Genomic DNA, 115343 nt, shown 5'->3' on the forward strand with positions numbered 1-115343 from the left:
GCGCGACCGTCAACGCGCTGGACATGGCGGTCGATGCCACCGACGCGACGCTGATGGTCAACGTCGGCCTGGGCGTGGCCGGGACCAGTGACAAGATCGCGCTGGCGGGTTCGGTGGCGGTGACGCTCAACGAGGCGCGTGCCACTGCGCGCATCGGCGCCAGCGGCAAAACGACCAGCATCACCACCACCGGCGGCGATGGCCTGGGCCTGACTGCGGCCAGCAGCGAGCGTGCTTTCACCATCGCCGGCTCGGTGGGGGTCTCCACCAGCGGCACCGCGGGCGGCATCGCCGCCGTCTACGGGCAGGGCGACAACGTCGCCGAAGCCTTGCTCAGCCACGCCACGGTGACGACGGGCGCGGCCAAGGTCGAGGCGGGCACGGCCAGCCAGCACATCGGCGTGGCCGCGGCCGGCGGCTATGGCGACAAGGCGGCGATCAACGGCTCCTTCGTCATCCACATGGTCGGCGAGCGCACCACGGCCAGCGTGGCCGACTCCAAGCTCACCGCCGACAGCCTGCGCGTCAAGGCCGGTGACAGCGAGAGCCAGGCGGCGCTGGTGTACACCGGCTCGGGCTCCATCGGCTTCTCGAAGAATGTCGCCGGTGGCGCGGCACTCAGCACCAACGCCATCACGATGCAGCGCCAGGCGCTGGTCGAACGTTCGGATCTGACACTGAACGGCAACGGCCTGGTGCTGGACGTGCAGGCCGCGTCGCGCGCCCGCATGATCGGCGTCACGCTGGCCGGCGGCGGCAGCCAGGATGCGGCCTTCAACGGCGCGGTGACGAGCAATGGCATCGGCAACACCGTGCAGGCCGAGGTGGCGGGCAGCAAGGTGCAGGCGCTGGGCAGCAGCAACACCGGCAACGCAAGCATCGTCGCCAAGGATCAGGCCGAGATCGACTTCGGCACCGGCGCGATCAGCGTGGCCGGCAAGGCCGCCTTCGGCGTGGCGACCTCGTTCAACTACGTCACCAACGAGGTGTCTGCGGCGCTGCTGGGCGATGACGCCTATGGACGGCGCCATGCCAATGGCTCGGCCGTCTCGCTGGGCGATCTGCGCGTGGACGCCTCCAGCGATGCCACCATCGTCAACGCCGCCTATGGCGTGGCGCTGAGCAACCAGCTCAGCGGCGCCGGCTCGATCGCGGTGAACCTGATGCAGACCGAGGTCTCGTCCCATATCGGCCGCGGCGCCGATGTCAGTGCCGAGGGCACGGTGGCCGTGCAGGCCACCGGATCGGACGACATCAAGTCCTTCGGCGGCGCGGCGGGCATAGGCCTGGGCGCTGGCGGTGTGGGCTTGTCGTCGACAGTCAATGTCATCGAGGGCAGCACCGGCGCCAGCATAGGCGCCGATGACGAACTGCGTACCAAGGTCGATGCCAAGGGCAAGGGCGACGGCCTTGTCGTGAACAGCGGCACGCTGACGCAGGCGCTGCCGGGCCTGACCGCGGCAGGCACCGATCCCAAGTCCTTCGACGGCCTGGCCGCGATGAAGAACTACGACGCAACGCGTCCCAAGATGCGCGAGAGCACCGAGACGGTCAAGGGCGTCGCGGTGAATGCCAGCGCCATGCACCATGTGCTGTCCTACGACACGACGATAGGCGTCGGCAAGGCCGTCGGCATCGGCGCCAATGCCAGCGCGCATGTGATCAGCGGCGCGACCCTGGCCGAGGTGGCCAATGCCGAGCTCAACCAGCGGCCGAGCAGCGACACCAGCACGACCCAGTCGGTGCGCATCAAGGCCAGCAGCCACAACGTGATGGCCAGCTTCGCGCTGGGCGCGGGCGCCAGCACCGGCTTCAGCGCCGCTGGCGCCATCGGTGGCGATGTCTTCATCAACAGCACCAAGGCCTTGGTGCGCGACTCCAAGGTCAAGGCTGCAGACGACATCACGGTGCAGGCTTCTGCCGAATCGGCGCAGTCCTCGCTGCTGGTCGGCTTCGCCGCCGGTGCGGTGGCGGCGGCAGGCACCGCCGGTGTGGTGGTCTTCGATGGCGAGGTGCAGGCCGCAGTGCTGGGCGGTGAGCTGCGCTCGGGCGACGACACCAAGGTGGAGGCCGACAACGCGGCCACGCTCAACGTGATCTCCGGCGCTGCGGGGCTGGCCGCAGGCGCGGCCGGCGCGGGCGCGATCACCGTGCTCGTCTCCGATACCAAGACCGAGGCACTGATCGGCCGCGAGACTGACACGACGAAGGCGACCAAGGTCTCCACCGGCGGCGATCTCAGCGTTCTGGCGGACAGCACCACCTCGGTCAATACGATCACGGTGGCGGTGGGCGGCGGCCTGGCTTCGGCAGGCGCAGCGATCGGCACCGTCTCGGTGGTGACCAATGAGGTCAGGGCCGCGGTGCGCCAGGCCGACCTTGAGGTCGGCGTGACGACGAACTGGGTCTATGGCGTCGGCACGGCCAATGGCGCGGGCAGCGGCGAACTGGGCAGTGGCGCGTCCGCGGCGGACTCGGCGGAGGATGCGGCGCCGCCCGGCGGTGCCTTGCATGTGGAGGCGGGGGACCACGTCGCGATCACCCAGGTCAGCGGCGCGGCGGGCCTGGGCTTCGGCGGCAGCGGTGTGGGCGGCACGGTCTCGGTGCTGGTGGCGCGCTCCAATGTGGCCGCCGAGCTGCGTGGCAGCGAAATCGACGCCGGCACGCTGAACCTGCAGTCGCAGAACACGCAGAACCACAAGGTTGGCACCGTGGGCGTCGGCGTCGGCAGCGGCGTGGGCGCCGGCTTTGCCGTCTCGCTGATGATGCTGGGCACCGGCAATCCGGACGCCGAGGCCTTCGGCAGTGGCGACAACGCCAAGGGCAGCGCGCTGATGTCCTCGGCGGTGAGTCTCGCCAAGGGCAGCCGCCTGGGCGACACCAGCGGCACACTGAGTGCCCAGCAGCGCAGCAGCCTGGAGAACAACAGCAAGCGCGACCTCGGCGGGGTGCTCAAGGACACCGGCAGCAACAGCGCCAGCGCCAGTGTGGATGCGAGCACGGTGCGCGCCACCGGGCAGGTGGACATCGGCGCCAGCCAGGACACGGCCTTGCAGAACTATGCCGGCGCAGCAGGCGCGGGCCTGACCGCCGGTGCAGGTGGCTCGGTGGGCGTCAGCCTGGTCTACAACGCCGCGGTCGTCGAGGTCAGCGGCAACAGCAGCATCGAGGCCGGCGGCGCGCTGAACCTCGCCAGCACCACGCGTGATCTCTTGGCCTCGGACAGGAAGAAGGCGCTGGTGACAGAGACGGCGGCAGGCGGCGTCGGCTTTGCCGGCCTGGGCGCCTCGGTCGGCGTGGGACGGCTGGACAACCTGGTCTCGACGACGGCCAGCGGCATGCTCAAGGGCACGAAGGTCAGCCTGACGGCCGTCGACAGCAGCAGCGCCTCGGTGGCCAATGTGACCGCGGCCGCCGGCGCCGGCGCACTGGGTGTGGCGGTCAGCACGCTGGACCGGCGCGGCGCGGTCGAAGCCTGGGTCAACAAGGGTGGCGCCGAACAGCGCAGCGTCAGCGGGCAAGAGCTGCTGGTCAGCGCCGCCGTCGACGGCAGCATCGAAACCTACTCGCTGGCCGTAGCTGGCGGTCTGGTGGTCAGCGGCAATGGCGCGGGCGCGACGGCCAGCGACCATCAGTCGGTGCGTGCCGGCATCGGCGACAACACCGCGGTCCACATCGGCGACGGCGTCGCCGGCGGCAGCGCCGGCACCCAGGTGCTCGCGCAGCGCGGCACCCAGCTGGATGCCACGGCGCAGGGCGTGGGCGTATCCGGCGGCGTGCAGCTGGGCGGTTCGGTGGCGTTGGTGGACCTGCGCGGCGAGACATCCGCCAGCGTGGGCCAGAAGGTGGTGTTCGATGCCGGCGGCACTCTGGCCGTCGCCGCCGAGGAAAGCAGCGCCAACCATCTGAAGGCCAAGGCGAACGCCTCCGGCGGTGGCTGGACGGCCGCGCTGAATGCCAGCGTGGCCAGCGCCGACAACCAGGGCGCGGTACGCGCCAGCATCGGCGACGACACGCTGCTGCCCGACGATGCGGTAGCCGTGGTGGCCAGCCACACGGCCCTGCAGCGCGCCGACGCCAGCGGCGTGACGGTCGGCGGTCTGCTGGCGCTGGGCGGCAACGTCGCAACGGCCGACACGTCCGCGCAGACCAGTGCGACGCTGGGCAATGTGCGCACGCGCAGCACGCGCCTCGGCGATCTGCAGGTGGCGGCACGTGGCACCGACGAGACTCTGGCCGCGGCCCTGGCGGGTGGCGGCGGTCTGGTGTCCGGCCAGGCGGCCGTCGCCCAGGTCAATGACACCAGCTCCACCGCGGCGACCATCACTGCCTGGGGCGACAGCGCGCAGGCCGCACCCGAGGACTACACGCTGCGCGCCGGTGCCACGCTGATCGGCGCCGCGCATGTAGCCAAGGTGCGGGCCGACTCCGACACGCTCAACGCCTCGGTGGTGGGCGGCAGCGGCGCGCTGGCCTTCAGCGAGGTGGACAGCGATGTGACCGCGTCCATCGGCGAGAAGGTGCGCCTGCGCGCGCTGGGCATCGGCATGCTGGCCGAGAACGAGGCAGCCGAGCAGAGCGGCGGCGACAACGCGGCCGGCGCCGGTGGCGGTCTGGCCAACGGCAGCGCGGTGCAGGCGAAGACGCACGTCAGCACCACGGCCGATGCGCTGGTCGGCAAGGATGCCCAGCTGACCGTGATCGGCGATCCCTACAGCGATGGTGTGGGGCGCATGATCATCGTGGCCGGCACCGATCTGCTCACGCGCACCAGCGGCTCGCTCAACACCGGCGGGCTGGTGGATGTGCCCTTTGCCGATGTGGAGAGCATCGCCAAGGGCAGCAACAAGGTGAGCATCGGCGAGAACGCCCAGCTGCGCAGCGCTGGCGACATGGTGCTGGGCACGACGACGCTGAATCGCAGCAGCGCTGATTCGCTGATCAAGACCTATGGCGGCGTGGGGGTCACCGGCGGCTCCAGCTTCGCACGCAGCGAGCAGAAGGACAGCGTCGAGCTCGCGGCCGGCACCTTGCTGCAGGCCTACGGCGACATCACCGTGGCGACTGGCCGCAATGCCGACGGCGGGCTCAACCTGATGCGCGCTGATGCGAGCACCCAGCTCTACAACTACACCATCATTCCGATCACTACCAGCCATCCGGCCACCGCGCAGGTCGACCAGCAAAGCGAGATCAAGCTGGCCGCCGGCAGCCAGGTGCTGGCCGGCGGCACGGTCTATCTGCGGGCCTTCAAGGGCGAGCAGGGCGTCAGCGCGCTGGGCGAGGGGCACAACCCCTATCTGGAGCTGTTCAGCGTCACCACGCATGACAGCCGTCCTGACGCGCGCTACAGCGGCACGCTCAAGCTGGACGGCACGGTGACCGCCGGCTACTACCGCCGCCATGAGTTCGCGATCGACCGCCAGGGCAATCTGACGCAGACCACCGACAGCCCCGAGCTGCGTCTGCCGGTGAAGGTGTTCACGATGGACGCCGGCGGCAACTACTTCGATGCCGACGGCAAGACCGTCAGTGCCGCGCTGGTGCTCAATCCGCAGGGCTACGTCGCCCACATCAGCAACTTCAACCCGAGCCACTACTACGACGACACCGTCAAGGCCAAGTTCGGCGGCGTGCCGGACGCGGCGATGGGCGCCTATGTGCTGCCGGACCTCTATGCGGCCGGCGGCAATATCCAGGTCGAGGGCACGAACGTCAGCGGCTCCGGCGCGCTGCGTGCCCAGGGCGGGCCGCTGTTGAAGGTGGCCAATGCCAGCAACCACTATCTGCTGGCGAACAAGCTGATCATTGCCGATGCCGACAGCGGCGGCAATGTCGATGTCATCGGGCGCACGGCGCTGCCTTCGAGCCTGAGCGTCACCGAGCTCGATCCCGGCCGCATGCCGGCGATCGATCTGCGCAACAGCTTCGACCCGACCTTCGGCGGCGGCCAGCCTTCGGACATCGTGCTGCAGGCCGCCATCGACAAGTCGGTCACGGTGCGCAACCCGCGTGGCAAGGTCGCCATCTACAACGACTGGGGCAACTTCTGGGGCGGCGCTGTCGATGCGCTGGAGCAGGACGTCAAGGTGCCGCAGGGCACGACGGTGCTGGACGCCAGCGGCTACTTGGCGCTGGGCGGCACGCCGCAGAACACCTGGGCGGCGCTGGATGCGCAGTTCCGCCCGTCGGACATGGGCGCCTTCATCGACACGGTGGCCTATGGCTACTACCAGCGCTATCTGGGTGGCACGTCCACCGACTCGGCGACCTATTCGGCGCAGCTGCAGGGCATCACCTCGTCCTACAGCACGAATCCGGGCTATCTGTTCCACGCCAACCTCGGCAACCGTCCCTGCGGGTGGTGCTGGTTCTTCGGCTATACGCCGTCCGGCTATCTGGGCTGGTATGGCCAACGCTACAACTTCGATGTGCTGCCGGTGAAGAACCTCAGCGCCCAATCGAACAACGGTGGCGCGGTCACTGTGAATCCGCCGCGCGTGCACAACCGCCTGGTCGTCAATGCCAAGTACATCGACGTCAACACGACCATCTATGCCGGCACGGCGCGCAACATCGATGTCACCATCAAGGACGCCAAGCTCTATGCCGCTGACTGGAAGTCCTTCTTCAACCCCTTCGCGACCCGGCTGAACTTCTTCGAGTGCGTGGCCAGCGCGTCTTGCCGCAGCCTCAACGGCCTTTCGCCGGTGGACAACGGCCTGTACAAGGTGCCGGCCTCGGCGCTGTCCTTCGGCGCCGACAGCCCGCCGATCACCGTGGTCTACGACCCGAGCACCAAGCGTGTCAGTACCCAGGCCATAGGCAACACCAACCCGGGGGCGGTGACCCTGGTCGGCCACATCCTCAACAGCAACCCGGGCACGGGGTCGAAAGCCACCTCGATCGAACTCTCCACCGGCGCGATCAAACTGAACATCGACAACCAGTCCGGCGTGGCGCTGGAACTGCCGCGCATCGAGACCAGCTCAAGCGGCGCCGGCGTGATCACCATCACCGATCTGGGTCAGATGGACAAGGTCCTGAACCCCAAGACCAACAAGGAGGTGTTGGCGCCTCTGACCACCTGGTATGTCAGCGAGAACGGCAGTGACGTCAAGATGTACCAGAGTCGCATCGCCAGCGACTACAAGGGGCTGACGGCCATCACGACCAGCGACATCAACAGCGCCACCGACGCCAGCTACGCGCCGGCAGCGGGATGGCGCTACGGTTGGTCGCGCGAGGCCAGCGCCAAGCGCCAACTGATCGCGTCCAACACCGGCTACTGGGACGACTACTACACCACCGGCTGGGAATACACCAACAAGAGCGGCACGGCGATCACCTCGGTCGACTGGCGTCTCACCGGCAGCGAGCGCGTCTTCCGCGACCTCTCGCTCAAAGACACCTACTACACCACCAGCTTCACCTCGAGCGCCGGCTTCACCTTCCAGAAGAACGGCATCACCTACGGCGGCGTCAACACGCACTACACCTCGTCGAACGACCTCTATCACCTCTGGTATGTCGCCACCTCGGCATCGCTGACCCAGACCAGCAGCGTCAAGGCGGATTTCGGCATCGGCATCAAGTTCAAGGGCTACACCGATGGCGCGGTGACGATCTCATCGAACGCCGATACCTACGTCAACAAGACGCTGTCGAATGCTGGCGGCGATACCAGGTTCACGCTCAGCAACGGCGCGCGTCTGCTGGGCAACCAGAACGGCCTGATCGTCTCGCGCAATCTGACCATCACCGGCAAGGACTCCAAGCCCGACGGCGCCGGCGATGTTGGCGGCTATGGCGAGAGCAGCGCGCTCAACGTCAAGCTGGACGGCGGCAGCCTGAATGCAACGACGCTTGGCAATCTGGCCATCCACGGCGTGGGCAACTTGGCCGTCGAGCAGGCCAGTGCCGGCAAGCCCGGCCTTGGGCGGCGGCTGACGATCTCGGCCACCGAACATCTGGTGGCGGCCAGCGACAAGTCGCTTCTGCAGGGCTTCGAGGTCAGCCTGTCCAGCGAGAACGGCCGCATCGGTGGTGTCGCCGCCGGCGATCCGCTGACGGTCGAGCTCTACAACACCGGCAGCAAGGTCGAGCAGCGTGGCCTGTTCAGCGCCGATGCGCGCGGCGACATCCGACTCGATCTGCGCGGTGGCGACAAGCGCATCGCATCGATCGCCTCCATCGAGGGCAATGTCACGCTGGCCACCGATGGCTCGCTCTACGACGCATCGGCAGGCGCTGCCGCCGGTGGCCGCAGCGCGGATGATCTGCTGGCGCTGTGGGAGAAACGCCTGCACATCGCCGGCGATCGCGCTGCAGCGGTGCAGGACGTGCTCAAGCACACCATCGCGCCGCTGGATCAGATGGTCAACCGCGACTATCGCGACTACTGGGCGCTGCGTGCGCTGGGCAGCATAGGCAGCGACGGCAAGATCCAGCTCAGCGCCACGGGCCTGACCACGCTGCGTGCCCAGACGGCCGCCGCGCTGGGCGTGGCCCAGCCCAGCGACGCGCAGATCAACGGCTGGGCCAACACGCTGTTGTCGCGCTACACCGCGACCTTCGACAAGCTGCTCGGCAAGGACCAATGGCAGCAGCGCGCGGAGTTCCAGGCGCAGCAGTCCAACTATCGCTTTAGCGCCGATCGCTACAACGAGTACTGGCAGCTGATCAATGCCACCGACGCCGGCCGCAAGCTGACCGCAGCGGGCAGGGACACGGTTCGCCAGATGGCGAGCACGGTGATAGGCGGCGCGCCCAGCGACACGCAGCTGCAGGCCTATGTGGACCAGCGCTTCGCGGCACTGGCAGGCGACTTCAGCGCCGGCCTGGGCAGCGACTGGGCCAGCAAGGCGGCGTTCAGGAACTACGACGCCGGCTACCAGTTCGCTGGCGACGCAGCGCTGCTGGCGACCTACACCTACGGCAGCTACTGGGGCAAGGACAAGCTGGAGAACCAGTTCCGCCAGTCGGCGATCGGCGCCGGCGGTGGCAGCACCAGCATCGACCACCTCAACATCAGCGGCAAGCAGGTCAAGATCAGCAGCAGCGTCAAGGGCACGACGCTGGGCCGCGATGCCGGCGTGCGCACGCTGCTGCTGGGCAAGCCGCTGAGCGACGAGGACCGCTTCGCGCTCTCGCAGGCCAGCGCACCGGGCGATGTGCAGGTGTTGACCGACGCCAATGGCCAGGTCATCGGACTGAAGGTGCGCGATACCCGCGCCTTCTACGTGGACGCGAGCCGACAGTTCGATGCCAGCATGCCGGGCCAGATCTACGTGATTTCGCCGGAGCAGTTGCTGCTCGGCCAGGTGAAGAGCGAGGGCATGGTGCGCCTGTTCGCCCAGAACGGCATCGCCGGCGTGGCCGGTGGCGCGCGGCCGCAGATCGAGGCGGCCAGCCTGGTGCTCGATGCCGGCAAGGGAAGCATCGGCAGCCGGAACGATCCGCTGCAGATCAAGGCCAGCGAGATCGGTCTGGCGCGCGCGGCCGAGAGCATCTTCCTCAGCCAGGCCGATGGCATGCTGACGATAGACCTGATCAGCGCCGGGCAGGATGTGGTGCTGGATCTGCTCAAGGGTGGCCTGTTGCAGAAGCAGCCGGAGCTGCTCAGCCTGTCGGCGCAGAACATCGCGCTGAACGTCTTCGGCAGCATCGGCGCCGATCCGGCCACGGGCGGCCATGCGCTGCAGCTGCAGACGCTGGGCGGCGCACTGACGATGAAGGCCGGTGGCAGTGCCTGGCTGGGCGTCTGGGGCGATCAGCTGAAGCTGAGCGACAGCCAGCTCGGCGGCGCGTTGACCATTGCTGCACCGGGCAAGGCGGGGCTGGCGATTGCCGGCGACGTTGGCGTCGGGACGCAGACCACGCTGCTTATCGGCGGCACGGTGGAGCAGGCCGCCGGCAAGAAGCTGCAGGCCGGCGGCGATGTAGTGCTGACGGCGCAGAGCCTGGACATGTCGGCTGGCAGCGCGATGGCCAGCACAGTCGGCGCGATCGACCTGACGCTGGCTGGCGGCGATGCGCGGCTGGGCAGCCTGACCGCGAAGACGGGCATCGAAGTGGATGCAGAGCTCGGACGCATGCTTGCCGCCGATGGCGCGTCCACGCTCAGCGCGACTGACACGGATGCCACCATTGCGCTGAATCGGCGCCAGCTGGGCGGCAAGGGCATAGGCGAGGCGCAGGCGCCGCTGCGCCTGGCTGCCGACCATGTGGCGCTGCACAGCGCCGCAGGTGATGTGCATGCGACGCTGCTCAATGCCAGTGTTGATCTGGAGGCGGCACAGGCGACGCAGGGCTCGCTGCAAGTCAACGCGGCGGGTGCGCTGCGCAACAATGCGGACCTGTTCGCCGGCGGCAGCGTCGCGATCCAGGCGGCCGGTCCCTTCCAGCAGGCGGCCGGCACGAGCATCGCCGCCGGCGACCGCCTGCAGCTCGACGCTGCGACCATCACCATGCAGGCCGGCAGCCGCATGAGTGCCGAGCAGATCGAGCTGAACGCCACGCAGGGCGATGCGCTGCTGAGCTCGCTGCAGGCCGGCAGCAGCATAGGCGTCGTGGCAAGCCAGGGGCAGATCGCTGCCGGGGCCACGCTTTCAGCTGGCAGCTTCGTCGGCCTGAGCGCAGGCAGCGGCATCGGTGCGGGCGGCGCGATCGCTGTCAACGCGCCGCGGGTCAGTGCCAGCACCGGCAGTGGCGGCATTCAGCTGCAGCTGGCCTCCAGCCCGACGCAGATCGACACCGCGCGAGCCGGTAGCGGCGACGTCAGCCTGCTCGCTGGTGGCGCGTTGCATCTGGCCGGTGCGGTGGGAAGCAGCAATGGCAATGTGGCCATCACGGCGCAGGGCGTCCTGTCGTCCGACAGCAGCATCGAGGCGCGTGGTGCCGGCCGCCGCCTGGATCTGAGCGCGGCCGCGCTGGATCTGGACGGCGCGCTGCTGGCCGACGGCGATGCGGCGCTCGTCAGCCGCAGCGGCAGCCTGCGCATCGATGGCAGCCTGAAGGCCGGCGGATCGGCGAGTCTGAGCTCCGCTGCTGCGATGCATCTGGAGCAGGTGGATGCCGGACAGGACATCCGCATCGACTCCGTCGGCCCGGTCAGCGGCGGCCGTGTGGCGGCCGCGCGCAGGCTCGAGCTGCTGCGCGCGCCATCGCTGTCGCTGCGCGAGCTCGGTGCGGGCAGCGATCTGGCGTTGAAGCTCGAGCAGATCGAGCTGCAGCGTCTGACTGTCGGCGGTGTGCTGGACCTCAAGGCGCGCAATGCGGCCATCGCTGCGCTGCAGGTCGGTGGTGATGCGGCGCTGGATGTCACGCAGTCGCTGCTGCTCGGCGATGGCTCGATTGGCGGCAGTCTGCTTGCAAAGGCGGACGATCTGACACTCGGCACGCTGACGGTGGGCAAGGCGGCGACGCTGACGGTGCTCGACCGCCTCGATGGCGGCAGCCTCAGCGCGGGAGGCAGCCTCGATGCGACGGCGCGCCTGATCGCGCTGCAGGGCCTGAAGTCCGGTGCGGCCATGACGCTGAGGGCCGACGAGGTCGAGCTTGCGGCCGTGGACAGCGCTGCTTCGCTGCAGCTTGAGGGCAAGCGGGCGAGCCTGGGCAGCCTGCGGGTGAAGGGCGCGACGACGTTGAACCTCAGCGACGAGCTGACGCAGAGCGGCGCGGCCGTGCTGGAAGGCGATCTCGTCGTCGCCGCGCAGCGCATCGCGCTGGGTGCGCTCGACGTCGCCGGCACGTCGAGCCTGAATGCGGCCGGCGCACTGACGTTCGATGCGCTGAGCGGCAAAGGCAGCGTCACGCTGAAGAGCGGCGAGCTGACTGCTGGCCAACTCAGCGGCAGCACGCTGGGTCTGCAGGCCAGTCAGGCCAGCATCGGCGCGGCGAGCAGCAGCGGCACAGCGCTATTCGATGTGCTCGGGGCGCTGAAGCTGGAGCAGGGCCGCTTCGCTGCCGACTGGCGCGTGACGGCTGGGAACATGACGCTGGGGTCTGTCGTGGTGGGCGGCAATGCAGCGCTGAGAGCCTCGGGCCAACTGAGGGCCGGTAGCCTCGCCGTCGGCAGCACGCTGGGCGTGCAGGCGGCGGCACTTGAGCTGGGCCGAATCGAGGCGAAGGGCGCGACGCAGTTCAGCGTCGACGGCTTGCTGGCGATGTCGCAGGCCAGCTTCGGTGCCGACTGGCTCGCGAGTGCCGGCAGCATGGAGATGGGCACGGTGGCGGTGACGGGCGATGCGACGCTGAAGGCCAGCGGCCTGCTGCAGGCCGACAGCCTGGAGGTCGGCGGCGCCCTGAGCGCCGAAGCCGGCACGCTGAAGCTCGGCAAGGTGCAGCTGGCGCAGCCGACTGCCGACAGTGCGTCGCTGCCTGGGCTGAAGGTCGGCAAGACCGCCAGCCTGAAGGCGGACGCCATCGAGCTGCAGCGTGCGCAGATCGGCGGCGATGCGCTGCTGGTGGCCAGCTCGCAGATCGTGCTGGGCGGCAGCTCCAGCTTCGGCGGCGCGCTGAACGCCAGCGCCGCCAGGCTGCAGATCGACGACATCGCCGTGCAGGGGCCGGTGCAGCTGAAAGCTGGCGACAGCCTGGTGCTGAACCGCGCCAGTGCTGCTGGCACGCTGGACCTGCAGGGCAAGGCGATGCAGCTCGGCCAGCTGACCGCGGGCGGCGCGGTGACGATAGGCGCCGACAGCTTGCAGCTCGGCAGCCTCAAGGGCGACAAGAGCCTGCGTGCCGCCGTCAGCGGCGACGCCGACATCGGCACGCTGGAGATGGCCGGCGAGGTGAGGCTGGAGGCGGGCAAGCAGCTCAAGGTGGCCTCGCTGACGGCCAGCGAGGCGCAGCTCAGCGGCGGCAGCGTGCAGCTCGATCGCGCCACACTGTCGCAGCAGCTCGGTGTCAATGCTGGCGCGGCTCTCGTCGGCGGCTCGCTCACCGCTGCGCAGCCGATGACGCTGAAGGCGGGCGGCGCTGTCTCGGCGACGCTGGTCAAGGCGCCGACGGTGGACGTGCAGGCCGGCGGCGACATGCGCCTGAACCTGCTCGACGCCAATGTGGCGACGTTGGCCACGCCCACGCAGATCGCGCTCGGCGAGGCGCGCATCGGCCAGAGCATCACGCTGCGCGCCGACCAGATCGACGCCAAGCTGGCGGCGGTCAATGGAGCGGATCTCCGCACCAGTGCCGCCGGCTTCGGCACCGACGTGGCAGCCAGCCTGGTGAAGCTCGGCCTGACGACGCCGACGCGCTGGATCATCACCGATCTGGACGCCGTCGATGCCAGCCTGAGCACGCTGGGCAGCTGGACGCAGTTCGACAAGGTGAGCCTGAGCGGCCGCATGACGCTGGACACGCCGCATGGTCTGATTGCGGTGACCAACGACAAGGTCGAGCGCGTGCCCGGTGCCGACGTGCAGCTCTATGCGCCGAGCGGCGACTTCATCCTGCTGCGCGACCGCCAGTACGCCTACACCACGGCGATGGCGCTGGTCTACAAGCCGGGGCAGTTCGTCTCCGCGCCCAACACCATGCTCTCGCCGTTGATCGTGGCCCAGGGCAACGGGCAGGGCGGCGCGGGCGCGCTGGCTCAGGCGCTGGGGGCGATGGCGCTGCGTGGCGGCCTGGCCAGCAATGTGGCCGCGGCCGACTACGAGGAACTGCTGCGCCGTGCGCCGACGGCCAGCGGCCAGGACGAAGAGCTGGTCGGCGAGCTGGAGTTCTGAGGCAGGACCGAGCACAGTGCAGACGCACTGTGCGACGCCTGCCGAAGGACCGGCCGCCTGCCAGCGGCCGGGCTGAGGTCGCGCACAGGCTCCGGGAGGAGCCTGTGGCTACCGAAGGACTGCTCGCGATACCAGCGGGCAGACTGAGCTGGGTCGCTGAGAGCAGCCGGGGCGTGCTTGCCTGCGCGCGCTGGCCTCGGGTTTTCCATGAGGATCCAACAGCTTGTCGCTGTCGAGACAGCAATCGTGCTCGCGGCCTTCCTAGAATCGAACGAGCGTTCTTTTTTGCGGCAGCCCTGGCGTGGCAATCCAGCCAGCACCTAAGCTGCCGTTCTTCACCATTCGATGGCTTACCAGGAAGGGTCGAGCATGAGTGCCAATTACGAAGTCCGCGACGGCATCGCCGTCATCACCTTGAACAACCCGCCGGTCAACGGCCTGGGCCTGGCCACGCGCCAGGCTGCGGTCGCGGGCGTGGAGCGTGCCGAAGCCGATCCCGCCGTCAAGGCCATCGTCATCACCGGTGCCGGCAAGGCCTTCTCGGGCGGCGCCGACATCCGCGAGTTCGGCAGCCCCAAGGCGCTGGCCGAGCCCAATCTGCTGAGCCTGATCTCTGTGGTGGAGAACTGCACGAAGCCGGTGGTCGCCGCGATCCACAGCGTCTGCATGGGCGGCGGCCTGGAGCTGGCGCTGGGCTGCCACTACCGCCTGGCTGCCAGCGGCACCAAGGTGGCGCTGCCCGAGGTGAAGCTGGGCCTGCTGCCCGGCGCCGGCGGCACTCAGCGCCTGCCGCGCGCGCTGGGCGTCGAGCCCTCGCTGAACATGATCGTCTCCGGCGAGCCGGTCAATGCCGAGATGCTGGCCATGGTTCCCGGCCAGAAGCTGTTCGACAAGATCGTCGATGCCGACGTGCTTGAGGCTGCGATCGCCTTCGCCAAGGACGTCGCCGACAAGCGTCCGCTGCCCAAGGTGCGCGAGCTCAAGGCGCGCCATGCCGAGCCGCAGGCCTACTTCCAGTTCGCCCGCAATATGGTCAAGGGCATGGCGAAGAACTTCCCGGCGCCGGGCCGCTGCGTGGACGTGGTCGCCGCGTCGCTGGACAAGCCCTTCGACGAGGGCATGCGCCTGGAGCGCGAGGCTTTCGTGAACCTGATGTTCACGCCCGAATCCAAGGCGCTGCGCCACGCCTTCTTCGCCGAGCGCGCCGCCAGCAAGATCTCCGACGTGCCGGACGACACGCCGCAGCGCGAGATCAAGAAGGTCGCCGTCATCGGCGCCGGCACCATGGGTGGCGGCATCTCGATGAACTTCCTCAACGCCGGCGTGCCGGTGATCATCCTCGAGACCAAGCAGGAAGCGCTGGACCGCGGCATCGCCACGATCAAGAAGAACTACGAAGCCCAGGTCAAGAAGGGCAAGCTGAAGGAAGACAAGTACCAGCAGCGCATGGCCCTGCTGAGCAGCACGCTGAGCTATGACGAGATCAAGGATGCCGACCTGGTGATCGAGGCGGTGTTCGAGGAGATGGGCGTCAAGGAAGCCGTGTTCAAGAAGCTCGACGAGGTGATGAAGCCCGGTGCGATCCTGGCCTCCAACACCTCGACGCTGGACGTGGACAAGATCGCCGCCTTCACCAAGCGTCCGCAGGACGTGGTGGGCATGCACTTCTTCAGCCCCGCCAATGTGATGAAGTTGCTCGAGGTCGTGCGCGGCAAGGCCACGGGCAAGGACGTGCTGGCCACGGTGATGGCCATCGCCAAGAAGATCAAGAAGACGGCCGTGGTCTCCGGCGTCTGCGACGGCTTCATCGGCAACCGCATGATCGAGCAGTACAGCCGCCAGGCCGGCTTCCTGCTCGACGAGGGCTGCTCGCCGCAGCAGGTGGACAAGGCGGTCGAGAAGTTCGGTTTCGCGATGGGCCCGTTCCGCATGGGCGATCTGGCCGGCAACGACATCGGCTGGGCGATCCGCAAGCGCCGCTACATCGAGAAGCCGAACATGAAGTACTCGGCCAGCGCCGACCGCCTGTGCGAGCTGGGCCGCTACGGCCAGAAGACCGGCGCCGGCTGGTACGACTACCAGGCTGGCAAGCGCGATGCGATTCCGTCGCCGGTGGTCGCCGAAATGCTGGAGAAGCATCGCGCCGCGATCGGCATCACGCCGCGCAAGATCAGCGACGAGGAGATCGTGCAGCGTCTGGTCTTCGCGCTGGTCAACGAGGCCGCGCATCTGCTGGAAGAGGGCATCGCTCAGCGCGCCTCCGACGTGGACATGGTCTACCTGACCGGCTACGGCTTCCCGCTGCACCGCGGCGGCCCGATGTGCTATGCCGACACCGTGGGTCTGTTCAACGTCGTGCAGGCTATGAAGCGCTTCGCGAAGAACCCCAACGACGACGCCAGCTTCTGGCAACCCGCACCGCTGCTCGCCCGCCTGGTCGAGCAGGGCAAGGGCTTCAACGACTGAGCGTCGCAGCAGCGACATCCTGCGCCGCCCGAGGGTCTGACGACCGCGGGTGGCTCCTGAACGAACAAGTTAGGAGAGAGCCATGAGCAAGGCTGTGATCGTTTCTACCGCACGCACTCCGCTGGCCAAGAGCTGGAAGGGTGCATTCAACATGACCCACGGCGCGACGCTGGGCGGCCACGCGGTCAAGGCCGCCGTTGAGCGCGCCGGCATCGAGCCCGGTGCGATCGAAGACGTGCTGATGGGCTGCGCCAACCCCGAGGGTGCGACCGGCGCCAATATCGCGCGCCAGATCGCGCTGCGCGCAGGCCTGCCGGTCACGGTGAGCGGCCTGACCGTCAACCGCTTCTGCTCCAGCGGCCTGCAGACCATCGCGATGGCCTCGCAGCGCGTCATCGCTGGCGAAGGCGATGTCTACGTCGCTGGCGGCGTCGAGAGCATCTCCTGCGTGCAGCAGGAGATGAACCAGCACATGCTGACCGACTCCTGGCTGCTGAAGAACAAGCCCGAGATCTACTGGAGCATGCTGCAGACCGCCGAGCAGGTGGCCAAGCGCTACAACATCAGCCGCCAGCGCATGGACGAGTACGGCGCCGCCAGCCAGCAGAAGGCCTGCGCCGCTGCGGCTGCCGGCAAGTTCGCCGACGAGATGATCAGCGTCACCACGACGATGGGCGTGGCCGACAAGACCCTGGGCCTGATCACCAAGGAAGTCACCATCAGCGCCGATGAAGGCCTGCGCGAAGGCACCACCTACGACGCGATCAAGGACCTGCGCTCGGCGCTGCCCGGCGGCCTGGTCTCGGCCGGCAACGCCAGCCAGTTCAGCGACGGCGCCGGTGCCTGCGTGGTGGTCAGCGAAGACTACGCGCAGAAGCACAACTTGAAGCCGATGGGCCGCTTCCTCGGCTTCGCGGTGGCCGGCTGCGAGCCCGACGAGATGGGCATCGGCCCGGTCTTCGCGGTCCCGAAGGTGCTGAAGAAGCTGGGCCTGAAGGTCGAGGACATCGATCTGTGGGAGCTCAACGAAGCATTCGCTGTGCAGGTGCTGTACTGCGCCGACACGCTGGGCATCCCGATGGAGCGCCTGAACGTCAACGGCGGCGCGATCGCGGTGGGCCACCCCTACGGCGTGTCGGGCCAGCGCCTGACCGGCCATGCGCTGATCGAAGGCAAGCGCCGCGGTGCCAAGCGCGTCTGCGTGACGATGTGCATCGGGGGCGGCATGGGCGCGGCCGGCATCTTCGAAGTGCTCTGAGCGATCGCGGGCTGAAGCATGGACACGCTGCGCACCCCGGAAGACCGCTTCGCGGATCTGCCGGGCTGGCCTTACAAGCCGCACTGGCTGCATCCGCTGAAGGGTGAGGACTCTGGGCTGCGCATGGCCTATGTGGACGAAGGGCCGCGCGACGCGGCCGTCACCGCGCTGTGCCTGCATGGCCAGCCGAGCTGGGGCTATCTGTACCGCAAGATGCTGCCGGTCTTCACCGCGGCGGGCCTGCGCGTCGTGGTGCCCGATCTGTTCGGCTTCGGTCGCTCGGACAAGCCGGCGGACCAAGGCTGGTACAGCTTCGAGCGCCATCGCGACAGCCTGCTCGGCCTGGTCGAGCAGCTGGACCTGCAGCATGTGCTGCTGGTCGTGCAGGACTGGGGCGGCTTGCTGGGCCTGACGCTGCCGGTGGCCGCGCCGCAGCGCTACGACTACCTGCTGGTGATGAACACCGGCCTGGGGCTGGGCCAGGTGACCGAAGGCTTCCGCCAATGGCGGGCCTACAACAACAGCCAGCCCGATCTGGCGGTGGGCAAGCTGCTCAAGCGCGGCACGCCGGTGCTCAGCGATGCCGAGGCGGCGGCCTACGACGCGCCGTTCCCGGACGCCCGCTACAAGGCCGGCGTGCGTGCCTTTCCGAACCTGGTGCCTGATGGGCCGGACGCGCCCGGCGTGGCGATCAGCCGCGAGGCCGCGGCCTTCTGGCGCGAGCGCTGGCAGGGCAAGAGCTTGATGGCCATCGGCATGCAGGACCCGGTGCTGGGCCCGCCGGCGATGCAGTCGCTGCACCGCCTGATCCGCGGCTGCCCGCCGCCGCTGGAAGTGGCCGAGGCCGGCCACTTCGTGCAGGAGTGGGGCGGCCCGATTGCCGAAGCCGCGCTGCGCGATTTCGGCCTGGCCCGCTGAGGCCGGCACGCGGGAGGCGCCACCATGCAGACCGACATCGACTCGCTGCGCCGCTTCATCACCAACACGCCCTTCATGGTGGACCTGGGCGTGGACGTGCTCGGCGGCGAGCCCGGCCGGGTGCGCACCGAGATCGTGCTGCAGCCGCGCCATCTGCAGCACACCGGCGTCGTCCATGCCGGCGTGATGGCCGCGCTGGCCGACCACACGATGGGCACGGCGGCGCAGACCCTGGCCTCGGACGAGGTCTGGGTGCTGACGGCCGAATTCAAGATCAATCTGCTGCGCGGTGCGCGCGGCGAGCGGCTCTTCTGCGAGGCCTGGGTGATCAAGCCCGGCCGGCAGCTGAGCTTCACCGAGGCCGAGGTCTACGCGATCGACGCCGCCGGCGAGCGCCAGCTCTGCGTCAAGGCCTCGGGCACGATGGCCCTGACCGCGCGCCGCTGATTTCAACGAACACGAAGGAGGGCGCGATGCGCCAGACCCTGGAATTCCTGCTCGACGACTGGCTGAAGGTGCAAGACCTGTGCAGCCGCGAGCGCTTTGCCGAGCATTCGCGCGAGACCTTCGGCGCGGTGCTGGACACCTGCGAGAAGATCGCCCGCGAGAAGTTCGCGCCATTCAACCGCCTGGCCGACACGCAGGAGCCGCATTTCGATGGTGAACGCGTGCACCTGCCGCAGCCCACACATGACGCGATGGCCGCCTATGTCGAGTCGGGCATGCTGGCCGCCGCGCAGGATTACGAGGTGGGCGGCATGCAGCTGCCCTGCGTGATCGAGATGGCCGCGAACGCCTTTTTCAGCAAGGCCAGCGTCGCGATGGGCGGCTACGCGATGCTCACTAGCGGCAACGCCAGCCTGCTGATGGCGCATGGCACCGAGTTGCAGCGCGAGGTCTTCGCCAAGAACGAGTTCGCCGGCCGCTGGTTCGGCACCATGTGCCTGTCGGAGCCGCAGGCAGGTTCGTCGCTGTCGGACATCGCGACGCGTGCCGAGCCGGACGGTGAAGGCTTCGAGCAGGACGCGTTGGGCCCGCGTTATCGCCTCAAGGGCAACAAGATGTGGATCTCGGGCGGCGAGCACGAGATCACCGAGAACATCGTGCATCTGGTGCTGGCCAAGATCCCAGGGCCGGACGGCAAGACTATTCCCGGCACCAAGGGCATCTCGCTGTTCATCGTGCCCAAGAAGCTGGTGGACACGAAGGGCCAGCTCACCGGCGAGCGCAACGACGTCTCGCTGGCCGGCCTGAACCACAAGCTGGGCTATCGCGGCACGACCAACACGCTGCTGAATTTCGGCGAGGGCAAGTTCAAGCCGGGTGGCAAGGCGGGTGCGGTGGGCTATCTGGTCGGCAAGCCCGGCGAAGGCCTGAAGTGCATGTTCCACATGATGAACGAGGCGCGCATCGGCGTGGGCCTGGGCGCGGTGATGCTCGGTTATGCGGGCTACGAGGCCAGCCTCGAGTACGCGCGCCAGCGTCCGCAGGGCCGGCCGATGACGGCCGCGGGCAAGGACGCCGCGTCGCCGCAGCGTCCCATCGTCGAGCATGCCGATGTGAAGCGCATGCTGCTGGCGCAGAAGAGCTATGTCGAAGGTGGGCTGGCACTTGAACTGTTATGCGCCCGTCTGGTCGACGAGCAGCACACCGGCGATGCCGAGGCCGTGGCCGAGGCGAAGGCGCTGCTGGACGTGCTGATCCCGATCGCGAAGAGCTGGCCCAGCGAGTGGTGTCTGGAAGCCAACTCGCTGGCCATCCAGGTGCTGGGCGGCTACGGCTACACGCGCGACTTCCCGGTGGAGCAGTACTGGCGCGACAACCGCCTGAACATGATCCACGAGGGCACGCACGGCATCCAGGGCCTGGACCTGCTGGGCCGCAAGGTGGTGATGGACCAGGGCCGCTCGCTGGCGGTGCTGGCCGCGCGCATCGAGAAGACGATCCGTGCCGCGCTGGCCCGGCCCGAGCTGGCAGAGCAGGCCAAGCAGCTGGGCGCTGCGCTGGCCCAGGTCGGCCGCGCCACGCAGGGCGCCTGGTCGACCGGTCAGCCGGAAGAGGCGCTGGCCAATGCCACGCCCTATCTGCAGGCCTTCGGCCACACGGTGCTGGCCTGGCTGTGGCTGGACCTGGCGCTGGCCGTGGGCGCGCGCGACGATGCCTTCGCGCAGGGCAAGCGCGCTGCGCTGCGCTACTTCTACGCCTACGAGTTGCCCAAGATAGCCGCCTGGCTCGCGGTGGTGGAGCGGCGCGAGCCGCTGTGCCGCGAGGTGCAGGACGCCTGGCTCTGAACCACAGGGCGCACCGCGATGAACAAGCGCGCACTGCAATGGATCGAGCGCCTGGTCTGGGTGTTCATCTACGGCGGTCTGCTCGCCGCCTCGCTGGGGCTGTTCGTGCTGGAGGGTGGCGACGAACTGCTCGGCTGGCTGCTGATCGGCAAGGGGCTGACGGCAGCAGCAGGCGGCGTGGTGCTGATCGTGCTGCGCTCGCGCTGGCCTTGAACGAAGCGATTTCTACCGACTGAATTGGAGACAAGACAATGACTGAACAAGCTCGCCAGAACGTGATGGAACTCTTCGACCTGCGCGGCCAGGTGGCCCTGGTCACCGGCGGCTCGCGCGGCCTGGGCCTGCAGATCGCCGAGGCGCTGGGCGATGCCGGCGCGAAGATCATGCTCAGCTCGCGCAAGGCGGCCGATCTGGAGGAGGCCGTGGCCTCGCTGCAAGAGCGCGGCATCGACGCGCGCTGGATCGCCGCCGATGCGGCCGACGAGGTACAGGCCCGCGGCATCGTCAGCCAGACCATGGAGCGCCTCGGCCAGATCGACATCCTCGTCAACAACGCCGGCGCCACCTGGGGTGCGCCGGCCGAGGAGCACCCGGTCGAGGCCTGGGACAAGGTGATGAACCTGAACATCCGCAGCCTCTTCGTGATGAGCCAGGAAGCTGCGCGGCAGAGCATGATCCCGCGCCGCTACGGCCGCATCATCAACGTGGCCTCGATCGCCGGTCTGGCCGGCAACACGCCGGAGATGAAGACCATTGCCTACAACACCAGCAAGGGCGCGGCGGTGAACTTCACCCGCGCGCTGGCCGGCGAGTGGGGCGGCTACGGCATCACCGTCAACGCACTGGCGCCGGGCTTCTTCCCCAGCAAGATGACCAAGGGTCTGCTCGCCACGCTGGGCGCCGACAATATGGCCGCCAAGGCGCCGCTGAATCGCCTGGGCGACGATGAAGACCTCAAGGGCGCCGCGCTGCTGTTCGCGTCGCGCGCCGGCAAGCACATCACCGGCCAGATCCTCGCCGTCGACGGCGGGGTTTCGGCAATTCACGGAGCCTGACCCGATGACGAAGAAGAGCGCACCCCCGATGAAGTTCCCGGTGCGCATCCCTTTCGTCGAGAAGCTGGGGCTGGAGTTGCATGGCGTGGGTCATGGCAGCGCCGAGCTGCGCCTGGACGCGACCGAGCAGCATCACAACTCCTTCGATGTGGTGCATGGCGGCGTGATCATGACGCTGCTGGACGTGACCATGGCCTTCGCGGCACGCAGCATCCATGCCGACCAGCCCAACTACGGCCCCGGCGTCGTGACCATCGAGATGAAGACCAGCTTCATGCGCCCCGGTGAGGGTGTGCTGCGCGCCGAGGGCAAGCTGCTGCACCGCTCGGCGACGATGGCCTTCTGCGAAGCCTCAGTATTCGATGCGCAGCAGCGCCTGGTGGCGCACGCCACCGGTACCTTCAAATACCTGAAGGCGCTGCCCGCCGGCGAGCGCAAGCTGAAGAACCTGCAGCTGCCGACCGACGGGTAACGCCGCGCCGGGCGGCCCTGGTGCTCACACCTGGGCCAGCCGGAACACGGCCACCGTGCGCACCAGCTGCTCGGCGCGCTGCTTCAGACTCTCCGCCGACGCGGCACTCTGCTCGACCAGCGCGGCGTTCTGCTGCGTGACCTTGTCCATCTGCGCGATCGCGTCGCCGACCTGGGCCACCCCGCTGCTCTGCTCGCGGCTGGCCTCGCTGATTTCGCCAACGATGTCGGTGACGCGGCGGATCGCGGTGACCACCTCGTCCATCGTACGGCCGGCCTCGTCGACGAGGCTGCTGCCCTGCTCGACGCGCTCGACGCTGCTGCTGATCAGTTCCTTGATCTCGCGTGCCGCCGCCGCTGAGCGCTGCGCCAGGCTGCGCACCTCGGACGCGACGACGGCGAAGCCGCGGCCCTGCTCGCCAGCACGCGCGGCCTCGACGGCAGCGTTCAGCGCCAGGATATTGGTCTGGAAGGCGATGCCGTCGATCACGCCGATGATGTCGGCGATGCGTTGCGAGCTCTGGTTGATGTCGCGCATCGTGCGCACCACGTCGGCCACCACCTCGCCGCCGCGCTGCGCCACCTGCGAGGCGCCCAGCGCCAGCTGGTTGGCCTGCTGCGCGCTGTCGGCGTTGTGCGTCACGGTGGCGCCGAGCTGCTCCATCGTCGCGGCGGTCTGCTGCAGCGCGCTGGCCTGTTCTTCGGTGCGCTGGCTGAGGTCGGCATTGCCGTGGGCGATCTCCACGCTGGCGGTGGCCACGGTCTCGGAGTTCTCGCGCACCTGGGCGACCAGCTTCTGCAGCTGCGCGCGCATCGCTTCCAGCGCGCGCAGCAGCTGCGCCACCTCGTCGCGGCCGTGCACCTTCAGCGCCTCGCTCATATCGCCCTCGGCCATGCGCTGTGCGGCAGCAACGGCCTTGGCCAGCGGCCGGGTGACATGGCGGCTGATGCCCAGGCCCAGCGCCACGCCGACCAGCGCGCCGATCACGATCAGCGCCAGCGTCAGATTGCGCGAGCTCGCGTAGAGCTCGCCGTTGGCCTGAGCCACGCTGCCGGCGTGTTCCTCACTGAGGCTGGACATCTTGCTCATCGCCGCGCCCAGCTTGATGCTCTGCGGCACCTGGTCTTCCTTCATCTGGCGCAGTGCCTCGGTGGACGTGATGAGGTCCGAGACGCTGATCTGCTCGATCAGCGTCTCGGTGGCGCTGCTGTCGGCCTTCAGGGCCTCGCGCAGCTCGGCGAGCTGCTGCTCGGCCGCCTCATCCCCGTGCATCAGCTCCTCAGCCTGGCGCAGCAGCTGCGCAGTGCTGGTGCGCGCCTCCTTGAGCCGCTTCAGCGCATCGTCGCGCTCCTTGCCGCTGGTGGCGATGACCGCGTCGCGCAGCGCGACCACGCCTTGCAGGCGCTTGATGTTGGCTTCCTTGACCAGCGAAACACCCATCAGCTGCTGCTCGTAGAGCCGGCTGTCGGCATCGGCCAGGCGCTTCATGTTGAGGATGGAGATGGCGCCCATCGCCGCGCCGATCAGCGCGACGAGGACGAAGGCACCTACGAGCTTGACGGCGGTGCGGTAGTTGGACAAGTGCATGGCGTTACTCCTCCTGCAAAGATGAATGACTGATGGCATGTCGAGATGCGGCTTGGCGCCGCCTGCCCATTGGCCCCCTCAGGCCTCCGGGCTTTCCCTGTCGCTGGAATCAGCAAGTCCGGGGCCAACCGGGACAGCCAGCCGTGCAGGAATTCACAGGCCATGCAAATCGAACGATCGTGCTTTTTTGTCGCCCATGAGACGGCCAGGGCGGCCGGGCTCGTGCTTCAATCGCGCAGTCCTCACTAGGAGACTGCTTCATGAGCCAACTGATCAACCGTCAGATCCATCTCGTCTCGCGCCCGGTGGCCGAGCCGACCGTCGACAACTTCAAGCTCGTGGAGGCGCCGGTGCCGGCGCTGGCCGAGGGCCAGGTGCTGGTGCGCAACCACTACCTCAGCCTCGACCCCTATATGCGCGGCCGCATGAGCGAGTCCAAGAGCTATGCCGACCCGCAGCCGCTGAACGCCGTGATGATCGGCGGCACGGTGGGCGAGGTGGTCGAGTCCAAGAACGCCAACTTCAAGGCCGGCGACAAGGTTGTCGGCATGGGCGGCTGGCAGGAATACCAGCTGGTCGATGCCAGCCAGCGCGGCGTGCTGCAGAAGGTCGACACCACCCATGTGCCGCTGTCGGCCTATCTGGGTGCGGTGGGCATGCCCGGCGTCACCGCCTGGTACGGCCTGGTGAAGATCATTGCCCCCAAGGCTGGCGAGACCGTGGTGGTCAGCGCCGCCAGCGGCGCTGTGGGCGGCGCGGTGGGGCAGCTGGCCAAGGCGCGCGGCGCGCGCGCGGTGGGCATCGCCGGCGGACCTGACAAGTGCCGTTACGTGGTCGAGGAACTGGGCTTCGACGCCTGCATCGACTACAAGGAGCACAAGGACCTGAAGAGCCTGTCGGCCGCGCTGAAGGCCGCCTGCCCGAACGGCATCGACGGCCACTTCGAGAACGTCGGCGGCATGATCCTCGACGCAGTGATGCTGCGCGCCAATGCCTTCAGCCGTGTGGCGATGTGCGGCATGATCGCCGGCTACAACGGCGAGCCCATCCCGATGATGGCGCCGCAGCTGATCCTGGTGAACCGCATGAAGGTCGAGGGCTTCATCGTCTCCGAGCACATGGAGGTGTGGCCCGAGGCGCTGAAGGAACTGGGCACGCTGGTCGCCACCGGCAAGCTCAAGTTCCGCGAGAGCGTGGCCGACGGCATCGCCGCCGCGCCCGAGGCCTTCCTGGGGCTGCTCAAGGGCAAGAACTTCGGCAAGCAGCTGGTCAAGCTGATCTGAGGCGCCGATGGCGGACCTCGCCTGGACCTGCCACGCGCTCGATGAGCTGAGCGCGCGTGAGCTCTACGCGCTGCTGAAGCTGCGCAGCGAGGTTTTCGTCGTCGAACAGCGCTGCATCTACCTGGACCCGGACGGGCAGGACCTCGATGCATTGCACCTGCTGGGCCGCGACGCGCAGGGCGAGCTGCTCGCCTGCGCGCGGCTGATCCCGACGCCGGACGGGCCGAAGATCGGCCGCGTGCTCACCGCACCGGCGGCGCGCGGCGCCGGCCAGGGCAGGGCGCTGATGCATTGCGCCATCGCGGAATGCGCGCAGCGCTGGCCGGCGCAGCCGATCAGGCTCAGCGCGCAGGCGCATCTGCAGGGCTTCTATGCCAGCCTCGGCTTCCGGCCCACCTCGGCCGTCTACGACGAGGATGGCATTCCCCACATCGATATGCAAAGACAAGCGACACCATGAAGAACTACGAAGGCAGCGTGGCCGTGATCACTGGCGCCGGTTCCGGCTTCGGCCTGGAGGTGGCGCGCATCGCCGCCGCGCGCGGCATGAAGCTGGTGCTGGTGGACGTGCAGCAGGACGCGCTGGACAAGGCTGCGGCCGAGTTCGCCGGCAGCGAGGTGCTGGCGCGCCGCGTCGATGTCGCGAAGGCCGAGCAGATGCAGGCGCTGGCCGACGCAGTGCAGCAGCGCTTCGGTGCGCCGCACTTCGTCTTCAACAACGCTGGCGTGGGCGGCGGTGGGCTGATCTGGGAGAACTCGCTCAAGGATTGGGAGTGGGTGCTCGGCGTCAACCTGATGGGCGTGGTGCACGGCGTGCGCCTGTTCACGCCGATGATGCTGGCGGCGGCCAAGGCCGACCCGTCCTACCAGGGCCACATCGTCAACACCGCCTCGATGGCCGGCATGGTCAATGCGCCGAACATGGGCGTGTACAACGTCTCCAAGCACGCGGTGGTGTCCTTGAGCGAAACGCTCCATCAAGACCTGGCCCTGGTCACCGAGCAGATCCGCTGCTCGGTGCTGTGCCCCTTCTTCGTGCCCACCGGCATCTCGCAGAGCCATCGCAACCGCCCCGGTGAGCTGGCGGCCGACAAGCCGACCAAGAGCCAGCTGGTCTCGCAGATGATGAGCGACAAGGCCGTGTCGTCGGGCAAGGTCACTGCGGCCGAGGTGGCGGCGATGGTCTTCGATGCGATGGACCGCGAGCAGTTCTACATCTTCAGCCATCCCAAGGTGCTGTCCGGCGTGCAGACGCGCATGGAAGACGTGCTGCAGCTGCGCAACCCGACCAGCCCTTTTGCGGACAAGCCCGAGCTGGGCGAGCAGATCAAGGCGCTGCTCAAAGGCGACTGAGGCCTGTCGGCCTCATGGGTTGCACAGCTCGCAGCGCGCGGCCGGCACGGTCTCGCGCAGCGGCCATTCTTCCTCGTGGCGGCAGACCGGGCACTGCAGGCGCTGTGCCCGCGCTGCCGTCGTCTCGTGGCCGCAGCAGTCGCAGCGTGCGCCGGTGATCAGCCCCACCGGCCCCCAGCCTCTGGCTTCGCAGCGCGGACAGCGTTCGCGCAGCCTTTGCACCAGCGCCTCGCCGGCCTGCGCAATCATCGCCATGCGGCTGGGGTTGCGGTGCGCGCGCATATCGGTCTCCAGCCAGAGCTCGCCGTGCTGCAGGGCCTGTTCAGCCCGCTGCCTGAGCTGCGCCAGCCCGCACGCGTCCTTGTCGAACCAAGGCTCGTCTGGCCTGCCGATGATCAGGCCCTGCGCGGGAAAGCCGATCTCGCTGGCGAAGGCGAGCGCGGCGTCCAGGCTGCCGACGCCGGCCTGACGGTAGGCCGGAGCCGGCCCCTGGGCGACCGCATGGACCTGGCTGTTGGTCTGCGCGTCGTGCAGCACCAGCAGCTCAATGCCCCAGGGCACCTGGGCCAGATAGGGATCCGGTCCGAAGCTGCCTTCGCTGCCCAGGCCCCAGCGGCAACCCGAGAGTCCGCAGGCCAGCCGCGCCTTGGTCAGCGCGGCGTCGAACTGGCTGCCTTGACGCGGCCGTTCCATCGTGAAGGTGCCCAGGCTGTCGGTGTCGAAGCCATCGACGAGCTGCAGCGCGACGCCCAGCTCCTCGGCAACGCCGCCCAGCACGGCGGCCTTGCCGTGGCGGGTCAGCAGGGCCAGCCGGTTCGCGTGGCTCATCCGTGCACCGCGGCGTAGCCGGGCGCGCCGTCGAAGGTGTAGAGGTTCTCGGTCTTCACCACATCGAAGCCCTGGGCATGCAGCCGCTCTTGCAGCGACAGCACCTCCTTGAAGTCCAGCCCGCCAGAGGTCGCGGTGAAGCGGCAGCGCCAGTGGTCGACGCAGAAGGTCTCCGGGAAGCCCTGGGGCCAGACCTTGACGCCGCGGTTGGTGATCAGCTGCAGCGGCAGCGACGGAGCGGCCAGCGCCTTCAGTTGCGGGCCCAGCTGCTCGGGGCTGCCTGCGCACCATTGCAGGAACACGTCCACGCCCACCAGCTGCTTGTCCAGCGGGGCCTGGCGCACCGGCGCAGGCAGTTGCATCGGCGGCTGCGCGGCGTAGCGCACCGCCTTCAGCACCTCGGGCTTCTTGCCCAGGCGGGCGATCACGGCGTCGGCGAAGGCCTGGGTGCCCAGGCGCTGGTAGCTCTGCCCCTCGCGATAGATGTCGGCGGTGTGCAGCCCTTCCTCCAGCGTGCGCAGCCAGGCGTTGTGCAGGCGCTCGGCTACGTCGGCCTGGCCGATGTGCAGCAGCATCTGGATGGCGCCGCTCAGCAGGCCCGAGGGGTTGGCCAGGTCCTGGCCGGCGATGTCGGGAGCCGAGCCATGGATGGCCTCGAACATTGCGCACTGGTCGCCGATATTGGCGGAGCCGGCCATGCCCACCGAGCCGGCGATCTGCGCCGCGACATCGGAGAGGATGTCGCCGTAGAGATTGGGCATCACGATCACATCGAAGCGCTCGGGCGTGTCGGCCAGGCGCGCGGCACCGATGTCCACGATCATGCTGTCGCGCGCGATGTCCGGGTACTCGGCGCCGATCTCGTCGAACACGCGATGGAACAGGCCATCGGTGAGCTTCATGATGTTGTCCTTCACGAAGCAGGTGACGCGCTTGCGGCCCTGGCGGCGCGCGTACTCGAAGGCATAGCGGACGATGCGCTCGCAGCCCGGCCTGGTGATCAGCTTCAGGCACTGGTAGACCTCGTCAGTCTGGCGGTGCTCGATGCCCGCGTAGAGGTCTTCCTCGTTCTCGCGCACGATCACCAGATCCATCGCCGGATGCCGCGTCTGCACGAAGGGCGCGTAGGCGATGCAGGGCCGCACATTGGCATACAGGCCCAGGGCCTTGCGGGTGCTGACGTTCAGGCTCTTGTAGCCGCTGCCTTGTGGCGTGGTGATCGGCGCTTTCAGGAAGACACGCGTGCGGCGCAGCGACTCCCAGGCGGCCGAGCCGATGCCGCTGCTGTTGCCGGCCAGGTAGACCTTCTCGCCGATCTCGATGACTTCTGGTGCCAGCTGCGCGCCCGCCGCATCGAGCATGCGCAGCGTGGCGCGCATGATTTCGGGGCCGATGCCGTCGCCGTAGGCCACGGTGATGGGGGTCTTGTTCATGGGTGGAACCTTTTCAGTCGGAAGAGCCGTTGTGCGGCGACGGGGCGGATTCTGAAAGTTCCGATGAATCTGTAAAAATAGATTTTGATTGAGACTTCAATCTACGATTGGCTATGCGTAAGCGGCTTCACACCCGACAGGCGACGTTCAGGCAGCTCGAGGTTTTCCGCGAGGTGGCTGAGCGGCTGAGCGTCACCGATGCCGCCCGCGTGCTGCACCTGGCCCAGCCGACGGTGTCCACCCAACTGACGCGGCTGGCGCAGGCACTGGATGCGCAGCTGTTCGAGCAGATCGGCAAGCAGCTCTATCTCACCGACGTCGGCGAGGAATTGCTGACCACCTGCCGCGAACTGTTCGACGTGCTGGACCGCCTGGAGATGCGGCTGGCCCAGCGCGCCGGGCTGTCCGTCGGGCGGTTGCGGCTTGGCGTGGTGACCACGGCCAAGTACCTGGTGCCTGCGCTGCTGGGACCTTTCTGCAAGGCCCATCCGCAGGTGCAGGTCGAGTTCCAGGTGGGCAACCGCGCCGAGATACGGCGGCGGCTGCAGGACAACCTCGACGATCTCTATGTCTTCAGCCATCCGCCCCGCGAGCTCGACATCGAGCTGACCCTGCTGACCGAGAACCCGCTGGTGGTGATCGCCCCGAGCGAGCACCCGCTGGCCGGACGCAAGCGCATACGCTGGGAGGCGCTGGCCGGCGAGCGCTGGCTGATGCGCGAGCCGGGCTCTGGCACCCGCCATGCGATCGAGCGGCACTGCGAGGCCCATGGCCTGCGCCTGGACAATCCGATCACCATCGCCAGCAACGAGGCCATCAAGGAGGCTGTGGCTGCCGGTCTGGGGGTGGCTATCCTGAGCCGCCTGGCCCTGACTCATATGGCGCCGGGCAATCTGGTGGAGCTGCCGGTGGAGGGCTTCCCGATCGCCAACAGCTGGTACCTGGTGGTGCCACGTGGCAAGCAGCTCTCGCCGATCGCCGAGGCCTTCAAGCGCTACTTGCTCAGCGAACTCGGCGTCGCTGCCTGAGGCGCGGCGGCTTCTGGCACACTGGCGCGCCCCGAAACCGCAAGAGCAGTCCCCGATGTCCGACCCTGTCCCCACACCAGCCAGAGCCGCGGTCATCGGTGGCGGCCCGGCCGGGCTGATGGCGGCCGAGCGGTTGCGCGCCGCCGGCTGCGAGGTCGACGTCTATGACGCCATGGCCTCGGTGGGGCGCAAGTTCCTGCTCGCCGGCAAGGGCGGGCTCAATCTGACCCACGCTGAGCCCAAGGCCGACTTCGTCGATCGATTCATCACCGGCCGCGGCGAACGCTGCGCCGAGGTGGGGCGGTGGCTGGACCGTTTCGATGCCCAGGCTCTGCGTGCCTGGTCGCGGGAGCTGGGCGTGGAAACCTTCGTCGGCACATCGGGCCGCGTGTTCCCGACCGACATGAAGGCCGCGCCGCTGCTGCGGGCCTGGCTGGCGCGGCTGCGCGGCTCCGGTGTTCGCTTTCATATGCGCCACCACTGGATGGGCTGGAGCGAGTCGCGCGAGAACCTGCTGTTTTCGCACCAGGGCCAGGAGGTCGTCGCTGCGGCGGATGCCGTCGTGCTTGCGCTGGGCGGGGCCTCGTGGCCGCAGCTGGGCTCCAATGCCGGCTGGGTGCCGCTCTTGAGCTCGCGCGGTGTGCGCATCGCCGGCCTGCGCCCGGCCAACTGCGGCTTCGACCTCGGCCTGCGCCGCGCCGATGCCGCCGAGCCGGGCTGGACGCCGTTCTTCCGCGAGCGCTTCGCCGGCCTGCCGGTCAAGCCGGTGGCGCTGCATTTCGAGGCGAAGCGCAGCGGGCGCAGCTTCGCGCGCCAGGGCGAGTTCGTCATCACCGCCAGCGGCATCGAGGGTTCGCTGGTCTATGCCGCGTCCAGCCTGCTGCGCGAGGAGATTGCCGACGAGGGCAGTGCGCTGATCCACCTCGATCTGCTGCCTGCGCGCAGCGAGGCCCAGGTGCTGGCCGAGGTGGCGCGCCCGCGCGGCAGCCGCTCGATGGCCACGCACCTGAAGAGTCGGCTGGGCATCGAGGGCCTGAAAGCCGCGCTGCTGCGCGAGGTGCTCAGCAAGGACGAATACGACGACGCGGCAACGCTGGCGCGTACGCTCAAGCGGCTGCCGCTTCAGCTCTCCGCGCCGCGGCCGGTGGCCGAGGCGATCAGCACCGCCGGCGGCGTGTGCCTGGACGAGCTGGACCAGGCGCTGATGCTCAAGGCCATGTCCGGCGTGTTCTGCGCCGGCGAGATGCTCGACTGGGAAGCGCCCACCGGCGGCTACTTGCTCACTGCCAGCATGGCCAGCGGTGTGGTCGCGGGCGAAGGCGCAGCGGCCTGGCTGCGCCGCTAGCACTCAGAGCTTGATCTCCAGCCGCGCCTGCCAGTTGGTGAAGGTCCGCCCTGCGGTTTCGGTGCTGGTCAGCAAGCGCGTGGTGCTGATGGTGTTGGTCGTCGTGTAGTCCAGCGGGCCGAGGTTGCTGGCAGTCAGGCGTAGTGCGACGTCGCGGTTGAAGCTCCACAGCGCATAGGCATCGATCACCTGCTTGCGCGTGCTCTTGCTCTCCAGCAGCACGGTCTGCTGGATGGTGGTCGCGGGCGTGAAGTTGATGCTGCCGCCCAGGCTCAGCGGCATGCTGCGCAGGCGGTAGTCGGCGCCCAGGTTGGCCGTGCCCTTGGGCTGCGCGTCCAGGCGGTTGTTGGGGCCGGGAATGCCGTCCACCGAGGAGCGGAACAGGCTCAGATTGCTGCGCACCGAGACCGGCAGCGCGCCGTCTATGAACTCGTCGAGGCGGAATTTCGCTTCCAGCTCGATGCCCATCGTCGTCGCCTCGCCGATATTGCGCGGGCGCTGCACCCAGCGCGGCGTGTCGGACCAGCTGACCGTCTCCAGCGCGGTGACGTTGCGGATCAGGTCCTTGATGCGCCGCGCGAAGCCGCTGACGCTGAGCACGCCACCCTTGCTGAGATAGCGCTCGAAGGCGATGTCGATGCCGGTGGCCATCTCGGGCTTGAGATCGGGGTTGCCGGCGCGGTCGGGGTAGCTGCCGGTCTCGGGATCGAGCTGGTACTGCGCGTTGATGCTGGGCTTGGCGATCAGGGCCTGCACATCGGGCGCGCGGTAGCTGCGCGTCAGGCTGACGCGGATCTGGTCGCGGCTCTTCTCGTCGAGCTTCCAGACGGTATGCAGCAGCGGCGTCCACACGCTGGAGGTATTGCGAACCTGGTAGGCCAGCGCGCTGCTCTCGGTGCGTATGCCTTCCCAGCGCAGGCCGGCATAGGCGGACCATTGCTTGCTGAGCTGGAACTCGTCCTGCGCATAGGCGGCCAGGCGCAGCGTCGAGGCCTGCAGGTTGTCGCCGAAGTCGGCCAGCTCGGCGCGCGGCTGGCCGTCGAGCAGGCTGATGCGCGTCTGGTCGCGCTTCACGCCCTCGGCCTCCAGGCCGCCGACCAGGCTATGCTCGCCGCTGTTGTCCATCTGGTGCGAGAGCTTGGCGATGCTGCTCCAGCTGCGGTCCAGGCTGTTGGTGGTGTCGTCCTGGCGGTGCGAGGGCATCAACGCGCCGGGCTGGCCGAGGTATTCCTGGCGCAGTGAGTTGCTGTCCAGCTTGGCCTGACCCAGGCCGCCGCGCAGCTCGAAGCGGGTGCTGTCGGCGATGCGCTTGTTCCACTGGCCGTTCAGGCGCGCCATGCGGAACTGGCCGTCGCCGCTGGTCTGCACGAAGTCGTAGTCGCGCGTCGGCACCTGGCTGAACTGGCTGCTGTTGCTGCCTTTGGCCGCCACCAGGATGGGCATCAGGTTGAGGCTGTCGCCGCCGCCCAGGCGCCACTGGATGCGCGCGTTGACATTCAGGCTCTGGCGCTCGTTCTCGCTGACGCCGCTCTGCTGGAAGCTGCTGCTTTCCTGCGTGTCCAGTCTCAGCGTGGTGGTACGGATATCGATGTCGTCGCGGCGTCGGCGGTCGTTGGCCACCACGGTCAGCGTGTAGGCGCCGTTGCCGTCCTCGGCCAGCGTGTCGTTGCGCGTCCAGCTGAAGTCGGGGCTGTTGACGCCGTTCTCGTGCGCGAGGCCGACGCGCAGGTCGTTGTTGCGCTTGACCAGCGCCTCGCGCAGCACGATGTTGATGGTGCCGGCCACTGCACGGGCGCCGAACTCGGCGGTGGGCGCGCGCATCACCTCGATGCGATCGACCTGCTCGGGCGGCAGGTCGTCCAGCGAGAAGCCGGCCGGCATGCGCTCGCCGTTGACCAGCACCTGCGTGTAGCCGGCGCCCATGCCGCGCATGCGCGGCCCGCCGCCGCGGCCGGGCCGGCCACCGGTGGTGACGCCGGGCAGGCGCTTGAGCACCTCGGCGACGCTGGAATCGCCGAAGCGCTCGATCTCCTCACGACCGACGACGATCTTCGACGCGGTGGACGCGCGGCGCAGCGAGGTATCGCTGGCGCCGCCGCTGACCTCGACGCGCTCGAGCTGCTCGGCCGGGGGCGTCGCGGTTTTGGCGGCCGGTGCCGGCGGCGTGGCCGGCTTGCGCTGCTGCTGCGCGGCGGGCGCGCTGGCGGCGGCCGAAGGCGCGGCGGGCGCATCAGCGGTCTGCGCCTGGGCCGATAGATGAGTCAGCAGGCCGCAGGCGGCGAGCAGGCTTGCGAGCGGCAGACAGCAGGGGTGGTGGCGAGCGTCGGCGGAGGCGAGGGCGGTGGAAGCTGGGCTCATGGCGCGGTGGCGTCGTGTTCGTTCGTGGTGCTTGTTCTTCTGCATAGGCTTCAACCCGCGAGGGCACCTTCTCTTACGCCGGCATTCTCAGCCGACGCGCGTGAAGCGCAGCCCCTTGGTGCGCGCACTGTCCACCACCAGCGCCTGCACGCGGCCCTGGGCATCGCGCTCCAGGCGCAACAGCTGGCGGCCCTGCATCCAGTAGCCGGGGCTGAGCAGCTCGATGCAGTCGCCCTGCAGGCCCAGCAGCGGCCAGCGCTGCAGCGGCTTGAGCAGCGGGCCGTCGACCTGCACGGCCAGGCTGCCGGCCGACTCTCCGTTCACGAGGGTCCAGCGCGTGGCGATGTCGGCGCTGAAAAAAGCATCGCCCGCTGCCAGCCCATCGGGCAGTGGGGGGCGAGCGTCAGGCAGGCGCTGCAGTGCCACAGTCTGGCCGCGTGCGCCGCCGAGCAGCAGGCGGCCCTGCGCGTCGAGGCCATCATGAATCTGCTGCTCGTAGGCGCCGCGCAGCGGCTGCCACAGGCCCGGCGTCGCAGCTTGCTGGGCGAGCTCGTAGCTGACGCCCCACTGCTGCGCCATCAGGCGCTTGCCGCCGGGGATGGCCAGCTCCAGCAGCTGGCCCGAGGCGGCGTCAAACCAGCGACCGGCCAGTGCCGGATCGGGCGCGACGCTCGGCAGCGGCGGCAGATCGAGCACCAGCCGGGCGATGTCGCGAGCGGTCTTGTAGGGGTTGTGGCCGCCGTCGTTCGTGATGACGACCACCGCCAGCTCGCGCTCGGGCACGAACAGGAACTCAGTGCGGTAGCCGGGCCACAGCCCGCCGTGGCCGATGCAGGCCAGGCCTTCCAGCGTGCTGCGCTCCAGCCCGCGCGCATAGGGCGAGGCTTCGCCGCCGGTCAGCGGCGCAGCTTCCATCAGCGCCGCAGCCACATCGGCCACGCCCGGTGCGGGGCGCAGCAGATGGCCGGCCCATTGCAGCAGGTCGTTGACGCTGGAGACCAGGCCGCCTTCGCCGCCATGCTCGAAGCCATGTTGGGCGCGGCGCCAGGCGCCCTCGCCATCAGGGAGATAGGGCGACGCCAGGCGCGGCAGCGGCAGGTCGCTTTCCACCAGCATGCGCGTCTGGCGCATCGCCAGCGGCACGAAGAAGCGCTGCTGCAGCAGCTCGCCCAGCGAGCATCCGGCGATGCGCTCGACGATCAGGCCGAGCAGCGCGAAGCCGCTGTTGCAGTAGAGGAACTGGCTGCCCGGCGCGAAGTTCAGATGGTGGTTGCGCGCCATCGCGGCCAGCAGCGTGGCGCGGTCGACGCGCAGGTCCAGCCCCACGCCGCCCAGGCGCAGCAGCTCCAGCACATCGGGCAGGCCGCTGGTATTGCGCATCAGGTGCTCGATGCGCACGACCGCGCCGGGCATGTCCCACTTGGGCAGCTCAGGCACATGCGTGCGCACATCGTCGGCGCGCGAGAGCCGCCCCTCGCGCTCCAGCAGCAGCGCCGCTGCCACGGTGAACTGCTTGGACACCGAGGCGATGCGCAGCACGCTGTCGGCCTTCAGCGGCTGGCCCAGCGCCAGGTCGGCCATGCCGTAGCCCTTGGCATGCAGCACCTCGCCATGCCGCAGCACGCCGACCGTGGCGCCGGGCACGGCGCGGCCGGCGAGCTCGGCGAACAGGGCGTCGATCCGTGAGGACAAGGCGGCGTTGTTCTTCATGGCGGAGGCCGGCCCGGCGGCACGGCGTGAGCGGTGACGGGGCAGTGTCGCATGCGGCTTTGCTGCTCAGTCACGGTCGCGCCCCTGCTTGCTCGCGATGCGTTCGCGCGCCGCACGGCTGCGGCGCTTCCACTCGGCCAACAGCTGCTGGCGCAGCCGCGGATCCTGCTGCGCATGGCGGGCTTCGCGCTGCAGCTTGTGATAGCTCTGCAGGCGTTGCGGGCTCAAGTGCTCGCGCACCGCGCAACCGGGCTCGTCGCCATGCGTGCAGTTGCGGAAGCGGCATTGCGCCGCCAGCCGCGCCACATCGTCGAAACCCGCCGCCAGCGCGGCCTCGTCGGCGTCGAGCTGCAGGCCGCGCAGGCCCGGCGTGTCGATGATGCAGGCGCCTTCCGGCGTGCGGTACAGCGAGCGCACCGTGGTGGTGTGGCGGCCGCGGCTGTCGTCCTCGCGCACCGCGCCGGTGGCCTGCAGCGCGCTGCCGCACAGCGTGTTGGTCAGCGTGCTCTTGCCCGCGCCGCTGGAGCCCAGCAGCACCAGCGTCTGGCCTTCTGCAAGCCAGGGAGCGAGCCGCTCGCGCGTGGCGGGCTGCGTGGCGTCCACCGCCAGCACGTCCAGCGCGGCGCTGTGCGCCAGATGCTGGCGCAGCTCGGCCAGGCGCTGCGCACTGCTGTCGGCATGCAGGTCGGCCTTGGTCAGCACCACCACGGCGGCCACGCCGGCGGCGCGGGTCAGCAGCAGGTAGCGGTCAAGCCGCGCGAGCTTGAAGTCGTGGTCCAGCCCCATCACCAGCAGCGCGGTGTCCACATTGGCCACCAGCGGCTGCCAGTGGCCCTCGGGGCTGCGCCGCGACAGCACATTGAGCGGCGGCACGCGCTGGTGGATCCAGCCGTCTTCGGCCGCGAGCACCCAGTCGCCCACCGCGAGCGATTCGCCGCGGGCGAAGAGTTCGCGCTGCAGCTCGGGCAGCACGCGGCCGCTGCGTGAGCCCTTGCCGTCGAGCAGCGTGCAGCGTTCGCGCTGGATTTCGGTGATGCGCGCCGGCCAGGTGCCGGTGGTCTCCGGCATTTCGATCAGGCGGGCGAGCAGGCTGTTGTTGAGGCCCAGCTGGCGCAGGGCGGGGAGGTCGTCGAGGTCGAGCATGATGTCGAGCTTCACTTCGCTTAGAGGTGGCCCGCGTGCCAGAAGTAAAGATGGCGCGCACGGGCGTGGTCGAACCGTCGTCCCGCCCGGCTGACTGTTCAGCTCAGGACAGAGGACGAAATGGCAAGCGATGTCGGCCGCAGGGTGCGGCGCTCGGCGAGGGAGATGAAACTGACTAGAGCAGCGCTCGGCAGGGATCGACGGCTAGTGGCCGTCGGCAGCGAGGCAGGCTTGGCTCAGTTCAGGCGCGGCGAGAGAGGCGCGCAGCAGCCGACAGGAGGTGCAGGGCAATATCCGTCTTGGCCATGGTCGTCTCCTGTGGAAGTTGAGGAAGAAAGAGCTGCGCAGTCTGCGGCGTGCGCCGGCTGCGGTCAAGGAGTGCAGCGTCTAGCTGTCGAAGCCGCGCCACAAAAGCAAAAGGCCACCCAGCGGCGGCCTTGCTTACCGGACATGAAGCGACGGTAATCGATGTCGCTTCAAGACGGATCCTTTGGCACTGGTGACGGGTTCCAGGACTCTGCCCAATCTGCAGCCGGTTGTTTCGCCTCGGATGCCTTGCATTGTGCATCTCGTTTGTGACAGCTGTTTGACGATAAGCAAGCGATTTGCAGCGCAAATCCTTGGCGGCTCCCGCGAATGCGGGGGGCAGATCTTGTCCGGCCGCCAGGGACGCGCAGCAAAGGTGTTTGCATCTCAGCGCTGGCTGATCTGGTCGAAGATGCCGCCGTCGTCGAAGTGCGTCTTCTGCGCGGCGCGCCATCCGCCGAACACTTCGTCGATGGTGATCAGTTTGGTGCGGGCGAACTGCTTGCTGTACTTGGCGGCGGCCTTGGCATCCCTGGGGCGGTAGTAGTGGCGCCCGGCAAGGTCCTGCCCCTCGGGGGTGTAGAGGAATTCCAGGTAGGCCTGGGCTTGTTTGCGCGTGCCACGCTTGTCCACCACCTTGTCTACCACGGTGACTGGCGGCTCGGCGAGGATGGACAGGCTGGGCGTGACGATCTCGAACTTGTCAGGCCCGAGTTCCTTGACGGCAAGATAGGCCTCGTTCTCCCAGGAGATCAGCACATCGCCGATGCCGCGTTCGGTGAAGGTGGTCAGTGAGCCCCGTGCGCCTGAATCCAGCACCTTGGTGTTGGCGTAGATGCGCTTGACGAAGGCCTTGGCCGAATCGGTATTGCCGCCCGGCTGGCTGAGGGCATAGGCCCAGGCTGCCAGGTAGTTCCAGCGCGCGCCGCCCGATGTCTTGGGGTTGGGCGTGACCACGTCAACGCCGCTGCGCGCCAGGTCGGGCCAGTTGGTGATGCCTTTCGGATTGCCCTTGCGCACCAGGAACACGATGGTCGAGGTGTAGGGGCTGCTGTTGTGGGGCAGTCGCTTCTGCCAGTCGGCCGGGATCAGCTTGGCCTTGTCATGCACGGCATCGATATCGTAGGCCAACGCCAGTGTCACCACGTCGGCCTCCAGCCCGTCGATCACCGATCGGGCCTGCTTGCCCGAGCCACCATGCGACTGCCTGATCGCCAGCGTCTCGCCGGTCTTGCTCTTCCAGTGCGCGATGAAGGCCTTGTTGATGTCTTGATAGAGCTCGCGCGTCGGGTCGTAGGAGACGTTGAGCAGGCTGCTCTGTGCCTGTGCAGTGCTGGCGATCAGCGTGGTGGCGAGCAGGGCGAAGGTGCGGCGTGTGAGGGCATTGAATCGCATGGGGACCTGGGAGTGAAGTCGATCGGTATGACGCTCACTCTAGGCCGCTGCCCTCCGGCAGGGAAACAAGAAGTTCTGCTTTGCATTGCAGGACCTTCGCAAACCTGCGGCCGCCGGCGGCCAGCCTTGCTGCCAGAGCGCGCCGCCCTTGCAGCGTGGGTCGGTGCTGCTGTCCGCTCAGTCGACCGACAGCGCCGTCTTCACCGCTTCCTCGCTGAGGTCGGACGCGCACTCCTGCAGGAAGCGGTAGGCATAGCCGCGCAGGTAGTGGCCGCGCTTGAGCGCGATGCGCGTGGTGTTGCCGGCGAAGAGATGGCCGGCGTCGAGCAGCGCGAGGTCGGTGTCGCGCTCGGGCTCGAAGGCCATGGACGCGACGATGCCCACGCCCAGGCCCACGCGCACATAGGTCTTGATCACGTCGGCATCCAGCGCCGACATCACCAGGTCCGGCGCCAGGCCCGCGGCGGCGAAGGTGGCGTCGATGCGCTCGCGGCCGGTGTAGCCCTCGTGGTAGGTGATCAGCGGCAGCTCGGCGAGCTGCTCGATCGTGATCGGCTCGCGCTGCGTGGCCAGCGCATGGCCTTGCGGCACGACCAGCGCGTGGTGCCAGTCGTAGAAGGGGAAGGTGACGAAGGCGGGATGTTTGTCCAGCGCCTCGGTGGCGATGCCGATGTCGGCCTCGCCGGAGTCCAGCATCGCGACGATCTCCGCCGGGCTGCCCTGGTGCAGCACCAGGTGCACCTTGGGAAATGCGGCCTTGAAGCGCGCCACCACCTGCGGCAGCGCATAGCGCGCCTGCGTGTGCGTGGTGGCGATGGTGAGCTGGCCGCTGTCGGCATCGGCGAATTGGTCGGCCAAGCGCTTGATGTTGCGCGCGTCCTGCAGCATGCGCTCGACGATCACCGCCAGTTCCTTGCCGGGCTCGGTCAGGCCCAGCAGGCGCTTGCCGCGGCGCACGAACAGCTCCACGCCCAGCTCGTCCTCCAGGTCCTTGATGTGCTTGGAGACGCCGGACTGCGAGGTGAACAGCGCGGCGGCCACCTCGGTGAGATTGAAGTTGCGCTGCACCGCCTCGCGGATGATGCGCAGTTGCTGGAAGTTCATCGCTAGTCTCGGCTCAGGCGGCTGCCTGGTCGAACAGGCTCAGCCGGCGCGCGCTCAGCCGCACCGCCTGGCCGGGCTGCAGGTTCAGCGCGCCGGCCTGCTCGCGGCTGAGCTCGGCCTCCAGCGGCCGGCCGTCGGCGCTGCTGAGCTCCACGCGGCTGGCCGAGCCGAAGCTGAGCACACGCTCGACGCGTGCGGGCAGGCCCTGGGCGGTCGGGTCGGTGAGGATGGCGAGCTCGTGCGGCCGCGCATAGGCCTGCACCGGGCCGGCCGGCTGGGCCTGGCCGAGCAGCGCGATCTCGTCGGCGCGCTCGAAACGGTTGACCGCGCCGAGGAAGCCGTAGACGAAGGGTGTGGCCGGCTGTTCGTAAACCTGCTGCGGCGTGCCGACCTGCTCGACCTTGCCGTGATCCATCAGCACCACGCGGTCGGCCACCTCCAGCGCCTCTTCCTGGTCGTGGGTGACGAAGAGGCTGGTGATGTGCAGCTCGTCGTGCAGGCGGCGCAGCCAGCGGCGCAGTTCCTTGCGCACTTTCGCGTCCAGCGCGCCGAAGGGCTCGTCCAGCAGCAGCACGCGCGGCTCCACCGCCAGTGCGCGGGCCAGCGCGATGCGCTGGCGCTGGCCGCCGCTGAGCTGCGGCGGAAAGCGATCGGCCAGCCAGTCCAGCTGCACCAGGTTCAGCAGCTCGTGAACCTTCTTCTTGATCGCGGCCTCGCTGGGCCGCTCCTTGCGCGGCTTCACCCGCAGGCCGAAGGCGACGTTGTCGAACACCGTCATGTGGCGGAACAGCGCGTAGTGCTGGAAGACGAAGCCGACCTGGCGCTCGCGCACATGGGTGTCGGAGGCGTCCTCGCCGTCGAGCAAGACCTGGCCGCGGTCGGCCGTCTCCAGCCCGGCGATGATGCGCAGCAGCGTGGTCTTGCCGCAGCCCGACGGGCCCAGCAGCGCGACCAACTCGCCGGTGGGGAAGTCGAGGCTGACATCGCCCAGCGCGGTGAATGCGCCGAAGCTCTTGTGGATGTTGCGGACTTGAATGCTCATGATGCAGCGGCTTCCTTGATGGCGAGGGCATGGCGCCATTCGACGATTTGCTTGAGCACCAGCGTCACCAGCGCCAGCAGCGCCAGCAGCGAGGCCACCGCGAAGGCGGCGGCGAACTGGTACTCGTTGTAGAGGATCTCCACATGCAGCGGCAGCGTGTTGGTCTGGCCGCGGATATGGCCCGAGACCACCGACACCGCGCCGAACTCGCCCATGGCGCGCGCATTGCACAGGATCACGCCATAGAGCAGGCCCCACTTGATGTTGGGCAGCGTGACATGCCAGAAGGTCTGCCAGCCGGAAGCGCCAAGCACGGTAGCGGCCTCCTCCTCGTCGCGGCCCTGGGCCTGCATCAGCGGGATCAGCTCGCGTGCGACGAAGGGGAAGGTGACGAACACCGTGGCCAGCACGATGCCCGGCACGGCAAAGATGATCTTGATGTCGTGGGCCTGCAGCCAGGGGCCGAACCAGCCCTGCGCGCCGAACAACAGCACATAGATCAGCCCGGCGACCACCGGCGAGACCGAGAAGGGCAGATCGATGAAGGTGATCAGCAGCTGCTTGCCACGGAAGTCGTGCTTGGCGATGGCCCAGGCGGCGCTGACGCCGAAGACCAGGTTCAGCGGCACCGAGATCGCGGCGGCCAGCAGCGTGAGCTTGATAGCCGAGAGTGCATCGGGCTCGACCAGTGCGGCCAGGTAGGCGTCCCAGCCCTTGCGCAGCGCTTCGGTGAAGACTGCCAGCAGGGGCAGGATGAGGAACAGGAAGAAGAAGCTCAGGCCCAGGGCGAGCAGCGTGTAGCGCACCCAGGGCGCCTCACGTGTGGCGGGGTTGCTCTGGTAGCGGCCCTTGGGCGTGCCGAGCGACGAAACGGCGCCGCTCATTTGCGCACCTCCAGACCGTTGCGCCTTGCGCTCCATGCCTGCAGACCGTTGATGGCCAGCAGCAGCACGAAGGAGAAGATCAGCATCACGGTGGCGATCGCGGTGGCGCCGACGTAGTCGAACTGCTCGAGCTTGGAGATGATCATCAGCGGCGTGATCTCCGAGACCATAGGGATGTTGCCGGCGATGAAGATCACCGAACCGTACTCACCGACCGCGCGCGCGAAGGCCAGTGCAAAGCCGGTCAGCAGTGCTGGCAGCACGATGGGCAGCACGACCAGTCGGAAGGTCTGCCAGCGGTGGGCGCCCAGCGACGCGGCGGCCTCTTCGAGCTCGGTCTCCATGTCTTCCAGCACCGGCTGCACGGTGCGCACGACGAAGGGTAGACCAATGAAGATAAGGGCGACCAGAATGCCCAGCGGCGTGAAGGCCACCTTGATGCCCCAGGGTTCGAGCAGGGCGCCCAGCCAGCCGTTGCCGGCATAGAGCGCGGTCAGCGCGATGCCGGCCACCGCGGTGGGCAGCGCGAAGGGCAGGTCGATCAGCGCATCGACAAGCTTCTTGCCCGGGAACTCGTAGCGCACCAGCGACCACGCGAGGATCAGGCCGAACACGGTGTTGATCGCCGCGGCCAGCAGCGCGGCGCCGAAGGACAGCTGGTAGGACGCGAGCACGCGTGGCGCGGTGGCTGCGGCCCAGAAAGCATCGAAGCCATGACCTGCGGCCTTGATGAACACCGCCGACAGGGGGATCAGCACCAGCAGCGACAGGTAGAACAGCGTGAAGCCCAGCGTGGGCGCGAAGCCGGGCAGCACGCGGCGCGGCTTGCGCCGCGGCGCCGCTGCAGGCACGGGTGCGTCGAGGACGGCAGTGCTCGTCATGTGGGCGGCCTCGTCAGCGCTTCAGGACGAGCTGGTCGTAAACGCCACCATCGGCGAAATGGGTCTTTGCCACGGCAGGCCAGCCGCCCAGCAGCGAGTCCACGGTGAAGGTCTTCACCACCGGGAAGCGCGCTGCATGCCGCTGCGCCACGGCTTTGTCGCGCGGGCGGAAGTTGTGCTTGGCGATGATCTCCTGGCCTTCCGGCGAGTAGAGGAAGTCAAGATAGGCCTTGGCTGCGGCGGACGTGCCTTTCTTGGTCACCACCTTCTCGACCACCGCAACCGGCGCCTCTGCTTCGATCGTGATGCTCGGATAGACCACGTCAAACTTGCCCTTGCCGACCTCGTTCTCGATCAGCTCGGCCTCGTTCTCGAAAGTCACCAGCACATCGCCGATGTCGCGCTGCGTGAAGGTGGTGGTGGCGCCGCGACCGCCGCCGTCCAGCACCGGCACATTGGCCAGCAGCCGGGCGACGAACTCGCGTGCCTGCGCTTCGCTGCCGCCCTTGGCGATCACCGAGCCCCAGGCGGCCAGATAGGTGTAGCGGCCGTTGCCCGAGGTCTTGGGATTGGGCACGATCACCGAGATGCCGCTGCGCGCCAGATCGGGCCAGTCCTTGATGCCCTTTGGGTTGCCCTTGCGCACCAGGAACACGGTGGTTGTCGTGTAGGGCGCGGCGCCATGCGGGAAGGCCTGGCGCCAGTCCTTGCGGACCAGACCCTTGTCGGCGAGCAGGTCGAGGTCAGTGGCCTGGTTCATCGTCACCACGTCGGCCTCCAGTCCTCCGGCCACCGACAGCGCCTGACGGCTGGAGCCGCCGTGTGACTGGCTCACGCTCACGGTCTTGCCGGTCCTGGCCTTGTGCTGCGCGACGAAGGCGGGGTTGATGTCCTTGTAGAGCTCCCGGCTAACGTCGTAGGAGACGTTGAGCAGCGTGGCATCTGCGCTCTGGGCCCAGGCGGGCAGCAGAGGCAGGGACAGCAGCAGGAGCAGCAGGGGGCGACGAAGATGGGGCTTCATGAACTGACAGGCATGGCTTGCGGGAGCCGAAGCTTGCCAGCGAGTGCTCGCGAGGTGAACGAAGCTTTTCGCCTTTGCTTATTCGTCCGATGCACAAGGCCTGCAGGCATGGGAAGGGCGCCGTCTTGTCACGGCCGTTCAGCCGTCCGACTGCTTGATGCGGCCGTCGAAGGCGCACGCAACGGCTTGGCTCGCCGGGCTGCGGGCTTCAGCGATGTCGAGTCGGCGGCGCCTCGGCCCTCAAGCCCCTGGCGACGTTGTAGTCGCTCGCCCCACCTTGTGCGGTGATCGATGAGCGACCGGATACTCGCAGCCAAGTCCAACCTGGCGCACACCCCAATCCATCCACCACCATGCAACGCCTTCTGCTTGTGCTCCTGCTCGCGATCTTGCCCATGCGAAGCCACGCCATCGAAGAGCCCGGCTTTGAGCTCATTCGCACCCTCGACAAGGTCGAATTGCGCCGCTACGCGCCCTATGTGGTGGCCGAAGTGCTGATGGATGGCCCGGCCGATGAGGCCGGGAATCGCGCTTTCCCCATCCTGGCGGGCTACATCTTCGGCAAGAACAAGGGCGAGAAGAAGTTCGCCATGACTGCGCCGGTGATGCAGGCCGCCGAGCCCATGCGCATGGCGATGACAGCGCCAGTGACCCAGTCGCCCGTGGCCGGTGGTTTTCGCGTGCAGTTTGTGCTGCCGAAGTCGGTGACGCTCGAAACGGCACCTGAGCCGATCGATCCGCGCGTGCAGCTGCGCGAGGTGCCCGCGTCGATCTGGGCTGTGCTGCGCTACTCGGGAAGTTGGTCCCAAGCCAACTACCAGGAGCATCTCGGCCTGCTCAGGCAGACCCTGCAGGCCCACGGCGTTGCCACCGAGGGCGAGCCTGTGCTGGCGCGCTACAACGCCCCGCTGGTGCCCTGGTTCCTGCGCCGCAATGAGGTCTGGTTGGCTGTGCGTTGACGGAAGCCATCCAGCGCCCGAACTGAGTCCGGGGCGGTCAGCGGCGCGACGCACGGTGTTGCGCGAGTCTGTTGTGCGGCCCCTGCGTACGAGGGCACTCGCTGGGCAGGCGGTAACTGGCAGGGGATTTGTACTGATCAGTATCTTTGTGAACTGATCGGTATAGACTGTGGCTTTCAATCATCCGGAGCGCCGTCCCATGAGGTCCATCAAAGCCGCCCTTGTCGTCACCGCATTCGCCGGCACGCACGGCTTCGCGCATGCGCAGGCTGGCTTCTACCGTGCCGTCACGCCGCCAGGGGCTTCCCAGGGCGGTCTGGCCTCGGCGGCCTTGCTGGTCGGGCGTGAGTACCAAGGGTCGGACGAGTCTCGCGTGCGCCTGCTGCCCGGGCTCGACTACCAGTGGCGCAACGGCTTCTTTGCAGGCACGTCCACCGGACTCGGCTTCAATGCCTCATCTGCGCCAAGCATGGCTTATGGCGCGCGGATCACTGCGGACTTCGGACGCAAGGAACGGCGGAGTAACGCACTGCGCGGTCTGGGCGATGTCGAGCCGCGTCCGGAGATCGGTGCCTTTTTCAGTATCAGCCCGACGAGGAATGTCGCGCTGAACTCGTCGCTGCGCTACGGCAGCGGCAACGACCGTGATGGCCTGCTCGTGGAGGTCGGCGCCAGCTGGAGCGTGGCCCTCAATCCGGCGCTGCGGCTGGGTACCAGCCTTGCGGCGACCTGGGGCAACGCAAAGTACCTGCGCGACTACTTCGGCGTCAGCGTCGCGCAGTCCGGTTCGAGTGCTTATCAGCCCTTTGTTCCGGATGCGGGTCTGCGCGACCTGCGTCTGGGGGTGTCGCTCGCCTACCGGATTGCGCCCGCCTGGACCTTGATCGGCGCGGTCACTCATACCGGGCTTCAGGGTGATGCACGGCGCAGTCCCATCGTGCGAGAAACGGGCACGAACTCGGCGCTGCTGTCATCGGGCTACAGCTTCTGAGCCGCAGGCCTCCATCGGGTTGTCTGGACTCGGCTCCAGCCAGGCAACTCATGGTGGTCTTCTGGGGCTCGGTAGCAAAGAGAAAAGCCCCGATGCATCGCTGCATCGGGGCTTCAGTGTTTTGGCTCCCCGACCTGGGCTCGAACCAGGGACCTACGGATTAACAGTCCGGCGCTCTACCGACTGAGCTATCGGGGAATCGCTGTGCGATCGATTTTCTGCGGCCCGGCGTACGGTTGCGCCTGACCTGATGGGTCACAAAAAACGCACCTCTCGGGAGGTGCGTTCTTCGCTGCTGTTCTTGGCTCCCCGACCTGGGCTCGAACCAGGGACCTACGGATTAACAGTCCGGCGCTCTACCGACTGAGCTATCGGGGAACAGAGCCTCGCATTATAGCCAGAGTTTTTTGGTCGTCACAACTGAATCTCGACACTGGCGCGCCAGCTGCGCGGCGCCAGCGGATAGAGATAGGCATGGCCGTACTGATAGGGCGATTCGCGCCAAGCGCGCTTGTCGGCCAGGTTGTTCACGCCCAGGCGCCAGACGACGAGTTGCTGCGCGCTGCGGGCCTGCTCCCAGCGCAGGCCGGCGTCGAGGCGAGTCCAGCCAGGGATCTCGACGCTGGCGTCGGGCAGCACCAGGCGCGGCCCCTCGTAGACCAGGCCGCCATCGACGCTCAGCTGGGGCAGGCCAGCAGCGCTCAGGCGCTGGCGGGCGTTGAGCTTGAGCGTCGTCTCGGGCACGTTGACCGGACGCAGACCGTTGAGCGTGGCGTCGAGCGCGCCTTCGCGACGCGCGTGGAGCTTCATCGCGCTGGCCAGCAGGCTGCCGTCCTGCCATTTGATGTCGGCCTGGGCCTCGATGCCGCGATGGCGTGCGATGCCGTCGGCCTGGCGCGTGCAGCTGGAGGGCGTGCTGTCGCAGGCGCCGATGTCGCTCCACACCGGGCGGCGCAGGTCGAAGGCGGCGACGGCCCAGTCGACTGTGGAACTGCCGGCCTTCAGGCCGAGTTCGAGCTGCCGGCTCTTCAGCGCGGGCAGGGCCTGGCCGGCATTGCTGTAGCGGCTGCGGTTGGGTGCGACTTCGGATTCCACGCCTTCGCCCCAGCTCGCATAGGCCATCAGCCGCGGGCTGAAGGCATAGCTGAGGCTGGCCCATGGCGTGCTGAAGCTCTGCGCATAGTCGGTGGCACGCGAACCATCGGTGCGCACTGACTCGCGTTCGATGCGGCTGTGGCGCAGGCCAAGCCAGGCCTGCCATTGCGCGCTCAGGCGCACGCTGTCGCGCAGGTAGAGCTCGGTGCTGCGCTCCTCGCGGTTGGTGTTGACGTCATTGGGCTCGGGCACGGCGGGCGAGGGCATGTCCATGAATACATTGCCGATGCCCGACCACTGGTAGGTCTGCGCGCCGAGATGGGCCTGGTAGCGCGACAGCAGCAGTCCGGAGGCGAGCTGGTGCTGCAGGCCGGCTGTGGCGAACTTGCCAGCCAGCGAGAGGTCCAGCGCCTGGCTGCGGCGGCGCTCGTTCTCGCTGCGGAAATCCCAGCGGTCGAAGTCGCCGTTGCTGCAGTAGCGGTCCCAGCGGTCTTCGGCCGAGCAGCCATAGGCGTAGGCCAGGCGGTCGTCGGTCCTGAGTTCCTGCACGCCCAGATGCGCCTGGGCACGCCAGTCGGCATTCAGGCGCTGCTGCAGGCGCAGCGAGGCATGGGTGTTGTCGAACACCACCGGCAGCGACCAGTCGAGGTTGTTCAGATTGCGGCGCGGATCGATGCTCTTGGCCGAGGGCAGCGCGTCGCCCAGCAGGCTGAAGCCCGGCTGGCTGCGCTGCGACTGACGGTTCCATTCGAACTCGGCCTCGAGCAAGGTGTCCGGCGCGACGCGCCAGTCCGTGGCCACCGCGAAGAGCTGGCGCTCGCCGTCGGCATCGCGGAGCTCGGGGTGCAGGCGTGCGCCGGCCGCATTGATGCGCAGGCCGAAGGCGTCGCCGCTGCCGAAGCGTTGGCTCCAGTCGACACCGGCTTCCAGCGTGCCGCGTTCGCTGACGCCGAAGTTCAGCGTCAGCAGTTTCGCGTCGGGCCGCTTCACCACCAGGTTGACCAGTCCGCCCGGCGCGCTGGTGCCTGCCTGGATGCCGCTGGCGCCCTTGAGCACCTCGACACTGGCCTTGTTGCCCAGCGCCAGTGCGGTCTCGGCGTTGATCGGCAGGCCGTCGCGGCGGAAGTTGAAGCGGTTGTCCAGATCGAAGCCGCGTACCTTCAGGTAGGACACATAGCCGACCGAGTTGTAGGCGTCGCCGACGCTGGCATCGAGCTGCGTGAGGCCGGCCAGGCTGGAGATGCCGGCATCGGCCAGCCGCTCGGCGCCGAGCACGCTGGCCTGCAGCGGCAGCTTGGCCACCGGGGTGTCGCCCCAACCGCCCGCTTGGACCGGGGCCTCGGCATTGCGGCCGCTGACGGTGACGGCCGGCAGGTTCGCCGTGCTCTGTGCCTGCGCATTCAGTGCAAGGAGCAGCGCGGCTGCGAGCGTGCCGAGGGGGGGGAGGTGATGCTTGTCGGAGTTCTTGGTGTTTGCCATCGTCGGACTACTGGGTCGATGGCAGGTCGGCGAACGCGTCCAGCGTGCCCGGGCATCACGAGAGAAAGAAGCCGTGAAGGCCCGTTTGCGGCGGCTGGCGTTTCAGCTTCCCTGCGCGAGGATTAACTCGATCCCCTGTCGGGGACTCCTTGACGCCAGCGGCGCCGCGGATCAGGTTCAAAGGGACTTTCTCAGCCAGCTTCCTTGCGAAAGCCAGCACCCCTAGCGAAGGCGCCCATTCTATCGGCGTGTGCAAAGAAAAAGCCCGCCGAGTGGCGGGCTCTTTGCGAAGACCAGACCTGGGCTCAGTCGAACACCGGCGTCTCGACGCCAAGCACCTTGTGCAGCTTGGGGCTGGTGGTCGTGTACTGCAGCAGCACGCGCTTCTCAGGGAAGATGTAGGGCGCAGCGGCGAAGGCGGCCAGCGCGGCCTCGTGGAAGCCCGACAGGATCAGCTTCTTCTTGCCCGGGTAGGTGTTGATGTCGCCCACGGCGAAGATGCCCGGCACGCTGGTCTCGAACTTCTCGGTGTCAACGACGATCTGCTTGCGCTCCAGTGCCAGGCCCCATTCGGCGATCGGGCCCAGCTTGGGGCTCAGGCCGAAGAACACCAGCACCTGGTCGCAAGGTACGACGCGGGTGACACCGTCGCCGCCGGTGACCTTGACGCCCTTGAGCACGCCATCGTCGCTCTCGTCCAGGCCGGTGATCTGGCCGACCATGAACTGCATCTCGTAGTTGTCGCAGAGCTCCTTCATCTTGGCCACCGAGGCCGGCGCGGCGCGGAAGCCGTCGCGGCGGTGCACAAGGATCACGCTCTCGGCCTTGTTGGCGCTGCCGTCGTCATTGCCGGCGCAGAAGTTCAGCGCCCAGTCCAGTGCCGAGTCGCCGCCGCCGACGATGACCATGTTCTTGCCGGCGAACTGCGCCGGGTTGCGCACGCGGTAGTGGACCTGCGAGCCCTCGTACTTGTCGATGCCGTCGACCTTCAGCGTGCGCGGCTGGAACGAGCCCACGCCGCCGGCGATGAAGATGGTCTTGGTCAGGAACTGCGTGCCCTTGGAGGTGGCGACGAAGAAGCGGCCGTCCTCGCGCTTTTCCACCGTGGTGACTTCCTGGCCAAGATGGAAGGTCGCGCCGAAGGGCTCGATCTGCTTCATCAGGTTGTCGGTCAGCTCCTTGCCGGTGCACACCGGCACGGCCGGGATGTCGTAGATCGGCTTGTCCGGGTACAGCTCGATGCACTGGCCGCCGGGGTAGGCCAGCGAATCGATGATGTGGGCCTTGATTTCCAGGAGGCCGAGTTCGAACACCTGGAACAGGCCGACCGGGCCGGCGCCGACGATGACGGCATCGGTTTCGATCACGCCCTGGGCGGGGGAGGTCGTCGCTTGAGTCACTTGAGTTTCCATTCGGTGGGCGGGCGGGCCGGCACAGCTGCGGCGCGGCCCCGCAGGTTCAGCGGATCAGCTCGGAGAGCTTGCCCTTCTTGTCTTTCCATTCGTCGGCATCGGGCAGCGGCGTCTTGCGCTTGGTGATGCTGGGCCACTTCTTGGCCAGCTCTTCGTTGAGCTTGATCATGTGCTGCTGGTCGCCGGGCACGTCTTCCTCGGGCACGATGGCGTTTGCCGGGCACTCGGGGATGCAGACCGCGCAGTCGATGCACTCGTCCGGATCGATGGTCAGGAAGTTGGGGCCTTCGCGGAAGCAGTCGACGGGGCAGACGTCGACACAGTCGGTGTACTTGCAGCGAATGCAGCTTTCGAGAACAACGTGGGTCATGGATCAGCTCGGAAGTGTTGGTGGCCCGGCGACGCCGTGATCCGCATTGACTGCGGCCTGTTGCGGCGCACAAATGGGCGATTTTAATCGTTCGCCCTGAGGGCGGCAGCTTGTGCTCGATCAAGCTGGGGGATTTGTCGCTGGCGGCGCTTGGCCGGCAGCGGGCGCGCGCCCACGCCGACGGTGACGACGGTCGGTCGGCCCTGGTGCAGCAGTGCTGCCGCGCCCAGGCTGCCGACCTGGTGGTCGCTGGCCAGCGCATCGGCGCAGCCGGCGCGCGAGACCACCGAAACCGACGTGTCCACGGGCCAGCCGGCCTCGAGCAGCTTGCGCGACAGCGCGGCGAGCTGGCGGCCGGCCATGTAGAACACCTCGGTATCGGCGCTGCGCAGCGCCTGCAGATCGCCATCGCGCGTCATTGCCGTCGTCAGGCTGACGCTGCGGCCGGCGCCGCGGCGCGTCAGCGGGCGCTGCGTCTGCGCAGCGGCTGCGATCGCCGCGGTGACGCCGGGCACCACTTCGGACGTGATGCTGGCTTCGGCCAGCGCCTGCAGCTCTTCTTCGAGGCGGCCGAAGATGCTGGCGTCGCCGCCCTTGAGGCGAACGACGCGCTGATGCGTCTGCGCCTGGCGCACCAGTGCGGCGTTGATGGCAGCCTGCGCCGTGGAGTCGCAGAAGCCGCGCTTGCCCACGTCGATCCAGCGCGCCGTTGGCGCCAGCTCGCGCAGCGCGGGGTCGGTCAGTGCGTCGAACAGCACCACCTGCGCCTGGGCCAGCGCGCGGGCGCCGCGCAGCGTGATCAGGTCGGCGGCACCGGGGCCGGCGCTGACGAAGACGACATGTCCCATCGCGTGGTCCCTGCGCTTCAGCGCACCAGCAGCGCGCCGCTGGTGCGGTTGCTGGCTGGGTCGACGATGATCAGCGCACCGCCGACGCGGTTGCTGGCATAGGGCTCCACCGGCAGCGCGGCCTGCACCTCGATCTGCACATGGCCGATCTCGTTGACGGCCAGTTCGTGCGCCTCGGTCTCGGCCAGCGTGTGGATGTCCACCTTGTGCTCGATGCCGGCGATTCGTGCCTGCACCCAGCGGTTGCCATGGCGCAGCCAGTACTTGCGGCCGGGCACGGCCGGCTCGGTGTCCAGCCAGGCCAGCGTGGCCTCGAAGCTCTGCGTGGGCTTGGCGCTGCCGGGCGTGACGATCCAGTCGCCGCGGCTCACGTCGAGCTGGCGGTCCAGCACCACGCCGGCGGATTCGCCAGCCACGCTGTGTGCCACCGTCTCGCCCGCGCGGCGCACCTTGGCGACCAGGGCCGTCTCGCCGCTGGGCAGGATCTGCACCTCGTCGCCGGCCTTGACCTGGCCGTGGGCGATGCGGCCCCACAGCGTGCGCGGCTGGTTGCCCGTACCTTCGCCTTCGCGTGCCACGTACTGCACGGGAATGGCCAGCTTGCCTTCGACCGTCTCCTGCACGGTGGGCAGGCGTTCCAGCACCTGCAGCAGCGAGGGGCCGTCGTACCAGTCTGCCGCCAGCGGCTGCGTGACGTTGTCGCCGCGCAGCGCGGAGACCGGCACGATGGCCGAGACCTTGATGCCAGCCTGGGCCGCGAAGCGCTGCAGCGCGGCCTTCACCTTGGCGTAGCCGGGGCCGGGCTGTTCCAGCGCGTCGATCTTGTTGATCGCGAACACCAGGCCCGGCACGCGCAGCAGATGGGCCAGCAAGGTGTGGCGGCGCGTCTGCGGCAGCAGCACCACCTCGGCCTGGCTCAGGTCAAGCTTGGTCACGTCCACCAGCACCACGGCGGCATCGCTGCCGGCAGCGGCAGTGACCATATTGCGCGTGTACTGCTCGTGGCCCGGTGCATCGGCAATGATGAACTTGCGCTTCTTGGTGGCGAAGTAGCGGTAGGCGACGTCGATGGTGATGCCCTGCTCGCGTTCGGCTTCCAGGCCGTCGGTCAGCAGCGACAGGTCGATCGGCTGGCCGGCGGCGCGCTTTTCCAGCGTGTCCAGTTGGTCGGCCAGGATCGCGCGGCTGTCGAATAGCAGGCGGCCGATCAGCGTGCTCTTGCCGTCGTCCACGCTGCCGGCGGTGAGGAAGCGCAGCGCGCGGTGCTGGGTGTCGACGTCCTGCTGGTGGATCAACTCATGAGTGGCTATGGCGCTCATATCTAACCTTGTCTTGATCGAGTGGAGTCCATGGAGCCGGCTTTGCCGGGCCATCGGACTCGCCCCCTTGAGGGGGAGGCGCGGAGCGCCTCGGGGGTGGGCTTAGAAATACCCTTCTTTCTTGCGGCGCTCCATCGAGGCATCGGAGGTGCGGTCGTCCATGCGCGTGGCGCCGCGCTCGCTGACCGTGACGGTCAGCGTCTCGGCGACGATGTCAGCGGCGTTGGCGGCGGAACTCTCGACCGGGCAGGTGCAGGTCATGTCGCCGACGGTGCGGAAGCGCACGGTGGCGGTCTCCACCGTCTCGCCGGCCTCCGGCGGCGTGACCTCGGTCAGCGGCACCAGCAGGCCCTTGCGCGGGATGACCTGGCGCGGGTGGGCGTAGTACAGGCTGGGCAGCGGGATGTTCTCGCGGGCGATGTAGAGCCAGACGTCGAGCTCGGTCCAGTTGCTGATCGGGAAGGCGCGGAAGTGCTCGCCGGGACGGATGCGGGTGTTGAACAGCGTCCACAGCTCGGGGCGCTGCTCCTTGGGCTGCCATTGGCCGAAGCTGTCGCGGTGGCTGAAGATGCGCTCCTTGGCTCGAGCCTTCTCCTCGTCGCGGCGGGCGCCGCCGATCATGCAGTCGAAGCGGTGCTCCTCGATGGTCTCCAGCAGGGTCACGGTCTGGTGGCCGTTGCGCGACTCCAGCGGATGGGCCAGGCGCACGGTGCCGCGCTTGATGCTGTCTTCCAGATGGCCGACGACCAGACGTTCGCCCATTTCGGCGACGCGCTCGTCGCGGAACTGGATCACCTCGGGGAAGTTGTGGCCGGTGTCCACATGCACCAGCGGAAAGGGCAGCTGGCCGGCAAAGCGCGGGCGCTCGCCGGGTGCGCTGATCTTGCGCTTGAAGGCCTTCTCGGCCAGGTGCAGCACGACGCAGCTGTCCTTGCCACTGGAGAACAGCAGGCCGGGACGCTCGAAAGCGGCGGCGACCTCACGCAGGATGAAGATGGCCTCTTCTTCCAGATGGTCCAGGTGGCGCTGGTCCACGCTGGGCAGGAGTTTGTCGAGATTCACTGGGGCATTCATGCCTGAACTCCAGACTTCGTCAGTTCGTCGTTGCTCTTGGCCTTGTGCAGGCCGCATTCCTTGGCATTTTCGTCTTCCCACCACCAGCGGCCGGCGCGGAAGTCCTCGCCTACCGCGATGGCGCGCGTGCACGGCGCGCAGCCGATGCTGGGCATGAACTGGTCGTGCAGCGCGTTGTAGGGCACCTTGTGGGTCTGGATGAAGTGCCAGACGTCGGCCCAGCTCCATTCGGCCAGCGGGTTGTACTTGCTGCGGCCCTGGCCGTCGGGCTCGCTGAAGGGCACGTCGGCGCGGTTGCTGCTCTGCTCGCGGCGCAGGCCGGTGATCCAGGCGCTGCGGCCGGCGAGCATGCGCGACAGCGGCTCGAGCTTACGGATTGCGCAGCATTCCTTGCGCAAGGCGAGGCTCTCGTACATCGCGTTCTCGCCGCGCTCGCGCACGAAGTGGACGACCTGCTCCTCGACAGGCTTGAACACCTCGACCTTTAGACCGTAGCGCGACTCGATCTGCGGCAGCAGCGCCAGCGTCTCGGCGTGCAGACGGCCCGTGTCCAGCGTGGCGACGGCCACCGGCAGGCGGTCTTCGGCGATCAGCGCGGTGATCACCATGTCTTCCGCACCCAGGCTGCTCGACAGCACCAGGCTGGCGCCGTGGGTGCCTACCGCCTCGGCCAGCACGGCGCGCGTGCGCGCCAGACGTTCGTCGAAGCCGGCGGTGGCGCGGGCATAGAGGGTGATCGCCGAGCTGGCGCCCGGAACGCTGCTCGGCAGTGCCGAGACTGGAAGGCTAGCCACGTCGCCGCTCATGCCGGCACCTTGGCAAACAGCGGGCGTGGTTCCTGCACATCGCCCTGGTAGTGCGCCGGGAAGAAGCCCAGCGCGCGGCGCGCGGCATCCAGGCTCTGGTCCGGGCGCAGCTGCGCGGCATCGAAGCCGGTGCGCGCCAGCAGCGGCAGCATGTCGACCAGCACCTCGCCCACGGCGCGGATCTCGCCGCCGAAGCGGTAGCGCGAGCGCAGCAGGCGCGCCTGGCTGTAGGCGCGGCCGTCCACCCATTTCGGGAACTGCAGCGCGACCAGGCTCAGGCGCGGCAGGTCGGCGGCCAGCTCCTCGATTGCGTAGTCGTTGGCGACCTGCACGCCCACCTGCATGCCTGCGGGCCAGGTGTCGCGCACGGCATGCCATTGCTCCAGCGTCAGCAGCAGGTTTGGTGCGGCTACCGGGTGCGACACCGGACCGTCCTCGCCGGCCACGCGATGCCATTGGTCGTGATGCGTGTCGATGAACTTCATGGTGCTCATTGTCGGGCGGGCTCAGGCGGTGGCTGTCGCAGTTGAGGAGCGCACCGCATTGGCGGCGCTCTTGAAGGGCTCGATGCCGACGCGGCGCACGGTGGCTATGAATCGCTCGGCTGCGCTGCTGCGCTGGCTGCGGTAGGTCTGCACGACGGCTTCGATCACATCGGCCACCTCGTCGGCGGCGAAGGAGGGGCCAATCACCTTGCCGGCGCCGGCCGCACCCGACAGCGTCGAGCCGTCCGAGCCGCCGAGCGTGACCTGGTACCACTCGCTGCCGTCCTTGTCGACGCCGAGGATGCCGATGTGGCCGCTGTGGTGGTGGCCGCAGCTGTTGATGCAGCCGCTGATGTGCAGGTCGATGTCGCCGATGTCGTAGAGCTCGTCGAGGTCCTGGAAACGCTCTGTGATGTCGGCGGCGATCGGGATGGAGCGCGCATTGGCCAACGCGCAGAAATCGCCGCCGGGGCAGGCGATCATGTCGGTTAGCAGACCGATGTTCGGGGTCGTGAAGCCGATTGCCTTCGCGGCCTCGAAGACGGCGGGCAGCTCGCTTTCGCGCACCCAGGGCAGCAGCAGGTTCTGGTCGTGCGTGACGCGCAGCTCGCCGAGGCTGAAGCGATCGGCCAGATCTGCCGCGGCTTCCATCTGCGCATCGGTGGCGTCGCCCGGTGCGATGCCAACGCGCTTGAGCGACAGCGTTACCGCGCGGTAGCCGCTGACGCGGTGGCCGTGCACATTGCGCTCCAGCCAGCGCTTGTAGGCGCCGGGCTGCACGCCCTCGAAGACGTCGATGGGCGGCACGGCAGCGACGCCGGTGGGCACGACGAAGCAGGCCGCGACGCGGTCCAGCTCGGCCTGCGGAATGATGTGCTCGTGGCCGCCCTCGTCCTGCTCGAAGATCTGGCGGAACTCCTCGTTCACCGCATCGAAGAACTGCTGGCCTTCGGCCTTGACAAGGATCTTGATGCGCGCCTTGTACATATTGTCGCGGCGGCCGTAGCGGTTGTAGACGCGCACGATCGCCTCGATGTAGACGAGGATCTGCTGCCAGGGCAGGAACTCGTTGATCACCTGGCCGATCACCGGTGTGCGCCCCATGCCGCCGCCGACCAGCACCTTGAAGCCGACCTCGCCCTGATCGTTCTTCAGCAGCTGCAGACCGATGTCGTGCCAGGCGATCGCCGCACGGTCCTCGGCGGCGCCGGAGATGGCGATCTTGAACTTGCGCGGCAGGAAGGCGAACTCCGGATGCAGCGTGCTCCACTGGCGCAGCACTTCGGCATAGGGGCGCGGATCGACGATCTCGTCCGGTGCGATGCCGGCCAGGCCGTCGCTGGTGATGTTGCGGATGCAGTTGCCGCTGGTCTGGATGCCGTGCATGTCCACCTCGGCCAGCAGGTCCATCACGTCGGCGGCCTTGGGCAGCGGAATCCAGTTGTACTGCAGGTTCTGGCGCGTCGTGAAGTGGCCATAGCCGCGGTCGTACTCGCGGGCGATGCGCGCCAGCTGTCGCAGCTGGCGGCTGGAGAGCACGCCATAGGGCACGGCCACGCGCAGCATCGGCGCATGGCGCTGCACGTACCAGCCGTTTTGCAGGCGCAGCGGGCGGAACTCGTCGTCGGACAGCGTGCCGGCGAGATTGCGCTCCAGCTGGTCGCGGAACTGTGCGGCGCGAGCGCGGACGAACTGGCGGTCGAAGTCGGTATAGACGTACATGGTCAGCGGGAAAACAGCGAAATCAGTGGATGACCTTCCAGCCGGCCATCACCAGAGAGGCGCAGAGCAGGCCTCGGACGATGCCGTCGGGCAGGCGGCGTGTGGCGTGGGCACCCAGCCAGATGCCCGGCACCGAGCCGATCAGCAGCGGCAGCAACAGGCCCCAGTTGCGTGACCCAGGGTCGCGTGGCCGATGCCGGCGACCAGCGTCAGCGGCACCGCATGGGCGATGTCGGTGCCGACGATGTAGCGCGCCTCGATGCGCGGATAGATCAGCAGGATCAGCGTGGCGCCGATTGCGCCGGCACCGATGGACGACAGCGAGACGAGGAAACCGAGCAGCACGCCCGAAGCCACCGTCAGCCAGGGCTTGCGCGATTCGGGGATGTAGCGTTCCAGCCGCAGGCCCAGCGCCTGCCAGGACGGGCGGAACGCCACGACGACGGCGGTGAGCAGCAGCGCGATGCCCAGCGAGAAGGTCAGCGCGCTGGCCCAGCCCTTGGTCAGCCCGGTCAGGTGCATCAGCGCCACGGTGATCAGCGAGGCCGGGATGCTGCCGGCCAGCAGCAGACCGGTGATGCGCCAGCGCACATGGCCGTGGCGCGCATGTGCGACTGAGCCCGAGACCTTGGTCAGCGCTGCGAACCAGAGGTCGGTGCCGATCGCGACGGCCGGGCTCAGCTTGAACACGGACAGCAGCAGCGGCGTCATCAGCGAGCCGCCGCCGACGCCGGTCACCCCGACGATCAGGCCGACGCCAAGTCCGCTTGCGATTGCGATCCAGTCCAAGTTGCTCCCTCACGTCGTCGCCCCGATGGCAACGCCAGGCTGCGAACTGTATTGAGGGTCCTTATGCGGACAAACTACAGATTTGTAGATTGCTTATCCAGCCTGGTGAATTTGGTTTGCACAGGCCGCCAGGGGAGCTGCCTTGGCTGTCGCGCCTGTCGTGCGCATGCTCCAGTCACTCGTGCTGTCAGCTTCTTGTAGGGCAGAGCCGGGCGCGCACCTTACACTGTAGGTTCAGGGAGTCATCCAGCTTTTTCAGGATTACTCATGAAGGTCAGAGAAGCCGTGATCTACAACGGAGAGAAATTCTCCGTTCCACAGTGCATCCAGCGCATAGACCATAAATCGACTCATGGTTGGCAACTCCGCTACGGCGGCACCAAGCTCTACTCCGACGGCACCTTCGGTGACGCGGCGAAGGCCCTGGCTGCTGCGACCAAGGAGCTGTCCAAGCGCATGACGAAGTTGCCGGCCCCGTCCCGGCTGAAACCGACACCCAGCGCCAACAAGAGCAGCGGGTTGCCGGTTGGCATCTCGGGGCCCATCGTTCGTGAGCGCAGCCCCAACCGTCGAGACTGCAGCTTCTCGGTGCTGCTGCCTCGTTATGGGGCGGCCGCGCAGCGACGCAGCGTCTATATCGCCTCGGAGAGCACCTACACCATCGAGCGCTATCAAGAGGCGCTCGAGAAGGCGATCGCACTGCGTCAAGCCGCCGAAGAGGCCTACCGACGTGATGCGACCAAGGCCAAGCGCAAGGAAGGCCGCGCGCTGCTGGGCCGTTGAGCGTTTCGCCGCCGGGCTGCGGGACTGTGGCGGCGCGGGGCATGGGCGCGACTTCTAGAATCGCGTCCATGTCTTCGTTTCCCGATCGGCCGAGCGCCCTGCGGCGACGCGCGGCGCTGCTGGTGTGTGCGTCGGCTTTGCTGGGCGCATGCAGTTCCGTCGCGCCGCCACCTGTCCCGACGCCCCCACCCGAGCCGTCCCGCCCACCGGCGGCGCCAAAGCCGCCGTCGATCGGTTTGGCGCTCGGCGGCGGCGCCGCGCGTGGCTTTGCGCATATCGGCGTGATCCAGGTGCTGGAGGAGCAGGGCATCAAGGTGGACCTTGTCGCCGGCACTTCCGCAGGCAGTTTCGTTGCCGCGCTGTATGCCTCGGGCATGAACGGGCGCGAACTGGCCACGCTGGCCGAGAACATGGATGAAGGGGCGATCACCGACTGGTCCTTCCCCGGCCGCGGCGTGATCCGCGGCGAGGCGCTGGCGCGCTATGTCCGCGAGAAGACGGGCGGCAAGCTGATCGAGCAGATGCCGCTGCCCCTGGGCATTCTGGCGACCGATCTCGCGGATGGCTCAGGCGTGCTGTTCCGCAGCGGCGACACCGGCGCGGCGGTACGGGCTTCCAGTGCCGTGCCGGCGGTGTTCCAGCCGGTGAAGATCGGCGCACGCGAGTTCGTCGATGGCGGCCTGGTGGCACCAGTGCCGGTGCGGCATGCGCGTCAGATGGGCGCCGAGCTGGTGATCGGCGTCGACATCTCGTCGCCGCCAGCGGACAAGTCTCCGGCCGACGCGATGCGCATGCTGCTGCAGACCTTTGCCATCATGGGACGCAGCATCAATGTCTTCGAGCTGCGCGAGGCCGACGTGGTGATGCGCCCGCGGCTCGATGGCGTTGGCAGTGCCGACTTTACCGCACGGCGCCGGGCCATCCAGGCGGGACGCGAGGCGGCGCTGGCGGCGCTGCCGCAGCTGCGTGAGCGCATCGCCGCGAAGACACGCTAGGCCCAATCGGCAAGAGGAGGGCAGGCATGGACGACGACGAGCTGTTGACCGACCTGCCGTTGTTCCCGTTGCAGGCACCGCTGTTCCCGGACGGCGTGCTGCACCTTCGCATTTTCGAGCCCCGCTACCTGGACATGGTGCGGCGTTGCCAGGAGCAGGGTCGGGCCTTCGGTGCCGTTTGCCTGATCGAGGGCGGCGAAGTCCGCCGCAACGATGGCGCGGGTGGCTTTGTGCGCGAGCGCTTTCACGAGCTCGGCACGCTGGCGCACATCGTCTCGATGGAACGGCCGCAGCCTGGCTTGCTGACGCTCCGATGCCGTGGCGGGCGACGCTTTCGCCTGGAAGCCTGCGAGTGCCTGGCTCATGGGCTGTGGGTCGGGCGCGCACGCCGCCTGCCCGACGATGCGCCGATGGCGGTGCCGGCGGATCTGGCTCCGCTGGTGCCACTGCTGCAGAGTCTGGTGCACAGCCTGGCTCAGGGGGCGGCGCTCACCGAGATGCCGGTGCAGCCGCCCTACCGCTGGCAGGACTGTGGCTGGCTGGCCAACCGCTGGAGCGAGCTGCTGCCCTTGCCGACCAGCGAGCGCCAGCACCTGCTGGCGCAGGACAGCCCGCTGCTGCGTCTGGAGCTCATTGCCGATCAGCTTGAGCGCCTGGGCATCATGCCCAGCGCAGGTCCGTCGGCGCCTGGCGACTGAGCGCCGCAGGGACGAAAAAAAGCCCGGTGAGTACACCGGGCCTTGAACGGCACCTTGGAAGCGATGCTTCCGCCGGGCCGAGGAGACAAAACCGTACGCGAGTGATCCGATCAGGCAGCGCGCTTGCGCGAAGCCGGGGCCGAGGCCTTCACCGCAGTGCTGGTGACAGCCTGGAAGTTCGACTCGGCCACTTCGGTCGCCTGCTTGACAGCCTTCTGCACGCTCTCGAAAGCATTGCTGGCGGCGGCGACAGCCGACTTCATCAGCGCCACAGCGTTCTCGCTGCCGGCCGGTGCATTCTTGGCGGCGCTGTCGACGACGGCGGCGAACTTCTTCTGTGCGTCGGCCAGCTGAGCCTCGGCCACCTTGGCCACTTCGGCATTGGTCGCGGCAGCGATGTCATAGACATGGCGGCTGTACGAAGCGGCCTTCTCGGCGCTCGGTTGCAGCAGCGTGGCCTGCAGGGCCAGCAGTTCCTGAGCGTCCTTGACCGACAGGGCGGCCTGGGTGTTGTCAGCGGCCTCGCTCAGCGCGGCCTTGGCAACCTGGAGGTTCAGCTCGACCAGCTTCTCAACGCCTTCGAAGGCCTTGTTGGTGAGACCGAACAGGGTCTCGACGTTGGCTTTTTGGGCGGCGAAAACTTGTTCAGCAGTCAGCATTTGAGGCTCCTTGCGGGGTTGATGCGAATTGGGTGATCGGTGCTGCAATTCATGTTGCACTGCAGCATGGATCGAAGTATGGGGGCACGAAAACCGGATTGCAAGAACTTTTTGTGCGGCGCAGCAAAATTAGGGAGGCCACCCAGGAAAGCATGCCCGCAAGCCATGACGAGCAGGTGACAGGCAGAAGTCGGGGAAGCGGGCTATCGTCGGTGTCGACACGCCATGCAAGCCTTTCACTCCGACGCCCACAGCCTGCAACTGCCGCCTGGCCACCGCTTTCCGCAGTCCAAGTACCGCCTACTGCGCGAGCGCATCGAGGCTGAGCCGGGGCTGATCCTGCTGCACGCCGCTGTGCCGGCCAGTGAGGACGAGCTGCTGCTGGCGCACACGCCGCGCTACATCGAGGCGGTGCTGCACGGCCAACTCAGCGCGGCCGAGTTGCGCGAGATCGGCTTTCCGTGGTCGGTGTCGATGGCCGAACGCTCGCGTGCCTCGGTGGGCGCAACCATCATGGCAGCAAGGGCGGCGTTGGCTGAGGGCGTGGCAGCCAATCTGGCGGGCGGCACCCACCATGCCTATGCGGACAAGGGCTCGGGCTACTGCGTCTTCAACGATGTTGCGGTCGCAGCGCGGCTGATGCAGGCCGAACAGGGCTGTTTGCAGCGCAGCCTGCTGCGCGTGCTGGTGATCGACCTGGACGTGCACCAGGGCAATGGCACCGCAGCGATCTTCCGCGACGACGACAGTGTCTACACCTTCTCGATGCACGGGGCGAAGAACTTCCCCTTCCGCAAGGAGGCCAGCGACCTGGACGTCGAGCTGCCCGACGGCTGCGGCGACGAGCCCTATCTCGGGGCGCTTGACACCGCACTCGAGCGCATCTGGAGCCAGTTCGGCGACACCCCGCCAGGACTGGCCTTCTACCTGGCCGGCGCCGACCCTCACGAGGGCGACCGGCTCGGCAGGCTCAAGCTGACCAGCGCCGGCCTGCGCGAGCGTGACCGCCGGGTGCTCGCTGCGCTGCGCGCGCGGCGCATTCCCGTCGCGCTGAGCATGGCCGGCGGCTACGGCCACGACCTGAACACCACGGTCGATGTGCAGGTGAATACCCTGAGTGAAGCTGCGCACAGCTGGACGCTATGGCGGCAGCAGCGATGAAAGAATCCCCCACCATGAGCCAGTCAAGACCGCAAGCCGAGGGCCGCGAGGCCTATGCCCGTTTCGTGCCCGTGGGCACGCGCTGGATGGATAACGACATCTACGGTCATCTGAACAACGTCGTCTACTACAGCCTCTTCGACACTGCGGTGAACCAGTACCTGATCGAGCAGGGCGCGCTGGACATCCACGGCGGCGAGGTCATCGGCCTGGTGGTGGAGACGCACTGCAACTTCTTCGCCTCGCTGGCCTTCCCGCAGCGCATAGCCGCCGGGCTGCGCGTCGCGCAGCAGGGCCGCTCCAGCGTGCGCTACGAAATCGGCCTGTTCGCCGAGGGCGAGCCGCTGTGCGCCGCGCGCGGCCACTTCGTCCATGTCTACGTCGACCGCGACAACCGTCGTCCGGTCGCGCAACTTCCGCCAACCTATCTTCAAGCCCTGGAAGGACTGAAGCTGTGACGCTCCCCGGTCTCTACGACATCCCCACTGCCGAGCAGACCGCGCTGGTCGACGCCGCCATCACCAGCCGCCACTCGATGCGCGCCTACCTGCCGACGCCGGTGCCGCGCGAGACGATCGAAGACATCCTGCGCGTGGCCTCGCGGGCACCGTCAGGCACGAACACCCAGCCCTGGCAGGTCCATGTGCTGAGCGGCGCGGCGCGCGACCGCCTCTGCCAGCGCGTGCTGGCTGCGCACAACGATCCTGCCGAGGCCGCACAGCACCAGGAGGAGTACGCCTACTACCCGCGCGAATGGACCTCGCCCTATGTGGACCGCCGCCGCAAGGTCGGCTGGGATCTCTACGGGCTGCTGGGCATCGCCAAGGGCGACAAGGCGCGCATGCACCACCAGCACGGCCGCAACTACCTGTTCTTCGACGCGCCGGTGGGCCTGATCTTCACCATAGACCGCGTGATGCAGCAGGGCAGCTGGCTGGACTACGGCATGTTCCTGCAGAACATCATGATCGCGGCGCGCGCGCGCGGCCTGCACACCTGCCCGCAGGCGGCGTTCACGCAGTACCACCGCATCATTGCCGACGAGTTGCAGCTGGCTACCGAGCAGATGCTGGTCTGCGGCATGGCGCTGGGCTACGCCGATCCCACGGCGATCGAGAACAGCCTGGTTTCCGATCGCGAACCGGTCAGCGGCTTCGCGCGCTTTCTGGGCGACTGAGGGCGCGAGCGCTCAGTGCCGCGTCAGCCCCTGCGCGCAGAATCGCCGCCCATGATGAAAACCCTGCTCAATCGTTGGCCGCAGCTGCTTGCCGCGGCCAGCCTGCTGCTGCTGGCGCCACTGGCCCAGGCGGCCGAAATCGACGGCCGCGCCTTCGGCGCGCTGTGGGGCATCCCATTTGCCGGCATGCTGCTGTCCATTGCGATCATGCCCTTGGCGCTGCCCAAGATCTGGCATCACCATTTCGGCAAGATCGCAGCGGGCTGGGCGCTGGCCTTCCTGCTGCCCTTCGCCCTGACGCAGGGCCCGGGGGCCACAGGCGGCGTACTGGTGCACACGCTGCTGGCCGAGTACCTGCCCTTCATCATCCTGCTCACCGCACTGTTCACCACCGCCGGCGGCATCTATGTGCGCGGCAATCTGCACGGCAGCCCCGCTCTGAATACCGGTCTGATGGCCATCGGCGCGGTGCTGGCCAGCTTCATGGGCACGACCGGCGCGTCGATGCTGCTGGTGCGCCCGCTGATCCGCGCCAACGACAACCGCAAGCATGTCGCCCATGTGCTGGTGTTCTTCATCTTCATCGTCAGCAACGCCGGCGGTTCGCTGACGCCGCTGGGCGACCCGCCGCTGTTCCTGGGCTTCCTCAAGGGCGTGGAGTTCTTCTGGACCGTCAAACACATCTTTCCGGAGACGCTGTTCCTGGTTGGCAGCCTGCTGGCGATCTTCTTCGTGATCGACAGCTACTGGTATCGCAAGGAGGGCGTGCTGCCCAAGGACCCGACGCCCGACAGCCACTCCTTCGGCATCGAGGGCGGCATCAACTTCCTGCCGCTGGCCGCGGTGGTCGGCCTGGTGTTGATGAGCGGCATCTGGAAGCCGGGCATTGCCTATGACGTATTCGGTACGCCGGTCGAGCTGCAGTCGCTGCTGCGCGACATCGGTTTGATCGCGGTCACCTTCATTTCGCTGGCGATCACCCGCTACGAGGTGCGCGAGAAGAACCAGTTCAGCTGGGCGCCGATGCAGGAAGTGGCCAAGCTCTTCGTCGGCATCTTCATCACGATGATCCCGGTGCTGGCCATGCTCAAGGCCGGCGAGCAGGGCGCCTTCGCCGCGGTGACGCGCGCCGTCACCGGCGCCGACGGCCAGCCGCTGCCCTGGGCCTACTTCTGGTTCAGCGGCCTGCTGTCGTCCTTTCTGGACAACGCGCCGACCTATCTGGTGTTCTTCAACCTCGCCGGCGGCGATCCGGCGGAGCTGATGACCACGCTCTCCGCGACCTTGGCCGCTGTGTCCGCCGGCTCGGTCTTCATGGGCGCCAATACCTATATCGGCAACGCGCCCAACTTCATGGTCAAGGCGATCGCCGAGGACCGCGGCATTCGCATGCCCAGCTTCTTCGGCTACATGGCCTGGTCGGGCGCGGTGCTGATCCCGCTGTTCGTCGTGATGACCTTCATCTGGTTCCGTTAAGAGGCTACCGCCCATGACTTCAGGCCACCGTCCGCGCGTACTCGTCGCCCGCCGCGTCTTCGACTCTGTCGTGCAGCGCCTGGCTGCGCACTTCGAGGTCGACTTCAATGCCGACGACACGGTCTGGAGCAAGTCCGAGCTGATCGCCCGGCTGCAGGGCAAGGACGGGGCCTTCATCACCGGCAGCGAGCGCATCGACGCCGAAGTGCTGGATGCCTGCCCGCAGCTCAAGGCGGTGTGCAATATGGCGGTGGGCTTCAACAACATCGACCTCGCGGCCTGCACCGCACGCGGCGTGCTGGCCAGCAACACGCCCGATGTGCTGACCGAGACCACGGCCGATTTCGGCTTCGCGCTGATGATGGCCACCGCCCGTCGCATGGCGGAGAGCGAGCATTTCCTGCGCCGCGGCGAATGGACCAAGTGGTCCTACGACATGTTCATCGCCCCCGATGTGCACGGCGCCACGCTGGGCATCCTGGGCATGGGCCGCATCGGCCGCGCGATCGCTCGGCGCGGCCACCTGGGCTTCGGCATGCCGGTGATCTACCACAACCGCAGCCGCCTGCTGCCTGAGCAGGAGGCCGAGGTCGGCGCGCGCTATGTGTCCAAGGACGAGTTGCTGCGCGAGGCCGACCACCTGGTGCTGGTGCTGCCGTACTCCGCCGAGTCGCATCACGCCATCGGCGCTGCCGAGCTGGCGAAGATGAAACCCACGGCGACGCTGACCAATGTGGCGCGTGGCGGCATCGTCGACGACGCGGCACTCGCTGCCGCCTTGCGCGAGCGGCGCATCGCCGCCGCAGGACTGGACGTCTTCGAAGGCGAGCCGCGTGTGCATCCGGACCTGCTCGCGGTGCCCAACGTCGTGCTAACCCCGCATATCGCCAGTGCGACGGTGAAGACCCGGCTGGCGATGGCGGATCTGGCCGCAGATAACCTGATCGCTGCGCTGACCGGCGGCGTGCCGCCGACGCCGCTGAACCCTGAAGTGCTCGTCCGCTGAGCGGCAGCGGCCGCCCGCTGCCTGTTGCATTGGCGAGCCACGCTGCGGTCAGGCGTTGCAGTCGTGACAAAGGTCACAAGGGGCTGCGCTTTGGCAACGTTAGAGTCTGACCTGCATACGGTGGCGCCAAAACGCCACAAGAACGAGAACAACGGTTGAGATTCCGACAAGAGGGAGCGGTGCGCCTGCACCGCATGTGCGGGGGCATGCGCGAGCGACTATCTTTACGACTGCACCGGTTGCGGCTTTGGCTGCTCAACGGCGACGAGCCGGCGGCGGCGCTGCGCGATGCGGGCAGCACGGCTTCCGATCCGCTGCGCGGTAGCGTGCTGCGCGTATTGCTGCTGGCCTCGGTGGCGCTGGCTGCCGTGGTCGGACTGCACAGTGCGGTGATGGGCGTGCTGCTGCAACGCTGGCTGTCGGTGCCCATCGTGATCGTCATCGTCGCCGTGCTCGCCGTGGCGGCGCGCTGGGCCGGCCGGCAGCCGCGTCGCGGCGCGATGGCGCTGGTGCTGGCGGTCTACCTGGCGAGTGTGTCTATGCTGGTGACCACCGGCTGGTCCCCCGATCTGGCCGGACTGGGCTATGTGTTTGCCTATGCCGCGCCGATGATCGCTGCGCTGCTCATCGGCCAGCGACTCGCGCTGTCGCTGATGCTGCTGAACTCGCTGGGCTTCGTGCTGGCGGCGCAGGGCTTTGTGTGGCCGCAGCTGCCGCAGCAGTGGGTGCGGCTGCCGGATTCGCCGCTGTACCTGCATGCCTCGGTGTTTGCCTTCTTCAATCTCGCGCTGCCGCTGGCCGCGTTCCGGCTGAGCAGCGGCATGCGCGCCCGTCAGGCGCGTCTGGCCCGCAGCCTGGGCGAGACCGAGGATGTGCTGCAGGCTTTCGGCGCACCCATCCTGGTCTGCGACGAGCAGGACCGCATCGTACGTGCCAACGGCACCATGTTGGCGGTGCTGGGCGTCCACGACGAGGCGGCGCTGCGCGGTCGTGCCTTGGCAAGCGTGCTGCAGGCGCGCGCCGATGCGCCAGCCGCCATGCCCCCGGGCTGGCGCGAGGCGCTGGGGCGTCGCTGGCGTCTGGGCGAGGGCCCGCAGGCGCGCGCGATCGCGCTGCGCGCCGCCCGACGCACGGCGGGCGGGCAGTGGGTGTACAGCTTCGAGGACCAGACTCGGCTGCTCAGCGTCCAGTCCGATCTGGCCGAGGCCTTGCGCCGCGAGCGTGGCGCACGGCGGCTGGACGTGGTCACCGGCCTGCCCAATCGCGCGCGCTGCGTGCGCCTGATCGACCGGCTGCAGCGCCGCGAGACGCCGCAGCGCCTGCGCGGGCTGCTGACCGTGCGCATCAACAACCTTCGCCAGATCAATGCGCGCTTCGGCGTGGATGGCGGCGACGAGGCGCTGCGCGGGCTTGCGCGGCTGCTTCAGGAGCGGCTGCCGATGCGCTGCTTCCTGGCGCGCGTGCGCGCCTCGGTGCTGGCCGTGGTGTTGCCGCCGCTGCACGACGCGGACGTGGTGCTGGAGGTGGCGCAAAGCCTGCGGCGCTCGCTCGAGGCACAGCAGATCTGGATCGGCGAACAGCTGGTGCAGCTGGACCTCGGCTGGGGCCTGGTCGTCGTGCCCGGCGAGGCGGGCAGCGAAGCCGGCGCCCCTGACGGCGCCGAATGCTTGCGCCGCAGCGAGTTGGTGCTGGACCTGGCGGGCGATGCGCGCTGGCGCACGCGCTTCGACGGGCTGGGCGTCTTCGATGCAGAGACGGCCGCCCGCATCGACCGCCAGCTGGCGGTGGAGGCGGCGCTGCCGCATGCGCTGGCGCATCAGGAGCTGCATCTGCTCTACCAGCCCAAGGTCGGTGTCGACGGGCAGCTGCTCGGCTTCGAGGCGCTGGCGCGCTGGCGCTGCCGGGAGCTGGGGCCGATCTCGCCGCTGGACTTCATCCCGGCAGCCGAGGCCTGCGGACTGATCACCTCGCTCACCGACTGGGCGCTGGAGACCGCCTGCGCCCAGCTGGCGCGCTGGCATGCGCAGGGCAACCGGCAGCTGTCGATGGCGGTCAATCTCTCGGTGCGGGACCTGGAGCGCGAGGGTCTGTGCGAGCGAGTGCTGGCCACGGTGCGGCGCCATGGCCTGCCGCCCGCGGCGCTGCAGCTCGAGCTGACCGAGTCAGCGCTGGCGCAGCACGAGGATGCTGCGCTGCTGCAGCTGTATCGCCTGCGCGCGGCGGGCTTCAAGGTGGCGGTGGACGACTTCGGCACCGGCTATTCCTCGCTGGGCAAGCTCGTCGACTTGCCGCTGGATGTGCTGAAGATCGACCGCAGCTTCCTCAACGGCTGCCCCGGCGACACGCGCCGCGAGCGCGTGGTGCGCAGCATCGTGATGCTGGCGCACGGCCTGAAGATCGACGTGGTCGCTGAAGGCGTGGAGCAGCAAGCGCAGGCGGAGTTTCTTGCTTCGCTTGGCGTGCAGGTGCTGCAGGGCTTTCTGTACGGACGGCCCGAAGAGCCGGGCCACTGGCACGCCTGGCTCGAGCGCAGCCGTCAGGCCGCAGCATCGGGAGTCGCCGCCGACTGAAGCACGGCGGCACGCCGTTCGATGCGGATGATCGAACGACAATGGCGGGATGAATGCTCTCGACCTCCTGATCCTCGTTACGCTGGGCTTGTTGCTGCTGCTGGCGGTGTTGAACTTGCGGCGACTCGGCCGGCTGGACAGCCGCGAGCTGTCGGAGGAACTGGCGCAACGCCTGCAGACCGATCTGTCGCGGCTGGAGCGCGAGCTGCGCGACGAACTCGGCCGCAGCGGCGCCGGCACGCGCCAGGAGCTGCTGGCCACGCTGGCGCAGTTCCAGCAGACGCTGCTGACGCAGAGTGGCGACGTGGCGCGCACGCAGAACGAACAGATCGACAGCTTCCGCGTGCAGCTGGGCACGCTGCAGTCGGCGCTGGCCGCGCAGGCGCTGGCCGCGCGCGAGGCGCAGGACGCGGCCGCTACGCGCAGCGCGCAGGCGCAGACCGAGGCGCTGCAGCGCTTGGCCGAGACCTTGCGCGAGCAGCTCAAGGCGATGAGCCAGAGCAACGAGCAGCGCCTGACGCAGGTGCAGGCCGCGGTGGACCAGCGCCTGGCCGCGATCCAGCAGGACAACGAGAAGAAGCTCGAGCAGATGCGCGCCACCGTCGACGAGAAGCTGCACGCCACGCTGGAGCAGCGCCTGGGCGAGAGCTTCAAACAGGTGGCCGAGCGGCTGGAACAGGTGCACAAGGGCCTGGGCGAGATGCAGAGCCTGGCGCGCGACGTCGGCTCGCTGAACCGCGTGCTGACCAATGTGAAGACGCGCGGCATCTTCGGCGAGGTGCAGCTGGCCGCGCTGCTGGAGCAGGTGTTCACGCCCGAGCAGTACGCCGCCAATGTGGCCACCGTGCCGGGCAGCGCCGAGCGCGTGGAGTTCGCGATCCGCCTGCCGGGCCAGCGTGACGACGGCATGCCGCTGTGGCTGCCCATCGACGCGAAGTTCCCGCGCGAGGACTACGAGCGCTTGCTGGAGGCGCATGAGGCCGCCGATGCCACTGGCGTCGAGGCGGCCGCGAAGGCCATCGAGGCGCGGCTGCGCCTTGAGGCGCGCACGATCCGCGAGAAGTACGTCGCGCCGCCGCACACCACCGATTTCGCGCTGCTCTTCGTGCCCACCGAGGGCCTGTATGCCGAGGCGCTGCGCCGCCCCGGCCTGGTCGAGGGCTTGCAGCGCGAGCACAAGGTGATGCTCTGCGGCCCCACTACGCTGCTGGCCACGCTGTCCAGCCTGCAGATGGGCTTCCGCACGCTGGCGCTGGAGAAGCGCTCGGCCGAGGTCTGGGAGGTGCTGGGGGCGGTGAAGACCGAGTTCGGCAAGTTCGGCGAGGTGCTGGCCAAGACCAAGAAGAAGCTCGAGGAAGCCAGCAACACCATCGATGCCGCCGAGGTGCGCACCCGCGCGATGACGCGCAAGCTCAAGAGCGTGGAGGCGCTGCCCGACGACTCGGCACAGCGGCTGCTGCAACTGGGCCTGGGGGCCGAGGAGCCGGACGAGGGCGGCGAGGGCCGCGCTTGAACGAAGCTGCTGGCGAAGAGGCTGCCGCAGCGCGCCCTGGCCTCAGCCGTGCCTTCGCGTGGCTGATCGCCACGCTGGTCGCGGTGCACGCCTGCATGGCGCTGACGCGCACCACAGCCAGCCTGTGGGTGCTGCATCAGGGCCATGGCGAGTGGACGGTGGGTGTGCTGCTCAGCCTCTTCGCGGTGGCACCGATCTTTCTGGCCCTGTGGGCCGGCCGCCTGGCCGACCGCCACGGCTTGCATCGCCCGGTGGGGCTGGCCGTGCTGCTGGGGCTGGCTGGCGCGGCGCTGGCCTTGCTGGCGGTGTCGCTGCAGATCGGTGCCCTGTGGGGCATCCTGCTGAGCTGCCTGTGCAGCGGCGGTGCGATCAGCGTGGCGGCCGTGGCGATACAGCGCGAGGCCGGACAGATGGCCGACGGTAGTGGCGATCTCAAGCGCGTGTTCAGCTGGGTGGCGCTGGGGCCGGCGCTGTCCAACGCGGTCGCGCCGGTGATCGCCGGCCTGCTGATCGACCATCTTGGATTCGTCTGGGCCTTCGCGCTGGCGCTGCTGCTGCCGCTGCTGGCCTGGGCTCTGGCCCTGCGTGTGCCGCGCCATCGGCCGCCCGCGCCGGCTCGGCTTCAGGCGCGCAGCTCCAGGGCTTTCGATCTGCTGCGCGAGCCCATGCTGCGCCGCCTGCTGATGCTCAACGTGGTGCTGGCCGCGGGCTGGGACGCGCATTCCTTCGTCGTGCCCGTGGTCGGCCACGCGAGGGGGCTGAGCGCGTCGAGCATCGGCCTGGTGCTGGGTGCGTTCGCTGTGGCGGCCACGGCGGTGCGCCTGGCCATCGTGAGATTCGCCAGGCATCTGGACGAGATCAAGGCGCTGCGCAGCGCGATGCTGCTGGCCATGCTGACCATGGCGGTCTATGTCTGGCTGCCCGGCACGCTGGGGCTGATCTGTGGCTCGGCCCTGTTGGGCCTCGCACTGGGTTCGGTGCAGCCGATGGTGTTGGCCCTGCTGCATCAGGTCACGCCGCGAGATCGCCAAGGACAGGCGCTGGCCCTGCGCATGCTGGCCACCAATGCGGCGACTGTGGCCATGCCCCTGGGCTTCGGGCTGTTGGCCAGTGTCAGCGTCGTCGCGGCACCGTTGTGGCTGATGGCCGGGCTGCTGGCACTGGCGCAGTGGCCGGCAGCGGCGCTGGCGCGGCAGCGCTGAGCCCCGCTTTGCCCTTCAGCGGCGCGTCAGCGGCAGGCGCAGCGTGAAGCAGGAGCCCTCGCCGGGCTCCGACTGCAGGGTCAGCTGGCCGTGCATCAGCTCGGCCAGAGCCTTGGACAGCGCCAGCCCGAGGCCGGTGCCGCCATGCTGGGTGCTGACGCGGGCGTCGCCTTGGCGGAACTTCTCGAAGATCAAGGCCTGCTTCTCGACCGGGATGCCGGGTCCGGTGTCGCTGACCTGCACGAGCAGATGCTCGCTGTCGCGCGTCAGACTCAGCCGCACCTCGCCGCGCTCGGTGAACTTGATCGCGTTGGAGAGCAGGTTGTTGAGGATCTGTTTGAGGCGCAGGCCGTCGCAGACGATGTGCGTCGGCAATTCCGGTGCGATCGTGCTGACGAGCTGCAGGCCCTTGGCATGGGCGCTCATCGCGAAGAAGTCCACCGTGCCCTGGACCAGGGGCTGCAACTCCACCGGCTCGGCATTGAGCACCATCGCGCCGGCCTCGACCTTGGCCAGGTCGAGGATCTCGGTGAGCAGATGGTTCAGGTGTTCGGCGCCCTTGCGGATCAGACCGGCCGACTCACGGTAGCGCTCGTCAGGCAGGCGCCGCTCCATCAGCTCGGCGAAGCCGCGGATGCTGGTCAACGGCGTGCGCAGCTCGTGCGAGACCGCAGCAAGGAACTCGCTCTTGGCCTGGCTGGCAGCCAGCGCCTCGGCCTCGCTGACGCGCAAGGCCTCGTTGCTGCGCTCCAGGCGGCGCAGGCCGCGCACGAAGATCGCTGCAGCGGCCATTACGGCAGCGCTGAGCAGTGCGGTCAGCGCCAGCGTCACGTTGCGCTCGAATCGCCAGCTCGCCAGCGCCTCGTCCTCGCCGCTGCCGACGACGACGAACAGCGGGTATTCGGGCGCCACGCGCTTGAAGGCATAGATGCGGGCAAGGCCGTCCAGGCTGCTGAGCGAGCGGTAGCTGCCTTCGTTGCGTTGCAGCTGCGGCACGATGGGCGAGTCGGCGGGCAGCATCGTGCCCAGGCCCCGGGCTGCGCCGCCGACGACGCGGGCACGCACGCTGAGATCGCTGCCCACCAGCGTGATGCTGCCGGTGCTGCCCAGCTCGACGCGGTTGAACACCTCCTCGAAGTAGCTCGGCTCCAGCGATGCCACGCTGACGCCCTGCAGCCTGCCCGTCTCGTCGGCGATGGCGCGCGAGAGCTGGATGGTCCACAGGCCGGAGACCTTGCCGAGGACCGGCTTGCCGATGAAGAGCCGCTCGCGCCCCAGCCCCTGGCCCGACTGCAGGTGCACACTGACATGCTCGCGCTGCGACAGATCGACCGGGCCGGTGCGCCGGCCCTCGGGGTCGAGGTTGCTGCCGACGAAGCGGCCCTGCGCGTCGATCATCGAGAGCTGCACCAGGATCTTCGGTGCCAGCCCGGTCTCGTTGGCGAAGCGGATCAGGTCCTCGGGCCGCATGCGGCCGGATAGCCGCTCCTCGCCCAGGCGCTGCAGGGCCTGATCGCTGGCGGCCAGCACGCGCAGCGTCTGCTCGGCGAGCACACGGGCCAGATTGCGGTTCTGGCGCGTTTCCGCTTCCAGGGCCTCGTTGCGCTGGGCGGCGAGCAGGGCCAGCACCGCGGCCCAGACAAGCAGCAGCATGCCGGCGGCATAGAGCCCGGCACCGGCGCTCAGCCGCCAGCCCGGCTTGGCCGCAAGGCGGGCTCTGCTGTCTGGCTGCTGCATGGGCCTTGCGTGCCGCTTCAGTGTGGCGCGCCGGCGGTCATGCCTTGATGGCGCAGCAAGGCATCGATGCGCGGCTCGCGGCCGCGGAAGGCCTTGAAGCTCTCCATCGCTTCGCGCGAGCCGCCCATCTCGAGGATGCTGCGCAGATAGCGCGTGCCGGTGTCGGGGTTGAAGACACCTTCCTCCTCGAAGGCGCTCCAGGCGTCGGCCGACAGCACCTCAGCCCACTTGTAGCTGTAGTAGCCCGCCGAGTAGCCGCCGGCGAAGATGTGCGAGAAGCTGTGCTGGAAGCGGTTGAAGTCCGGTGGCGGGATCACCGCGAGCTCGGCGCGCACCTCGTCGAGCACGGTCTGCACATCGGCTTCGCGGCCTGGCTCGCCGTGCAGGCGCATGTCGAAGAGCGCGAACTCCAGCTGGCGCAGCGTCTGCAGGCCGGCCTGGAAGTTCTTCGCCGCGACCATCTTGTCGAACAGCGCGCGCGGCAGCGGCTCGCCGGTGTCGACATGGCCGCTGAGCTTGCTCATCACCTCCCATTCCCAGCAGAAGTTCTCCATGAACTGGCTGGGCAGCTCGACCGCGTCCCACTCGACGCCCGAGATGCCCGAGATGCCCAGCTCGTCCACCTGCGTCAGCAGGTGATGCAGGCCGTGGCCGAACTCATGGAAGAGGGTGGTCAGGTCGTCGTGCGTCAGCAGCGCCGGCTTCGCGCCGGAGGGCGAGGAGAAATTGCACACCAGATGCGCGACCGGCACTTGCTGCAGGCCATCGGGGCGCAGCCAGCGGCTGCGCACCTCGTCCATCCAGGCGCCGGGACGCTTGCCGATGCGCGCGTAGAGATCGAGGTAGAACTGGCCGATCAGCTGGCCCTGGCGCTCGAGGCGATAGAACTTCACCGACTCGTGCCAGACCTCGGCCTGGGCTTCGACGATCTTCACGCTGAACAGTCGTTCGATGATCTCGAACAGGCCGGCGAGCACCCGCGGCACGGTGAGGTACTGGCGCACCTCCTGATCGCTGAAGGCGTAGCGCGCCTGCTTGAGCTTCTCCGATGCGAAGGCCAGGTCCCAGGCATGCAGCTCGGCCAGGCCCAGATGCTGTGCGGCGAAGTCCTTGAGCTCGCGCAGGTCGCGTTCGCCGAAGGGCCGCGCCTTGGCACCCAGATCGCGCAGGAAGGACAGCACCTGCTCGGGCGACTCCGCCATCTTGGGCACCAGCGAGACCTGCGCGAAGTTGCGGTAGCCCAGCAGCTGTGCTTCTTCCTGGCGCAGCATCAGCAGCTGCTGCATCAGCCGGCTGTTGTCCAGCTCGGCCGGGCCGAATTCGCTGGCGCGGGTGACATAGGCGCGGTACAGCGTTTCGCGCAGCGCGCGGTCCTGCGCGTACTGCATCACCGGTCCGTAGCAGGGGAAGTGCAGCGTCAGCTTGTGCAGCTCCGGCTTGCCGTCCGCAGCGGCTGCTTCGCGCGTCTGCGCCACCACGTCCTGCGGCACGCCGGCCAACTGCTCGCTCGTCGCGTAGTAGCTGTAGCCGTCGGTCGCATCCATCACGTGCTCGCTGAACTTCTGCGCCAGCTCGGCACTCTCTTCCTGGATGGCCGCGAAGCGCTCGCGCGCCGCGCCCTGCAGCTCGGCGCCTGAGAGCACGAAGTCGCGGATCCACAGCTTCAGCGCGCGCTGGCGCGCCGGGCTCAGCGCGGCAGCATTGGCAGCAATGGCCTTGTACTTGGCATAGAGCTTCTCGTCGGCGCCGAGCTGCGTGTAGAACTCGGTCACCGCGGGCAGCATCGCGTTGTAGGCCTCGCGCAGCTCGGGCGTGTTGGCCACCGCGTTCAGATGGCCGATCGCGCCCCAGGCCGTGCCCAGGCGCTCGGTCGCGACGCTGAGCACGCGTGCCAGCGTGTCGAAATCCGCCGGCGTGGCCGGGTCCGTCGCCTGGGCCAGCGCGGCCCGCGCCTGCTCCAGCAGTTCGGTGATTGCCGGTGCGATATGTTCCGGCTTGATCTGCGCAAAAGCCGGCAGTGCGGCGGTGCTCAGCAAGGGGTTGCTCATGGTCTTCGCTCGGTCCTCGGTCATCAGGCTGCGGCGCTGCCCGCCGCACGTTCTGCTGACTCTAGCGTGTTGACCAGCAGCATGGTGATGGTCATCGGGCCGACGCCTCCCGGCACCGGCGTGATCCAGCCGGCCACCTCCTTGACGCCATCGAAGTCCACGTCGCCGCAGAGCTTGCCGGCGTCGTTGCGGTTCATGCCCACGTCGATCACCACAGCGCCGGGCTTGACCATGTCGGCGGTCAGCACATTGCGTTTGCCCACCGCGGCGACAACGATGTCGGCCTGGCGCGTGAACGCGCCCAGGTCCGGCGTCGCGCTGTGGCAGATCGTCACCGTGGCATTGGCCTGCAGCAGCAGCATGGCCATGGGCTTGCCGACGATGTTGGAGCGGCCAATCACCACCGCATGCTTGCCCTTGGGGTTCACGCCGATCGATTCGAGCATCTTCATGCAGCCATAGGGCGTGCAGGGCTTGAAGCCGGGCTGGCCGACCATCAGCGCACCGGCACTGCCGACGTGAAAGCCGTCGACGTCCTTCTCGGGCGAGATCGCTTCGATGACCTTGTTGGCGTCGATATGCGCAGGCAGCGGCAGCTGCACCAGGATGCCGTGGATGCTGGCGTCCTGGTTGAGCGCCTCGATGCGCGCCAGCAGCGCGGCCTCGTCCATGTGCACGTCGTACTTCTCCAGCACCGAGTGCAGGCCCGACTCCTCGCAGGCCTTGACCTTGTTGCGCACATAGACCTGGCTGGCCGGGTTGTCGCCTACCAGGAGCACCGCCAGGCCGGGCTTCACGCGTTTGGCGGTGAGCGCGGCGGCGCGCTGCGCCACCTCGGCGCGGATCTGCTTGGACAGGGCGTTGCCGTCGATCAGTTGTGCGGTCATGTCAGGGACTCCGTAGAAATGAAAAAGGCCGCTGATGGCAGCGGCCTGGATATGTGGTGCGGGCGATCAAGCCTTGGCGGTGGCGCCCAATGCGATCTTCAGCAGATCGGCCACCGTGTTGGCGTTGAGCTTTTCCATGATGTTGGCGCGGTGCGCTTCCACCGTCTTGATGCTGATGCCCAGGTCGTCGGCGATCTGCTTGTTCAGCCGACCAGCGACGATGCGCTCCAGCACTTGGGCCTCGCGCGTGGTCAGGCGCGAGAGCAGCGCGTCGCGGCTGGCGGCTTCCTGGTGCGTGGAGAAGGCGTTGCGGGCCTGATCCAGCATGCGCTCAACCAGCGCCAGCAGCTCGTCTTCCTTGAACGGCTTCTCGATGAAGTCCATCGCGCCTTTCTTCATCGTCTGCACCGCCATCGGCACGTCGCCATGGCCGGTGATGAAGACGATGGGCAGCGGGCTGCGGCGTTCCAGCAGGCGGTCCTGCAACTCGAGCCCGCTCATGCCTTCCATGCGGATGTCTGCGATCAGGCAGGCGACTTCGCGCGGGTCGTAGCGGGAGAGGAAGCTCTCTGCCGAGTCGAAGCACTTGACGCGGTAGTCCTTGCCTTCGAGCAGCCACTGCAGCGAATCACGCACGGCCTCGTCGTCATCGACGACGTACACATTACCCTTCTTCGGAATCAGACTCATGGTGTCGCAGCTGTGTTCATCGAGTTGCCCGAGGGTGTCTCGGGACGGGGAATGTCCACCGGGATGGTGAAGGCGAAGCGGCACCCCACGATGGCCGAACCATTGTATAGATTCTCGGCCCGGATCCGGCCCTGGTGCGACTCGACGATGGACCGGCATAACCCTAGGCCTATGCCCATGCCATCGACCTTGGTGGAGAAGAAGGCTTCGTACATGCGGCCCAGCACCTCCTCGGGCAGGCCAGGGCCCATGTCGGTGACTGAGAACTCGACATGGCCACCCAGCTCGGGGGTGTGCTTGGGCACCACGCGCAGCTCGATATGGCGGCGCGAGACCGGCAGCTTGGCGTTGTCGATCGCCTCGGCCGCGTTCTTCAGCAGGTTCAGCAGCACCTGCTCGATCAGGATGGGGTCGACCAGCAGCTGCGGCAGCCGCTGTGCGACATAGGTGTGGATGGCGATGTTGCGGCGGCGCAGCTCGATGCCGGCCAGTTCGACCGCATCTTCGACGATCTCGTGCGCGCTGCTGGGCTGGCGCTGCGGCTCGCTGCGCTTGACGAAGTTGCGGATGCGATGCACCACCTGGCCGGCGCGCTGCGCCTGCTTGGCGGTCTTCTCCAGCGCGGCGAGCAGATCGTCCTTGCTGATCGCGTCGTTCTTCACCCGCGAGACCATGCCGTTGCAGTAGTTGCTGATCGCGGTGAGCGGCTGGTTCAGCTCATGCGCGACGCTGGAGGCCATCTCGCCCATCGTCATCAGGCGGCTGGTGACCTGCGCCTTCTCGGCCTGCTGCGCGGCCAGGCGCTCGGCATGGCGGCGCGCGGTGATGTCGGTGGCGATCAGCATCTGCGCCAGGCGGCCGTCGGTCCACTGCAGATAGCGCGCGCGCACGTCGAACCACATGTCCAGCGCATCGACATAGACCTCCTTGGGGTCCGAGCCCATCTCGGTGAGCTGCTGTGCGGCCAGGCCCGAATAGTCGTCGACCTCTTCATCGAGCTCGGTGCCTTCGCGCGGCTGGCTGAGCTGGCTGCCGGCCAGCAGGGCATGGCCCTTGGGGTCGGCGCCGAACCAGAGCCGGTAGCTGCGGTTGGCAAACAGCAGTTCGCCCTGCTGCACCGAGACCACCGAGACCGCGGCGTCCAGTCCTTCCAGCACGGTGGTGAAGCGCTCGTGCGAGGCGCTCAGCTGATCGCGCACGCGCTTGGCCTCGGTGATATTGGTCATCGAGGTCATCCAGCCGGTCTGCTTGCCGCGCGGATCGATCAGCGGCGACACGTACATGCGCGCATCGAACATCGTGCCGTCCTTGCGCATCACCTTGACCTCGGCGCCGCCGGCCGGGCTGCGGCCCTGCACCTCCTGCTGCAGCAGGCGCGTGTTCTCTTCGTAGCGGTCCGGCGGCCAGTAGGGGAAGGGCGGCTTGCGGCCGATCAGCTCGGCCTCGGAGAAGCCGGTCATCGCGCAGAAGGCCGGGTTGACGTAGGTGATGCGCGATTCCATGTCCATCGCGCGCATGCCGGTGAGCATGGAGTTCTCCATCGCCCGGCGGAAGTTGGTTTCGTTGGACAGTGCGGTCTGGATCTGCAGGCGACGGCGCATGTGTTTCCAGGTGCCCAGCAGCATCCACACCGTCAGCACCGACAGCGCCACGACCATCCAGAACAGCGTATTGGAGATCAGGCCGATCGAGGTACGGTAGCCCTGGCCGCGCAACACCAGGCCGTTGAGCGCCGGCGCCAGCGGCACCTCGTGCAGGATGGAGGCGCGCTGCATGCGCTGGCCCGGCATCGGCGTGACGGTGCTGGCCAGCCATTGCTCGCGCGAATCGAGCACCGCCACCGGATGGCGCGAGGCCACTTCCGCCGGTACGTAGTAGCGCAGCAGTCCTTCGACCGAGTATTCGGCCACCAGGACGCCCGCGAAGCCGGTGCGGTCCAGCACCGGCACCTGCACCTGGAAAACCGCCTGGTTGCCGGCGTCGCTGAAGGGCAGCGAGTAGACCGGCTGGCGCCGCTCGCGTGCCGCCTGGAACGCCAGCTCAGGCGCGCTGCTGCGGCCGGCGATCGGCAAGGAGGGGTCGCGGTCCTCCGGGTACATGCCCAGCAGCTCGGTCTGGAAGCCGGCTGCACTGATGCTGGCGCGCCGCTCGCGCCGACTGGACAGCCAGGTCACATGGGTGATCTCCGGCCGCTCGCGCGCGAACGCCGCCGCCTGGGAGGCGAACTGCTGACCATCCAGCGTGCGCGTGGCGATCTCGCGCGCGATGCGCACCAGCTGTTCCTGGTTTTCGATCAGGCGCAGGCGGATCTGCTGCTGCGCGATCTCGGTATCGCGCTTGACGGCATCGGTCTCGCGCTCGATTTCCTCGTTGCGCAGGTACCAGAAGGCCGAAATGATCGCGGCCAGAAAGAGCAGCACCGAGACCAGCGGCCCGAGGGTGGCAAAGCGATCCTGACGCGCAGGAGACTGCTTGCGCCACCAACTGGTGACCAGACGTCGCGCGGGCTGTATCAGTCTGCGCAGAGGGCCGATGAGCTCGGAAGGAGGGGGCATGCGGGGATTATCGGATGCCGCCGGCAGCGGCGATTCGATCCCTTTCATCCTAAAAATCCACATAGTGAAACGAAGTCGCGCTATTTGGAATTGCGCGGAAGCTGTGCGACACTCGCGGCCACTCGTCCCAGGAACGGTCAATACAAAGCAAAGGAGACATTCATGTCCGCCCAGCCGCAGTCTTTTCCCGGTGCTCCTGCCGTGGATGCCGATGCTCAGGAAACCAAGGAATGGCTGGATGCCCTGTCCGCCGTGATCGGCGAGGAGGGCGGCGAACGTGCCCACTTCCTGCTCGAGGCGCTGATCGATCACGCGCGGCAGGCCGGCATCGACGTGCCGTTCTCCGCCAACACGGCCTACCTGAACACGATCCCGGTCGATCAGGAGGCGCACTGCCCCGGCAACATCGCCATCGAGAAGCGCTTGCGCGCCTATATGCGCTGGAACGCGATGGCCATGGTGGTGCGCGCCAACCGCCTGAACCCCGCCGACGGCGGCGATCTGGGCGGCCATATAGGCTCCTTCGCATCGCTGGCCTCGATGCTGGGCGCCGGTTTCAACCACTTCTGGCATGCCGAGAGCGAGAACCATGGCGGCGACCTGCTCTACATCCAGGGCCACAGCGCGCCCGGCATCTATGCGCGTGCCTTCCTTGAAGGGCGCCTGACCGAGGAGCAGCTCGACAGCTTCCGCCAGGAAGTCGACGGCAAGGGCCTGTCCAGCTATCCGCATCCCAAGCTGATGCCCGACTTCTGGCAGTTCCCCACCGTCAGCATGGGCCTGGGCCCGCTGATGGCGATCTACCAGGCGCGCTTCCTCAAGTACCTGCACGCCCGCGGCATTGCCGACACCGCCAACCGCAAGGTCTGGGCCTTCATGGGCGACGGCGAGATGGATGAGCCCGAGAGCCTGGGCGCCATCGGCCTGGCGGCGCGCGAGGGGCTCGACAACCTGATCTTCGTCATCAACTGCAATCTGCAGCGCCTGGATGGTCCGGTGCGCGGCAACGGCAAGATCATTCAGGAGCTGGAGAGCGAGTTCCGCGGCAGCGGCTGGAACGTCATCAAGCTGGTCTGGGGCAAGGGCTGGGACGAGCTGCTGGCGCGCGACAAGAGCGGCAAGCTAAAAGCATTGATGATGGAGACGCTGGACGGCGACTACCAGGCCATGAAGGCCAACGACGGCGCCTATGTCCGCAAGCACTTCTTCGGCAAGTACCCCGAGACCGCCAAGCTCGTCGAGCACATGAGCGATGAAGAGATCTTCGAGCTGCGCCGCGGCGGCCACCAGCCGGAGAAGGTGTTCGCCGCCTTCCATGCCGCTCATCACAACACCACGGGTCAGCCGACGGTGCTGCTGGTCAAGACCGTCAAGGGCTACGGCATGGGCAAGGCCGGTGAGGGCAAGAACACGGTGCACCAGACCAAGAAGCTTAGCGACGAGGACATCCGCTACATCCGTGACCGCTTCGGCATTCCGATTCCCGACAGCGAACTTCCCAAGCTGCCCTATTACAAGCCGGCCGACGACACGCCGGAGATGAAGTATCTGCACGAGCGCCGCAAGGCCCTGGGCGGCTACCTGCCCAAGCGCCGCGTGAAGGCCGACGAGAGCTTCACCGTGCCCTCGCTGGAGACCTTCAAGGCCGTGCTGGAGCCCACGGCCGAAGGCCGCGAGATCAGCACCACGCAAGCCTATGTGCGCTTCCTGACGCAGCTGCTGCGCGACCAGGCGCTGGGGCCGCGCGTGGTGCCCATCCTCGTCGACGAGGCGCGCACCTTCGGCATGGAAGGCCTGTTCCGCCAGATCGGCATCTACAACCCCAAGGGCCAGCTCTACACCCCGGTCGACAAGGACCAGGTGATGTACTACCGCGAGGACAAGGCCGGCCAGATCCTGCAGGAAGGCATCAACGAGGCCGGCGGCATGGCCAGCTGGATCGCCGCGGCGACGAGTTACTCGACGAACAACCGGGTGATGATTCCCTTCTTCGTCTACTACTCGATGTTCGGCTTCCAGCGCATCGGTGACCTGGCCTGGGCGGCGGGAGATATGCAGGCGCGCGGCTTCCTGCTCGGCGGCACTTCGGGCCGCACCACGCTGAACGGCGAAGGCCTGCAGCACGAAGACGGCCACAGCCACATCCTGGCCGGCACCATCCCGAACTGCATCTCCTACGACCCCAGCTTCGCGCACGAGGTGGCGGTGATCATGCAGCACGGCCTCAAGCGCATGGTCGAGGACCAGGAGAACGTGTTCTTCTACCTGACGCTGCTCAACGAAAACTATGCGATGCCCGGCCTGAAGCCCGGCACCGAGCAGCAGATCATCAAGGGCATGTACCTGCTGGACGAGGCCGCGGCCGACAAGCCGCTGACGGTGAATCTGCTCGGCTCGGGCTCCATCCTGCGCGAGAGCCAGGCTGCCAAGGCCCTGCTCGAAGCCGACTGGGGCGTTGGCGCGCATGTCTGGTCTTGCCCCAGCTTCAACGAGCTGGCCCGCGACGGCCAGAACGCGGAGCGCTGGAACCTGCTGCACCCGACCGAACTGGCCTGCGTGCCCTTCGTGACGCAGCAGCTCAGCAAGACCAGCGGCCCGGTGATCGCGTCGACCGATTACATGAAGAACTACGCCGAGCAGATTCGTGCCTTCATCCCCAAGGGCCGCGAGTACAAGGTGCTCGGCACCGACGGTTTCGGCCGCAGCGATTTCCGCTCCAAGCTGCGCGAGCACTTCGAGATCAACCGCCACTACATCGTCGTGGCGGCGCTGAAGTCGCTGGCCGAGGAGGGCAAGCTGCCCGCGACGACGGTGGCCGAGGCGATTGCCAAGTACGGCATCAACGCCGGCAAGATCAACCCCTTGTACGCATGACCACCCCCGAGGCGCTGCGCGCCTCCCCCTCAAGGGGGCGCGCCCGGCAGCCCGGCAAAGCCGGATCTGCGCGCGCCGCTGGGCAATGCACGCAATGCACTGCGTAACGAACTCAACGGAGACATCCGAATGGCATTGGTCGAAGTGAAGGTCCCGGACATCGGCGACTTCAAGGACGTGGCGATCATCGAGGTGCTGGTCAAGCCTGGCGACAGCATCCGCGCCGAGCAGAGCCTGATCACCGTCGAGAGCGACAAGGCCTCGATGGAGATCCCCAGCTCGCATGCGGGCGTGGTCAAGGAGCTCAAGGTCAAGCTCGGCGACACGGTCAACGAGGGCACTCTGCTGCTGCTGCTGGAGACGGCAGACGCCGCGGCCGGTGCGGCGCCGGTGGCCGCGGCAGCAGCGCCCGCCGTAGCTGCGCCAGCGCCTGCCGCCGCAGCGGTGGCCGCCGCGGCAGCTGCTCCAGCTGCCGCGGCAGTGGTCGAGATCGCCGTGCCCGACATCGGCGACTTCTCCGAGGTGGCGGTGATCGAGCTGCTGGTCAAGGAAGGCGACCGTGTCGCCGTCGAGCAGAGCCTGATCACGGTCGAGAGCGACAAGGCCTCGATGGAGATTCCCAGCGCGCAGGCCGGCATCGTCAAGAAGCTGCTCGTGAAGCTGGGCGACAAGGTGTCCAAGGGCACGCCGCTGGCACTGGTCGAGGTGGCCGGTTCGACCGCAGCTGCCGCCCCTGTTGTTGCGGCCGCAGCTGCTCCTGCCGCCCCGGCTGCTGCACCCGCTGCACCCGCTGCGGCGAGCGTGCCGGCGGCGGCCGCCGTGGCCGCTGCAGCGCTGCCCGCGCACGAGCCCACCGCGGCCAAGGGCCGTCTGCCGCATGCCTCGCCGACGATTCGCAAGCTGGCGCGCGAGCTGGGCGTGCCGCTGGACGAGGTCAAGGGCAGCGGTCCCAAGGGCCGCATCCTCGAGGCTGACGTGCAGGGCTTCGTCAAGGCGGTGATGGCCGGCAGCGTGCAGACGGCGGCGCAAAAGGCTGCCGCGCCTGCCGGCGGCGCCGCCGCCGCTGGTGGTGGCGCCTTCCCGGGCCTGCTCGCCTGGCCCAAGGTCGACTTCGAGAAGTTCGGCCCCGTCGAGCGCAAGGAGCTCTCGCGCATCAAGAAGATCAGCGGCGCCAATCTGCACCGCAACTGGGTGGTCATTCCGCACGTCACCAACCACGACGATGCGGACATCACCGAGCTCGAAGCCTTCCGCGTGCAGCTGAACAAGGAAAACGAGAAGTCCGGCATCAAGGTGACGATGCTGGCCTTCATGATCAAGGCCGCGGTGGCGGCGCTGAAGAAGTTCCCCGAGTTCAACGCCAGCCTGGATGGCGACACGCTGGTGCTGAAGAACTACTTCCACATCGGCTTCGCGGCGGACACACCCAACGGCCTGGTGGTGCCGGTGATCAAGGATGCCGACAAGAAGGGCATCCTGCAGATCAGCCAGGAGATGTCGGAGCTGGCCAAGAAGGCCCGCGATGGCAAGCTCGGCCCGGCCGACATGAGCGGCGGCTGCTTCTCGATCTCGTCGCTGGGCGGCATCGGCGGGCGCTACTTCACGCCCATCATCAATGCGCCCGAGGTGGCCATCATGGGCGTCTGCAAGAGCAGCCTCGAGCCCAAGTGGGACGGCAAGCAATTCGTGCCGCGGCTGATGTTGCCGCTGTCGCTCTCCTGGGACCACCGCGTGATCGACGGCGCCGCTGCCGCGCGCTTCAACGTCTACTTCGCTTCGCTGCTGGCGGACTTCCGCCGCATTGCCCTGTAAGGAGAGCCCAGACATGGCAATTATCGAAGTGAAAGTGCCGGACATCGGCGACTTCAAGGACGTGGCCATCATCGAAGTGCTGGTCAAGCCCGGCGACACGGTCAAGGCCGAGCAGAGCCTGATCACCGTCGAGAGCGACAAGGCCTCGATGGAGATCCCGAGTTCGCATGCAGGCGTCGTCAAGGAGCTGAAGGTGCAGCTCGGCGACAAGATCAACCAGGGCACGCTGATCCTGACGCTGGAGGCGGATGCCGTCGCTGCGCCCGCCCCGGCGGTTGCGGCGCCTGCTGCTGCAAATGCAACATCCGCAGCAGCGCCAGCGGTGACTGCGCCGCAAGCAGCCAGCTATGCCGGCAGCGCCGACATCGAGGCCGATGTGTTGGTGCTCGGTGGCGGTCCGGGCGGCTACTCGGCCGCCTTCCGCGCTGCCGATCTGGGCCTGAAGGTCGTGCTGGTCGAGCGTTATGCGACGCTGGGCGGCGTCTGCCTGAACGTGGGCTGCATCCCGTCCAAGGCGCTGCTGCATGTGGCTGCGGTGATGGACGAGGTCTCGCATATGGCGGAGCTTGGTGTGGACTTCGGTGCCCCCACGGTCAATATCGACAAGCTGCGCGGCCACAAGGAAAAGGTCATCGCCAAGCTGACCGGTGGCCTGGCCGGCATGGCCAAGATGCGCAAGGTCACGGTCGTGCGCGGTTACGGTTCCTTCCTCGATACGAACCACCTGAGCATCGAGGAGACCACCGGCGAGGGCCAGGACAAGACCGGCGCGACGAAGACGTTGCGCTTCAAGAAGGCGATCATCGCTGCCGGCTCGGCCGCGGTGCGCCTGCCTTTCCTGCCCGACGACGAGCGCATCGTCGACAGCACCGGCGCGCTGGCGCTTCAACGCACGCCGAAGAAGATGCTGATCATCGGCGGCGGCATCATCGGCCTGGAGATGGGCACGGTCTACTCGACACTGGGCGCGCGCCTGGACGTGGTCGAGATGATGGACGGCCTGATGCAGGGCGCCGACCGCGACCTGGTCAAGGTCTGGGAGAAGATGAACAAGCACCGCTTCGACAACATCCTGTTGAAGACCAAGACGGTCGGTGCCAGCGCCACGCCCGAAGGCATCAAGGTGCAGTTCGAGGGCCTGGACGGAACCAAGAGCGAAGGCCTCTACGACCTGGTGCTGCAGGCGGTGGGCCGCACGCCCAACGGCAAGAAGATCGCTGCGGACAAGGCCGGCGTCGCGGTGACCGAGCGCGGCTTCATCAACGTGGACGTGCAGATGCGGACCAACCAGCCGCATATCTTCGCGATCGGCGACATCGTCGGCCAGCCGATGCTGGCGCACAAGGCGGTGCACGAGGCCCATGTGGCAGCCGAGGTCATCGCCGGCGAGCTGCTCGGCGACGCCGATCTGGCCAAGAGTCAGTTCGACGCGCGCGTGATCCCCAGCGTGGCCTACACCGATCCGGAAGTGGCCTGGGTGGGCCTGACCGAGGAGCAGGCCAAGGCGCAGGGTGTCAAGGTCAAGAAGGGTCTGTTCCCCTGGGCGGCCTCGGGCCGCGCGATCGCCAACGGCCGCGACGAGGGCTTCACCAAGCTGCTGTTCGACGAAGAGACGCACCGCATCGTCGGCGGCGGCATCGTCGGCACGCATGCCGGCGACATGATCGGCGAGATCGCGCTGGCCATCGAGATGGGCGCCGACGCGGTGGACATCGGCAAGACCATCCACCCGCATCCGACGCTGGGCGAGAGCATAGGCATGGCGGCCGAGGTGGCGCACGGCAGCTGTACCGACGTGCCGCCGGCCAGGCGTTGAAGCCTCAGCTGCGCTGCGTCTGCCGTTGACGCCGGCGCAGCTGACGGCCGCTCAGTACGAGCATCAGTGCCGCAGCCACCAGCGGCAGTGAGCCAGGCTCGGGCACCGCGCTATCGGTGCCGAAGCTCAGCTGCGCATTCAGTGCGCCGCGTGTCGACGCGTCCTCGCAAGAGTAGTTGCCGTCCAAGCATATGCCCCATGAGCTGAGGTGCAGGAAGACCTCGTAGAAGTACTCCGTGGTGCGCCCATTGACCGCCGAACTGGCCAAGCCGGCCAAGGTGCCGAAGTCGAATGCGCCGAAGCCCGAGGCAAGCAACTCCGAGTTGAGTTGCCCCGGCCAAGCCGGGTCGCTGCTTTCCTCCCACTGCCAGCGCTCCGCTGACCAGCGTCTGTAGCCATCGTCTTCGGCATAGATCACCGTGCCTAGCAGATTGCGTTGTGCGCCTGGCTGTGCGCCAGGCTGCTGGCTATAGATCAGCACGCCGGTGCGCGCGCTGTAGAAGGTGTACGGCGCCTGGCTGACATTCAGAGCAAAGGCGGTGGGCAGGTCGCGTGTGAGCAGGTTCAGCGATACCAGCGACGCCGCATCACTCGAAGATAGCGTGATGGGCCGCTGCAGCTCGGCGCCTGCGATGCCCTGATTCACATCGACATAGGCACGACTGTAGGAGATGTCCTGCGCTATCGCCCTGCGGTCTGTCAGCTCCTCGCGTGTGTTGTCGCGTGCAACCGTGCCGCCGTAGACGAAGCTGCTGACCGGCAACTGGTAGTCAGCCAATCGGCCGGGACCCCAGTAGCTGACCAATTGCGGGAGGACGATGACGCCGGCCGCACCGACCACGGTGCTGCCGTAGCCGTCATAGGGATCGACCAAGCGCAGCGGCGCGGCCGTCGCGCACTGCAGCAGCAGGGGCAGGCCAAGGCCAAGTCCGAGCAGGACTTGCCGAAATAGCTGTCGTGTGGCGCGTGATGCCGGCATGGAACTCTCTCTCCCTTGAGCTTCGTTACTAGTGCGACCGCACGCCATCGCGCGGCCGACCTCACTGCAAATTCAGTGTGGCCTGAGCGGCGGTATGTGCGTCTTGTGTCAAGTCAAGCGCGGCTGGCCGCTGCCTAGAGTCGTGCCACTAGGCTGGTCGCCTCTTCAGCCTGCGCCGCGGACGCTCGCGCAGTCCGCCACGCCGAAGCGATCGACCTGCAGGCGCAGGCGCTGGCCGGTCTTCATGCGGGCCCAGTCGGCGGCGCTCAGGCGGCAGGTCCAGCGCTGGTCGCGCTGGTTGGCGAAGATCGCCTCATAGCGCTCATGCCGTCTGCCGGTGCGCTCGTCGCTGGCATGGGCGATGTAGGGCCAGTGCGGTGCAGGCGACTGGCCCTCGCCCGCGGCCCGGAGGCTGTAGACCGCACGCCAGCTGCGCGCTGCATAGCGGCAGTGCTCGCCTGCCATGCCGCTGGCCGGGTCGGGCAGCTTGCGCCGCTCGAGCACTCGAGCGCCCTCAGGCAGCTGCGCACACCAAGCGGAGTCGGTCACCGTCACCTGGCGCTCGATCTCGATGTCGCGGCTCCAGTTCATGGCGATCAGCTGCACTTCGGTCCCTGCAGGGGCGAGCAGCCAATACGCCAGACCCAGCACCGCAGGCGCGAGCCACAGCCAGGCCCAACGCCAGGGGCGCAGTCCCAGCTGCAGCGACTCGTCACGGTCAGGCATGGCGGCATTGTCGGTGGCGCGCCCATGCTGCCTGGCGATCGGTGCGAGACTCCTGCCATGTTGCTGACCAGTCTGAGCGCCCATCCCTGGGCCTATCCTGCACTCGAAGTCGTGCATCTGCTGGGCCTGGCCATGCTCTTCGGCGGCCTGCTGGTGTTCGAGCTGCGCCTGCTCGGCATGGGCTCGGCCGTGCCGCTGGCCGCGCTGGCTCGCCTGACGCTGCTGCCGGCGCTGCTGGGTTTTGCGCTGTGTGCAGCCAGCGGCCTGCTGATGTTCGCCACCCAGGCACAGGAGCTGCTGGCCAACCGGACCTTCCTGCTCAAGATGGGTTTGATCGCCGCGGCGGGCTGCAATGCCGGCCTGTTCCATTCGCGCCGGGACGTGCTGCAGGCCCCTGACCGGACGGCGCGCGTGCAAGGCCTGCTCTCACTGGGGATTTGGTGCGCTGTCATCATCTGCGGCCGCTGGATCGCCTACTCGTGAAGGAGCCTCGATGATGAACACCGTCCATGCCTCGCGCCGCCGTCTGCTTGCGGGTGCCACCTTGCTGGCGCTGCCGGGCTGGGTCCGCGCCCACCATGGCTGGAGCAGCTTCGACCAGGAACGCCCGATCTATCTGGCCGGCAAGGCGCGGACAGTGGCCTGGCGCAACCCGCATGCCGAGCTGGAGCTGGAGCTGGCCGAGAACCTGGCGCTGCCTGCCGATCTGAAGCAGCGTGCGCTGCCGCGGCAGTCGGCCGCGGTCGATGGTGCGGCTCTGCTGGCCAAGGCACAGCTGCCCACGCGTCGCGACCGGCGCTGGCAGGTCGAGCTGGCGCCGCTGACGCGCATGCAGGCCTGGGGTGTGGCCGAGATCAAGCCCGGCGATGCGCTGGAGCTGCTCGGCTTCACCTTCGCGGGCGAGCGGGGCGAGGCGGTGCTGCGCGCGGAGTTCCTGTTTGCCCAGGGCCGCGTGTTCGGCCTGCGCTCGGCGCCGGTCTGAGGGCGGCTCAGGCCTCGTCAAGCAGCGGCGAGAGCTGCTCTTCCCACTGCTCCAGATCGTCGGCGCCGATGTGCAGCCAGTCCATGGCGGCGGCGCTGTAGTGCCGCCAGTCGGCGTCCTCCGGCAGGGCTTCGTGGCGGCGCATCAGGTATTCGGCCACCAGCCCCGCGGCGACCAGGGTCTGCACCTCGGCTTCCACGTCGCCCTTGCCCAGCGCGTCGAAGTCGTGGTGCAGACGGATCGCGGCCATGATCTCCGGCGCCATGTTCCAGGCACGGATCACCAGCGCACCGACCACCGCATGGTCGGTCTTGTGATTGGCATTCTCGGTGGCGATGTAGGGGCGGTCGATGCGCGCGGCGGCCTCGACCATGGTCGAGCCGTAGCCGCGCACGCTCTGCAGCAGCACCGGCATGCCGACGTGGCAGAACAGGCCGTAGGTATGCGCCAGGTCCGGTGAGAGTCCGGGCAGCTGCCTGGCGATGAAGGCGCAGGCGATGGCGCGCTTGGTCGAGCGCTCCCAGAAGCGCGCCAGGTGCGGGCTGTTCACCGGGATGGACCGCTTCACCAGGAAGGCGGTCATCAGCGTGGCGGTTTCTGCCAGCCCGATGCGCGTGAGCGCCTGACCCACGGTGCTGCAGGGGTGCGAGCCTGGCGGCATGTAGACCGGGCTGTTCGATGCCCGGATCAGCGTGGCAGACATCGCCACATCGCTCGCGGCGATGCGTGCGACCTCGTTCAGATCGGGCTCCGGCAAGGCCATCTGCGCCTGCAGGCGCGTGAGCAATTCGGGGCAAGGCGGGATGACGATCTGGCGCAGCGAGCCGCGTTCGCGTGCCTGATCGAGCTCCTGTCGGACGGCCTGGGATTTCATGGTCGGGGCGGGCGAGTGCCGCCTGGGGAAAACACTGGCGGCGATTATGGCAAGCGTTGACTCGTGCAGATGGGTAGAAATGCACACCTGCGCAGGGTCGCCGCTGCGAGCTGCACGTTAAAGTGCTTCGACCATGGCGTCGGCCCAGCCTCACCGCACTCCTGGCCTGCTTGCCCTGCCTCGCTGCGGCGGGCCGGGGCCGGCTTGGCTGCGGCCATGGCTTGCCGCGGTGCTGTTGGCGCCGTGGCTGCTGCTCGGCGGTGTGGCCTCGGCCTGGGATGTGGATCGCGTCCTCGAGGCTGCGGCGCGCCAGGGCTCTCGAGCCCAGGCGGGCGCAAGGGCGCTGCAGCCGCTGGTCGAGCGCGCAGCGCGGCAAGCCGAGCTGCAGCGGCTCACGCTGATCAACGATTTCTTCAACCAGCGCATCGCCTTCAAGGACGATCTGGAGACCTGGGGCAAGGTGGACTACTGGGCCAGCCCGCTGGAAACGTTGGAGCGGGGCCAGGGCGACTGCGAGGACTATGCGATCGCCAAGTACTTCAGCCTGCTGGCGGCCGGCCTGCCCGAGGCCAAGCTGCGCCTGGTCTATGTGCGGGCGATGCTCGGCGGCCGGCCGCAGGCGCATATGGTGCTGGCCTACTATGCGGAGCCCGACGCGGAGCCGCTGATTCTGGACAATCTGCACACGGCGGTGCAGCCGGCCTCCAGCCGGCCCGACCTGCAGCCGGTGTTCAGCTTCAACAGCGAAGGCCTGTGGCAGGGCGTGGGGCGCAGCAGTGCCGGCAGCGCGGTGGCGCGGCTGTCGATCTGGAGAGAGGCCTTGGCCAAGATCAAAGCGGAGGGGTTCTAATGCAGCAACACAACTACAGCAAGCACGCCACGTTGGGGAAGGCCTCATGTCGCTGATCCGTCAAGTCTGGTTCCTGGTGCTCGGCGCGGTGCTCGCGTCGCTGGTGGGCAGCGTGGCCGTGTCCACCGGCGCGATGCGTGGTCTGATGCAGACCCAGCTGCAGATCAAGAACAGCGACAACGCCGCCGCGCTGGCGCTGGCGATGTCGCAGCAGGGCGGCGACGCGGAGCTGATGTCGCTGGTGATGTCGGCCCAGTTCGATACCGGCTATTACCGCAGCATGCGCTGGAAGCGTGCCGACGGCACGGTGGGCTTCGAACGCAGCGCGCCCGGCCAGCCCAGCGGCGCGCCCGGATGGTTCGTCAGCTTGCTGCCTATTGAGGCGGCTGCGGGCACGGCCAAGGTCTCGGATGGCTGGAAGGCTGCCGGCGACATCGAGGTGCAGAGCCACAACGCCTATGCCTACGACGCGCTGTGGGCCGCGACCTGGCGCACGGCGCTGGTGTTGCTCGGCGTGGGGCTGGCTGCGGCAGCGGTGGCCTACTGGGTGCTGCTGCGCATCCGCCGTCCGCTGGAGCGCACGGTCGAACAGGCCCATGCGCTGGTCGAGGGCCGCTTCACCACGGTGGAAGAGCTCTCGCGCGTGCCTGAGCTGCGCCGCCTCACCGAGGCGATGAATGCGATGGTGCTGCGCCTGCGCCAGATGTTCGAGGCCCAGGCCGAGCAGCTGAAGATGCTCAGCGCCCAGGCGCATCAGGACACGCTCACCGGCATGAGCCATCGCAAGCACTTTCTGGCCGAGTTCGACTCGGCGCTGCAGCGCGACGATGGTCCCACGCACGGCGGATTGGTCCTGCTGCGTCTGCGCGATCTGGCCGGGCTGAACCAGCGCCTGGGTCGCGCCCAGGTCGACCAGGCTCTGGTGGCGATCGCGCAGGCGGTGCAGATCTATCCTGACCGTGTGCGCGGCTGCCTGGCCGGCCGGCTCAACGGCGCCGATTTCGCGCTGTGGCTGCCGGCGCCGGATGTGGCGGCCGAGACGGCGCGGGCCCTGGCCGATGCCTTGCAGGCCAGCCTGGGCAGCCTGGGCAGCGGCGTGCATGTGGCGCTGGGTGCCGTGGACCTGGCACGCGAGAGGCCGATGAGCGACTGGTTCTCGGCCGCCGATGCAGCGCTGGCACGCGCCGAGGCGCATGCCGGCTTTGCGGTGGAAGCGCTCAAGCTCGACGACCAGCAGGCAGTGCAGGGCGAGCGTGCCTGGCACGCGCAGATCGAGGAGGCGGTGCAGCAGCGCCGCGCCCGTCTGCATGAGTTCCCGGTGCTCGACCGCCAGGGCAATCTGCTGCATCTGGAGTGCCCGCTGGAGCTGCAGCTGGCGGCCGGTGGCACCTGGCTCAACGCCGCGCGCTGGCTGCCGCTGGCGGTGCGCAGCCGCCTCACCGCCGAGGTGGATCTGCTGGCGGTGACGCTGGCGCTGGAAGCCATCGCGCACGACGGCCGGCAGCGCTGCGTGAACCTGGCGCCAGCCTCGTTGCTGGACGGCAGCTTCGTCGCGCGGCTGCGCGAGCTGGTCTTCCAGTCGCCGCAGGCGGCGCGCAAGCTGGGCCTGGAGCTGGCCGAGGGCGCGGCGACGCAGCACTTCGACCTGCTGCACGAGCTGGGCCGGCAGCTGCGCCCGCTGGGCGTCAAGCTGGGTCTGGAGCATGCGGGTGCCGGCCTGGCGCAGGTGGAGCGGCTCTACCAGGCCGGGCTGGACTATGTGAAGCTGGACAGCGCGGTGGTGGTCGGCGTGTCGGGTGACGCGGCGCGCGCCGCCTTCGTACGCGGCATGGTGGTGATGCTGCGCAGCCTGGCGCTGCAGGTCTATGGCGAGGGGGTGGTCGACGCGCTGGATGCTCAGGCGTTGTGGGACTGCGAGCTCGACGGCGTCACCGGTCCCTGGGCCACCGCCCAGCTCAGACGCTGAAGCCGGCGCCTCGAGCGTCGCTCAGCCGATATCGGCGCAGTGCAGCGCGAAGGGCCGGCCTTCGCGCCGGTCGTCGAAGTAGCGCTGCAGCGTCTCCTTCACGGTGCGGAAGGCGAGCTCCTCCCATGGCACCTCGTGCTCGTGGAACAGCCGCGCCTCGATGGTTTCGGGCCCCGGATTGAACCGGTCGGAGAGCAGCCGGGCGCGGTAGTAGAAGTGGATCTGCCCGACGCGCACGACGTTGAGCAGGCAATAGAGGCCCTGCAGCTCGATCTGCGCGCCGGCCTCTTCGTCGGTCTCGCGCAGTGCGCCCTCGGCGCTGCTCTCGCCCAGTTCGAGAAAGCCCGCCGGCAGCGTCCACTTGCCCCAGCGCGGCTCGATATTGCGCCGGCACAGCAGCACCTGCTCGCCCCAGATCGGCAGCGTGCCGACCACATTGATAGGGTTCTCGTAATGGATGCTGGCGCAGGCCGGGCAGGTCGCGCGCTCGCGGTTGTCGTCGGGCGGCACCTGGTAGCTGACGGGCGTGCCGCAGCTGGGGCAGTGCTTGAAGCGGCGAGGAATCAGCATCGCATCAGTGTAGCGGCCGCCACCTTCCAGCGTGGCTGGCCTGCATGGCATCATCGTTGCCATGGAACTCTTCAACTACTTCCGCTCCTCGGCCTCCTACCGCGTGCGCATCGCGCTGGCGCTCAAGGGCCTGGACTACGACTACCGCGCGGTGCATCTGGCCAAGAACGAGCAGTTCGGCGAGTCCTATTCGGCGGTGTCGGCCGCGCGCCTGGTGCCGCTGCTGCGCGACGGCGATGCGGTGGTGACGCAGTCGATGGCGATCATCGAGTACCTCGACGAGACGCATCCGGAGCCGCCGCTGCTGCCGGCCGATGCGCTGGGCCGCGCACGTGTGCGGGCGCTGGCGCAGGACATCGCCTGCGAGATCCATCCGCTGAACAATCTGCGCGTGCTGCGCTACCTGACCAAGGAACTGGGCGTCAGCGAGGACAACAAGAACCGCTGGTACCGCCACTGGGTGGAGACCGGGCTGGAGGCGGTGGAGCGCCGGCTCAGCGACGGCGAGACCGGCCGCTTCTGCCATGGCGACGCGCCCGGCCTGGCCGACTGCGTGCTGGTGCCGCAGATCTTCAACGCGCAGCGCTTCGACTGCCGGCTCGAGCATGTGCCGACGGTGATGAAGGTGTTCGAGCACTGCATGTCTCTCGATGCCTTCGCCAAGACCCAGCCCAGCGCCTGCCCCGATGCCGAGTGAGGGCGGCATGTCCACCGCGCTGCACCCCGACTGGCTGCGGCCAGATTGGGACGCGCCGCAGGTGCATGCCTTCATGACAACGCGCGCGGGCGGCGTGAGCCGCGGCAGCTATGCGAGCATGAACGTCGGCAGCGCGGTGCAGGACGATGCGGCAGCGGTGGCCGCCAACCGGGCGCGCCTGGCCGAGGCCACGGGTGCGACGCCAGTGTTCCTGCGCCAGGTACATGGCCATCGCGTCGTGCGACTGAGTCCTGAACTGGCGCTGCCCGGCGCAGCATCTCCCGAGGCCGATGCGGCGGTCAGCACCGATGCGCGGCTGGCGGTGGTGATCCAGGTCGCCGACTGCCTGCCGGTGCTGTTCGCCGCGCCGCATGGCGTGGCGGGCGCGCATGCCGGCTGGCGCGGGCTGGCCGGCGGCGTGCTGGAGAACACCGTTGCTGCACTCTGTGCCGCTGCCGACTGCTGCCCCGACGAGATCCAGGCTTGGCTAGGTGCCTGTATTGGCCCGCAGACCTTCGAGGTGGGCGCCGATGTGCTGCAGGCCTTCGGCGCCGATCCGTCGGCGCCCGATCCAGCGCTGTTCGTCTATCGCGCCAACGCGCGCGGCGAGCCGCGCTGGCTGGCCCATCTGGCCGAGCTGGCGCGGCGCCGGCTGCGCGCCGCCGGGATCGTGCGCATCAGCGGTGGCGGCTGGTGTACGGTCAGCGAGGCCTCACGGTTCTTTTCGTTCCGGCGCGAGCCCCCCAGCGGCCGCATGGCCGCCGTCATCCGCCTGCGCTGACCCCTCTTGTGGGGACGATGGCTGCGCCGCCTGTTGCGCTGCCGCTGCTGCTGCGGCGGCCTCCTGCGCCTCGGCCCGGCGCCGCGCGGCGCGCCGCGACGGCGTGCCGAGGATGTACATCAGCACCGTCACCGGCAGCAGGCCGTAGAGCAGGAAGGTGAAGAAGGCGCCCAGCACGCTGCCCTGCGTGCTGGTGGCTTCGGCCAGCGCCATCATCAGGGCTACATAGAGCCAGGCAATTGCTACCAGGTACATCGGCTGTCATCACAAGGTAAGTTACTAGCGCACAAGATACCGTATCGGTGGCAAGCTTTTTGCGATGCACAGGGTGACGGGCACGGCTCGTCATCTGATCCGGACGCGCGACAGCGCTTGCTTGCCTATAGGAACGGGAGACGCATGAAGAACGAGCCGCAGCAAAAGAGCAGCCGGGCCAGGAAGGCCGCAGGCAGCGCAGCACCGAGCACCGCCGAGGCCGGGCTGCTGGCCGCCGAGATGAGCGAGATGTGGAAGTCGGTCGCCGGCTTGCACGTGCCGGTGGAGTCGTGGTCGACGCTGCAGGCCGAATACCTGAAGCAGGCTGGCGAGCTGTGGAACGCCGCGCTGCGACCCGGCGCCACGCAGCAGCCGCTGGGCGACAAGCGCTTCTCGTCCAGCGCCTGGCTGGAGAACCCGGGCAGCAACTTCCTCGCCCAGCTCTATCTGCTCAACGCCAAGACGCTGCAGAAGATGGCCGAGCAGGTCGAGGCCGACGACAAGACCCGCGCGCGCATCCGCTTCGCGGTGCAGCAGTGGGTGGATGCCGCGGCGCCGAGCAACTTCCTCGCCCTCAATGCCGATGCGCTGAAGCTGGCGATGGAGACCAAGGGCGAGAGCCTAACCAAGGGCATGCAGCAGCTGCTGGCCGATCTGCAGCGCGGCCATGTCTCGCAGACCGACGAGAGCGCCTTCGAGGTGGGCCGCAACGTCGCCACCACCGCGGGCGACGTGGTGTTCGAGAACCCCTTCTTCCAGCTGATCGAATACAAGCCGCTGACGCCCAAGGTCTATGAGCGGCCGCTGTTGATGATCCCGCCCTGCATCAACAAGTACTACATCCTCGATCTGCAGCCGGACAACTCGCTGATACGCTACGCGGTGGAGCAGGGCCACCGCGTCTTCGTGGTCAGCTGGCGCAACCCCGACGAGAGCTGCGTGGCCTGGACCTGGGACGACTACATCGAGCATGCGGCGATCCAGGCGATCCGTGTGGTGCAGGAGATCAGTGGCGCGCGCACCATCGACACGCTGGGCTTCTGTGTCGGCGGCACGATACTGGCCACCGCGCTGGCGGTGCTGGCGGCGCGCGGCGAGCAGCCGGCCGCAAGCGTGACGCTGCTGACCACGCTGATCGACTTCGCCAGCAACGGCGTGCTCGACGTCTTCGTCGACGAGCCTTCGGTGCGCATGCGCGAGCTGACCCTCGGCGACGAGAGCCCCAAGGGCCCGGGCCTGCTCAAGGGCCAGGAACTCGCCACCACCTTCAGCTTCCTGCGGCCCAACGATCTGGTCTGGAACTACGTCGTCGGCAACTACCTGAAGGGCGAGGCGCCGCCACCCTTCGACCTGCTGTACTGGAACGGCGACTCCACCAATCTGCCGGGACCGATGTACTGCTGGTATCTGCGCCACACCTATCTGCAGAACGAGCTGAAGATCCCCGGACGGCTGACCGTCTGCGGCGAGTCGCTGGACCTGGGGCTGATCCAGGCGCCGGTCTACATCTACGGCTCGCGCGAGGACCACATCGTGCCCTGGGACAGCGCCTACCGCTCCACCCAGGTGTTCAAGGGCAAGAAGCGCTTTGTGATGGGTGCCTCGGGCCATATCGCCGGCGTGATCAACCCGCCGGCCAAGGGCAAGCGCAGCCACTGGATAGGCAAGACCGCGGCGCTGCCGGCCGAGAGCGACAAGTGGTTCGCCAGCGCGGTGGAGCACCCGGGCAGCTGGTGGCCGGACTGGGCCAAGTGGCTGGGCGCCCACGCCGGCGCGCTGAAGGCGGCGCCGAAGACGCCGGGCAACCGCAAGCACAAGGCCATCGAGCCGGCACCGGGCCGCTACGTCAAGCAGAAGGCCTGAGCCTCAGGCGAAAGAAACAGGAGAAGACAAATGAGCAATGACATCGTCATCGTCGCCGCGGCACGCACCGCGATCGGCAAGTTCGGCGGCAGCCTGGCGAAGACGCCGGCAGCGGAGCTGGGCGCCACCGTGATCAAGGCGCTGCTGGCGCGCAGCGGCCTCGACGGCGGCCAGGTCGGCGAGGTCATCCTCGGCCAGGTGCTGCAGGCCGGCTGTGGCCAGAACCCGGCGCGCCAGGCGCTGATCAAGTCCGGTCTGCCGGATGCCATTCCCGCGATGACCATCAACAAGGTCTGCGGCTCGGGCCTGAAGGCGGTGATGCTGGCTGCGCAGGCCATCCGCGACGGCGACAGCGAGATCGTCATCGCCGGCGGCCAGGAGAACATGAGCCTGTCGCCCCATGTGCTGCAGGGCTCGCGCGATGGCCAGCGCATGGGCGACTGGAAGATGATCGATTCGATGATCGTCGACGGCCTGTGGGACGTCTACAACCAGTACCACATGGGCATCACCGCCGAGAACGTGGCCAAGAAGCACAGCATCAGCCGCGAGGCGCAGGACGCGCTGGCGCTGGCCTCGCAGCAGAAGGCCACGGCGGCGCAGGATGCCGGCCGCTTCAAGGACGAGATAGCTCCGGTGCTGATCCCGCAGAAGAAGGGCGACCCGCTGGTGTTCGATGCCGACGAGTACATCAACCGCAAGACCAACGCCGAGGCGCTGGCCGGCTTGCGTCCGGCCTTCGACAAGGCGGGCAGCGTCACCGCGGGCAATGCCTCGGGCCTGAACGACGGCGCCGCGGCGCTGCTGGTGATGAGCGCGAAGAAGGCCGCTGCGCTGGGCCTGACGCCGCTGGCGCGCATCGCCTCCTATGCGTCGGCAGGCCTGGACCCGGCCTATATGGGCATGGGCCCGGTGCCGGCGGCTCGCAAGGCGCTGGAGCGCGCCGGCTGGAAACCAGCCGACCTGGACCTGCTGGAGATCAACGAGGCCTTCGCGGCGCAGGCCTGCGCGGTGCATGCCGAGATGGGCTGGGACACCAGCAAGGTGAATGTCAACGGCGGCGCGATCGCGCTGGGGCACCCGATCGGTGCGTCGGGTGCGCGCATCCTGGTCACGCTGCTGCACGAGATGCAGCGTCGTGGTGCCAAGAAGGGCATCGCCTCGCTGTGCATCGGTGGCGGCATGGGCGTGGCATTGACCGTCGAGCGTTAAGCGCTTGTGACGGCGCGACTGACGCAAACCCTGATAGGTGCAACCCGCTTGACCGCTTCTCGTGCATGCGGGAGGCTGAACACGCGCCCATTGACTTCAGAGTAGTGCGGCCGGCTGGCAGCGAAGGGCGCGCTGCCGACCGGTCATCAAGCAAGAGACAAGCCCTGGTGGCTCAGGAGAGAGACGATGAGCAAGAAAGTTGCATATGTGACCGGCGGCATGGGCGGCATCGGTACCGCCATCTGCCAGCGCCTGCACAAGGAGGGCTTCAAGGTCATCGCCGGCTGCGGACCCAGCCGCGACTATGACAAGTGGCTGAGCGAGCAGGCTGCGCTGGGCTACACCTTCTACGCCTCCGTCGGCAACGTGGCCGACTGGGACTCCACCGTGGCGGCCTTCCAGAAGGCCGTCGCCGAGCATGGCGTCATCGACGTGCTGGTCAACAATGCCGGCATCACCCGCGACCGCATGTTCCTGAAGATGACGCCGGACGACTGGCGCGCGGTGATCGACACCAACCTGAACAGCATGTTCAACGTCACCAAGCAGGTGGTGCCGGGCATGGTCGACAAGGGCTGGGGCCGCATCATCCAGATCAGCTCGGTCAATGGCGAAAAGGGCCAGGCCGGCCAGACCAACTATTCGGCCGCCAAGGCCGGCATGCATGGCTTCACGATGGCGCTGGCGCAGGAGGTGGCCGCCAAGGGCGTGACTGTCAACACGGTGAGCCCGGGCTATATCGGCACCGACATGGTCCGCGCGATCAAGCCCGAGATCCTGGAGAAGATCGTCGCCACCATCCCGGTCAAGCGCCTGGGTACGCCCGAGGAGATCGGCTCCATCGTCGCCTGGCTGGCCAGCGAGGACTCCGGTTTCACCACCGGCGCCGACTTCAGCTGCAACGGCGGGCTGCACATGGGGTAATTAACTCTTCAACTGCAACAACCTCGATATCTGCCCCGCCGCTTCCAGCAGCCGGGGCAGCCATTGCTCGATCATGAGCTCGGGCGGCGTGCGGTTGAACTGGCCGCTGACGTTGAGGGCCGCCAAGACCCTGCCGTTGCGGTCCACGATGGGCGCGGCCAGCGAGACTAGGCCTTCTTCGAGCTCCTGGTTCACCAGGCTCCAGCCCTGCTCGCGTGCCACCGCGATGCGGGCGCGCAGTTCGTCCTTGCTGCGCACCGTCTTCGGCGTCAGCGGGCGCAATTCCAGGTCGGCAAGATAGGCGTCCAGCTCGGGCGCCGGCAGGCCGGCCAGCAGCACGCGACCCATCGAGGTGCACCAGGCCGGCAAGCGGCTGCCCAGGCCGAGATTGATGCTCATGATCTTGCGCGCCGGCACGCGCAGCACGTAGACGATGTCGCCGTCGTCCAGCACTGCGGCCGAGCAGGACTCGCGCAGATCGGCGGTCAGGTTCTGCATCACCGGTTCAGCGAACTGCCACAGGGGCTGCGAGCTGAGATACGCGAAGCCGAGATCGAGGATCTTGGGTGTCAGCGAGAACAGCCGGCCATTGCACTTCACGTAGCCCAGCGTCTCCAGCGTCAGCAGGATGCGGCGTGCACCGGCGCGGGTGAGACCGCAGCGCTTGGCCACGTCGGTCAGCGTCTGCCGCGGCGCTTCGGCGCTGAAGGCGCGGATTACCGCCAGTCCGCGCGCGAAGGACTGGACGTAGCTGTCGCCGGGCTTGAGCGCCGGCAATGCAGGGCTGGTCTCGCTCATCGGCGCAGTATAGGCAGGGGCCAGTAGGCCGATGTCGGTGCGGATCATCCAAACTTGGGTAGCATCGCGGCCGAATTTTTCTGATTTCCCTTCAAGGAGACTGTGATGGCAATGGATGTGGTGGACTACGAGATCAAGGGCGCCGAGATGCAGTTCGTCGAGGTCGAGCTCGATCCGGGCGAGGCCGCCATCGGTGAAGCCGGCTCGATGATGTTCATGGACGCGGCGATCCAGATGGACACCGTGTTCGGCGACGGCGCCAAGCAGCAGGGCGGCTTCTTTGGCAAGCTGCTCGGTGCGGGCAAGCGCCTGATCACCGGCGAGTCGCTGTTCACGACGATCTACACCAACCAGGGGCCGAGCAAGCAGCGCGTCGCCTTCGCTGCCCCATATCCGGGCAAGATCCTGCCCATGGACCTGAAGCAACTCGGCGGCACGCTGATCTGCCAGAAGGACTCCTTCCTCTGCGCGGCGCGCGGTGTGTCGCTGGGCATTGCGCTCCAGCAGAAACTCTCCACCGGCTTCTTCGGCGGCGAGGGCTTCATCATGCAGAAGCTCGAGGGTGACGGCCTGGCCTTCGTCCATGCCGGCGGCACGGTGGTCCGTCGCACCCTGCAGCCCGGGCAGACCCTGCTGGTCGACACCGGCTGCGTGGTGGCCTACACCCCCAGCGTGGACTTCGAGATCCAGTACGTCGGCAAGATCAAGACCGCGCTGTTCGGCGGCGAGGGCCTGTTCCTGGCCAAGCTGACCGGCCCGGGCGAAGTCTGGCTGCAGAGCCTGCCGTTCTCGCGCCTGGCTTCGCGCATCTTCGCGGCGGCACCGCAGACCGGCGGTGGTGGTCGCGAGCAGGGCTCGCTGCTCGGCGGCATGGCCGCGGGCGGCGTGCTGGGCGGCATCCTCGGCGGCGACGACGAGTGAGCCTGCTGCCGGCCATGCCGGCGCAGCGGCCGCTGCGCCGGCGTTGATCCAGGGCAGATGCCCGCGGGCGCGGGCACTGCGGGCCGGCCTTACACTGACAAAGCCCGTCGGGAATCGGCCCGATGTCGGCTTTCTAGGTGTGTTTTCATGCGATTCATCAGCTGGGGGCGTCAGGCCCTCCTGGCGGTGCTGGCCGCGGGTGTCGCGCAGGCGGCGCTCGCGACAGGGCGACCGATCTTCGTGCTCAATTCGCTGGATGCGAATGTCAGCGTCATCGATGGCAAGAGCTTTGAGGAGATCAAGCGCATTCCCACCGGCAAGGAGCCACATCACCTCTATCTGACCCCCGACGAAAAGTCGATGATCATCGCGAACGCGCGCAGCGACTCGCTCACCTTCATCGACCCGGTGACCGCCCAGGTGCAACGCGTGATCACCGGCATCATCGACCCCTACCACCTGCGCTTCTCGCCGGACATGAAGTGGTTCGTGACCGCCGGGAACCGGCTCAACCATGTGGACCTCTACCGCTGGCAGCCGCAGAGCGCCGAGAAGCCGCTGGAGCTGGTCAAGCGGCTGCCGGCAGCCAAGACGCCCAGCCATCTGTCCATCGACAGCAAGAGCCGCACCGTCTACATGAGCCTGCAGGACAGCGATGAGTTGATGGCCGTGGATCTGGGCACGCAGACGGAGCGCTGGAAGATCGGTGTCGGCAAGATGCCTGCCGATGTCTATCTCACGCCGGACGACAGGCATCTGCTGGTCGCGCTGACGGGCGACAAGCAGGTCGAGGTCTACGATGTGTCGGCTGCGCAGCCCAAGCTGGTCAAGCGCCTGGTCACCGGCGATGGCGCGCATTCGTTTCGCTCCATGGGGGATGGCCGCCATGTGCTGGTCAGCAACCGCGCTGCCAACTCCATCAGTCGCATCGATCACCAGGCGCTGGCGGTGGTCGAGACTTTCGCGGCGCCAGGCGGGCCGGACGATATGGAAATCCTGCCCGACGGACGCACGCTGCTCTTCACGTCGCGCTGGGCGCGCAAGCTCAGCGTGATGGACCTGCAGACCAAGAAGATGATCCGCCAGGTCAAGGTCGGCAAGTCACCGCACGGTGTCTGGACCCTGGATCACGTCAAACGGCAGTGAAGACCCGCGCAGCCAGACTCGCAAGCCTCGCGGCGCTGACCCTGACGGGCCAGCTGCCCGGCTGGGCGGCCGCCTGCACGAAGCCGGTGTACCTGACCTTCGACACCGGGCATATGGGTGTGGCCGATCTGGTCGCGCAGACGGCGCGTCGCTACGACGCCAAGCTGACCTTCTTCATCGCCAAGGAGCCCACGCTGGAAGGCGGCCATACGCTGGACGACAAGTGGGCGCCGTGGTGGCGCGCGCGTGCGGCCGAGGGGCACGACTTCGCGTCGCACACCTGGGCGCATGACATCTGGCTGGCCGATCTGCCCGATGGGCGTTTTCGCTTCCGCACCGCCGCGGGCAAGCAGCGCGGTGTGATCCGCGAGCTCAGTGCAGCGGACTACTGCGAGGAGCTGCGCAAGCCCGCCCGCTGGTTCGAAGCCGCCACAGGCCAGTCCATGGTGCCGCTGTTCCGCGCGCCCGGCGGGCGCAGCTCGCCGGCCCTGCTGGCCGCTGCGCAATCCTGCGGCTTCACGCATGTGGGCTGGAGTGCAGCAGGCTTCCTGGGCGACGAGTTGCCCAGCGACAGGTTCCCCAACGACCAGCTCTTGGCCAAGGCGCTGCGCGAGATCCGTCCCGGCGACATCCTGATGGCGCATCTGGGCATCTGGTCTCGCGCCGAGCCCTGGGCGCCAGCCGTGCTGGACCCGCTGATGCGGGGCCTGAAGGAGCGGGGCTTCTGCTTCGCACCGCTGCGCGAGCATCCGCGCTATGCCGCGCTGGTGCGGGCGGCAGCCAAACCCTGACGAGACGATGCTGGACTTCCTGATCGACGGCTTTGCCCAGACGCAGCAGGCGCTGTTCGAGGCCCTGGTGCAGCCGCTGGTCTTTGCGCTCGGCGGCGGCAACCTGCTGGAGCCGGCCTACGAGGCCACGGGCTGGCTGCTCGTCGGCCTGTTGCAGATTGCGGTGATGTTGCTGCTGATACGCGCGCTGGAGCGCTGGCGACCGGTCGAGCCGCTGCGCGACCGCGCCGCCGTGCGGGTGGACGTGCTGTACACGCTGATCCATAGGCTCGGACTGTTCCGGCTGGCGATGTTCTTCCTGCTGGACCCGCTGTTCGACCTGCTCGGAGGACAGCTGGCGCTGTGGGACGTCGCGCCGCTGCATCTCGACGCGCTCGTGCCGGGCTTGAGCGATCGTCCGCTGCTGGCCTTCCTGATCTACCTGCTGGTGTTCGACTTCGTCGACTACTGGCTGCACCGCGCACAGCACCAGTTCAACTGGTGGTGGGCCCTGCATGCGCTGCATCACAGCCAGCGGCAGATGACGATGTGGACCGACAACCGCAATCACCTGCTCGACGACCTGTTGCGCAGCCTGGTGTTCGCCTTGCTGGCGCAGGCGATCGGCGTGGAGCCGCGGCAGTTCGTCGCGCTGGTGGCGCTGTCGCAGCTGATGGAGAGCCTGCAGCACGCGAATCTGCGGATCTGGTTCGGCCCGGTGTTCGAGCGCGTGCTGGTCAGCCCGCGCTTTCATCGCCGGCACCATGCGATAGGCATTGGTCACGAGTCGCAGAAGGGCCGCGGTACGCTGGGCGGCTGCAACTTCGCGGTGCTCTTTCCGGTCTGGGATCTGCTCTTCGGCACCGCCGATTTCAAGCTGCGCTGGGATGCCACCGGCGTGCGTGACCAGTTGCCGCAGGAGGGCGGGCGCGATTACGGCCACGGCTTCTGGGCCCAGCAGTGGCTGGGGCTGCGTCGCCTGGTCGGGCGCTGAGCCGCTGGCCGCGCTGTGCTGACGGGCAGGTATGCTTGCCGGTCCCTCGCTCACGTCATAGACGAACACCAACGATGGTCGACAAGATGGGCCGGCTCGGCGACGCGTTCTGGCGCGCTGCTGTCTATTGCCTGCACCCGCGCGTGATCGCGCTTTCGCTGTTGCCGCTGCTGATTGCGGCCGGCCTGTGCGTCGGCCTGGCCTACTTCTTCTGGGAGTGGGCGGTGGACGCGGTACGCGGTGGCCTCGAGTCCTGGCTGCTGGTCGGTGCACTGCTGCGCTGGCTGGCCAGCATGGGCGCCGAGGACTACCGCGCGGTGATCGCGCCGCTGCTGGTCATCGCCATGGCCGTGCCGGTGGTGCTGATGCTCAGCATGTTGCTGGTCAGCGTGCTGATGACGCCGGCCATGGTCAGGCTGGTCGCCGAGCGGCGCTTCGCCCAACTGGAGAGGCGTCGCGGCGCAGGCTTCATGGCCAGCGTGCTCTGGTCGCTGGCGTGCTCGGTGCTGGCGCTGCTGCTGGTGGTGCTGTCGCTGCCGCTGTGGCTGGTGCCACCGCTGGTGCTGGTGCTGCCGCCGCTGATCTGGGGCTGGCTGAGTTTCAAGGTCTTCGCCTTCGATGCGCTGGCCGACCATGCGTCGGCTGAGGAGCGCCAGCGCGTGATGCGCGAGCATCGCGGGCCGCTGCTGGCCATCGGCGTGATCAGCGGCTATCTGGGCGCTGCGCCCTCGGTGATCTGGGCCTTCAGCGCGCTGGCCGTGGTGCTGGCGCCGTTGCTGGTGCTGGTGACGGTGTGGCTGTACACGCTGGTGTTTGCCTTCTCCAGCCTGTGGTTCACCCATTACTGCCTGGATGCGCTGAGCACGCTGCGCAGTGCCGAAACGCCGCCGCCGGCCCAGCCGGCGGTGCCCGCCTCTCCCGAGATCCCGCCACTTCCGCCCCTGTAGCCATGAACATCGGTCTGATCGTCGTCGGCGACGAAATCCTCTCCGGCAAGCGCCAGGACAAGCACATGAGCCGCTTCATCGAGATCCTGTCGGCGCGGGGCATGAGCCTGAGCTGGGTCGAGTATGTGGGCGACGATCGCGAGCGGCTGACTGCCACGCTGCGGCGCGCCTTCGCCAGCGCAGACCTGGTGGTGAGCTGTGGCGGCATCGGTGCCACGCCGGACGACCACACGCGCCAGGCTGCTGCAGCGGCACTGGGGCGCGAGATGCAGTTGCACCCCGAGGCCAGAGCACTGATCTGGCGGCGCGTTCAGCAGATCGCCGCAGAGCGTGGCGAGGCGGTCGCAGAGGACCATCCCGACACGCTGCGGCGCTTCGAGATGGGCGTCTTTCCCGTCGGCGCCGGCATCGTGCCCAACCCGTACAACGGCATCCCCGGCTTCCATGTCGGCACGGTGTACTTCGTGCCGGGCTTTCCGGTGATGGCGCACCCGATGATGGAGTGGGTGCTCGACGAGAAGCACCGCGACCTGCATCGCAGTCATGGCATGCGCGAGTACTCGCTGATCCTGCAGGGCGCAATGGAGGCGACGCTCACGCCGCTGATGGAACGCATCGAGGCCGAGCATGCCGGCATCAAGGTGTTCAGCCTGCCCAGCGTCGACCATCCGACCTGGGGGCGCCATATCGAGCTGGGAGTCAAGGCCGGGCCCGAACTGCCGCTGACCATGCTGCAGGCCGCCTATGCAGAGCTGAAGAAGGGCTTGTCCCAACTTGGTGCGAGCATTTGCTCTGAAATGGTGCGCTAGACATCACCAATGTGGTGCATGACTTGTGTCCAGCTTGCGCCGTGTCAGTTGCGGGCAGGCCGGCGACCGCATAATCCCTGCGTCGGCTCGGCGTGCACCGAGCTGGCGCTGTATGCCCTTGCTTGGCATGCAACCTGCTTTGATCAGAGGGCGCGCCTACAGCGCTAGTCCAAGAACTCAAGGTTCCCGTTTCGCTAACCGTACCTACCGTACACAGCTATCCGCTAGGAGTGACTGATGGCCAAGACCGTCGCCGATGTGATGAACATGGTGAAGGAAAACGAAGTCAAGTTCGTTGACTTCCGCTTCACCGACACCCGTGGCAAGGAGCAGCACGTTTCCGTGCCTGTCTCGCATTTCGACGAAGACAAGTTCACGTCGGGCCACGCTTTCGACGGCTCGTCGATCGCTGGCTGGAAGGGCATTGAGGCGTCGGACATGCTGCTGATGCCGGACCCCGACACCGCCAACATCGACCCCTTCTTCGAAGAGCCGACCCTGATCCTGAGCTGCGACGTGGTCGATCCGACCGACGGCAAGGCCTATGAGCGCGACCCGCGTTCGCTGGCCAAGCGCGCCGAAGCCTATCTGAAGGCCTCGGGCCTGGGCGACACCGCCTACTTCGGCCCGGAACCCGAGTTCTTCGTGTTCGACAGCGTGCGCTGGGGCAACGAGATGTCCGGCTCCTTCTTCAAGATCGAATCGGAAGAGGGCGCCTGGAACACCGGCAAGGAATACGAGCACGGCAACACCGGCTACCGTCCCACCGTCAAGGGTGGCTACTTCCCCGTGCCTCCGGTCGACAGCGGCCAGGACATGCGCTCGGAGATGTGCCTGATCCTCGAGCAGATGGGCATTCCGGTCGAGGTGCACCACCATGAGGTGGCCAACGCCGGCCAGATGGAAATCGGCACCAAGTTCGCCACGCTGACCAAGCGTGCCGACTGGCTGCAGCTGCAGAAGTACATCATCACCAACGTCGCCCACGCCTACGGCAAGACCGCGACCTTCATGCCCAAGCCCATCGTCGGCGACAACGGCTCCGGCATGCACGTTCACCAGTCGATCTGGAAGGACGGCAAGAACCTGTTCGCTGGCGACGGCTATGCCGGTCTGAGCGACTTCGCGCTGTACTACATCGGCGGCATCATCAAGCACGCCCGCGCGCTGAATGCCATCACCAACCCCGGCACGAACTCGTACAAGCGTCTGGTGCCCGGCTTCGAAGCCCCGGTGAAGCTGGCCTACTCGGCCAAGAACCGCTCGGCCTCGATCCGCATCCCCTATGTGGCGAACCCGAAGGGCCGCCGCATCGAGGCGCGCTTCCCCGATCCTTCCGCCAACCCCTACCTGGCCTTCTCGGCCCTGATGATGGCGGGTCTGGACGGCGTGGAGAACAAGATCCATCCGGGCGAGGCTGCCACCAAGGACCTGTACCACCTGCCGCCGGAAGAGGACAAGCTGGTCCCGACCGTGTGCCACAGCCTGGACCAGGCGCTGGAGTATCTGGACAAGGACCGTGCCTTCCTGACCAAGGGTGGCGTGTTCACCGATTCCTACATCGATGCCTACATCGACCTGAAGATGCAGGAAGTGACCCGCTTCCGCATGGCCACGCACCCGGTCGAGTTCGACATGTACTACGCGCTGTGATGACGATGGGCGGCATGCGTGCAGCAGAGCGCGCATCGCTGTCCCACCGCGGCGAGGGACGGCTTTTGCCGTCCCTTTTCTTTTGCTTACGCGGCGATGCGCCACAATCGCGCCATCATGCTGCAGCCCATGCGAACCGCTCTGCTTCTTGCCGTTCTCGGTCTGGCCAGCGCTGCTGCGCTGGCGCAATCGGTGGTCTATCGCTGCCCCGGCCCGCCGGTGCTCTACACCGACGCGCTGACGCCCAAGGAGGCGCAGGAGAAGGGTTGCCGTCCGATCGAGGGTGCGCCCATCACCATCGTGCAGCCGGTGCGTCCGCGTGCCCCGACTCCGGCGGCCGGCACCGCGCCAGCTCCCGCGCCGCGCAGCGCCGAGGGGGCGCGTGGTGAGTCGCGTGTCGATCCCGCCCAGCAGCGCAACCGCGACGACGAGCGTCGGCGGGTGCTGGAGACCGAGCTGCGCGATGCGGAGGGACGCCTGGCTGCGCTGCAGCGCGAGTACGCCGGCGGCAACCCCGAGCGGCGCGGCGACGAACGCAACTACCAGAAGTACCTGGACCGGGTGGCCGAGCTCAAGGCGGCCATCACCCGTCAGGAGAACGACATTCAGGCGCTCAAGCGCGAAATCAGCAAGCTGCCCTGAGCAAGAGCGCGGGGCGGCTCGGCGAGAACCGACCCCATGAACGAGCAAACCACAGCCCGCCCTCAGGGCGGCTTCGATCCATTCGACCTGCTGGCCACCATGGTGGCGGTGGTGCGAGCGGGCGGCGAATGCGTCTTCGCCAACACCACCTTCGAGGACGTGATGCGCCTGTCGCGGCGCACCGTGGTCGGGGCCAATCTGTTCGACTGGTTCGCCGATCCGCAGCGCCTGGCCGAAGTCGTCGGCGCGGTGGCGGCCAACCATGTGGCCAGCAGCCGTCTTGATGCGACGCTGCGCCGCGGCCCGAGGCCGCACGAGGACCTGCTGCCGGTGCAGGTGATCGTCAGTCAGACCGACAGCGCCGATCTGGTGCTGATCGAGCTGATCGAGAGTGCGCAGCAGGCGCGACAGGACCGCGAGGAACGCACGCTGGATCAGGTGCAGGCGACCAAGGAACTGGTGCGCAATCTGGCCCATGAGATCAAGAACCCGCTGGGCGGCATACGCGGCGCTGCCCAGCTGCTGGCCATGGAGCTGGAGGGCACCGAGCTCGGCACCGAGCTTGCCGAGTACACGCAGGTCATCGTGCACGAGGCCGACCGGCTGCAGTCGCTGGTCGATCGGCTGCTAGCTCCGCACCGGCGCGCGCAGGTGGTGGGCGATGTCAACATCCACGAGGTCTGCGAGCGCGTGCGCTCGGTGGTGTTGGCCGAGTACCCGCGCGGCCTGACGGTGCTGCGCGACTACGACGCCTCGCTGCCCGACTTCCGCGGCGATAGAGAGCAACTGATTCAGGCGGTGCTCAACATCGTGCAGAACGCGGCGCAGGCGCTGCAGGCGCAGATCGCTGACGGCACGGCGGTGATCACCTTGCAGACGCGCATCGCCCGGCAGGTCACGATCGGCAAGCAACGCTGGCGCTTGGCACTGGAATTGCATGTGCAGGACAACGGACCCGGCGTGCCGCCGGAGATCCGCGAGCGAATCTTCTATCCCTTGGTATCGGGACGCGATGGTGGATCAGGACTGGGGCTGACCTTGGCACAAACGATTGCACAACAGCACCAGGGCATGATCGACTGCGACAGCGAGCCGGGGCGGACGGACTTTCGCATTACCTTGCCGCTGCCCTGAGATCCAGGCGGCGGCCGCAGACACAGTGAACGACTGAAGCACCATGAAATCCATCTGGATTGTCGACGACGACCACTCGATCCGCTTCGTGCTGGAGAAGGCCCTGGCCCGCGAAGGCCTGCCGGTGCGCAGCTTCAGCAATGCCCGCGACCTGCTCGCGGCGCTGGAGCAGGACAGCCCGCAGGTGCTGGTATCCGACATTCGCATGCCGGGCGGATCGGGTCTGGACCTGCTGGCCAAGGTCAAGGAGAAGCTGCCCGGCCTGCCGGTCATCATCATGACCGCCTACTCCGACCTGGACAGCGCGGTCGCGGCCTTCCAGGGCGGTGCGTTCGAATACCTGCCCAAGCCCTTCGACCTTTCGCGTGCGGTCGAGCTGATCCGCCGTGCGCAGGAAGAGAGCCAGCGCGAAGCGGTGGCCGAGGAGGCCGCGGCGCAGGTGCCCGAGATGCTGGGCCAGGCGCCGGCGATGCAGGATGTGTTCCGCGCCATCGGCCGGCTCTCGCAGAGCAATGTCACGGTGCTGATCACCGGCGAGTCGGGCTCGGGCAAGGAGTTGGTCGCTCGGGCGCTGCACAAGCACAGCCCGCGTGCCGACGGCCCCTTCGTTGCGATCAACACCGCCGCGATCCCCAAGGACTTGCTGGAGAGCGAGCTCTTCGGCCACGAGCGCGGCGCCTTTACCGGCGCGCAGGCGACGCGGCGTGGCCGCTTCGAGCAGGCCGATGGCGGCACGCTGTTCCTCGACGAGATCGGCGACATGCCGCTGGACCTGCAAACGCGACTCTTGCGCGTCCTCTCGGACGGGCAGTTCTATCGCGTCGGCGGCCACAGCCCGCTGCGCGCCAATGTGCGCGTGATCGCGGCAACGCACCAGAACCTGGAAGAGCGGGTGCGCCAGGGTGTGTTTCGCGAAGACCTGTTTCACCGCCTCAACGTGATCCGCCTGCGCCTGCCGCCGCTGCGCGAGCGCCGCGAGGACATCCCCGTGCTGGCGCGCTACTTCCTGCAGCGCAGCGCCAACGAACTGGGCATCGAGCCCAAGCGCCTGTCCGACGCAGCACTGGCCAAGCTCACCAGCTTCGAGTTTCCCGGCAATGTGCGCCAGCTCGAGAACGTCTGCCACTGGCTCAGCGTGATGGCGCCGGCCCAGGTGGTCGAGGCCAAGGACCTGCCGCAGGAACTGCTGGCGCAGCCGCCTGCGCTGGGCGCGGCATCGTCGCTGGCCAGCCCGCTGCTGACCGCCACAGCCGGCCAGCCTGCCGCAGCACTGCCTGCCGAGCTCGCACCGGCTGGTCTTGCGGCGCAACCCGCGGGCCCCGGCCTGGTCGGTGGCTCGGATGCCTGGGTGGCCGAGATGGCCCGCGAGGCGCGCCGCCTGCTCGCTGCGGGCGAGCCCGAGGTCTGGGATGCGCTGACCCGCCGTTTCGAGGCCAGCCTGATCCTCACCGCGCTGGAGGTGACGCGGGGCCGCCGCATCGAGGCGGCGCAGAAGCTGGGCATAGGCCGCAACACCATCACGCGCAAGATCCAGGAGCTGGGCCTGGACGCCTGAGTGCGCACGGTGCGGCACCAATAACCCCAGGCCTCACCCTGGTTCCGCCGTTGCGGCGGGCGCGCCGAGCCAGTCGTCGCGAAGATGCAGACTGTTTGGTTCAATTCTCAAACTGGAGAGTCTGCATGCTCAATCGACGTACCTTCCTCGGTGCCGGCCTGGCCACCACGGCCTATGCGGCCAGCAGCTTCGTGCCGCTGTGGGCGCAGAACGCGCCGAACTTCGGCACGCCCACATTGGCCAATCCAGGCTTTCATCGCGCCAAGGTGGGCGATGTCGAGGTGATCGCGCTGCTGGACGGCGTGGCGCGCCGGCCGCTGGGCGAGGAATTCGTCAAGAACGCGCCGCTCGCCGAGGTGCGCGCGCTGCTGGCCTCGCAGGGCTTGAGCACCGACTACATCGACGTGCCTTTCACGCCCTTCCTGGTCGTGGCGGGTGGGCGCCGCATCCTGATGGACACGGGCCTGGGCGAGTTCGGTGGTCCGACCACCGGCAAGCTGCTGGAGCAGCTGCGCGCTGCCGGCTTCCAGCCCGGCGACATCGACACGGTGCTGATCTCCCACTATCACGGTGATCACATCAACGGCCTGCGCAACAAGGCCGGCGAGTATGTCTTCCCCAAGGCCAAGGTGATGGTGCCGGCCGCCGAGCATGCGTACTGGATGGACGACGCGAGGATGGCTGCAGCGCCTGAAGGGATGAAGGGTGCATTCAACAATGTGCGCCGCACCTTCGCGCAGATGCCGGCGGGCATGCTGCAGCCCTTCGAGGCGGGGGTCGAAGTGGCACCCGGCATCCGCTCGGTCGCCGCCTATGGCCACACGCCGGGCCACACGCTGTTCCAGCTGCAGTCGGCCGGTCAGAGCTTCTTCTACATCGCCGACCTGACCAATGTGCCGGCGCTGTTCGCCCGCAACCCCGACTGGGCGGTCAGCTTCGACATGGATGCCGAGGCCGCACGCAAGGTGCGCCGCGAGATGTTCCAGCGCATCGTCGACAGCAAGGCCATGCTGGGCGGCTTCCACTTCCCGTTCCCGGCCTTCGGTCGGGTCATGCCCAGCGGCACAGGCTACGCGTTCCAGCCCATTGCTTGAGCCCGTAGGCGCCAGCCGGCAGCGGCGCTCTGCGACACTGCCGGCATGAGCTTGTCGAGTCTGCTGCGCGGCCTGGCCGCGCGTTTCGAGCGCTGGGTCGATGCCTACCCCGCCGCTGCACTGGACGCGCCACCGGCGCGTTTCTTCGCCTTCCTGTGGCGCTGTACCGGAGGGCTGCGGCCGCAGCTGCTGCTGGTCACGCTGCTGACCGCCGGCATCGCTGCCGCCGAGGCCCTGCTGTTCAGCCTGATGGCGCGGCTGGTGGACTGGCTGGCCGGCATGCAGCCCGCGCAGCTGTGGCGCGAGCCCCAGCCCGTGCTGTGGCTGCTGGGCGGCGTGCTGGTGGCCAGCGTGCTGCTGGCCGCTGGTCAGGCGCTGAGCAAGTACCAGGCCGTGTTCGGCAACTTCCCGATGCGGCTGCGCTGGCTGTTCCACCGCCGCATGCTGGCGCAAAGCCTGTCCTTCTTCGGCGACGAGTTCGCCGGCCGCATCGCCACCAAGGTGATGCAGACCGCGCTGGCCGTGCGCGACACGTGGCTGATCGTCGTGGACATCCTCGTCTACGTGATCGTCTACTTCGGCACGCTGGTGGCCATCGTCGGCAGCTTCGATCCCTGGCTGATGCTTCCCTTCGCCGTCTGGCTGCTGGCCTATGTGGCGGCGCTGCGCTTCTTCGTGCCGCGCCTGGGCCAGGTGGCGCAGCAGCAGGCCGATGCGCGCAGCCTGATGACCGGCCGCATCACCGACGCCTACACCAATATCGCCACCGTCAAGCTGTTCGCGCACAGCCAGCGCGAAGCCAGCTACGCCCGCGGCGCGATGGACGAGTTCATGACGACGGCCTATGCGCAGATGCGCCTGGTCACTGGCTTCGAGGTGGTCAATACGCTGCTCTCGGCCTTACTGGTGGGCAGCACTGCGCTGCTGGCCATTGCGCTTTGGGGGCAGGGCGCCATCGGTGCCGGTGCGGTGGCGGCGGCCACCGCGATGGCCATGCGCCTGAACGGCATCTCGCACTGGGTGATGTGGGAGATGGCCTCGCTGTTCGAACACATCGGCACGGTGCAGGACGGGCTGCAGACGCTGAGCAAGCCGCAGACCGTGGTCGACGCGCCCGGCGCTACCGAACTGGTGGTGCCGCGCGGCGAAATCCGCTTCGAGCAGTTGCGCTTTGCCTATGGCGAGGGCACATCGAGCAAGACCGTCATCGACGGACTGGAGCTCACCATCCGCCCCGGCGAGAAGATCGGCCTGGTGGGCCGCAGCGGTGCGGGCAAGAGCACGCTGGTGAACCTGCTGCTGCGCCTGCACGACCTGCCCGCTGGCGGCGGCCGCATCCTGATCGACGGCCAGGACATCGCGCGGGTCACGCAGGACTCGCTGCGCAGCCATATCGGCATGGTCACGCAGGACACCTCGCTGCTGCACCGCTCGGTCGCCGACAACGTGCTCTACGGCCGGCCCGACGCCACGCCCGCCGAGCTGCAGGCCGCGATCGAGCGCGCCCACGCGGCCGAGTTCATCGCCACGCTGGCCGACCCCAAGGGCCGCACCGGGCTGGAGGCCCATGTGGGCGAACGCGGCGTCAAGCTCAGCGGCGGCCAGCGCCAGCGCATCGCGATCGCCCGCGTGATGCTGAAGGACGCGCCCATCCTGCTGCTGGACGAAGCCACCAGCGCGCTGGACAGCGAGGTCGAGGCGGCCATCCAGCAAAGCCTCTACACGCTGATGGAAGGCAAGACCGTGGTGGCCATCGCTCACCGCCTCTCGACCATCGCCGCGCTGGACCGCCTGGTGGTGATGGACGCCGGCCGCATCGTCGAGCAGGGCACGCACGCCGAGCTGCTGGCCGCTGGCGGTTTGTATGCGCGGCTGTGGGCGCATCAGAGTGGGGGCTTCCTGGGGCTGGAGGCGGAGGGGTGAGGGCGGGGCAGCTTACGACCCGGTTTTGTGCTTCGTATCGCCAGATTCCCGATCGAGAAGCAGTCGCACGATGCAGAGTCAGGCCGCAGCGGGGCGCTCCAGTTCGTCGTCGGTGACGGGACCATCGATCTCGATCTCGCGGCGTACCTCGATCGTTTCCGGCGTCACGCCGCCACTGCGCACGACTTTGCGCAGGGTCATCGTCATCTCGTGGATCCACAGAGACTGCTCCCAACCTCTGTGACTGGCTGACAGCCCAACACACTCTGTGCCTTCGACAGCCTCGCGGCGAAGGAATCTCCAGCCAGGGATGTGGCCCAGCATGAGGCCGCCGATGTCTGGCAGCAAGAGCCCTGCAATGGTGTGGGCCGCGCCACGCGAGATTCCGGTTGCTCCAGCAATTGCCGAGGAGAGGTCGTCATGGACCTCAAAGCTGCTGGGCTCCTCATGGTGCTTTGTCCAAGAGTAGGCGCCAATCGAGTCAGCGCCGACACAGTGTTGGCTGACCATGTGTGCCAACGGGGGGTACGGATGCGCGGTGGCAAATGAGAACCTGAACCCGCTTGGCCGCCGGAACAGCGTCGAGAACGGGATCGGCGTTGGCGCGCTGCCGTCTCGGCAGGCCCGCGAGACGAACCCTCGGTCTCTATACGTTGATATGGCTGCGTACCGTTCCAGAAGAGCGCGGATCAACGAGTCCGGGTTGACAGCGGTGTTCATGACTGAGACTCAGGTTGCCTCTGTTCGCGGGCGAGACGAAGAATGGAATTTGCTCGCCCTAACGGGTGTATCCGGATCATTGAGGTTTTCGCCCGACATTCAAGCATGCGCACAGGTCGCGCGCTAGCTTGACTGTATGTACGCCCTTGAATCAGACATGGGCCGGTTGCAGCTCCTGGCCGAAAGTCACCTCCGCCGAGTCGCTTTTGCCCCGGGCTTGCCGCTCTTCACCACGCGCTTGACCTCACCCGCCGCCCGCCTCCCCAGCCCGGGTGTATAAGCCCCCGTTTGAAGCAAGGCAGCGAAGCCAAGAAGGAAAGAGAAAGTCGTATGGGCGCACAGTGGAAGGCCAAGCACAAGGACATCGCGGCGAATGCCAAGGGCCGGATGTTCACCAAGCTGTCCAAGGAAATCATGCAGGCCGCGCGCAATGGCGCCGACCCGGACATGAATGCGCGGCTGCGCATGGTGGTGGAACAGGCGAAGAAGGCCTCGATGCCGCGCGAGACGCTGGAGCGCGCGATCAAGAAGGGTGCCGGCCTGCTGGGCGAGGCGGTGAGCTTCGAGCGCGTCACCTATGAGGGCTTCGCGCCGCACCGCGTGGCGGTGATCGTCGAGTGCCTGACAGACAACGTGAACCGCGCCGCGTCGGAAATGCGCGTGCTGTTCCGCAAGGGCCAGCTGGGCGTCAGCGGCTCGGTGAGCTGGGATTTCGATCATGTGGGCATCATCGAAGCCAGCCCGCTGCAGCCGGGTGCCGATGCCGAGCTGGCGGCCATCGAGGCCGGCGCGCAGGACTTCGAGATCCTGGCGCCGGACGAAGACAGCGGCGAGGGCGGTGGCGCGCAGTTCTATACCGACGCAGCCGATCTCGACCTCGTCTGCCGTGCGCTGCCGGCGCAGGGCTTCCATGTGAACTCGGCCAAGCTGGGCTATCGGCCCAAGAACCCGGTCACGCTGGGCGCGGCTGAGCTGGAGGAGGTGGAGGCCTTCCTCGCCGCCATCGACGCGAACGACGATGTGCAGGAGGTCTACGTGGCGCTGGCGGGCTGAGTCTCCGCTTCGCTACTGCTGCTTGTCCAGCCAGACCTCCAGGCCCTGCGCGTTCAGCTCCACGTCCGAGGCCAGCAGCTCGGCCACGGCCTCGGTCGTCAGCGCCGGCTGGTGTGCGCAGGCGTGCTGCTGGTACAGGGCCAGCAGCCGCGCTTTCAGGGCCTTATGGCGCTCCGGGCCGGCCAGGTCTTTCACCGCCAGCGCGGCGGCCACCATCGCGTCGACCAGCTGCAGCAGATAGTCGGCCAGCGCGCGCACCTCGTCGGCGCTGCGGCCCACGCGGCTGTAGTGCGTCAGGTACATCGCGCGCGGTGATTTTTCTAGCAGGCGCGCGACCGAGGCGCGCAGCGCCTCGGGCTCGAACTGCACCGGCGTGCTGGTGGGGAAGAGCCAGGGCGCGCCGTCCGATGCGCGCGTGAACTCCGGGTAGGCGATGCCGAAGGTGTCGCCGGTGAACCAGCCGCCGCTGCGCTCGTCCCAGATGCAGTGGTGGTGGCGGGCGTGGCCGGGGGTGTCGATCAGCAGCAGGGGACGCCCGGCCAGGCTTATCAGCTGCCCGTCCTGGCTGGCTTCGGCGCGCTCTTCGGGCACGCCGACCAGGCGGCCGTAGCTGCGCTGCATTTCCTCTTCGCCATAGACCGCCAGTGCGCCGGCCCACAGCGCCGTCGGGCTCACCAGATGGCGCAGGCCGCGCGGGTGCACCAGCAGGCGCGCCGAGGGCAGCGACTGCATCAACAGGCCCACGCCGCCGGCATGGTCCAGATGCACATGGGTGGGGATGACCCAGTCCACCGCCTCGCGCGCGATGCCCAGCGCGGCTAGGCTGGCCAGCAGGCGCGGCACGCTGTGGTTCGTGCCGGTGTCGATGAAGGCGGCGCGGCCGGCTTCGGTAATCAGGTAGGCGGCGTCGAAGCGCTCGCGCTGGAAGCCGGTGTCGATGGCGTAGATGCCATCGCCCAGGGGCTGCAGAAAGTCGGGCATGGGATCGGGTCTCCGTCGGTGTTCTTGAGGCGTTCTTAGAATGGCCGCCACCTTAACCCAAGCGAGCAAAGCTTCGCCCCGACCATGGCCGTTCACGAGATTCTGAAGATGGGCGACGCGCGCCTGCTGCGCGTGGCGAGGCCGGTGACCGAGTTCGGCACGCCCGCGTTGCGCGAGCTGGTGGCCGATATGTTCGAGACCATGAAGGCCGCGCAGGGCGCGGGCCTGGCGGCGCCGCAGATCGGCGTCGACCTGCGCCTGGTGATCTTCGGCTACGAGCGCATCACGCGCTATCCGGATGCGCCGCCGGTGCCGCCCACGGTGCTGCTGAACCCGGTGATCGAGGTGCTGGGCAGCGAAGTGGAAGAGGGCTGGGAAGGGTGCCTCTCGGTGCCGGGCCTGCGCGGCGTGGTGCCGCGGGCCGCGCGCATCCGCTACCGCGGTTTCGACATCGAGGGCCAGCCGATCGAGCGCGAGGCCGAGGGCTTTCATGCCCGCGTGGTGCAGCACGAGTGCGACCACCTGGACGGGGTGCTCTATCCGATGCGGGTGAAGGACTTCAGCCGCTTCGGTTTCACCTCGGTGCTCTTCCCGGAGCTGGACCCGGCGGCCGACGACTGAGGCGCCGCTTCGGCTCGGTGGAGAGCCGGGCTCCAGAGCGCGCGCGCAAATTTGTGTAAACGCGGTCGGCGCAAGACCGGTCTCGTGCGTTCAGCATGCGTCACGAGGAGATGTCGAACATGACGACCCGTCCCATGCGCGTTGCCGAGCCCAGCCGCATTCCCGAACCTGCCGCTGCTCGCTTGCGGCGTTTGCGCACTGCATTTGCCTTGTTCATCGGCTTGGCGGTGCTGACTGGTGCCGCGCGTGCCGAGGATCCGCCGGCTCGTGCCGGCCGAGTGGCCGAGATCCATGGCGGCGAAGCCTGGGTCTTCGACCGCGATGCGCGTGATTGGGAGCGTCTGGCGCGCAACCAGACGCTGGAGGAGGGCGACCGCCTGCGCAGTGACGCCGGTGCCCGCCTGACGCTGCGCATCGGCTCCACCACACTGTGGCTGGACGAGCGCAGCGAGATCGAGTTCGAGCGCCTGGACGACGAACGCGTGCTGCTGCGCGTGGAGCGCGGCAGCCTGGCCTTGCGCCTGCGCAGCCGGGAGCAGGCGCAGGACTACAGGCTGCTCACCCGCGAGGGGCGCGCCTACCCGGAGGGCGAGGGGCTGTTCCGCGTCGATCAGCTGCAGCGCGGCAGTCGTGCCACGGTGTGGCAGGGCCGCCTGCGCTTCGAGTTCCGCGATCCGCAGGCTGAAGCCGTCTGGCTGTCCGGCAGCGAACAGGCCGAGTTCTGGTGGGCCGATGGCCCGCGTACCGAACGCCAGGGCAGCGAGCGCGATGCCTTCGCGCGCTGGCTGCAGAACCAGCGCGAGACCGAGGGCGAGATCGAGAGCTACCGCTATGTGTCGCCGGAGATGACCGGTGCCGAGGATCTGGACCGCTACGGCCGCTGGGAGAGCCATGTGGAGTACGGTGCGATCTGGTTCCCGACGCAGGTCGCGCCTGGCTGGGAGCCTTACCGCCATGGCCGTTGGGTGTGGACGGCACGCTGGGGCTGGACCTGGGTCGAC

At 67.9% G+C, this 115343-nt stretch carries 89 protein-coding genes, 2 tRNA genes and 1 pseudogene (2 of these 92 cut by a window edge); 54 read left to right on the plus strand and 38 right to left on the minus strand.

The features are described from left to right. The 9 genes from AC2EBS_RS00960 to AC2EBS_RS01000 all read left to right on the plus strand — a co-directional run. Positions 1-13733: the 3' portion of a leukotoxin LktA family filamentous adhesin gene (locus AC2EBS_RS00960; RefSeq protein WP_484726516.1), read on the plus strand. The gene continues 5788 nt to the left of window position 1, outside the view; 13733 of the gene's 19521 nt are visible here — the last part of the coding sequence; the start codon falls outside the window, past its left edge; its stop codon occupies positions 13731-13733. 369 nt (positions 13734-14102) lie between these two features. Next, a complete protein-coding gene (locus AC2EBS_RS00965; RefSeq protein WP_484726517.1) occupies positions 14103-16199 on the plus strand; it encodes a 3-hydroxyacyl-CoA dehydrogenase NAD-binding domain-containing protein in 2097 nt (698 codons plus the stop codon). An 82-nt stretch (positions 16200-16281) separates the two neighbouring features. Beyond that, positions 16282-17457 (plus strand): acetyl-CoA C-acyltransferase, encoded by a 1176-nt coding sequence (locus AC2EBS_RS00970; RefSeq protein ID WP_484726518.1) that lies wholly within the window; start codon positions 16282-16284, stop codon positions 17455-17457. 18 nt (positions 17458-17475) lie between these two features. Further along, entirely contained in the window at positions 17476-18375 is a 900-nt protein-coding gene (locus tag AC2EBS_RS00975) for a haloalkane dehalogenase (protein ID WP_484726519.1), read from the plus strand. Positions 18376-18399: 24 nt separating this feature from the next. After that, a complete protein-coding gene (locus AC2EBS_RS00980; RefSeq protein WP_484726520.1) occupies positions 18400-18822 on the plus strand; it encodes a PaaI family thioesterase in 423 nt (140 codons plus the stop codon). Positions 18823-18848: 26 nt separating this feature from the next. After that, a complete protein-coding gene (locus AC2EBS_RS00985) occupies positions 18849-20666 on the plus strand; it encodes an acyl-CoA dehydrogenase (protein WP_484726521.1) in 1818 nt (605 codons plus the stop codon). A gap of 18 nt (positions 20667-20684) precedes the next feature. Continuing rightward, positions 20685-20879 carry a hypothetical protein gene (locus tag AC2EBS_RS00990; protein WP_484726522.1) on the plus strand — a complete coding sequence of 65 codons (195 nt, stop codon included), beginning with the start codon at positions 20685-20687 and terminating at the stop codon, positions 20877-20879. Positions 20880-20917: 38 nt separating this feature from the next. Next, complete coding sequence (locus AC2EBS_RS00995; RefSeq protein WP_484726523.1) at positions 20918-21721, plus strand: SDR family oxidoreductase; 804 nt, start codon at positions 20918-20920, stop codon at positions 21719-21721. A 4-nt stretch (positions 21722-21725) separates the two neighbouring features. After that, a complete protein-coding gene (locus AC2EBS_RS01000; RefSeq protein WP_484726524.1) occupies positions 21726-22193 on the plus strand; it encodes a PaaI family thioesterase in 468 nt (155 codons plus the stop codon). Between the two features lie 24 nt (positions 22194-22217). Here AC2EBS_RS01000 and AC2EBS_RS01005 read toward each other — a convergent pair whose 3' ends face one another. Next, entirely contained in the window at positions 22218-23780 is a 1563-nt protein-coding gene (locus AC2EBS_RS01005) for a methyl-accepting chemotaxis protein (RefSeq protein WP_484726525.1), read from the minus strand. A 260-nt stretch (positions 23781-24040) separates the two neighbouring features. Here AC2EBS_RS01005 and AC2EBS_RS01010 point away from each other — a divergent pair, with 260 nt between their 5' ends. Genes AC2EBS_RS01010 through AC2EBS_RS01020 form a run of 3 tightly spaced genes read left to right on the plus strand, consistent with a single transcriptional unit; the run spans position 24041 to position 26416 of the window. Beyond that, on the plus strand, positions 24041-25063 hold the full coding sequence (locus AC2EBS_RS01010) for an NADP-dependent oxidoreductase (RefSeq protein ID WP_484726526.1): 1023 nt from the start codon (positions 24041-24043) through the stop codon (positions 25061-25063). A gap of 7 nt (positions 25064-25070) precedes the next feature. Beyond that, positions 25071-25523 (plus strand): GNAT family N-acetyltransferase, encoded by a 453-nt coding sequence (locus AC2EBS_RS01015; protein ID WP_484726527.1) that lies wholly within the window; start codon positions 25071-25073, stop codon positions 25521-25523. Next, positions 25520-26416: an SDR family oxidoreductase gene (locus AC2EBS_RS01020; protein WP_484726528.1), complete on the plus strand. Its 897-nt coding sequence runs from the start codon at positions 25520-25522 to the stop codon at positions 26414-26416. The genes AC2EBS_RS01015 and AC2EBS_RS01020 overlap by 4 nt, the downstream gene beginning before the upstream one ends. A 12-nt stretch (positions 26417-26428) precedes the next feature. On the opposite strand, the gene AC2EBS_RS01025 is transcribed toward AC2EBS_RS01020, so the two are convergent. Further along, a complete protein-coding gene (locus AC2EBS_RS01025; RefSeq protein ID WP_484726529.1) occupies positions 26429-27244 on the minus strand; it encodes a DUF6671 family protein in 816 nt (271 codons plus the stop codon). Continuing rightward, complete coding sequence (locus tag AC2EBS_RS01030) at positions 27241-28677, minus strand: NADP-dependent isocitrate dehydrogenase (RefSeq protein WP_484726530.1); 1437 nt, start codon at positions 28675-28677, stop codon at positions 27241-27243. Before AC2EBS_RS01030 ends, AC2EBS_RS01025 begins: the two co-directional genes overlap by 4 nt. Positions 28678-28790: 113 nt before the next feature. On the opposite strand from AC2EBS_RS01030, the gene AC2EBS_RS01035 reads away from it, so the two are divergent. Together AC2EBS_RS01035 and AC2EBS_RS01040 are read left to right on the plus strand one after the other, a co-directional pair. Next, positions 28791-29705: a LysR family transcriptional regulator gene (locus AC2EBS_RS01035; RefSeq protein ID WP_484726531.1), complete on the plus strand. Its 915-nt coding sequence runs from the start codon at positions 28791-28793 to the stop codon at positions 29703-29705. A gap of 55 nt (positions 29706-29760) precedes the next feature. Continuing rightward, positions 29761-31050 (plus strand): TIGR03862 family flavoprotein, encoded by a 1290-nt coding sequence (locus AC2EBS_RS01040; protein ID WP_484726532.1) that lies wholly within the window; start codon positions 29761-29763, stop codon positions 31048-31050. 3 nt (positions 31051-31053) lie between these two features. On the opposite strand, the gene AC2EBS_RS01045 is transcribed toward AC2EBS_RS01040, so the two are convergent. From AC2EBS_RS01045 to AC2EBS_RS01085, 9 genes are all read right to left on the minus strand, one after another. Continuing rightward, entirely contained in the window at positions 31054-33408 is a 2355-nt protein-coding gene (locus tag AC2EBS_RS01045) for a TonB-dependent receptor plug domain-containing protein (protein ID WP_484726533.1), read from the minus strand. 87 nt (positions 33409-33495) lie between these two features. Next, positions 33496-35118 carry a serine hydrolase domain-containing protein gene (locus tag AC2EBS_RS01050; protein ID WP_484726534.1) on the minus strand — a complete coding sequence of 541 codons (1623 nt, stop codon included), beginning with the start codon at positions 35116-35118 and terminating at the stop codon, positions 33496-33498. Positions 35119-35184: 66 nt separating this feature from the next. Next, a complete protein-coding gene (gene rsgA, locus AC2EBS_RS01055) occupies positions 35185-36261 on the minus strand; it encodes a ribosome small subunit-dependent GTPase A (RefSeq protein WP_484726535.1) in 1077 nt (358 codons plus the stop codon). A gap of 693 nt (positions 36262-36954) precedes the next feature. After that, positions 36955-37962: a sulfate ABC transporter substrate-binding protein gene (locus tag AC2EBS_RS01060; protein WP_484726536.1), complete on the minus strand. Its 1008-nt coding sequence runs from the start codon at positions 37960-37962 to the stop codon at positions 36955-36957. A 177-nt stretch (positions 37963-38139) separates the two neighbouring features. After that, positions 38140-39066, minus strand: a complete 927-nt coding sequence (locus AC2EBS_RS01065; RefSeq protein WP_484726537.1) for a CysB family HTH-type transcriptional regulator — start codon at positions 39064-39066, stop codon at positions 38140-38142. 13 nt (positions 39067-39079) lie between these two features. After that, positions 39080-40108, minus strand: a complete 1029-nt coding sequence (locus AC2EBS_RS01070; protein ID WP_484726538.1) for a sulfate/molybdate ABC transporter ATP-binding protein — start codon at positions 40106-40108, stop codon at positions 39080-39082. After that, positions 40105-40992 carry a sulfate ABC transporter permease subunit CysW gene (cysW, locus tag AC2EBS_RS01075; protein ID WP_484726539.1) on the minus strand — a complete coding sequence of 296 codons (888 nt, stop codon included), beginning with the start codon at positions 40990-40992 and terminating at the stop codon, positions 40105-40107. Before cysW ends, AC2EBS_RS01070 begins: the two co-directional genes overlap by 4 nt. After that, entirely contained in the window at positions 40989-41873 is an 885-nt protein-coding gene (gene cysT, locus AC2EBS_RS01080) for a sulfate ABC transporter permease subunit CysT (RefSeq protein WP_484726540.1), read from the minus strand. The genes cysW and cysT overlap by 4 nt, the downstream gene beginning before the upstream one ends. A gap of 13 nt (positions 41874-41886) precedes the next feature. Next, on the minus strand, positions 41887-42894 hold the full coding sequence (locus AC2EBS_RS01085) for a sulfate ABC transporter substrate-binding protein (protein WP_484726541.1): 1008 nt from the start codon (positions 42892-42894) through the stop codon (positions 41887-41889). 395 nt (positions 42895-43289) lie between these two features. Between AC2EBS_RS01085 and AC2EBS_RS01090 the strand changes: the two genes are divergently transcribed. Then, positions 43290-43853: an SOUL family heme-binding protein gene (locus tag AC2EBS_RS01090; RefSeq protein ID WP_484726542.1), complete on the plus strand. Its 564-nt coding sequence runs from the start codon at positions 43290-43292 to the stop codon at positions 43851-43853. Between the two features lie 199 nt (positions 43854-44052). Beyond that, a complete protein-coding gene (locus AC2EBS_RS01095) occupies positions 44053-44844 on the plus strand; it encodes a MipA/OmpV family protein (RefSeq protein ID WP_484726543.1) in 792 nt (263 codons plus the stop codon). A gap of 122 nt (positions 44845-44966) precedes the next feature. On the opposite strand, the gene AC2EBS_RS01100 is transcribed toward AC2EBS_RS01095, so the two are convergent. The 12 genes and pseudogenes from AC2EBS_RS01100 to AC2EBS_RS01155 form a co-directional block, all read right to left on the minus strand. Continuing rightward, positions 44967-45042: transfer RNA gene (locus AC2EBS_RS01100), tRNA-Asn, on the minus strand. A gap of 104 nt (positions 45043-45146) precedes the next feature. Then, positions 45147-45222 (minus strand) — tRNA-Asn (locus AC2EBS_RS01105). 36 nt (positions 45223-45258) lie between these two features. After that, complete coding sequence (locus AC2EBS_RS01110; protein WP_484726544.1) at positions 45259-47418, minus strand: TonB-dependent siderophore receptor; 2160 nt, start codon at positions 47416-47418, stop codon at positions 45259-45261. Positions 47419-47723: 305 nt separating this feature from the next. Next, positions 47724-48818, minus strand: coding sequence for an NAD(P)/FAD-dependent oxidoreductase (locus tag AC2EBS_RS01115; protein WP_484726545.1), 1095 nt, complete (start codon positions 48816-48818; stop codon positions 47724-47726). Positions 48819-48876: 58 nt separating this feature from the next. Then, the gene (gene fdxA / locus AC2EBS_RS01120) at positions 48877-49200 is read right to left on the minus strand and encodes a ferredoxin FdxA (protein ID WP_484726546.1); all 324 of its coding nucleotides are present in this window, start codon (positions 49198-49200) and stop codon (positions 48877-48879) included. Between the two features lie 83 nt (positions 49201-49283). After that, entirely contained in the window at positions 49284-50048 is a 765-nt protein-coding gene (gene cobA, locus AC2EBS_RS01125; protein ID WP_484726547.1) for a uroporphyrinogen-III C-methyltransferase, read from the minus strand. 17 nt (positions 50049-50065) lie between these two features. Next, positions 50066-51367 carry a sulfate adenylyltransferase subunit 1 gene (locus tag AC2EBS_RS01130; RefSeq protein WP_484726548.1) on the minus strand — a complete coding sequence of 434 codons (1302 nt, stop codon included), beginning with the start codon at positions 51365-51367 and terminating at the stop codon, positions 50066-50068. 102 nt (positions 51368-51469) lie between these two features. Beyond that, on the minus strand, positions 51470-52441 hold the full coding sequence (cysD, locus tag AC2EBS_RS01135) for a sulfate adenylyltransferase subunit CysD (protein WP_484726549.1): 972 nt from the start codon (positions 52439-52441) through the stop codon (positions 51470-51472). Beyond that, complete coding sequence (locus AC2EBS_RS01140; RefSeq protein WP_484726550.1) at positions 52438-53247, minus strand: phosphoadenylyl-sulfate reductase; 810 nt, start codon at positions 53245-53247, stop codon at positions 52438-52440. Before AC2EBS_RS01140 ends, cysD begins: the two co-directional genes overlap by 4 nt. Beyond that, complete coding sequence (locus AC2EBS_RS01145) at positions 53244-53741, minus strand: DUF934 domain-containing protein (RefSeq protein WP_484726551.1); 498 nt, start codon at positions 53739-53741, stop codon at positions 53244-53246. Before AC2EBS_RS01145 ends, AC2EBS_RS01140 begins: the two co-directional genes overlap by 4 nt. 12 nt (positions 53742-53753) lie before the next feature. Continuing rightward, complete coding sequence (locus AC2EBS_RS01150; RefSeq protein ID WP_484726552.1) at positions 53754-55454, minus strand: nitrite/sulfite reductase; 1701 nt, start codon at positions 55452-55454, stop codon at positions 53754-53756. Positions 55455-55476: 22 nt separating this feature from the next. Next, positions 55477-56243, minus strand: a pseudogene (locus AC2EBS_RS01155) (sulfite exporter TauE/SafE family protein). Between the two features lie 267 nt (positions 56244-56510). Between AC2EBS_RS01155 and AC2EBS_RS01160 the strand changes: the two are divergent. The 3 genes from AC2EBS_RS01160 to AC2EBS_RS01170 all read left to right on the plus strand — a co-directional run bounded on the left by AC2EBS_RS01160 (position 56511) and on the right by AC2EBS_RS01170 (position 58719). Further along, complete coding sequence (locus tag AC2EBS_RS01160; protein ID WP_484726553.1) at positions 56511-57026, plus strand: hypothetical protein; 516 nt, start codon at positions 56511-56513, stop codon at positions 57024-57026. A gap of 68 nt (positions 57027-57094) precedes the next feature. Then, positions 57095-58021 (plus strand): patatin-like phospholipase family protein, encoded by a 927-nt coding sequence (locus AC2EBS_RS01165; protein WP_484726554.1) that lies wholly within the window; start codon positions 57095-57097, stop codon positions 58019-58021. A 26-nt stretch (positions 58022-58047) separates the two neighbouring features. Further along, positions 58048-58719 (plus strand): LON peptidase substrate-binding domain-containing protein, encoded by a 672-nt coding sequence (locus tag AC2EBS_RS01170; RefSeq protein WP_484726555.1) that lies wholly within the window; start codon positions 58048-58050, stop codon positions 58717-58719. A 110-nt stretch (positions 58720-58829) separates the two neighbouring features. Here AC2EBS_RS01170 and AC2EBS_RS01175 read toward each other — a convergent pair whose 3' ends face one another. Beyond that, the gene (locus AC2EBS_RS01175; protein WP_484726556.1) at positions 58830-59378 is read right to left on the minus strand and encodes a phasin family protein; all 549 of its coding nucleotides are present in this window, start codon (positions 59376-59378) and stop codon (positions 58830-58832) included. A 225-nt stretch (positions 59379-59603) separates the two neighbouring features. Between AC2EBS_RS01175 and AC2EBS_RS01180 the strand changes: the two genes are divergently transcribed. The 8 genes from AC2EBS_RS01180 to AC2EBS_RS01215 all read left to right on the plus strand — a co-directional run bounded on the left by AC2EBS_RS01180 (position 59604) and on the right by AC2EBS_RS01215 (position 69483). Then, positions 59604-60539: a histone deacetylase family protein gene (locus AC2EBS_RS01180; RefSeq protein ID WP_484726557.1), complete on the plus strand. Its 936-nt coding sequence runs from the start codon at positions 59604-59606 to the stop codon at positions 60537-60539. A gap of 14 nt (positions 60540-60553) precedes the next feature. Further along, on the plus strand, positions 60554-60997 hold the full coding sequence (locus tag AC2EBS_RS01185; RefSeq protein ID WP_484726558.1) for an acyl-CoA thioesterase: 444 nt from the start codon (positions 60554-60556) through the stop codon (positions 60995-60997). Continuing rightward, entirely contained in the window at positions 60994-61716 is a 723-nt protein-coding gene (locus AC2EBS_RS01190) for a nitroreductase (protein WP_484726559.1), read from the plus strand. The genes AC2EBS_RS01185 and AC2EBS_RS01190 overlap by 4 nt, the downstream gene beginning before the upstream one ends. A 54-nt stretch (positions 61717-61770) precedes the next feature. Further along, positions 61771-63192, plus strand: coding sequence for a sodium:proton antiporter (locus AC2EBS_RS01195; RefSeq protein WP_484727535.1), 1422 nt, complete (start codon positions 61771-61773; stop codon positions 63190-63192). 13 nt (positions 63193-63205) lie between these two features. Then, entirely contained in the window at positions 63206-64198 is a 993-nt protein-coding gene (locus tag AC2EBS_RS01200) for a 2-hydroxyacid dehydrogenase (RefSeq protein ID WP_484726560.1), read from the plus strand. 155 nt (positions 64199-64353) lie between these two features. Next, positions 64354-66768 (plus strand): putative bifunctional diguanylate cyclase/phosphodiesterase, encoded by a 2415-nt coding sequence (locus AC2EBS_RS01205; RefSeq protein WP_484726561.1) that lies wholly within the window; start codon positions 64354-64356, stop codon positions 66766-66768. A 49-nt stretch (positions 66769-66817) separates the two neighbouring features. After that, entirely contained in the window at positions 66818-68281 is a 1464-nt protein-coding gene (locus AC2EBS_RS01210; RefSeq protein WP_484726562.1) for a DNA recombination protein RmuC, read from the plus strand. Then, complete coding sequence (locus AC2EBS_RS01215) at positions 68278-69483, plus strand: MFS transporter (RefSeq protein WP_484726563.1); 1206 nt, start codon at positions 68278-68280, stop codon at positions 69481-69483. The genes AC2EBS_RS01210 and AC2EBS_RS01215 overlap by 4 nt, the downstream gene beginning before the upstream one ends. A gap of 15 nt (positions 69484-69498) precedes the next feature. Here AC2EBS_RS01215 and AC2EBS_RS01220 read toward each other — a convergent pair whose 3' ends face one another. The 5 genes from AC2EBS_RS01220 to AC2EBS_RS01240 all read right to left on the minus strand — a co-directional run bounded on the left by AC2EBS_RS01220 (position 69499) and on the right by AC2EBS_RS01240 (position 77400). Then, positions 69499-71220, minus strand: a complete 1722-nt coding sequence (locus AC2EBS_RS01220) for a sensor histidine kinase (protein ID WP_484726564.1) — start codon at positions 71218-71220, stop codon at positions 69499-69501. 17 nt (positions 71221-71237) lie between these two features. Next, complete coding sequence (locus AC2EBS_RS01225; protein WP_484726565.1) at positions 71238-73268, minus strand: M3 family metallopeptidase; 2031 nt, start codon at positions 73266-73268, stop codon at positions 71238-71240. A 23-nt stretch (positions 73269-73291) separates the two neighbouring features. Continuing rightward, positions 73292-74155: a bifunctional methylenetetrahydrofolate dehydrogenase/methenyltetrahydrofolate cyclohydrolase FolD gene (gene folD, locus AC2EBS_RS01230; protein ID WP_484726566.1), complete on the minus strand. Its 864-nt coding sequence runs from the start codon at positions 74153-74155 to the stop codon at positions 73292-73294. 66 nt (positions 74156-74221) lie between these two features. Further along, positions 74222-74845, minus strand: a complete 624-nt coding sequence (locus tag AC2EBS_RS01235; RefSeq protein ID WP_484726567.1) for a response regulator transcription factor — start codon at positions 74843-74845, stop codon at positions 74222-74224. Continuing rightward, positions 74842-77400, minus strand: a complete 2559-nt coding sequence (locus tag AC2EBS_RS01240) for a PAS domain-containing sensor histidine kinase (RefSeq protein WP_484726568.1) — start codon at positions 77398-77400, stop codon at positions 74842-74844. The genes AC2EBS_RS01235 and AC2EBS_RS01240 overlap by 4 nt, the downstream gene beginning before the upstream one ends. Positions 77401-77562: 162 nt before the next feature. Here AC2EBS_RS01240 and aceE point away from each other — a divergent pair, with 162 nt between their 5' ends. The 3 genes from aceE to lpdA all read left to right on the plus strand — a co-directional run bounded on the left by aceE (position 77563) and on the right by lpdA (position 83902). Continuing rightward, a complete protein-coding gene (gene aceE / locus AC2EBS_RS01245) occupies positions 77563-80274 on the plus strand; it encodes a pyruvate dehydrogenase (acetyl-transferring), homodimeric type (protein ID WP_484726569.1) in 2712 nt (903 codons plus the stop codon). A gap of 129 nt (positions 80275-80403) precedes the next feature. Continuing rightward, positions 80404-82086 (plus strand): dihydrolipoyllysine-residue acetyltransferase, encoded by a 1683-nt coding sequence (gene aceF, locus AC2EBS_RS01250; RefSeq protein ID WP_484726570.1) that lies wholly within the window; start codon positions 80404-80406, stop codon positions 82084-82086. A 13-nt stretch (positions 82087-82099) separates the two neighbouring features. Further along, positions 82100-83902: a dihydrolipoyl dehydrogenase gene (gene lpdA / locus AC2EBS_RS01255; RefSeq protein ID WP_484726571.1), complete on the plus strand. Its 1803-nt coding sequence runs from the start codon at positions 82100-82102 to the stop codon at positions 83900-83902. Positions 83903-83906: 4 nt separating this feature from the next. Here the strand turns inward: lpdA and AC2EBS_RS01260 are convergent, their stop codons facing one another. Together AC2EBS_RS01260 and AC2EBS_RS01265 are read right to left on the minus strand one after the other, a co-directional pair. Then, complete coding sequence (locus tag AC2EBS_RS01260) at positions 83907-84881, minus strand: hypothetical protein (RefSeq protein ID WP_484726572.1); 975 nt, start codon at positions 84879-84881, stop codon at positions 83907-83909. A gap of 165 nt (positions 84882-85046) precedes the next feature. Continuing rightward, on the minus strand, positions 85047-85607 hold the full coding sequence (locus tag AC2EBS_RS01265) for a hypothetical protein (RefSeq protein ID WP_484726573.1): 561 nt from the start codon (positions 85605-85607) through the stop codon (positions 85047-85049). 60 nt (positions 85608-85667) lie between these two features. Here AC2EBS_RS01265 and AC2EBS_RS01270 point away from each other — a divergent pair, with 60 nt between their 5' ends. Then, on the plus strand, positions 85668-86090 hold the full coding sequence (locus tag AC2EBS_RS01270) for a DUF6644 family protein (RefSeq protein ID WP_484727536.1): 423 nt from the start codon (positions 85668-85670) through the stop codon (positions 86088-86090). Between the two features lie 10 nt (positions 86091-86100). Next, entirely contained in the window at positions 86101-86589 is a 489-nt protein-coding gene (locus AC2EBS_RS01275; protein ID WP_484726574.1) for a DUF6152 family protein, read from the plus strand. Between the two features lie 7 nt (positions 86590-86596). On the opposite strand, the gene AC2EBS_RS01280 is transcribed toward AC2EBS_RS01275, so the two are convergent. Further along, positions 86597-87463: an HDOD domain-containing protein gene (locus AC2EBS_RS01280; RefSeq protein ID WP_484726575.1), complete on the minus strand. Its 867-nt coding sequence runs from the start codon at positions 87461-87463 to the stop codon at positions 86597-86599. Positions 87464-87692: 229 nt separating this feature from the next. Between AC2EBS_RS01280 and AC2EBS_RS01285 the strand changes: the two genes are divergently transcribed. Beyond that, positions 87693-88313 carry a transglutaminase-like cysteine peptidase gene (locus AC2EBS_RS01285; protein WP_484726576.1) on the plus strand — a complete coding sequence of 207 codons (621 nt, stop codon included), beginning with the start codon at positions 87693-87695 and terminating at the stop codon, positions 88311-88313. A 46-nt stretch (positions 88314-88359) separates the two neighbouring features. Next, complete coding sequence (locus AC2EBS_RS01290; RefSeq protein ID WP_484726577.1) at positions 88360-90279, plus strand: bifunctional diguanylate cyclase/phosphodiesterase; 1920 nt, start codon at positions 88360-88362, stop codon at positions 90277-90279. 21 nt (positions 90280-90300) lie between these two features. On the opposite strand, the gene AC2EBS_RS01295 is transcribed toward AC2EBS_RS01290, so the two are convergent. Continuing rightward, the gene (locus tag AC2EBS_RS01295) at positions 90301-90849 is read right to left on the minus strand and encodes an NUDIX hydrolase (protein WP_484726578.1); all 549 of its coding nucleotides are present in this window, start codon (positions 90847-90849) and stop codon (positions 90301-90303) included. A gap of 61 nt (positions 90850-90910) precedes the next feature. On the opposite strand from AC2EBS_RS01295, the gene maiA reads away from it, so the two are divergent. Both maiA and pgeF read left to right on the plus strand, forming a co-directional pair. Further along, positions 90911-91546, plus strand: coding sequence for a maleylacetoacetate isomerase (gene maiA / locus AC2EBS_RS01300; RefSeq protein WP_484726579.1), 636 nt, complete (start codon positions 90911-90913; stop codon positions 91544-91546). Between the two features lie 7 nt (positions 91547-91553). Further along, positions 91554-92327 (plus strand): peptidoglycan editing factor PgeF, encoded by a 774-nt coding sequence (gene pgeF / locus AC2EBS_RS01305; protein WP_484726580.1) that lies wholly within the window; start codon positions 91554-91556, stop codon positions 92325-92327. Here pgeF and AC2EBS_RS01310 read toward each other — a convergent pair. Continuing rightward, positions 92259-92582 carry a hypothetical protein gene (locus tag AC2EBS_RS01310; RefSeq protein WP_484726581.1) on the minus strand — a complete coding sequence of 108 codons (324 nt, stop codon included), beginning with the start codon at positions 92580-92582 and terminating at the stop codon, positions 92259-92261. The genes pgeF and AC2EBS_RS01310 overlap by 69 nt on opposite strands. A gap of 144 nt (positions 92583-92726) precedes the next feature. On the opposite strand from AC2EBS_RS01310, the gene phaC reads away from it, so the two are divergent. The 3 genes from phaC to phbB all read left to right on the plus strand — a co-directional run bounded on the left by phaC (position 92727) and on the right by phbB (position 96581). Beyond that, positions 92727-94445, plus strand: a complete 1719-nt coding sequence (gene phaC, locus AC2EBS_RS01315) for a class I poly(R)-hydroxyalkanoic acid synthase (RefSeq protein ID WP_484726582.1) — start codon at positions 92727-92729, stop codon at positions 94443-94445. A 30-nt stretch (positions 94446-94475) separates the two neighbouring features. Continuing rightward, positions 94476-95657 carry an acetyl-CoA C-acetyltransferase gene (locus AC2EBS_RS01320; protein ID WP_484726583.1) on the plus strand — a complete coding sequence of 394 codons (1182 nt, stop codon included), beginning with the start codon at positions 94476-94478 and terminating at the stop codon, positions 95655-95657. Between the two features lie 186 nt (positions 95658-95843). Further along, on the plus strand, positions 95844-96581 hold the full coding sequence (gene phbB / locus AC2EBS_RS01325) for an acetoacetyl-CoA reductase (RefSeq protein ID WP_484726584.1): 738 nt from the start codon (positions 95844-95846) through the stop codon (positions 96579-96581). Here the strand turns inward: phbB and AC2EBS_RS01330 are convergent, their stop codons facing one another. Beyond that, the gene (locus AC2EBS_RS01330; protein ID WP_484726585.1) at positions 96582-97379 is read right to left on the minus strand and encodes an IclR family transcriptional regulator; all 798 of its coding nucleotides are present in this window, start codon (positions 97377-97379) and stop codon (positions 96582-96584) included. A gap of 105 nt (positions 97380-97484) precedes the next feature. Between AC2EBS_RS01330 and AC2EBS_RS01335 the strand changes: the two genes are divergently transcribed. The 12 genes from AC2EBS_RS01335 (at position 97485) to AC2EBS_RS01390 (ending at position 110967) form a co-directional block, all read left to right on the plus strand. Continuing rightward, on the plus strand, positions 97485-98300 hold the full coding sequence (locus tag AC2EBS_RS01335; protein ID WP_484726586.1) for a TIGR00266 family protein: 816 nt from the start codon (positions 97485-97487) through the stop codon (positions 98298-98300). A 147-nt stretch (positions 98301-98447) separates the two neighbouring features. Continuing rightward, positions 98448-99446, plus strand: a complete 999-nt coding sequence (locus AC2EBS_RS01340; protein ID WP_484726587.1) for a YncE family protein — start codon at positions 98448-98450, stop codon at positions 99444-99446. Beyond that, complete coding sequence (locus AC2EBS_RS01345; protein WP_484726588.1) at positions 99443-100237, plus strand: polysaccharide deacetylase family protein; 795 nt, start codon at positions 99443-99445, stop codon at positions 100235-100237. The genes AC2EBS_RS01340 and AC2EBS_RS01345 overlap by 4 nt, the downstream gene beginning before the upstream one ends. Before the next feature lie 10 nt (positions 100238-100247). Beyond that, entirely contained in the window at positions 100248-101210 is a 963-nt protein-coding gene (locus AC2EBS_RS01350; RefSeq protein WP_484727537.1) for a sterol desaturase family protein, read from the plus strand. A 74-nt stretch (positions 101211-101284) separates the two neighbouring features. Continuing rightward, positions 101285-102157 (plus strand): EI24 domain-containing protein, encoded by an 873-nt coding sequence (locus AC2EBS_RS01355; RefSeq protein ID WP_484726589.1) that lies wholly within the window; start codon positions 101285-101287, stop codon positions 102155-102157. A gap of 2 nt (positions 102158-102159) precedes the next feature. Beyond that, positions 102160-102966 (plus strand): competence/damage-inducible protein A, encoded by an 807-nt coding sequence (locus AC2EBS_RS01360; RefSeq protein WP_484726590.1) that lies wholly within the window; start codon positions 102160-102162, stop codon positions 102964-102966. A 237-nt stretch (positions 102967-103203) separates the two neighbouring features. Continuing rightward, positions 103204-104619 carry a type I glutamate--ammonia ligase gene (glnA, locus tag AC2EBS_RS01365; RefSeq protein WP_484726591.1) on the plus strand — a complete coding sequence of 472 codons (1416 nt, stop codon included), beginning with the start codon at positions 103204-103206 and terminating at the stop codon, positions 104617-104619. Between the two features lie 129 nt (positions 104620-104748). After that, on the plus strand, positions 104749-105261 hold the full coding sequence (locus AC2EBS_RS01370) for a hypothetical protein (RefSeq protein WP_484726592.1): 513 nt from the start codon (positions 104749-104751) through the stop codon (positions 105259-105261). Between the two features lie 36 nt (positions 105262-105297). Next, a complete protein-coding gene (gene glnL, locus AC2EBS_RS01375) occupies positions 105298-106395 on the plus strand; it encodes a nitrogen regulation protein NR(II) (protein ID WP_484726593.1) in 1098 nt (365 codons plus the stop codon). A 43-nt stretch (positions 106396-106438) separates the two neighbouring features. Beyond that, positions 106439-107950: a nitrogen regulation protein NR(I) gene (gene ntrC / locus AC2EBS_RS01380; RefSeq protein WP_484726594.1), complete on the plus strand. Its 1512-nt coding sequence runs from the start codon at positions 106439-106441 to the stop codon at positions 107948-107950. Between the two features lie 125 nt (positions 107951-108075). After that, positions 108076-109044, plus strand: a complete 969-nt coding sequence (locus AC2EBS_RS01385) for an MBL fold metallo-hydrolase (protein WP_484726595.1) — start codon at positions 108076-108078, stop codon at positions 109042-109044. A 72-nt stretch (positions 109045-109116) separates the two neighbouring features. Further along, positions 109117-110967 (plus strand): ABC transporter ATP-binding protein, encoded by a 1851-nt coding sequence (locus AC2EBS_RS01390; protein ID WP_484727538.1) that lies wholly within the window; start codon positions 109117-109119, stop codon positions 110965-110967. A 78-nt stretch (positions 110968-111045) separates the two neighbouring features. Here the strand turns inward: AC2EBS_RS01390 and AC2EBS_RS01395 are convergent, their stop codons facing one another. Continuing rightward, complete coding sequence (locus tag AC2EBS_RS01395; protein ID WP_484726596.1) at positions 111046-111174, minus strand: hypothetical protein; 129 nt, start codon at positions 111172-111174, stop codon at positions 111046-111048. An 843-nt stretch (positions 111175-112017) separates the two neighbouring features. On the opposite strand from AC2EBS_RS01395, the gene AC2EBS_RS01400 reads away from it, so the two are divergent. Then, a complete protein-coding gene (locus AC2EBS_RS01400; protein WP_484726597.1) occupies positions 112018-112740 on the plus strand; it encodes a YebC/PmpR family DNA-binding transcriptional regulator in 723 nt (240 codons plus the stop codon). 12 nt (positions 112741-112752) lie between these two features. On the opposite strand, the gene AC2EBS_RS01405 is transcribed toward AC2EBS_RS01400, so the two are convergent. Beyond that, positions 112753-113721 carry an MBL fold metallo-hydrolase gene (locus tag AC2EBS_RS01405; RefSeq protein ID WP_484726598.1) on the minus strand — a complete coding sequence of 323 codons (969 nt, stop codon included), beginning with the start codon at positions 113719-113721 and terminating at the stop codon, positions 112753-112755. An 84-nt stretch (positions 113722-113805) separates the two neighbouring features. On the opposite strand from AC2EBS_RS01405, the gene def reads away from it, so the two are divergent. Then, positions 113806-114342, plus strand: coding sequence for a peptide deformylase (gene def / locus AC2EBS_RS01410; RefSeq protein WP_484726599.1), 537 nt, complete (start codon positions 113806-113808; stop codon positions 114340-114342). A 119-nt stretch (positions 114343-114461) separates the two neighbouring features. Next, a protein-coding gene (locus tag AC2EBS_RS01415; protein WP_484726600.1) for a DUF6600 domain-containing protein crosses the window boundary here: on the plus strand, positions 114462-115343 show its 5' end (the start). The gene runs 1023 nt beyond the window's last position; only the first 882 of its 1905 coding nucleotides appear in the window; it begins with the start codon at positions 114462-114464; its stop codon lies off the right edge, out of view.

The organism is Roseateles sp. T103 (assembly GCF_057219915.1).

Excerpts from the sequence above, each read along its gene's own strand:
- aceF (WP_484726570.1), top strand. The coding sequence starts at position 80,404 with ATGGCATTGGTCGAAGTGAAGGTCCCGGACATCGGCGACTTCAAGGAC.
- AC2EBS_RS01005 (WP_484726525.1), bottom strand. The coding sequence starts at position 23,780 with ATGCACTTGTCCAACTACCGCACCGCCGTCAAGCTCGTAGGTGCCTTC.
- AC2EBS_RS01165 (WP_484726554.1), top strand. The coding sequence starts at position 57,095 with ATGTCTTCGTTTCCCGATCGGCCGAGCGCCCTGCGGCGACGCGCGGCG.
- AC2EBS_RS01395 (WP_484726596.1), bottom strand. The coding sequence starts at position 111,174 with ATGACGATGACCCTGCGCAAAGTCGTGCGCAGTGGCGGCGTGACGCCG.
- AC2EBS_RS01235 (WP_484726567.1), bottom strand. The coding sequence starts at position 74,845 with ATGAGTCTGATTCCGAAGAAGGGTAATGTGTACGTCGTCGATGACGAC.
- AC2EBS_RS01130 (WP_484726548.1), bottom strand. The coding sequence starts at position 51,367 with ATGAGCGCCATAGCCACTCATGAGTTGATCCACCAGCAGGACGTCGAC.
- AC2EBS_RS01200 (WP_484726560.1), top strand. The coding sequence starts at position 63,206 with ATGACTTCAGGCCACCGTCCGCGCGTACTCGTCGCCCGCCGCGTCTTC.
- AC2EBS_RS01090 (WP_484726542.1), top strand. The coding sequence starts at position 43,290 with ATGCGAAGCCACGCCATCGAAGAGCCCGGCTTTGAGCTCATTCGCACC.
- AC2EBS_RS01050 (WP_484726534.1), bottom strand. The coding sequence starts at position 35,118 with ATGAAGAACAACGCCGCCTTGTCCTCACGGATCGACGCCCTGTTCGCC.
- AC2EBS_RS00975 (WP_484726519.1), top strand. The coding sequence starts at position 17,476 with ATGGACACGCTGCGCACCCCGGAAGACCGCTTCGCGGATCTGCCGGGC.
- AC2EBS_RS01020 (WP_484726528.1), top strand. The coding sequence starts at position 25,520 with ATGAAGAACTACGAAGGCAGCGTGGCCGTGATCACTGGCGCCGGTTCC.
- AC2EBS_RS01280 (WP_484726575.1), bottom strand. The coding sequence starts at position 87,463 with ATGAAATCCCAGGCCGTCCGACAGGAGCTCGATCAGGCACGCGAACGC.
- def (WP_484726599.1), top strand. The coding sequence starts at position 113,806 with ATGGCCGTTCACGAGATTCTGAAGATGGGCGACGCGCGCCTGCTGCGC.
- AC2EBS_RS01340 (WP_484726587.1), top strand. The coding sequence starts at position 98,448 with ATGCGATTCATCAGCTGGGGGCGTCAGGCCCTCCTGGCGGTGCTGGCC.
- AC2EBS_RS01000 (WP_484726524.1), top strand. The coding sequence starts at position 21,726 with ATGACGAAGAAGAGCGCACCCCCGATGAAGTTCCCGGTGCGCATCCCT.
- AC2EBS_RS01295 (WP_484726578.1), bottom strand. The coding sequence starts at position 90,849 with ATGCTGATTCCTCGCCGCTTCAAGCACTGCCCCAGCTGCGGCACGCCC.
- ntrC (WP_484726594.1), top strand. The coding sequence starts at position 106,439 with ATGAAATCCATCTGGATTGTCGACGACGACCACTCGATCCGCTTCGTG.
- AC2EBS_RS01140 (WP_484726550.1), bottom strand. The coding sequence starts at position 53,247 with ATGAGCGGCGACGTGGCTAGCCTTCCAGTCTCGGCACTGCCGAGCAGC.
- maiA (WP_484726579.1), top strand. The coding sequence starts at position 90,911 with ATGGAACTCTTCAACTACTTCCGCTCCTCGGCCTCCTACCGCGTGCGC.
- pgeF (WP_484726580.1), top strand. The coding sequence starts at position 91,554 with ATGTCCACCGCGCTGCACCCCGACTGGCTGCGGCCAGATTGGGACGCG.
- AC2EBS_RS01290 (WP_484726577.1), top strand. The coding sequence starts at position 88,360 with ATGTCGCTGATCCGTCAAGTCTGGTTCCTGGTGCTCGGCGCGGTGCTC.
- cobA (WP_484726547.1), bottom strand. The coding sequence starts at position 50,048 with ATGGGACATGTCGTCTTCGTCAGCGCCGGCCCCGGTGCCGCCGACCTG.
- AC2EBS_RS01145 (WP_484726551.1), bottom strand. The coding sequence starts at position 53,741 with ATGAGCACCATGAAGTTCATCGACACGCATCACGACCAATGGCATCGC.
- aceE (WP_484726569.1), top strand. The coding sequence starts at position 77,563 with ATGTCCGCCCAGCCGCAGTCTTTTCCCGGTGCTCCTGCCGTGGATGCC.
- AC2EBS_RS01320 (WP_484726583.1), top strand. The coding sequence starts at position 94,476 with ATGAGCAATGACATCGTCATCGTCGCCGCGGCACGCACCGCGATCGGC.
- AC2EBS_RS01210 (WP_484726562.1), top strand. The coding sequence starts at position 66,818 with ATGAATGCTCTCGACCTCCTGATCCTCGTTACGCTGGGCTTGTTGCTG.
- AC2EBS_RS01085 (WP_484726541.1), bottom strand. The coding sequence starts at position 42,894 with ATGAAGCCCCATCTTCGTCGCCCCCTGCTGCTCCTGCTGCTGTCCCTG.
- AC2EBS_RS00970 (WP_484726518.1), top strand. The coding sequence starts at position 16,282 with ATGAGCAAGGCTGTGATCGTTTCTACCGCACGCACTCCGCTGGCCAAG.
- AC2EBS_RS01065 (WP_484726537.1), bottom strand. The coding sequence starts at position 39,066 with ATGAACTTCCAGCAACTGCGCATCATCCGCGAGGCGGTGCAGCGCAAC.
- AC2EBS_RS01400 (WP_484726597.1), top strand. The coding sequence starts at position 112,018 with ATGGGCGCACAGTGGAAGGCCAAGCACAAGGACATCGCGGCGAATGCC.
- AC2EBS_RS01160 (WP_484726553.1), top strand. The coding sequence starts at position 56,511 with ATGAAGGTCAGAGAAGCCGTGATCTACAACGGAGAGAAATTCTCCGTT.
- AC2EBS_RS01110 (WP_484726544.1), bottom strand. The coding sequence starts at position 47,418 with ATGGCAAACACCAAGAACTCCGACAAGCATCACCTCCCCCCCCTCGGC.
- AC2EBS_RS00985 (WP_484726521.1), top strand. The coding sequence starts at position 18,849 with ATGCGCCAGACCCTGGAATTCCTGCTCGACGACTGGCTGAAGGTGCAA.
- AC2EBS_RS01355 (WP_484726589.1), top strand. The coding sequence starts at position 101,285 with ATGGTCGACAAGATGGGCCGGCTCGGCGACGCGTTCTGGCGCGCTGCT.
- folD (WP_484726566.1), bottom strand. The coding sequence starts at position 74,155 with ATGACCGCACAACTGATCGACGGCAACGCCCTGTCCAAGCAGATCCGC.
- cysW (WP_484726539.1), bottom strand. The coding sequence starts at position 40,992 with ATGAGCGGCGCCGTTTCGTCGCTCGGCACGCCCAAGGGCCGCTACCAG.
- AC2EBS_RS01240 (WP_484726568.1), bottom strand. The coding sequence starts at position 77,400 with ATGCCCCCTCCTTCCGAGCTCATCGGCCCTCTGCGCAGACTGATACAG.
- AC2EBS_RS01225 (WP_484726565.1), bottom strand. The coding sequence starts at position 73,268 with ATGAGCAACCCCTTGCTGAGCACCGCCGCACTGCCGGCTTTTGCGCAG.
- AC2EBS_RS01010 (WP_484726526.1), top strand. The coding sequence starts at position 24,041 with ATGAGCCAACTGATCAACCGTCAGATCCATCTCGTCTCGCGCCCGGTG.
- AC2EBS_RS00965 (WP_484726517.1), top strand. The coding sequence starts at position 14,103 with ATGAGTGCCAATTACGAAGTCCGCGACGGCATCGCCGTCATCACCTTG.
- AC2EBS_RS01175 (WP_484726556.1), bottom strand. The coding sequence starts at position 59,378 with ATGCTGACTGCTGAACAAGTTTTCGCCGCCCAAAAAGCCAACGTCGAG.
- AC2EBS_RS01360 (WP_484726590.1), top strand. The coding sequence starts at position 102,160 with ATGAACATCGGTCTGATCGTCGTCGGCGACGAAATCCTCTCCGGCAAG.
- AC2EBS_RS01260 (WP_484726572.1), bottom strand. The coding sequence starts at position 84,881 with ATGCCGGCATCACGCGCCACACGACAGCTATTTCGGCAAGTCCTGCTC.
- glnL (WP_484726593.1), top strand. The coding sequence starts at position 105,298 with ATGAACGAGCAAACCACAGCCCGCCCTCAGGGCGGCTTCGATCCATTC.
- rsgA (WP_484726535.1), bottom strand. The coding sequence starts at position 36,261 with ATGCTCGACCTCGACGACCTCCCCGCCCTGCGCCAGCTGGGCCTCAAC.
- AC2EBS_RS01180 (WP_484726557.1), top strand. The coding sequence starts at position 59,604 with ATGCAAGCCTTTCACTCCGACGCCCACAGCCTGCAACTGCCGCCTGGC.
- AC2EBS_RS01370 (WP_484726592.1), top strand. The coding sequence starts at position 104,749 with ATGCGAACCGCTCTGCTTCTTGCCGTTCTCGGTCTGGCCAGCGCTGCT.
- glnA (WP_484726591.1), top strand. The coding sequence starts at position 103,204 with ATGGCCAAGACCGTCGCCGATGTGATGAACATGGTGAAGGAAAACGAA.
- AC2EBS_RS01095 (WP_484726543.1), top strand. The coding sequence starts at position 44,053 with ATGAGGTCCATCAAAGCCGCCCTTGTCGTCACCGCATTCGCCGGCACG.
- AC2EBS_RS01035 (WP_484726531.1), top strand. The coding sequence starts at position 28,791 with ATGCGTAAGCGGCTTCACACCCGACAGGCGACGTTCAGGCAGCTCGAG.
- AC2EBS_RS01220 (WP_484726564.1), bottom strand. The coding sequence starts at position 71,220 with ATGCAGCAGCCAGACAGCAGAGCCCGCCTTGCGGCCAAGCCGGGCTGG.
- AC2EBS_RS01335 (WP_484726586.1), top strand. The coding sequence starts at position 97,485 with ATGGCAATGGATGTGGTGGACTACGAGATCAAGGGCGCCGAGATGCAG.
- AC2EBS_RS01170 (WP_484726555.1), top strand. The coding sequence starts at position 58,048 with ATGGACGACGACGAGCTGTTGACCGACCTGCCGTTGTTCCCGTTGCAG.
- AC2EBS_RS01015 (WP_484726527.1), top strand. The coding sequence starts at position 25,071 with ATGGCGGACCTCGCCTGGACCTGCCACGCGCTCGATGAGCTGAGCGCG.
- AC2EBS_RS01060 (WP_484726536.1), bottom strand. The coding sequence starts at position 37,962 with ATGCGATTCAATGCCCTCACACGCCGCACCTTCGCCCTGCTCGCCACC.
- lpdA (WP_484726571.1), top strand. The coding sequence starts at position 82,100 with ATGGCAATTATCGAAGTGAAAGTGCCGGACATCGGCGACTTCAAGGAC.
- AC2EBS_RS01265 (WP_484726573.1), bottom strand. The coding sequence starts at position 85,607 with ATGCCTGACCGTGACGAGTCGCTGCAGCTGGGACTGCGCCCCTGGCGT.
- AC2EBS_RS01150 (WP_484726552.1), bottom strand. The coding sequence starts at position 55,454 with ATGTACGTCTATACCGACTTCGACCGCCAGTTCGTCCGCGCTCGCGCC.
- phaC (WP_484726582.1), top strand. The coding sequence starts at position 92,727 with ATGAAGAACGAGCCGCAGCAAAAGAGCAGCCGGGCCAGGAAGGCCGCA.
- AC2EBS_RS00995 (WP_484726523.1), top strand. The coding sequence starts at position 20,918 with ATGACTGAACAAGCTCGCCAGAACGTGATGGAACTCTTCGACCTGCGC.
- AC2EBS_RS01025 (WP_484726529.1), bottom strand. The coding sequence starts at position 27,244 with ATGAGCCACGCGAACCGGCTGGCCCTGCTGACCCGCCACGGCAAGGCC.
- AC2EBS_RS01045 (WP_484726533.1), bottom strand. The coding sequence starts at position 33,408 with ATGAGCCCAGCTTCCACCGCCCTCGCCTCCGCCGACGCTCGCCACCAC.
- AC2EBS_RS01195 (WP_484727535.1), top strand. The coding sequence starts at position 61,771 with ATGAAAACCCTGCTCAATCGTTGGCCGCAGCTGCTTGCCGCGGCCAGC.
- AC2EBS_RS00990 (WP_484726522.1), top strand. The coding sequence starts at position 20,685 with ATGAACAAGCGCGCACTGCAATGGATCGAGCGCCTGGTCTGGGTGTTC.
- AC2EBS_RS01310 (WP_484726581.1), bottom strand. The coding sequence starts at position 92,582 with ATGTACCTGGTAGCAATTGCCTGGCTCTATGTAGCCCTGATGATGGCG.
- AC2EBS_RS01405 (WP_484726598.1), bottom strand. The coding sequence starts at position 113,721 with ATGCCCGACTTTCTGCAGCCCCTGGGCGATGGCATCTACGCCATCGAC.
- phbB (WP_484726584.1), top strand. The coding sequence starts at position 95,844 with ATGAGCAAGAAAGTTGCATATGTGACCGGCGGCATGGGCGGCATCGGT.
- AC2EBS_RS01070 (WP_484726538.1), bottom strand. The coding sequence starts at position 40,108 with ATGAGCATTCAAGTCCGCAACATCCACAAGAGCTTCGGCGCATTCACC.
- AC2EBS_RS01185 (WP_484726558.1), top strand. The coding sequence starts at position 60,554 with ATGAGCCAGTCAAGACCGCAAGCCGAGGGCCGCGAGGCCTATGCCCGT.
- AC2EBS_RS01040 (WP_484726532.1), top strand. The coding sequence starts at position 29,761 with ATGTCCGACCCTGTCCCCACACCAGCCAGAGCCGCGGTCATCGGTGGC.
- AC2EBS_RS01330 (WP_484726585.1), bottom strand. The coding sequence starts at position 97,379 with ATGAGCGAGACCAGCCCTGCATTGCCGGCGCTCAAGCCCGGCGACAGC.
- cysT (WP_484726540.1), bottom strand. The coding sequence starts at position 41,873 with ATGACGAGCACTGCCGTCCTCGACGCACCCGTGCCTGCAGCGGCGCCG.
- AC2EBS_RS01030 (WP_484726530.1), bottom strand. The coding sequence starts at position 28,677 with ATGAACAAGACCCCCATCACCGTGGCCTACGGCGACGGCATCGGCCCC.
- fdxA (WP_484726546.1), bottom strand. The coding sequence starts at position 49,200 with ATGACCCACGTTGTTCTCGAAAGCTGCATTCGCTGCAAGTACACCGAC.
- AC2EBS_RS01385 (WP_484726595.1), top strand. The coding sequence starts at position 108,076 with ATGCTCAATCGACGTACCTTCCTCGGTGCCGGCCTGGCCACCACGGCC.
- AC2EBS_RS01275 (WP_484726574.1), top strand. The coding sequence starts at position 86,101 with ATGATGAACACCGTCCATGCCTCGCGCCGCCGTCTGCTTGCGGGTGCC.
- AC2EBS_RS00980 (WP_484726520.1), top strand. The coding sequence starts at position 18,400 with ATGCAGACCGACATCGACTCGCTGCGCCGCTTCATCACCAACACGCCC.
- cysD (WP_484726549.1), bottom strand. The coding sequence starts at position 52,441 with ATGAATGCCCCAGTGAATCTCGACAAACTCCTGCCCAGCGTGGACCAG.